The following is an 83,424-nucleotide window of genomic DNA, read 5'->3' as shown; positions in this document are numbered from 1 at the left end:
GATGATGCGCTTCTGGGCGGAGGCGAAGACCTGCCGGAGTACCTGGGAGATCTCCCGTTCCGGCGGGACGAAGCCCGGCACCTCGGCGTTGGTGGAGTCGCTCAGCAGCAGGTCGATCCCCTCTTCACCGAGCCGGGCGAAGGCCCGCAGGTCGGTGAGGCGGCCGTCGAGCGGCAGCTGGTCCATCTTGAAGTCGCCGGTGTGCACCACCGTGCCCGCGGGGGTGCGAATGGTGACCGCCAGGGCGTCCGGGATGGAGTGGTTGACCGAGACGAACTCGCAGTCGAAGGGGCCGACGCGCTCCTGGTCGCCCTCGGCGACCTCCAGTGTGTACGGCCGGATCCGGTGCTCCTGGAGCTTCGCCTCGATGAGGGCGAGGGTCAGCTTGGAGCCGATCAGCGGGATGTCCGCCTTCTCCCGGAGCAGATAGGGGACGCCGCCGATGTGGTCCTCGTGCCCGTGGGTGAGGACGATTCCGTCGATGTCGTCGAGGCGGTCCCGGATCGAGCTGAAGTCGGGAAGGATCAGATCGATTCCCGGCTGTTCCTCCTCGGGGAACAGCACACCGCAGTCGACGATCAGCAACCGGCCTCCGTATTCGAAGACGGTCATGTTGCGGCCGATCTCACCGAGCCCGCCCAGCGGCGTGACGCGCATGCCGCCTTCGGCGAGCTTCGGTGGCGGGCCGAGCTCGGGATGGGGATGGCTCAAAGTCTCTCCTTACTCACGCGCGCCACGCACCCCCTGGGCACGTGGCGCGCGCGTTATTCGTGATGCGTACGTGATTGGTACGGCCATGCGGTCCCGATCCGGGCAGTCGCGAACCGAAACCCATATGCGGTTATGACGTCAGTGATTCAGAGCTGTACCCCGCCGTGTGCGAGATCGTGCTTCAGCTGTTCGGTTTCTTCCGGGGTCAGCTCGGTCAAGGGAAGCCGGAGTGGTCCGGCGGGAAGACCGCGCAGGGTCAGTGCCGCCTTGGTGGTGATCACGCCCTGGGTGCGGAACATGCCGGTGAAGACCGGCAGCAGCTTCTGGTGAATCTCGGTGGCCTTGGCGACGTCCCCGCTGAGATGGGCGTCGATCATGGCCCGCAGCTCAGGGGTCACGAGGTGGCCGACGACCGAGACGTATCCGATAGCCCCGACCGACAGCAGCGGCAGGTTCAGCATATCGTCACCGCTGTACCAGGCCAGTCCGCTGGTCGCGATGGCCCAGCTGGCCCGGCCGAGGTCACCCTTCGCGTCCTTGTTCGCGACGATGCGGGGGTGCTCGGCGAGACGCACGATGGTCTCGGTGTTGATGGGCACGCCACTGCGGCCGGGGATGTCGTAGAGCATCACGGGTAGCTCGGTGGCGTCCGCGATCGCGGTGAAGTGGCGGTAGAGCCCCTCCTGCGGCGGCTTGCTGTAGTACGGCGTCACCGCGAGGAGACCGTGCGCGCCCGCGCGCTCGGCGGCGCGGGCGAGGTCGAGGCTGTGCGCGGTGTCGTTGGTACCGGCTCCGGCGACGACGTGGGCGCGGTCTCCGACGGCCTCCGCGACCGCCCGGACCAGCTCGGCTTTCTCCGCGTCACTGGTGGTGGGGGACTCTCCGGTGGTGCCGTTGACGATCAGGCCGTCGTTACCGGCGTCCACCAGATGGGCGGCGAGCCGCTGCGCGCCGTCGAGGTCGAGGGCGCCCTCAGCAGTGAACGGTGTGACCATCGCGGTCAGGACCCGCCCGAAGGGCGTCTGCGGTGTGGAGGTCGGAGCCATAGGGTCCACGCTACTCGCAGCTCACCACTGAAGCCTCCTTCGGGGGAGGTGAGAGCGGCGGAAGAAGGACCCGGCACTGTCCGCTCGGGGGTTCAGACAGTACCGAGCCCGTTTATTCAGCCTAGATGAACTTCGCGAATTCCCGCAATGTGGACACCTTTACGGGGCGACCCGGCCGTTGGCGTTGAACGCCTCGTAGGTCAGGGGCATCAGCCCGGCCCACAGCTCCTCCATGCGCTCCCCCACCATCTCGATCTCCCGCTGCGGGAAGGACGGGACCTTCGCCAGTTCGTGCTGGGTGCGCAGACCTAGGAAGTGCATGAGCGAGCGTGCGTTGCACGTGGCGTACATCGAGGAGTACAGGCCGACGGGCAGCACGGCCCGGGCCACCTCCCGCGCCACCCCCTCCGCCAGCATCTCCTGGTACGTCTCGTACGCCTGGCGGTAGGAGTCCTCCATGGCCCGCGCCGTCAGCTCATGCTGGGCGGGGGTGCCCTCCACGAACTCGTACTTGCCGGGCCGCCCCTGCTGTACGAGCTTGCGCGAGGCGTCCGGGACGTAGAAGACCGGCTGGAGTTCGCGGTACCGGCCGGACTCCTCGTTGTACGAGTTGTGCACGACGACCCCGTTGGCCAGGAAGTTGTGCCAGGGACCGGCGACGGAGAGGTCGTAGGTCCGCTCCTCGCCGTCCTCGGTGATCGAGAGGACGGGATCGGGCAGCGCCCGGCCCGCCCCGGCGCCGGGTCCCTCGGCCGCGTGTTCCGGGTGGCACTCGGAACAGAAGGGCGCGAGGTTCTCCGCGTCGAGCGCGCGGGTGAGGTCCTCGGTGACGGGCACCAGGTGGTCCAGTGCCAGCACGGAGGGCGGGAACACCCGCTCGCACCGGTGGCAGGCGCGCGGCTCGGCGAGGAGCCGTTCCCGCTGGGCCGCCGTCCAGACCCCGACGCCGCGCTGCACCGCCGGGGGGACCGGTGGCGTAGCGGTCGCGTCGGCGGTCATGACCGCGTCTCCCGGGGTCAGCTCGCCCGCCTTGCGCCAGCCCTCGGGGGTGAGGATCGCGTGATCGACCGAGCAGCGCAGCTCCCGGCCGCCCACCGTACGGATCCGGAGCAGTCGCTTCACCCCGGACTCGATGACGTCGACGACGCGGGCGCGCCGGGCGGTGTGCGTGCGCTCGTCGAAACAGCGCACCTGGCTGCCGCGCACCGGCCCGAGGCCCGGCCGGCGTCCGCCCGGGCGGCTCTCGCGGTGCTCCGCCACCGCCGTCTCGGCGGCCTCCCGGCTCTCGTACAGGCCCAGGTGGTGCACGCTCTCCGCGCGGTCGGCGCCGTCCTCCGGGAGGTCCTCCCGGACCTCGGCCGCCCAGCGGGCCGCGCGGTGGTGCCAGTACACCCCGCCGCTCCACGGCGCCGCCCCGGCCTCCGGGGACCACCAGTGTTCGTACAGTTCCCGGATGGACCTGCGGTAGGGGGTGCCGGTCTCGCTCTCCAGCGTGATCTCGGTGTCCCCGGCCAGACACCAGCCGACCCGGTGCCGGTGGAACTCCCGGAAGACGAAGAGCGGCGCGCTGACGAGGAAGGTCATCGAGTTGTGCTCGAACGGACTGCCATGCCGGTCCCGCATCAGGTAGTTGATCAGTCCCTTGGAGCGGTTCGGGTCCTTCGTCAGCTCCGCGAGGGACTGTTCACCCGCGGTGGAGACCCGGGCCGCCCACAGCACGTCGGTGTCGGCCGCCGCGTGCTTGACCAGCTCGACCGTCACATCGCCGCGGAACCTCGGGGCCGTCCGCTCAGGGGTGTCGTTCACCAGCGTGTCCTTCCAGGTACGTCGTCGACCGGCGGCGCCAGCCTACGGGCCGGGGCCGACACCCTCCCCGTCACCTGATCCGACGGATATGACCTCTTTGGAGAGACAAAGACCTCCAAAGGTGACATGAGTGGCCTGGCCGCATAGATCAGAGCAGCACTTGATATTTTTCACAGTGGGCCGCAAGGACGGGCACTTTCCCGCACATTCGGCCGTTGCACCTGATGAACCCCGCACCACGCCCCATCGATCACTACAGGAGCGCCCGTCATGTTCCGCCGCGGAGAGCCAGTGCCGTTCGCCTTCATAGCCGATGCCGAGCGGTACCGCAGCAACGTCGCCCCTCCGCCCAGTCCTCCGCGCAGCACCGGTCAGCGCGCCGGTTCCCTGCTCGTCGGTCTCACCATCGTCTCCGGACTGGTCGGGGCCCTGCTGCTCGGCGTGCCCGCGCTCGACGCGGACAGCAAGCCGGGGGGCGGCCCGGCCGCGGCCGAGGGCCGCTGACGCCGCGTGGTGCCTCCCCGGCTGGCCCGGGGAGGCACCGCTCGCTAACCTTCCCGCTCACAGCCCCCGTCGTGAGCGAGGACCACTCGTGCCCCTGCCCTTCCTGACGGCCGACCGTGCCACGGAACCGCCGGCCGTCACCGACACCGCCCCGCACGACCACGACCGCTGGCGGCGCCCCTACCGCCCCGGCCCCTGGCGGGTGGGCGGAGCGGCACTGCTCCTGCTGCTCGCCTCCTACCTGCTGATCTCCACGCTCATCATCGCGCTGGCCGACTCGCTGCCCGGCGCGGCGGCGTGTGCGCTGAGCGCGGCGCTGGTCATCGCCTTCGCCCTGCGCCTTCTGCGAGTGGGCGTCTGGGTGAGCGCGCACGGCGTCCGGCAGGTGGGGCTCTTCCGGACGACCACGCTGCCCTGGCGGCGCGTGGCCACGATCCGGACCGCGCAGCAGCCGGTGCGGTGGCTGGGACTGCCCCGCACCGTGCAGGGCGAGGCGCTGCTGGTGTTCGCGACGGGCGACGGCTCCGTGCCCACCCCGCTCCGTCCGCTGCTCACGGACCACAACGCCGACTTCCTGTCCCGGCCCGGCGGCTTCAACCGGGCCGCGGACGTCGTGGAGACCTGGGCCGCCGAGTTCGGCCGTTCCGCCGCACAGGCCTCCTGACTCCCGAGCGCGCATCACGAGGGCAGCGTCCACGGGAGCGGCCGCGGGTGGCGGACCAGCTCATCCGCGGGGGCCTGGCGGGGGTTTCCGCGGTGGGTACGGCGGAGTGTCCGAGGGTGGCGCGTTCCGCTTCGCGCCCCTCCGCCGCCGTCCCGAACCGGGCCCCTTCCCCGCCGGTCGCTGGCCCCTCCCGGCTCCGGGTCGCTGGGGCGCTTCCGGCGGCGGGTGCCCGGTGCGGGTGCGGTCGCCGGAGGGGTCAGCCGCGTGGGTTGAGGGTCGGCCCGGGTTCCGCCCCGTCGCTGGCCGGTTCGTCCTCTGGTACCCGTGGCGCGGCGCGCTTCCCCCCGGCGCGGCCGTCGTGGAGCGCGATGGCGTACTGCATCGTCGTCCGGGCCCGGGGGGTGTCGCGCGCGTCGTGGTAGGCGACCGCGAGCCGGAACCAGACGCGCCAGTCGTCGGGGTCGCGCTCGGCCTCGATCCGCCGGCGGTCGAAGACCTCGTCGGCCGAGGCGCGGTCGATCCGGCCGGAGGGGGTCCGGCGGAGTTCGTCCGGTGGCAGGCCGCCCTCGGCTTCCAGCTCCCGTGCCAGCCGTCCGGCGTCCCGGGCGAAGCGCGTGGTGTGCCAGAGGAACCAGACGCCGATCAGCGGCAGCACGAGGACGGCGATTCCGAAGGCGACGGTCACCAGGGTGCCCTGCTGGATGAGGAGCACCCCACGGCTGCCGACCAGGACGAAGTAGACGACCAGGACGGCGGCGAGGGTGCAGTAGGTGATCTTCGCGCGCACGTGCGGTCCCTCAGTCCAGGTCCAGGAAGTGCTCAAGCCCGAAGGTGAGGCCCGGCACGGACGGCACTCGGCGCACTCCGAGGAGCACCCCGGGCATGAACGAGGCGCGGTCCAGCGACTCGTGCCGGATGGTGAGCGTCTCGCCCGGGCCGCCGAAGAGGACCTCCTGGCGGGCGACGAGCCCCCGCAGCCGTACGGCGTGCACCGGTACGCCGTCGACGTCGGCCCCCCGGGCTCCGTCGAGGGCGGTGCTGGTGGCGTCCGGCTGGGCACCACCGCCCGCCGTCCGGCGCGCCTCGGCCACGAGCTGCGCGGTACGGACCGCGGTGCCGCTGGGGGCGTCGGCCTTGTCGGGGTGGTGCAGCTCGACCACCTCCGCCGACTCGAAGAACCGCGCGGCCTGCTGGGCGAACCGCATGGTCAGCACGGCGCCGATACCGAAGTTGGGGGCGATCAGCACGCCGGTCCCCGGGGCGGCGGCGAGCCAGCCGCGCAGCGACTCCAGCCTGTCGTCGGTCCACCCGGTGGTGCCCACGACGCCGTGGACGCCGTGGGAGACGCAGAACTCCAGGTTCCCCATGACCGCGTCGGGGTGCGTCAGGTCGACGGCCACCTCGGCGCCCGCGGAGGTGAGCTGGGCGAGGTCGTCGTCGTGGTCGAGGGCCGCCACCAGCTCCAGGTCCTCCGCCGACTCCACGGCCCGGACGGCCTCGGAGCCCATCCGGCCCCGTGCGCCGAGGACGGCTACCCGCTGCTTGCTCATGCTGCTCAGCCCTTCGTCGTGCTGCTCTCGATAGTTCCGTGGGGCCGCAGGGCGGCCCGCGGGGGCGTTCAGGCCACCGCGTCCGCCAGCCGGTCGGCCTGCCGATCGGTCAGCCGTCCCATGACGGAGAGTGAGGGGCGGGCGCCGAGGACTTCGCGGGCCACCTCGCGAACCTGCTCGGGGGTGACGGCGGAGATCCTCGCGAGCAGTCCGTCGACCGACAGCTGCTCGCCCCAGCACAGCTCGCTCTTACCGATGCGGTGCATCAGCGCCCCGGTGTCCTCCAGGCCGAGGACCGTGGAGCCGGCGAGCTGGCCGATGGCACGTTCCAGCTCCTCGTCGGGCAGGCCGTGTTCGGCCACCCTGGCGAGTTCCTCGCGACAGATCCGCAGGACGTCGGGGACCTGTGCGGGGCGGCAGCCGGCGTAGACGCCGAACAGGCCGCAGTCGGCGTAGCTGGAGGTGAAGGAGTAGGTGCTGTAGGCGAGGCCGCGCTTCTCGCGGATCTCCTGGAAGAGGCGGGAGCTCATGCCGCCGCCGAGCGCCGTGCTCAGCACGCTGAGCGCCCAGCGCCGTTCGTCCGTCCGGGAGACGCCGGGCGTTCCGAGGATGACGTGCGCCTGCTCGGTGCGGCGGCGCACGTGGTCGACGCGGCCCGCGGTGCGTATCGCGCGGGCGCCACCGCGCGGGGCGGCGGGCTCCGCGCCGCCGGTGCGCGCCAACGCGCCCGCCCCGTCGAACGCCTGCCAGACCTGCTCGACGACGCGATCGTGGTCCAGGTTGCCCGCGGCGGCGACGACCAGGTGCGTCGGGTCGTAGTGCCGGCGGTAGAAGCGGGCGACCCGGTCCCGGTCGAGCGCGTTGACGGTGTCCACCGTGCCCAGCACGGGGCGGCCGAGCGGGGAGTCGCCGAACATGGTGTGCGCGAACAGGTCGTGCACGCCGTCCGCGGGGTCGTCCTCGGTCATCGCGATCTCTTCGAGGATGACGCCGCGCTCGGCATCGACCTCGGCGGGGTCGATGACGGAGCCGGTGAGCATGTCACAGACGACGTCGATGGCCAGCGGCAGGTCGCTGTCCAGCACCCGGGCGTAGTAGCAGGTGAACTCCTTGGCGGTGAAGGCGTTCATCTCACCGCCGACGGCGTCCAGCGCGGCGGAGATGTCCAGCGCGCTCCGCCGCCGGGTGCCCTTGAACAGGAGGTGTTCCAGGTAGTGGGTGGCGCCGTTCAGGGCCGGCGTCTCGTCACGCGAGCCGACGCGCGCCCAGATGCCGAAGGTCGCCGAGCGGACCGTCGGCAGCGTCTCGGTGACCACGCGGAGACCGCCGGGGAGCACCGTCCGGCGCACGGCGCCCGCCCCGTCCACACCGGAGAGCAGGGTCGCGGTCCGCGCTGGGACACGGGCGACGGCCCGCCCCCCGATCGGGGGGCGGGCCGTCGTGCGGGACGGTCGCGTCACTTGTCGGCGCCGCCGTCGCTCGCCTCGTCGGCGGAGTCCGCCTCCTCGTCCAGGACGGGGATCAGCGAGAGCTTGCCGCGCTGGTCGATCTCGGCGATCTCCACCTGGACCTTCTGGCCGACGCCGAGCACGTCCTCGACGTTCTCGACGCGCTTGCCACCGGCCAGCTTGCGGATCTGCGAGATGTGCAGCAGTCCGTCCTTGCCGGGCAGGAGTGAGACGAAGGCACCGAAGGTGGTCGTCTTGACGACGGTGCCGAGGTAGCGCTCGCCGACCTCCGGCATGGTCGGGTTGGCGATGCCGTTGATCGTGGAGCGGGCGGCCTCGGCGGCCGGGCCGTCGGCGGCACCGATGTAGATGGTGCCGTCGTCCTCGATCGTGATCTCGGCGCCGGTGTCCTCCTGGATCTGGTTGATCATCTTGCCCTTGGGGCCGATGACCTCACCGATCTTGTCCACCGGGATGTTGACGGTGATGATCCGCGGGGCGTGCGGGGACATCTCGTCCGGAACGTCGATGGCCTCCATCATCACGTCCAGGATGTGCAGGCGGGCGTCGCGGGCCTGCTTCAGCGCGGCGGCCAGCACGGAGGCGGGGATGCCGTCGAGCTTGGTGTCGAGCTGGAGGGCGGTCACGAACTCCTTGGTCCCGGCGACCTTGAAGTCCATGTCACCGAAGGCGTCCTCGGCGCCCAGGATGTCGGTGAGCGTGACGTAGTGCGTCTCGCCCTTGATCTCCTGGGAGATGAGGCCCATGGCGATACCGGCGACCGGGGCCTTCAGCGGCACACCGGCGTTCAGCAGCGACATCGTCGAGGCGCAGACCGAGCCCATCGAGGTGGAGCCGTTGGAGCCCAGCGCCTCGGACACCTGGCGGATGGCGTACGGGAACTCCTCGCGGGTCGGGAGCACCGGCACCAGCGCCCGCTCGGCGAGCGCGCCGTGCCCGATCTCCCGGCGCTTCGGCGAACCGACGCGGCCCGTCTCACCGGTGGAGTAGGGCGGGAAGTTGTAGTTGTGCATGTACCGCTTGCGGGTCACCGGGGAGAGGGTGTCCAGCTGCTGCTCCATGCGGAGCATGTTCAGCGTCGTCACCCCGAGGATCTGGGTCTCGCCGCGTTCGAACAGCGCCGAGCCGTGCACCCGGGGGATCGCCTCGACCTCGGCGGCGAGGGTGCGGATGTCGGTGACGCCACGGCCGTCGATCCGCTTCTTCTCCGTGATGACGCGCTCGCGCACCAGCTGCTTCGTCAGCGCGCGGTAGGCGGCGGAGATCTCCTTCTCGCGGCCCTCGAACTGCGGCAGCAGCTTCTCGGCGGCCAGCGCCTTGACACGGTCCAGCTCGCTCTCGCGCTCCTGCTTGCCGCCGATGGTGAGCGCCTGGGCCAGCTCGTCCCGGACGGCGCTGCTGAGCGCGTCCAGCACGTCGTCCTGGAAGTCCAGGAAGACGGGGAACTCACCGGTGGGCTTGGCGGCCTTGGCCGCGATGTCGGCCTGGGCCTTGCACAGCACCTTGATGAAGGGCTTCGCGGCCTCCAGACCGGCGGCGACGATCTCCTCGGTGGGGGCCTCGGCGCCACCGGCCACGAGCGAGAGCGTCTTCTCGGTGGCCTCGGCCTCGACCATCATCACCGCGACGTCCCCGTCCGGCAGCACGCGACCGGCGACGACCATGTCGAAGACGGCGTCCTCCAGCTCGGTGTGCGTCGGGAAGGCCACCCACTGGCCACGGATCAGCGCGACCCGGGTGCCGCCGATCGGGCCGGAGAACGGCAGCCCGGCGAGCTGGGTGGAGCAGGACGCGGCGTTGATCGCCACCACGTCGTACAGGTGATCCGGGTTGAGCGCCATGATCGTCTCGACGATCTGGATCTCGTTGCGCAGGCCCTTCTTGAAGGAGGGCCGCAGCGGGCGGTCGATCAGCCGGCAGGTGAGGATCGCGTCCTCGGAGGGGCGGCCCTCCCGGCGGAAGAACGAGCCGGGGATCTTGCCCGCCGAGTACATCCGCTCCTCGACGTCGACCGTGAGCGGGAAGAAGTCCAGCTGGTCCTTGGGCTGCTTGGAGGCGGTGGTGGCCGACAGCACCATGGTGTCGTCGTCCAGGTACGCCACGGCGGAACCGGCGGCCTGCTTGGCCAGGCGGCCCGTCTCGAAACGGATGGTGCGGGTACCGAAGGAGCCGTTGTCGATAACGGCCTCGGCGTAGTGGATTTCGCTTTCCACTCGGGATATCTCCTCGTCTGTCCACCGCCCGTGTGGCGGCGGACCCTCTGGCGGAGGCACTCCCCGTGCGGGCCGGTCTTCGATCGAAGCTCCCGGAGCGCGGACGCGTCCGGGGGCCACTACCGAGGACCGGCGTCGGTCGGTCGGGCCTCCGCCCTTTCAGTGGCTCGTGCTGGTTGTCCTCACGGGACCGTGGTCCTCGCAGGACCAGGGTACAAAGCTTCCCCGGCCCGTGAGCGGCGCCGGATCCCCGGGAGGCTCCGCGGGACCGGTGCTCCGGTCCGCGAGGCTCCCGCGTATACGGCGAAGGGAGCGGTCCCCGGATGGGAACCGCTCCCTCTGCTTCGCGTCAGCGGGCGCCCGCCGCACCACGGCGGATGCCGAGGCGCTCGACCAGCGCGCGGAAGCGCTGAATGTCCTTCTTGGCGAGGTACTGCAACAGCCGGCGGCGCTGGCCGACCAGGAGCAGCAGGCCACGGCGCGAGTGGTGGTCGTGCTTGTGGGTCTTCAGGTGCTCCGTCAGATCGGTGATCCGGCGGGAGAGCAGCGCCACCTGAACCTCGGGGGAGCCGGTGTCACCCTCCTTGGTGGCGAACTCCGAGATGATCGACTTCTTGGTCGCGGCGTCGAGAGACGACACTCGTACTCCTTGAGAATCCTGCCGCCGAGCGCCCCTGGTTTGCGTCACAGGGGAATCTTCGATGACTCGGGAGGCCCACCCAGAGTAGCAGCGCCCGGCGGCGCTCCCGACCGGGGTCGGGAGCGCGGGCCACGGCACCACCGGGCCCCGCGCTCCCGGCCTCAGCCGCTGGTCAGGCTGCGTGCGGCGGAGTACACGTCCAGCACCGCGAGGCAGAGCGGGAGCAGCGTCAGCAGCACGAAGGTCTCGAAGATCTCCAGGAAGCGTCCCCAGAACGGGGTGAGGCCCTTGCTCGGGACGATCAGGGCGATCGCGGTGAGGACGGCGGCGGCCCCGGCGATCGCGGCGGTCAGCCAGACCGTCCGCAGGTCCGCGGCGTCGGCTCCGCCGAGCGCGGAGGGGCTGGCCGCGACCCCGGCGCCGAGCAGCGTGAGCGTACCGAACCCGGCCGCCAGCAGCGCGCCGGCCTGCGCGGTGTACCGGAACAGCCGGGCGCGCAGCAGCAGGGCCAGTCCGGTGGCGAGGGCCAGCAGCAGCGCCCAGCCGGAGTGGGAGAAGGCCAGGACGGCGGAGGCGGCCAGCACCACCGCGGCGCAGCCGCCCACCAGGCCGACCAGGGTCTCGTGGCCGCGCCGGGCGCGGGCCGCGATCCGCTCGGCGTCGACCGGGCCGTGGGTCTCGGGGGTGGCGTCCGGGTCGGTGTCGTAGCTCAGGGGCGTGACGCCGGGGGCCTCGTAGCCGACGGGCAGCCGGGCGAACCGCGCCGACAGCCCGGGGAGGAAGGCGAGCACCCCCACCGCGAACGGGGCGCAGAGCGCCGCGGTGCGCTCCGGGCTGAGGTCGAACACGATGCCGAGGAAGACGGCGGCGGTCCCCACGGTGGAGGCGCAGAGCGCCGCGGTGAACGGACCGTCGCCGCTCGGGGCGGCGATGGTGAGGACCACCGAGGCCAGCAGCACCGCCACACAGCCGAGCAGCAACTGGAGCCGCCCCGGCCCGTGTCCGGCCGCCGGGGGCAGCAGTCCGGCCCCGGCGAGCAGGACGTGGGGCAGCGCGCCGAGCCCGAGGGCCAGGGACGCGGCGCGGTCCGCGTACACCCGGGCGCGCACCGCGGCGAGTGTCAGGAGCGCCAGGCCCATCACCCCGGCGAGGACGGCGGGCAGTCCGTGCGCCCCGGTGGCGACCGGACGCGCGCTCCACAGCGCGAAGGCCGCGAGGACGAGCAGCACGGCGCCGCCGGTGAGGCCGGAGGTGCGGGTGAGGCGGTCGTCCCAGAGGGTGCGGTCGCGGGAGACGGCGGAGGCGACCGCGTCGGACACGTCGTCGAAGACGGCCGGGGGTAGCGACTCGGCGAAGGGGCGCAGGCTCAGCACCTCGCCGTCGAGCACCCGTTGCGCGGCGAACGAGCGGGAGCCGTCCAGCACGGTGCCGTCCCGGCGCACGAGGTGGTAGCCGACGGGTTCCCCCGCGGCGGGGGTCTGTCCGGAGAGCCGCAGGATCTCCGGGTGGATGTCGGCGACCGGGATGTCCTCGGGCAGCGCCACGTCGATGCGGCTGTCCGGCGCCACGATGGTGACCCGGCAGAAGCCGGTGCCGTGCGGCGCCCCGCCGGGCGTCGCTGTCGTCCCCGGGCGCGTCTCCCGCCGTCCGGCGGCGGCCGGTGGGGCCGTCCTGCTCAAGCCCTGCCTCCCCTGTTCACGGTGTCGTCGCTCCGGCCCGGACGTCGTCCGTTTCGCGAAGTGGCCGGGTACCGCCGGGTCTTCTCCCCTCCCACCCCAACGAGGCACGCATGGCCGGAGGCTGACGCGCCGATCGTGAACCGGCCGGTGCCGTAGGGCGGTTGGCCGTGCGAGGGGCGTGGTGGAGTACCGCTTGCGGAGCGCGCGTCACCCTACCTGGCGCCGCCTCGCGGACCGTGCAACTGCAACCACCGGGGCAAGTAGCATCACCAGCGGTCGGCGGTGCCGCCCCGACTTCCCGCGCGTGGGCACCGGGTCGGCCGAGCGGCCCGGGAGACGGGGCCGCGGTGCTCCACCGCCCCTGTCCGGCGCCGTGTCCACGGCGGACCGCGCGGTGGTACGGGGCGGCCGGCGCCGGGAGCGCGGCGCGCGGACGGCGCCCGGGCGTTCGCGGGCGCCCGGTGGTCCGGGGCGGCGCGGGCCACAGACATCCGAGGACCGAGGAAACCGGTGCGCACGTGAGTCACATCGTCGTCAAGCGCCCTCCCCGTACGTTGCCACCTCCGGTGGACGGCGAGGATCTGCCGCTGGAGCCCCCGCCGGAGCTGCCGCGCGAGCAGCAGGAGGGCGTGCTGATGCAGCTCCTCCCGACGCTGGGCATGGCGGGCTCCGCGCCGTTCTTCTTCTTCATGCCGAACGCCCACCCGTTCATGCGGGTGATGGGCGTGCTGATGCTGCTGTCCACCGTGGGCATGGTGATCGCCATGCTGGTCCGTCACCGGCGGGGCACGCAGGGGCAGTTGGCGCAGCTCCGTCGCGACTACCTCAAGTACCTGGCGCAGACCCGCAGAAGGGTGCGCCGAACCGCGAAGGGGCAGCGGGACGCGCAGTTCTACCTGCACCCCGCGCCGGGTCAGCTGTGGGCACTCGTCGCCGAGGGCAGCCGGGTGTGGGAACGGCGCCCGGTCGACGGTGACTTCGGGCAGGTGCGCGTCGGTCTGGGTACCCAGCGACTGGCCACCGCGCTCGTCACCCCGGAGACGGCGCCGGTGGACGAGCTGGAGCCGCTCACGGCGGGCGCGATGCACCAGTTCGTCAACGTGCACGGCACCCTGAGCGGGCTGCCGCTCGCCGTCTCACTGCGCGCGTTCTACCACCTGACGCTGAGCGGCCGTCCCGATTCGGTACACGACTCCGCCCGCGCGCTGGTCTGTTCGCTGGCCGCCCTGCACTCTCCCGACGACCTGGTGATCGCGGTGGGCGCCGGGCCGGGTGCCGTGGAACGCTGGGAGTGGGTCAAGTGGCTGCCGCACGCGCAGGATCCGGGTGCCCTGGACGGCGCCGGAAGCCGCCGTCTCATCTCCGACGACGTCGGTGAGCTGGAGGCGGCGCTCGCCTCCCGGCTGGAGGGCCGCCCCCGGTTCAGCGCGGGCGGGCCCCCGGTGGTGGAACAGCCGCACGTCCTGCTGCTGCTCGACGGGGCCAGCGTCCCGCCGACCTCGCTGCTGGCGGGGGCCGAGGGGCTCCAGGGCGTCACCGTCGCGGAGATCGTGCCCGGCGAGATCGACCGGGACCGGGGTGGGCTGTCCGTCGTGGTGCGCCCCGGTGAGCTGTCGCTGGCCTCCGGGCACGGCATGGTCTACGAGGGGACGCCGGACGCGCTGTCCCCCGAGGAGGCCGAGGCTCTCGCCCGGCAGCTCGCACCGCTGCGCATGGGCTCGGGTGGCGGCGCGGCCGACGAACCCCTGCTGGCCAACCTGGAGTTCACCGACCTGCTCGGGCTGGGGGACGCCGCCACCGTCGACGTCAACCGCACCTGGCGGCCCCGGGCGCAGGCCCAGCGGCTGCGGGTACCGATCGGGGTCGGTGAGGGCGGGTCCCCGGTCATGCTGGACCTCAAGGAGGCGGCGCAGGACGGAATGGGCCCACACGGGCTGTGCGTCGGCGCGACCGGCTCCGGAAAGTCGGAGCTGCTGCGGACGTTGGTGCTCGGCCTCGCCGTCACCCACTCCTCGGAGACGCTCAACTTCGTCCTGGCGGACTTCAAGGGTGGCGCCACCTTCGCCGGTATGGCGGACATGCCGCACGTAGCCGCGGTCATCACCAACCTGGCGGACGACCTCACCCTGGTCGACCGGATGGGCGACTCGATACGTGGTGAACTCAACCGCCGCCAGGAGATGCTGCGGGACGCGGGCAACTACGCCAACATCCACGACTACGAGAAGGCCCGTGCCGCGGGGGCCCCGCTCGCCCCCGTCCCCTCACTCGTGCTGGTCATCGACGAGTTCAGCGAACTCCTCAGCGCCAAGCCGGACTTCATCGACATGTTCATTCAGATCGGCCGGATCGGCCGGTCGCTCGGAGTCCATCTCCTGCTCGCCTCCCAGCGGTTGGAGGAGGGGCGCCTGCGCGGGCTGGAGACCTACCTCTCCTACCGCATCGGGCTGCGCACCTTCTCCGCCGCGGAGTCCCGTGCCGCGCTCGACGTGCCGGACGCCTTCCATCTGCCCTCCGTCCCCGGCTCGGGGCTGCTGAAGTTCGGCACCGAGGAGCTGACCCGCTTCAAGGCCGCCTACGTCTCCGGCGTCTACCGCTCCCCCGCCGAGAGCGGCCACGCCCCGGCCGGCCCGGCGCCCGCGCGGCGCCAGCCGGTGCTCTTCACCGCGGCACCGGTGCCGCTCCCCCGCCCGGAACCCGCCGACGACCGGGGGGTGCCCGCACCCGGCGCCCCGCCCGAGGACGACGCGCTGGCCGACACCGTCCTCGACGTCGTCGTCCGCCGTCTGGAGGGCCAGGGCGCCCCCGCGCACCAGGTGTGGCTGCCACCGCTCGACAGCCCGCCCACCCTCGACGAACTGCTGCCCGGACTCGGCGAGTTCGAGGGACTCGGGTTCACCCAGCCCGAGGCCGACCGGCCGGCCCGGCTCACCATCCCCCTCGGCGTCGTCGACAAGCCCTTCGAGCAGCGCCGGGACGTGCTCCACAGCGACTTCTCCGGAGCGGCCGGGCACATGCTCGTCCTCGGCGGGCCGCGCTCCGGCAAGTCCACCCTGCTGCGCACCCTCATCACCGCCTTCGCGCTCACCCACACCCCCCGCGAAGTGCAGTTCTACGGGCTGGACTTCGGCGGTGGCGGCATGGTCTCGGTCGCCGGGCTGCCGCACGTCGGCGGGGTCGCCTCGCGGCTCGACCCGGAGCGCGTACGGCGCACCGTCGCCGAGGTCGCCGGAGTGCTCGCGCGGCGGGAGGAGTTCTTCCGCACCGAGGGCGTCGACTCGATGGACACCTACCGACGCCGCCGCGCCCAGGGGCAGTTCAGCGGTCAGCAGTTCGGCGACGTCTTCCTGGTGATCGACGGCTGGGGCAGCTTCCGCCAGGACTACGACGAACTCCACGAGGTCGTCACCGACTTGGCGGCGCGCGGACTGGGGTACGGCGTCCACGTCGTCGTCAGCGCCTCCCGGAGCATGGAGGTGCGGGCCAACCTCAAGGACCAGTTGATGAACCGCCTGGAGCTGCGGCTCGGCGACACCCTCGACTCCGAACTGGACCGCAAGGTCGCCGCCAACGTGCCAGCGGGGATGCCCGGCCGTGGCCAGAGCCCCGGAAAGCTGCACTTCATGGCAGCCGTTCCGCGCGCCGACGGCACCCCCTCCGACGACAACCTGTCCGAGGCGACAGAGGCGCTGGTGCGGTCCGTGAGCGACGCGTGGCCGCACCAGCCCGCACCGCCCGTCCGGCTGCTCCCCCGGCACATTCCCGCCGAAGAGCTGCCCCGCGGCGGCGAGTTCCCCGAGCGGGGCGTCGCCTTCGGCCTCGACGAACGGAACCTCGCCCCCGTCCACGTGGACTTCGAGACCGACCCGTTCTTCCTCGTCTTCGGGGAGAGCGAGTCCGGGAAGTCCGCCGTGCTGCGCCTCCTCGCCCGCCAGATCGCCGACCGCTACACCCCGCAGGAGGCGCGGATCGTCGCGATCGACTACCGCCGCGGGCTGCTGGACGGCCTGCCCAAGGACCACCTCCTGGTGTACGCCCCGACCTCCAGCGGCATGGAGGACCACATGGGCGCGGTACGGGACCTGATGGTGGCCCGCACCCCACCGACCGACATCACCCCGCAGCAGCTGCGGGAGCGCAGCTGGTGGTCGGGACCGCGCATGTTCCTGCTGGTCGACGACTACGAGCTCGTCTCCGCCTCCAGCGGCAACCCCCTCGACGTCCTCATCGACCAACTGCCCTACGCCCGCGACATCGGAGTGCACCTCATCGTCGCCCGGAACGCCAACGGGGCCTCCCGGTCCACGTACGAGCCCTTCATGCGGACCGTCCGGGAGCTCGGTGCCCAGGGCCTCATCCTTTCGGGCGACCCCATGGAAGGGGAGCTGCTCGGCAACGTCCGGCCGCGCCCGATGCCTCCCGGTCGGGGGGCGTTCGTCTCACGGAAACGCGGGGTACCCCTGGTCCAGACCGGCTGGTGGCCCGGCGCGTGACACCCGACTGAGCGAGGTGGGGGCACGGCCAGTGCCGCGCGCCCCACCCGCGTCCCGCACCCGCGACGCACCGTCTCCGGCGGTGCCACACCAAGGGGAACGATGTCCTTCGACGAGGAGTGGGCCCGGCACGTCGCCAACGCCAGGGCCGATCGGACCAACAACACCCGGCTCAACCAACTCGACGACGGTGCGGGCGGGTTCGCCCGCACCGGCCCGAAGCTCAGCGTCACGCCCAAGGTGCTCCGGGAACGCGCGCGGCGTGCCGAGAACATCGGTGGGGACTTCGCCAAAGCCGACGACACCACGATGGAGAAGACCGGCGACGCCCGCTCCGGCCTCAAGGGCTTCTCCAGCGCGGCGGCCCTCGGCACCTTCCAGGACCGCTGGCGGAAACAGATGAAACACCTGCGGACCCGCATGGACGAGGCGCTCCCCAAGGCGCTGAGCGCCGCCGCCAACGAGTTCCAGGCCAACGAGGACCGGGACAAGTCGAAGTACGAACGGAACTCCTGACGCTCCGCTCGCCCCATCACCGGTACACGAGGAACACATGGTCACTTTCCGCGAGTTGCTCGACGCCGACCTCTCCCCGCTCTACGAGGCGGTCATCGGGTGGCGCGCGCTCCCGGGCAACCTCCGGCAGATCCAGGGCACCTTCCACGACAACGTCACCGAGGACCTCCGCACTTCCGACTGGGAGGGCGAGAGCGCCGTATCCGCACTCCGCACCATGTCCGCCATCGAACGACAGATCACCACCGCCGCCGAACAGGCCGAGGACGTCTTCGGCAACCTGCGCGGCGCCTACGACGTGTTCCAGCGCTGCCAGAAGAGCCTCAAGGCCATCAAGGAGGACGTCGAAAGCTCCGCCACGTACACCATCAGCGAGACAGGGAAAGTCAGTTACCGCCCACCCGCTGACGCCCGCGAACCCAGCGCCGAGGACCGCGAGGCCGCCCAGGTGGTCGCGGACTCGTACAACCGCGACATCAAACGCGTTCTGCGTACCGCCACCCGCACCGACGAAACCCTGGAGTGGTACCTCAGGGAGGACTTCAACGGGAAGGCGCCCGGATTCACGGGGCGCGGCCCCGACGATCTCCGCGACGCCATGACCCGGCAGAAGCGCGCCGCCGACGAACTCTCCGACCTCGCCGAACGCGACCCCAGCGATATGACCGCCACCCAGATCAACCGCGCCAACACCCTGGCGGCCCGCTACCACGACGCTCCGCTCTTCGCCGAGCGTTTCGCCACCAAGACCGGGCCGGAGGGAACGCTCGCCTTCTGGGCGAAGGTCGCCAGCCCCCGCGACGCCGGCTACGAGCCCAAACGCACCGAACTCGCCAGGAAGTTCCAGAAGAACCTCAGCCTCACCCTGGCAACCGCCTCCCACTCCGACAGCCCCGCCATGGCCCGCTGGAAACGCGACATGATCGAACTGGGCCCCGAACAGAAGCAGTTCGGCCCAACCAGAACCTCCCCCCGGGGTTTCCAGGTGATGAGCAACCTGATGCGTTTCGGCCGCTACGACAGCGACTTCCTCCAGGACTACGGCAAGAAGCTCATCGCCTCCGACAAGGTCTACGGCGAATCCAATCTCCTGGGAAACTGGAAAAGGTCGGCCGGCGACGCGCGCCTCAACTTCTGGAACACCGGTCCATCATCCTCCGGCACCGAACCGGACCGGGGCCGGGACCCCATGACCGGTTTCCTGGAGGCGCTGGACCACAACCCTCCGGCCGCGACCGAGTTCTTCCAGCAACCCGACCGCCCACCGAACGACGACGGCCCGCCCAAGCCACCCAAGATCAACAACAACCTGGACTACCTGATCCGGGAGCGGGACTGGCTCACCGACACCCCCGGCACCCAGCAGGCGGCTGGCCGCTCCTCCCTGGGCGACGCCCTCGTCGCCGCCACCACCGGCTACTCCCCCGACAGCCTGGCCGACGCCGCGCGGTCCGACCTCTTCAAGGACGGCGGCGACCGGCGGAACGCCGAAACCGCCGGCGTCATGGAACAGGTCGCCCACCTCTACGGTGGCGACGACGGCCCCAAGCTCCTCAAGGAGCAACCCGAACTGGCCAGCGGTCTCGGCACCATGACCGGCGCCTACATCGACGACCTGAACTACGCCCTGACCGTGGAGCCAGGAGCCGACAAGGATTTCCCAGCCCAGTACCAGGGACGCGCACAGTTCACCGGTGAGAAAGCAGAAGACCTCCTCAGCGTGGTGGGCAAGAACGAGGTATCCCACGGAGTCGTCAGCCACGCCCAGCAAATCTACACCTTGAGCCTACTGGATGAACACAAACCAGACACCAAAACACGCTTCGACCAAGGCGTGGACGCACTCCTGATGAGCGCGAAGAGCCGCGGAATTCTCGACAACGCACTGATGGAACAGAAGGGGCTGGACAACGAGGAGGCCGCCGAGGAAGCCAACAAGGGGAACGAGAAACTCGCCTCCTGGGCCAAGTACGCTGCCGGAACCACCATCACGGCGGGCACGGCCTTCTTCGCCGGACCCGCCGCCGCCGGCGTCGTTGCCCCCATAGCCACGGAGGCGGGCGGGGATATGCTCAAGGAATTCCTGGGGCAAAAAATCGATGACAAGACGTCGGAAAACGAACAGGACCCCAAGGAAAAGACACAAAAGGACGAAGACAGAATCACCCTCAAGGGAAATGAGAACATCCAGGATATCGCCAAACGTTACGCAAGCTCCAGCGAAGCAGAAAAGTGGGCAGACTCGACCAACCTATTCGACTCACTGGTCGATAAATACCAGGGAATCACGGGAGGTAAGGGAAATGGAGTACGCCCACAATAACAGAGGACACCTCCCCTCCATGGCACACCCAAGGAAAAATGGATACTGCCCTGTCGTAGCGAGAATTGCACTCGCGCTCCCACTGGGTGCGAGCCTGATCTCATGCTCAGGGCAAAGCCAGGAGGAACAGAAGTTAGCCACAAGGACATCGGCAGCGGTATGCGCCGGAGCGCTCGACTCTCCTGCAAGAGCAGCACTGGAAAGAGTGACTGGAGCGAAGGAGTTCCGTGAACCATCCCCCAGGAACCCGGAGAGCGCCGCGAAGGACATGACGTCCAGGGACGCCGATGGAGGATTTACTGATTCGTGCATCGTGGAAAGTTCACCGTCCGACTCGAAGCATGTTTCGGTAAGCATTTCATTCACGAGAGACAGCGATACCTTTTCCACCGAGAAAAACGACCCACACAGGACCCAAGCATGGACGATGTTCCCTTTGGGGAAGCGCGCAAAAACCACCAGAGGCGCCGGTCACCTGGTGTTCGAATGCCCCGTGGAGACGAGTAAACTCTCCACGCCCGTGATATCGGGACATCTTGGGGTTTATCCGCGAGAATCCGCGATTAACCCTCATGACATGATGACGATCCTCAACGCCGTTTCCAGGGAGGTCGCCAAGGAAATCGGGTGTTCGGCGGAGGCCAAGCTACCCGCGAAGACGCCACACACCACGGAAACCTGGCCCGCGGGCAAAGGGTGAGGGGCACGGCGAAGCCGACCAGCCAGCGGGGGAAACGGCAACGGCTCGGCCGGTGGGGGAGGTTGACTGACGAGAGGCCGTGGGCGGGGGCTGGCACGTAGGCTGGGGTGGGCCCGGACAGCCGGTGGGTGACGGGGGCGAACAACCACGAAGGTGCTGGCCGGAGTGTGGAGTGGGCGGCCGGGGAGGCCCCGCCGCCGGAGCGAAGGGAGTCGTTGGTGGGGACTCAGCAGGAGTGTGAAGAGCTGTACGCCATGGACATCTCGGACGTCGTCTGGGAGGGCGCTCCGGGCGATCCGGACGAGGAGCGGGTGGAGATCGCCCGGCTGCCGGGCGGTGCCGTGGCGATGCGGAACTCGAAGGAGCCGGAGACGGTTCTGCGGTACACCGCCGCCGAGTGGGAGGCGTTCGTCCTGGGCGTGCGGGACGGGGAGTTCGACCTGGAGCCCACGGAGGGCGACGGCGGAAAGGGTTCGGAGCCCGCGTAACGGTAGGCGGCCCGACGCGGCTCCGGCGGCGTTCCGTGAGCCGCCTTACCGCGATGTGCCGTGAGGGGTGAACCCAGCTTCTCGGGCTCACCCCTCACCCCTCGCACGTCACAACACCGAGCGCCATCCGGTGCGGTCCGGTGGTGAGTTACTCGGGACCGAACGCCAGGATCAACGTGTCGTACGCGCCGTTGCCGCCCTGGACCCGGGTCGAGGCCATGAACAGTCGCTTCTGGTGGTAGAGCAGATCGCCCTCGGTCAGGACGCGTTGGGTCGAGCTGGCCGAATCCGGGGTCTTCAGCAGGGACTTCTGCTTGCCGCCGCTGGAGACGCTCACCACCTCTCCCCCCGAGTCATAGCCCGGCTGACCGAACATCAGCAGCGACGATCCCCGGGTGCCGATGGGTGTGACGAGGCGGCCCTTCATGGTGATGGGCTTGCCGGTGGACTTGCCGGAGTCGAGGTCGAAGGCGTGGATCTCGTTGGACAGCCCCTCGCCCGGTTCCCCGCCGCGCTCCATCTTCGTCGGCAGGTACATGCGGTCCTGGGACACCGCGTAACCAGAGCAGAGTTCGAGGCTGTTGCTGGTGATCCCGCCGATGCCGCACTTGGGTTGGATCTTCGCCTTGCCCGGGTCGAGCGTGGAACGCTTCTTACCCTTGCCGTCGAGAGCCACGATGCTGCCGGTCTTCTTGTCGTTGTCGACGATGCCCAGGACGATCGGAGACGTCGAGTAGACCTGGTTGACCTGGTATCCCTGGGGCAGCTTGTGCGTCCAACGGGTCTTTCCCGTCTTGGGGTTGAGTTCCTTGACGGTGCTGGTCGCGACGTCGCCGTTCAGGCAGTGGTCGGCCTTGAGTAGCGACTTGCCTCCGCCGTACCCGTCAACTCCGCACCCCGCCTTGGTCTCGGGCTGCTTGATCTCCTTGCCGTCCTTGACCCGCAGCAGTGTGTTGCCGCTCCCCCAGGTCGCTCCGATCGTCTGGCCACTGATGGTGAGTCCCGTGCCGATGTAGTTCTCGGCGAAACCACCACTCTTCGGCAGCGCCTTTTTCCAGCCCTGCTTACCCTTGGCCAGATCGATCACGGTCACGTTGGGGCACTCGTCGTCGGACTTCCCCGTGTATCCGACGACCACCTTGTCGTCCGACGTGGTGTGGCGTGAGGCCGCGCAGACGTCGCCCTTCAGCTTGACCGTCCACTTCTCGTCACCGGTGGCGGCGTCGTAGCCGATCACGGTGTCCATGGACGCCTTGACCAACTGGTCACCGACCGTCCAGGTGCCCGGAGTGTCCTGGCCGCGGCGTGGGGCGTCCTTGGCGACCTTCTTCCACAACTCGCCTGCTGACGCGTCCATTTCGCGCCCGTTTCCATCATCTTCGGAGGGTGTCGCGGCATCGTCCTCCGGCTGCTCCTCCGTCGGGCTCTTCCGGTCCTCTCCTCCGGCGTCACTGCGTTCGGCCTGAGGCTTGTCGTCACCCCCGTCCCCGTCGTCTCCGGAGATCGCCCAGACGGTGCCGCCCGCGATCACGCATGCCGCGACCGCCGCCGCCACGATGGCGATCAGCCGGTTCCGGCCCCCTGGCCGGGGACCAGGCCCACCCGGAGGCATGCCGAACGGGCCACCGCCGCCGGGCGGTCCGGGCGGCCCAGTCGGCGGTCCGAACCCGCCGGACCCCGGGCCAGCGCCCACCCCGGGCGGCATCGGAGGAGGACCGGCGGGCGGCTGCCCGGGCGGGGGCGGCGTGTGAGCCGGCCCCTGCGGCGGCTGGGCGGGCGGGCCAGCCGGGGGCACCGGAGCGCTGACCTGCGGGCCCGGAGGGTTGGGTGGTGGGCCGCCCGGCGGAGGGCCAGGCGGGGGACCACCGGGCGGAGGGCCGAAGCCCCCGCCGCTCGGCGGCTCCGGAGGGACGGACGGTGGTGGTGGCTGGGTCATGGCATTCCCCCGTAGGAAGCGGACGCCCCACGTGCCGCGGGGGAACGGCGTGGGCGCCAGCGCGCCACGCTCCCCGACGCTGCTCGATCAGGACGTCACCGCTTGTCGGTTGTTGGGTTCCTCGTCGTCGCTGAGTCTTCCTGCTCCGGGCCTGGTGGTCAGCTGGCCCGTGGAGTCCGGTACGGCTGTCAGACCGGCCTGAAGAGAAGACTACTGAGGAACCTCACCCTTGGCCCACTATTGCCCGCAGCCCCGAACTTCGGCCCGCGCGCGGCCAGATGACCACCGACCGTCGGCCGGAAGCCGTGAGGTTCGGCATGCGGCCCGCCGCCCACACCGGGAAGTGCGATCACCGACGCGACGCCGTCCTCGGAAACGTGCGCCGGGGTGGACACCTGTACCACGCGGTGTCCACCCCGACCCCAACGGTCCAGCGCGACGACGTTAGATCTCGAACTGCTGGGCACCCCTCCGGTCGGTTCCCCGGTAGTTCGACACCGACGACTCCACCAGGCTGGCCAGGCTGTTCAACGTGGTGTGCAGCGCCCGGACGTCCTCGTTCCAGTTCATCTGCCGCCGCTGGTAGGCGACCTTCGCCTCACCCTCCCAGGAGTTGACCACCTTCGTGACCTCTCCGTGCAGCTCCTCCAGCTGGCCGCGAAGGGTGCTGGCGGCCGACCTGATGTCCCGGGCCGCCGCCTCAACCGTCCCGTAAGTGATGTCAATGGAAGACACGGGGTCACTGTCCCTTCACGTTCGGAGTGCTGTCGACAAACGCGCTGATGGGGCTGTTGCGCTGCGCCTTCTCGTACTCGGCGATCTCGTTCAGCTCCTGCTGGGTGAAGCCGTCCTTCGCCTTCTCCATCAGCTCCTGCATGTAGCGGAGGTTCTTCTCGAGTCGCTGGGCACGCACGATGATCTCCCGCTGGAAGTCGTTGGCCCGCTTCCCGGCCTCCGAACTCCACGCGGTCTGCATCATGTCGACGGCGCCGTTGAGACTCCCGATACGCGTCTTCAGCGTCCCCTGCATCGCCTCGATCGCCCGGATGAGGCGATCGAGTTCGGCGTTACTCTGCTTGACACCCGCCACGGCACCCTCGGCCATAACGTCCCTCCTCGTAACGGTTGTTGATCTTCCGTCTCCGGGAATGTCGTCCGCGGCTCCCACCCGACGACACCTCGTACTGCACGCACCCCGAGGGGCGCCCAGCGGCTACACCCGGCCAGCACGCCGCCGTCCGAGCACGGCAGCGCCCGCGGCCAGCACCGCGACGATCCCGGCCCCCACACCCACCAACAGCCACGGCACCCCGCCATCCCCCCCACTCCCAGACGCGGCGGCCTCCGCTCCGTCGCGTCGCCCCTCATCGGCCTCCGATCCGGACCGCTCATCCTGAGCGGACCCGTCCTTCGGCGAGTCGGGCGCCGGGTTCCCGTCGAACGTCCCGTCCTTGGCGATCGGAAAGCGGTCACGTGGCCCCGGATCCCCCTTCCCCTCCAGCAGGTTGAGACGGGGGCGAACAGCACCAAAACCGATGTATTTGCTGGCGATCTCTTTCTTTCCGTCCTTGGCGCCAGCCGTATCGATGAGCACTCGAAGTACTTGATTGGCAGTCCAGTCGGGGTGCTTCGACCAAATCAACGCGGCCGAAGCCGAAGCGATCGCGGTGGCGGCGCTGGTGCCGCCATCGCCATCACAGTAGCTTTCCATTTTCTCGTCACACCAACCCGGAATATTAGACCCAGGGGCGGAGAGATCTACATGCTGACCACTCCCGGAGTATTCTGAAACTTTACCTGAAACATCAACCGAACCAACCCCCACCACTTTATGAAAACCGGCCGGATAATTCGCCTTCTCGTTTCGCATTCCATCATTACCGGACGCCGCAAATAGCAGTTTCCCCTTTCGGGCCGCATACTCGGTGGCCTGTCGAAGGTCTTCACCTCGAACTTCGCTGCCAAATGACATGTTGATAATCCGAGCTTCACTCTGCGCCGCGGCGCGCACAGCTTTAGGGTCTGTACTAAAGAATTCATCATTCTTCACCCCCTCAAGCCCTGTACGAATCGGAAGAATCTTGGCCTTAGGCGCTAGCCCTCGAAGCCCGCCTTCGCCGGTTCCCGCAATCAGTTCGGCCATAGTTGTTCCATGACCGGTAGAATCCGTGTGAGCATCACCCTTGGCTCCGGAGACGTCCTTCCCCTTCAGTACCTGCCCACGAAGCGAGGAAGTGGAGGAATCAACACCCGTGTCGATAACAGCGACCGTCACCCCCTCCCCCTGACTTACCTTCCACATATCCTTGGCCTTCATTGAGTCCATATACCATTGCTTCTTTTGCACCTCCTGCGCTACCGACGCAGGTGCCACTAACCCTAGAACCAGTACCCAGGACCCCACTGCACCTAGGAGGGGAAAGGCTAGCTTGCAGAGCCCCTGACACACCGAAGTTGATTCATTTTCACTGTTCGACATTTTCATTGAAGTCCTGGTCATTCGATTACCGCAGGGGAAGTACTAATCTTTCCGCGTGGTCGCATTCGTCCAGCACTGGAAGAGGAATCCACAGCGCTCCCAGGATCCCTTCTCTCCGTCCGCCCACCAGAGGAAGAAGAATTTGGATTACTGACAAGCCCACTGCCGCCTGGAGTGAACTGACGGCGATCTGACGTCTCATCACTCCTCACACCGGGCGGTAGCGCTGCACCAGCCGTCGCACTCCCTTGCCCTACGGCGCTGTTCATGGTTCTAGATGTGGATGTGATAGGGGGTTCATCCTGTCCTCTCCGACCCCCGTTGTTCCGCACCTCATCCCCTACGACCACCCCCCGAGGGATCTGCGCAGATCCCCGCTGGTTGGGCGAGTCGCGTGGCACTCCTCCAACAATGCCCTCCGACGCCCCAGTTCCTCCCACGGAACTTGGACGCCTGGCCCGGACTTCACTCCCCCCTCTGTTGAGCTGCCCTAAACTTCCCGATGTCTGAGCTTGAGGAGCCACTGGACGACCGACGGCTCCCTGCGACACCGGGGGCGCGGGCCGTCCTGTAAGTCCCTGTGTATTTCCGTAGCGAGGTGCTCCAGACCCATTTACTGTGGGCCGTGGTGTGCTCTGGCCGGCTCCCACCGGCGGACCCGAAATACCCCGAGGTGGGCTGGGTGTCGGGGATCCCGGCTTGGATGTGGGAGGCTGCCCCGGCGCGCTGGGAGAGTTGACGCCCGGGACCTGGACCGGGCCACGCGGCATGGGCCCCGGGGCGGAGGCGATGGGTGGCACGGGTGTTACCTGTCCGGGGGGTGAAGAACTAGGCGCCGGTGTGACCGTGTTCGGCAGAGATCGTTCAGTGCCAGGTGCGAGTGGAAGGCTCGCGTTGTCGAGTTCCGTGGCTACCGGTGGCCTGCCATTTGTGCTGCCTTCTGCTCGTGGTTCACCATTTTCCTCGGTCTCGAATTCACCCAAACCCGTGGACTCCGTGGTTCCCTCATGCTGTTGCTGATCAGCATTGCTCCCCAGGGGCGATACATCATCCTGGCGTGACATGGATGAATCAATCACCGATCCTGTGCCGACTCTCTCAAGGTTTCGCTCTCTTCGAGGAGGGCGCGGAACCCCAACGTCGGGCATTCTGCCGAACTTGGGTTCTTCGGCCAGGGCCATGGAGTCGTGGGAGACCTGGTAGTAGGAGCTGAGCTTGTTCATGAGGTTGATGGCCTCTTGCCGGTCGCCCTCACGCTTCTTGGCTACGACGTAGGCGGGGTTGGTCGGGACGCGCTTCGTCTTCGGGATTCCGCGGAGGGCCTCTTCGAGGCCGCCGTCCCCGTCGCGTTTGGGCATGGAACTCTGTACCTGTGCCAGGCCCTGGCTCGCGTTCTGTAACTGGCGTCCGGCGGTCTCCGCGTAGCTGGACAGGGTCGTCGTCTCCGAGGAGAGGCGGCGTACCCACTTCTTGAACTGTGTGCCGGACTCGCCGTCCCAGTCGACTTCACCCGCGTAGGCGCGCACGTCGTGTGCGAAGGTGGCCAGCGCTTCGGCGGCGACGCGGAGGGCGTCGCCGGTCCGTGCGAGGTCGGCGGGTTTGGCTCGCTCCACCATGTCGATGAGGTCGTCGAGTTCGTGTCCCTCGAAGTTGGTACCGCCGATGGGCTGTGAGCTGCCGGAGGTACCTCGCAGGACGCGGGTGGCGTCCCGGGTGGACTGCCGGACGAACGCGTCGGCCTGCTGTTCGTTCAGGTTCTTCGCGGTTCCGTCGTCACTCATGCCTGACTCTCCCAGCTACAGAACAGCTTCCTCGCCGCCTTCCGTCTTCTGCCGCTGCTCGGGGTTCTCCTGGCGGCCGTAGATCTTCCAGAAGCGGCGTTTGAGGTCGTCCTCCAGGTTGTCGAAGCCGCGGTCGATGCCCTGGACGGCGATGCCCATGGCTTCCACCTGGTCGCCGAAGGTCTTGGAGAGGTCGGTCAGCCGCTGGTGTACGTGTGCGTAGACGCGGGCGAGGTCGGCCGCCTCGGAGAAGGTGTCACCGCCGAAGGAGGCGAGTGGGAGGGTTTCGCTGCCCAGCCGGGAGCTGCCGGCGGAGGAGGTCTCAAGCTCCCTGATGATGGTGTCCACGCGGGTCTTGAAGCGTGCGAGTGAGGCCGCTTCCCGCCTGAGTTTGGCGCTCCCGCTGTCGCCCGGGGTGGGTCCGGACGTGCGGGGGTTCTCGGATTCCGGGTTCTCCGGCTTCCCCACGGGCTTCCCCCTGCCCCGTCACGCCTCCACGGGTGTGAAGGCTCAGCCGTGTGGTGTGTGTGCGTCATTCTGGCGTGTCTGTCGGAGGAGTCCGCTACGCGCAGAGACAGCCCACACTGTAGTCACCGGTTCGGCGGTGACCAACTGCGAAGAGTGAGAGTGCTGTGATGACCCGTGTCACGAACCGGCCGGTCGGCACAGTCGAACGACCCCTGGTACGGGGGCTGTTGACGGGCGGAACGGGCTGGCGCAGGGTGGGCTGTCCGGCGACGGAGCGTCAGGAGCGGGGGTTGCGGCGGCGGTGGTCCCGGGCGACGAGCGCCGCCCCGCCGAGGGCGCCCGCGAGGACCAGCCCGCCGAGGACCACGTAGGTGCCGAGCCGTTCGTTCCGCTCCTGTTCGGTCTCGTCCAACTGCAACTCCATGGCCTCGGGACGTTCACCCCTGGTGACACCCTCACGGGCCACCGGACGGTTGACGGGCCCATCGTCCTCGGTCACGGCCCGCACCGGATCGGTCACACCCCAGCCGACGAGCCGGTCGCGGCCGGGGACCGACCGTTCGGCGGTCTGGGCGATCTGGGCGGCGATCTGCCGCGCGGTCCAGCGGGGGTGTTCCGCGCGGAGCAGCGCGGCGACGCCCGCGACGTAGGGCGCGGAGAAGCTGGTGCCGTTGTCCTGGCAGTGGCCTCCGCCGGGGACGGTGGAGACCATGTCCACACCGGGCGCGGCCACGTCGACGAAGTCGCCGGACTGGGAGAAGGGGGCGCGTTCGTTGTTCCGGTCAGAGGAGGCCACAGCCAGGACACCGGGGTAGGAGGCGGGGTAGGTCTTCTTGACGGTGCCGCCGAGGCCGTCGTTCCCGGCCGAGGCTACGACGACGCGGTTCTTGCGCAGCGCCCGGTCGACGGCGGCCTTGAGGACGCTGTGACCCCGCACGGGACGCTGGGTGTCCTGCGAGATGTTGATGACGTGCGCGCCCGCGTCCACCGCGTAGTTGATCGAGGCGGCGAGGGTGCGGTCGGTGCCGCTGCCCTCAGCGTCGTTCTGCTGGATGGGGATGATGGTGGCGCCGGGGGCGAGACCGACGAACCCGGTGCCACTGGCGGGCCGGGCGGCGATGATCCCGGCGACCTTGGTGCCGTGACCGACCAGGTCGGTGGTGCCGTCGTCCTTGAGTTCGCGGGGTGGCGGCTCGCCCTTCTTCTTCCTCGGCTGGGCGAGGACGCGTTTGCCGCGCCGGGTGTCGACGGCGTCCCGGAGTTGCGGGTGCTGCGTGTCGACTCCGGTGTCGATGACGGCGACGCGGACGCCCTCGCCGCGGGTGTTCTTCCAGAGTTCGTCGAGGAGTACGCGCTGGAGGGCCCAGGGGCGGCCGGTGTAGTCCTTGGACTCGGCGGTGCACTGGGCGCCCGGATCGGCGGCGGCCGGAGGGGCGTTGAGGAGGACGGCGCCCGGCGCGAGGAGGGCGGCGATCACGGTCAGCGCGGCGCGGCGGGGAGCGTTCCGCGGGGCGTGTGCGGGGTGGTGCGCCGGGGGGTGTGGGGGGCGCTTCCCGTCGGCGCCACGGGGTGCCGGGGAACGGTGGGGGGTGGGGTGGGTGCTGGTCACTGTCGTCCCGTCTGGTGGGGCGTCTCCGGGGTGCGGGGCGGGGTTCCGGCGCCCGATGTGCCCGAGGTGCCCGAGGTCTCCGGGGAGGTGGGAGAGGTGGGGGAAGGCTCGGCGTGGCATCGTCAGGAGCCCTGCGGCTGGCGCGCGTCGGCCGGGGAGAGCCGCGGGCCGGTGGGCAGGAAGCGGGACCAGGCGGCGGGTACCGGGGTGGGTTTGACGTTCTCGTAGCCGAGCCGCCGCTGGGCGCCCTGGCTCTCCTCGGTCTGCTTCTCACGGGAGGCGCTCTTGCCGTCGGAGCCGATGTCGGACTCGTCGCGGGCGCTGTCGCTGTTCGACTGGAGGGCGTAGCGCAGGCCGGTGTCGGTGACCAGGAAGACCGGGCCGACGCGGGTGTTGCGGCCGGTGACCTGGCGGAACAGCTGGCCCGCGCCCGGGGTCACGTAGGCGCTGGTGGAGCCGGTGGGGAGCGGGGCCGGGTAGCTCTTTCCGGCCCAGGTGCTGAGGGTGGGGCGGCCGGTCTCGCGGTCCACGCCACGCAGCACCCCGCAGAGGGTGTCGCGGGCGCCGCCGGTCGCGCCGGGGGTGTTGACGCGCTCACTCTTGGCCTTCGGCCAGTCGTGGTGCCCGGCGAACGCGGGGCCCCTGGCCTCGAAGCCGCCGAGTCCGAACTCCTTGGCCTTGCCGCCCTGATGGGCGAGTTCGGGCTGGCCGAGGAGGAGGGTGGCGACGAACGCGGAGACGGGCACGACGCGTCCCTTGAGGACGAGGTAGTGCTTGACGACGTTCGCCTCGGTGGTCTTGAGCACCGTGCCGACGGTGTTCAGCTTGCCGCGCAGGGTGCCGGGGACCTCGGCGGGCGAGCCGATGTCGGCGGGCAGTCGGGGGACCCGGATCGGGTCGCCCTCGCGGAGGGTGTCCAGCCACCCGTCGGTGACGCGCTGGGGGCGCTGGTCGCCGACGATCGCCCGGAGCAGGTATCTGTCGTTCCTGATGCGGTACTTGGTGCCCTTCTTGTCGACGACGTAGCGGGTTCCGTCCTGTCCCGCGACGTAGAGGAGTTCGCCGCCGCGCAGCCGGTTCCGGCCGTCGACGCGCTCCCGTTCCCGTTCGGCGAAGACGAAGGCGGCCCGCTGCGCGGTGCCGCCGCCGGGGCTGGGCCGGACGCAGACCGCCCACCGCACGCTGGTGGACGCCTCGTCGGCGGTGGGCAGCCGGTCGGGGGCGTAGGGGATGCCGATCGAGGCGCCCCGCCGGACCTCGCCGCCGTCCAGCACCTTCTCGTCGACTTTGACGACGTCGCCCTTCTGGGGGTCGAGGAGCAGCCGGGCGGAGGCGAGGTTCAGGACGGGGTGGAGCTGGGTCGTCCCCTTGGTCTTGAGCACCACGTAGCGGGTGGTGGACTCGCTTCCGACGATGACCTTCTCGCCGGGCTTGTTCCAGTCCTTGGGCGCCTTCGGCTTGAACATGCCCCAGGCGCCGAAGCCGACCAGGACGAGCGCGCCGATGACGATCCCGGGGAGTACCGCCCGCAGCGGGCGCGGGGCGCCCTCTTCCGTACCGGTGGACGAGGGCTGGAGGAACGCGGAGACCAGCCGTTTCTTGGCGAAGGTGTAGGCGTTCAGCTCGTCCCGCCGTGATGCCATGCCGCTCCCCTGTGTCCCCTGTGGTGTGTGTCCGCGCGCGCCTCCTGGCGGACCCGACCCGCCGCGTCCGCGACGGCCGGCGCCGCGCTCCGCACCGGCGTTCAAGTGCCCATCAGCGCTTCGGTGTTGGCCGCGCGGGCCCCCTACTATGCCGGTTGCCCGACGGTGTGCGCAGCGCGGGTAGGGTGATGTATCAGTCACATCCCGTGAAACAGTGCTATTGAGGGATATACCAGGGGGTTCGCGCGGTGGCCACAGCGACGGATACGCGGGGCGGTGAGCCGTCCGCCGCCTCGGCGGAGCGACGTCCGGGCGCGGTGGCCCCGGCCTCCACACTGCCCCGCCCGGCCTCCCGCTCCGGGGGGCTCGGTCCGGTTCGGCTGTACCAACTGGTGCTGGTCGAGCTGGGGTTGGCGGTCCTGTTGCTGGGCGCAGCGGCCGGTGGGCTGGTGCTGCTGCCGTCGGTGGTGCTGGCCGCCGCGCTGGTGCTGCTGGCGCTGGTGCGCCGCCGTCGGCGTTCGGCCCGGGAGTGGGTCGCGGTGCTGCTGGCGCTGCGTGCCCGGCGGCGGGCCGCCGCGCTGGCGCCGGTTCCCGCCGCGGTGTCCGGGGCGCGGCCGGGCGGCGAGGCGCGGGAGCGGACGGATCCGGGGTTCGCGCCGGTGGTGGAGTGCGTGCCGAGTCTGCGGACCCACGCCTTCCTGGACCGGGAGCGCCGGGCGGTGGGCATGCTCGGGGACGGCACCTTCCTGACCGCCCTGGTCCGGGTGGAGGCCCAACACGGCGCGCTGCGCCCGGCGTTCGGCAGTCGCGCGCTGCCTCTCGGGCTGCTGCGGGACGCGCTGGAGGTGGACGGGATCGCGCTGGAGTCCGTGCAGGTCGTGCAGCACGTGCAGCCCGCGCCCGCGCCGCACCTGCCGGAGCGGTCGGTGGCGCGGCACAGCTACGCGCCCCTGCAACAGCGGACCGGGGCGCCCGCGCTGCGGCTCACCTGGGTGGCGCTGAAGCTGGATCCGGAGCTGTGCCGGACGGCGGTCGCGGCGCGTGGCGGGGGGCTGGCGGGCGCGCAGCGGTGTCTGCTGCGGGTCGCGGACCATGTGGCGAGCCGTCTGGCGGGCGCTGGCTTCCGGGCGACGGTGCTCGACGAGGAGGAGCTGACCTCGGCGGTGGCCACGTCAATATGCGTCAGCCCGATGGCCATGGCGCGGGCGAGCCGTCCGGACGCCCCGGAGGGACGGCGTACGGCTGAGGCGGCGCGGACGTGGCGGTGCGACGACCGCTGGCACACCAGCTACGCGGTGGGCCGGTGGCCGGAGTTGGGGCGGGCGGCGACGCCGCTGCCCAGGCTGGTGTCGGTGCTGTCGTCGGTGCCCACGCTGTCGACCACGTTCAGTCTGACGCTGGGCCGGGCGGCCCGTGGCGGGGACGCGTCGCTGACCGGCCATGTGCGGCTGACGGGACGTTCGGAGACCGAACTCGTCGGGGCCCGCGAGGTGCTGGAGGGTTCGGCTCGCTCGGCGAAGCTCGGGCTCGTCCGGCTGGACCATGAGCAACTGCCGGGCCTGCTGGCCACGTTGCCGTTGGGGGGTGCCCGTTGAGGTCCGCCGATCCGTGGCCGACGCGCGGGGTGCACGGCCCCCGTGGGGGCGGGCACACGCTGCCGGTCGACGAACTGGGCGCGCTGTCCCTGCCGATCGGGGACGACGGGGTGGTGGTCGGGGCGGACGCCGAGGGGCGTCCGCAGATGGTCGGCTTCCACCATCCGGTGCCGTACGACGTGGTGTTGATCGGCGGGCTGTGGACCGCGCAGGTCCTGGCCCTGCGCACGGCCGGTACCGGGGCGCGGGTCGCGGTGGAGACCGGCCGGGCCACGGCGTGGACGAACCTGGTGCGCGCGGCCGGTGCGGACATGGAGTGCATGACGCTGCACGAGGTGGGACGGGTGCCGCCGATGGGCCCGACGGTGGGCAGCCCGGTGCTGGTGGTGCGGGACTGTGGGATGCGGCCGCCGCGCGGCCGGGTGGCCTCGATGGCCTGGCAGTCGGTGCTGACGCTGCTGCCGTATCTGAGCCCCGTCGCGCCCCGGTTGCTGCGCGGGGCCGCGCTGGTGGGGGTGCAGCGGGTGTCTCCGGAGGAGGCCGAACGCGTGGGCCGGATCATGCGGTTGCCGCAGGCGGAGGTCGACAGTCTGTCGACGCTCGCGGACGGGGTGACGCTCTGGTGCACCCGGCGGGACCGTCGCTACGCGGCGACGGACCCGACCGACGCCGAGTCCGGGCTGCTGGGCGTGCCCCGCCGTCTGGACTGAAGCCCGGCGGAACCCCGGCGGAACCCCGGAGGTGTCCTCGGGGCACTCAACCGCCGTGGGAGCACGCGGTGTTGGGCGTCCGAGTGAGTCCTCCGGAGTCAGCGCCCGGAGACCGTCACCCCGTCAGCCGGAACGGCGCTCTGGCAACCACCGGCCACGTCCGGTTCGTTGAGTCCCCGTCAACGACAGCGGGCGCGTTGGGTCGCGTTGGCGCCGTCGAGCCAGCGGGCGGTCCGCCCCCCGTCGTTCGCGTCCACCGCGCGACGGAGTCCCGGAGCGTGCCGCGCGTCCGGGGGTACGGCGGCGGGCCCGGCTGTCGGCGTCAACTTCCCGTACGGGGGACGCCGTTGGCTTCGGCGACGACCGGGAGGGCCCGGAGGGTGGCGTTCGGCGGGCGGGCACGGAACCATGCGAGGGTGGGGGACGGCGCGGTACCGGTGCCCGCGCGGCCGGGGCCACACCGGACGGGGAAGCGGTGCGCCGCCGGGTCCGCCGAGACGCGAACGAGACCTTCCGCTGATGGGGTCGGGACGGCACGGATCCGTCAACTTCCGCCCCTTTCGCGGTGACGGGACCGCTCTGCCGAGGTATCCACACGATGGCTAGGCTTGGCGGACGCGCGGCGGTTGGACCGGGGTGCACGACCAGAGCAGCAGGAGGACTTGTGAGCAGCGATCGGGACGACATCCGCCTCGGCGGGAGCACGCCCGCATCCGATCCGCTCGACGTGGACGCTGAGCCCGAGCAGGAGACGGAGACGACGGGCGAGTTCACCATCGACTACACGCCGCCCGCCTGGTACACGCAGGGGGCGGGGAGCCCCCTGGCCTCCCTGGCGGAGGGGGGAGCCGAGGCCCCCTCGTCTCCCGCCACCCCGTCCGCGCCGGAGACGCCCGCTGTCCGTGGGGTCTCCCACGAGGCGGACAGCACCGGGGACTTCACGCTTCCCGCGCCCGCCTCCCCGCCGCCGATGCCACTGACCCCGCCGGTGGTCGGCGCTCCCGCCGACGCGGCCACGCCCGGACCGTCCGGTGGCTCCCCCGTAGCGCGACCGGATGCCCAACCGCCCGCGGATCCCTGGCCGTTGAGCGCTGTCACCCCCGAGGCCGGACCGGCCGCCGCGTCGCCGCTGGAGGGCGCCGCCGGCGGTGAGCCGTCCACGACCGCCGCTCCGCCGTCCGTGGAGGCGCGGAAGGAGGCGGAACCGGACACCACGCACGAGCGGGCGATCGGCGCCGAACCGGAGGGCAGCGGCGCCGACTTGACGGCGGCGGACTCCGCGCGGGGCCCGTCACCGGCCACGAACGGGGTGGGGCCCACCGACGGGCGCGCCCCTGACGGCGTGGACCGGGAGCCGGAGGCCGGAGCCTGGGATGGCGCGGCTCCGGGCGCCGCCGACCTGGAGGACGGCGAGACGGTCCGTATCTCCGGCTCCGCGCTGCGCCGCCAACTCGCCGAGCGCGCCGCGCGGGACGAGGCGGAGCGGGAGCCGGACGCCGCGTCGGACCCGTTGCCGGACGCCGGCTCGGTCACCGACCGTGAAGACGGCGCCTCGGAGCGGACCCACGAGGCCCCGGGCCGGACAAGCGAGGCCACGGGCCGGGAGGGCGCGGACCGGGAGGGCGCGGGCACCCGCCGTGACGGTGGGGACGCCGGTGCGCCCGGGGACGCGGAGTCCGGCGTCCCGGCTGCCGAGGCGCCGGACGGCCCTGGCGATGACGGCAGCGCGGGCAAGGACAGCGTCCCGACGGGGGGTTCGGCCGACGGGGACTCCTCGGCGGCACCGTGGGCGAGCGCCGGTGAGGAGCCGGAGGACGCCGTGCCACCGGGGCACGAGCCGTCCGCCGCCGGAGCGCCGGAGCCCTCCGCCGGGGAGGCCGAGGGCTCGGCCGGGCCGGTGGAGGAGCCGGAGGACGCCGCGCCGCCGGTCGGCTCGGCCGGAGACGATCCCCGTCAGGCACCGCCCTGGCCGGTCGCGCCGGGCAGTGTCGGGCCGGGCCGTCTGCCCGGACTGCCCCCGCTGCCACCGGACTTCCAGCCCGCCGCCTCCCCCGCTCCGCCGTGGCCGGTGGCCGGTCAGGGCGGCGCTCCCGCACCCGCCACACCCTCCGCCGACCGGGCTGCGGCGGGGGCTGGAGCGGACGGCCACCCGCCGACGCCGGGGCCCGGCGATCCGCGAGCCGGGGGTGGCCCCGTGGCACCGGGCGCTCCGGCCGCCGGTGGGGACGGCTACCCGCAGGGGCCCGCCACGCCCGGCCCGTGGCACGCGCCGGGCCCGTCCGCGACTCCGGACCCCTGGGGACGGCAGCCACGTCAGGGCCAGGGGGACACCGGGGGGTCCGCCGGACCGGAGGGGTCTCCGTCCGCGTTGCCGTCCGGGGCGTCCGGCGCTCCGGGTGTTCCGGTGCCGCCGAACGCGACCGCGCCCGATATGCCAAGCCCGTACCCGGCGGCTCCGGCCACCCCGGATGCTTCGAGTACTCCGGACGCTCCCGGACAGGGGGGTTCCGCCTCCCCGGCGCGGGGGGTTCCGGTCCCCCCGTCGCCGCCCGGCCCTCCCGGCGCGGAGAGCGGCTACGGCTATCCGCGGCAGCCGGGGCCGGCGACGAGTGCCCCGCTGCCCGCGCCGCGTCCCCAGGCCGAGCCACCCGCCTCCCAGTACCCGACACCGCCGTCCCCGCAGCCGCTGCCCGCGCAGCAGCAGCCGGGTCAGCAGCCACAACAGCCGGGCCAGCCGGGGCAGTTGCCGGAGCTGGCCGCCGGTCGGCCGGGGCAGTCGCCGGACGGTCAGCGGTCGGGGGCCGAGCCGCCGCAGCAGCAGGGACAGGGCGCCTCCCCGCTCGGGTACACGGCGGCGGTGGAGCTGTCCTCGGACCGGCTGGTCAACAGCAAGAAGAAGCCGCGTTCCCAGCAGGGTGGCCGGGGCTCGCGCTTCCGGCTCGGGGGCAAGAAGGAGGAGGCGGAGCGGCAGCGGAAGCTGGAGCTGATTCGCACTCCGGTGCTGTCCTGCTACCGCATCGCCGTGATCAGCCTGAAGGGCGGGGTCGGGAAGACCACGACCACCACGGCGCTGGGGTCGACGCTGGCCACCGAGCGTCAGGACAAGGTGATCGCGATCGACGCCAACCCGGACGCGGGGACCCTCGGCCGCCGGGTGCGGCGCGAGACCGGCGCGACGATCCGGGATCTGGTGACGGCGATCCCGTACCTCAACAGCTACATGGACATCCGCCGGTTCACCTCGCAGGCCCCCTCGGGGCTGGAGATCCTCGCGAACGACGTCGACCCGGCGGTCTCGACGACGTTCAACGACGAGGACTACCGCCGGGTGATCGACGTGCTCGGCAAGCAGTACCCGATCATCCTCACCGACTCCGGGACGGGGCTGCTCTACTCGGCGATGCGTGGAGTGCTCGACCTCGCCGACCAGTTGATCATCATCTCCACCCCGTCCGTGGACGGGGCGAGCAGCGCCAGCACCACGCTGGACTGGCTGTCCGCCCACGGCTACGCGGAGCTGGTGCGGCGGAGCCTGACGGTGATCTCGGGGGTGCGCGAGACCGGGAAGATGATCAAGGTGGAGGACATCGTCGCCCACTTCGAGACCCGGTGCCGGTCCGTGGTCACCATCCCCTTCGACGAGCACCTCTCGGCCGGTGCCGAGCTGGATCTCGACATGATGCGCCCGAAGACCCGGGAGGCGTACTTCAACCTCTCGGCGCTGGTCGCCGAGGACTTCGCGCGGGCGCAGCGGGAGCAGGGGCTCTGGACCTCGGACGGCAACCCGCCCCCGCAGCTGGCCCCACCGCTGCCCGGCCCGGGTCAGCCGGGGCACGGTCTGCCGGGGATGCCCGGCGGTCAGCAGCGGTCGCCGTACGGCCCGCCGGGGCAGCCCGGCCCCGCGCCGGGCGGCTGGCCCCCTCCGGGCCAGCCAGGTCAGCCGGGCCAGCCGCCGGGGCGGTGACCCGCGCCCCCAACGCGCCGGAGGCGGCGGACCGTTGGGGCCCGGGCGATCACCGTCCGGGGACGGCGTCCACCCCGCCGGGCGGGGTGGACGGCGTGCGGCTTCCGTTCGACGGGCCGCGCTACGGCCGGATCGTCTCCCGGAAGGTGTAGCGCTCGCCGCTCTTCGGGCGCAGCTCCACCAGCGCCATCGGCTTGTCCTTCGGGTCACCGCGCTCGTCGAAGGCGATCGGGCCGCTGAGGCCGGGCACGCTGTCGCCGCTGCCGATCTGTAGCAGCATGTTCAACACGCCCCCGGCGTCGACCTGTTCGCGGCCGCTCTCCCCCGCCGCGTCGCGGGCGGCCTCCCCGACGGTGATGACGGTGTCGTGACCCATCATGGCCTGCCCGCTCGCCAGTCCCCGGTCGCCGCCGAACTGTCCCCGGTAGGCGCGCGCGAACTCCGGGTAGGGGTTCGCCGCCCGGCGGGGGTAGATCCGCTCGGCGCCCTCCGGGTGGGCGTAGGCGGTGTACAGCACCTCCACGTCGCTCCGGTCCCAGCGCCGGTGGAAGTCGGGTGCCCCGCCCGTGTCGTCTCCCTGGCCGGTGACCTCCGAGCCCCCGGAGCCGGAGTCGACACCTTCGGAGTCGGTGTCCGGGGCGTCGAAGAACACTCCGAGCGCGCTCGATCCGGAGACCACCGTGATCGGGCAGTTCCGGCCGGGAGCGGTCAACGCCTCGGTGAACATGCGCAGTTCCCGCCCACGTCCGGCGAAGTACACGGCGTCCAGGCGTCGTTCGGGACGGCAGACCTTCTCCGCGATCGAGGCGAGGGCGGTGCCGGAGGCGGAGCGCCCGGACTCGAAGGCGTAGCCGTCGGACTCCAGCCGGAGCCCCTTCTTCCGTACGGCGCCGGTGAAGTCCCGGTCCAGCGAAGTGCTGTAGGTGTCGTCCTCCCGTACGTCCCGCACCACGTCCACCCGGTAGGCGCCCTCGCCGCTCCCCTTCGCCGCCTGCCGCTTCGCGAGGTACCCGGCCGCGGCGAGGGCCTGGTCGCGGTTGGGCACCGAGACCCGGAAGAAGCCCTTCGGACGCTTCCTGGCCAGGCCGTCCGCCGCCACCGTCGAACCGACCGTGGGCACGCCCGCCGTCCGCAGGGCGTTGACGGCCCGGTGCGTGGTGGTCACGCTCTGCCCGAACCCGGCCACCGCGACCAGCGGGTTCTTCCGCTCTCCGGCCATGTCCACCAGCTGGTCCACCAGCGGTTCCCACTGCTCGGCGCCCTGGCCGCTGTTGGCCAGCAGCAGCTTGACCTTGGGTGTGGAACCGCGCCCGCCCTGGTGGTTGAGTTCCAGCTGGGCGAGGTAGGCGCCCTCGACGGCCTGCCGTACGACCGCCCCGCCCCGGTCGTTGGCCGACCGCTCGGAGGGGTCACCGCCCTCACGCGTCGTCATCGGCTCGCTGTAGGCGACGCTCACCCAGGGGTCGCCGGACTTCTCCACCCGCTCGTTCTCGGCGTGGATCAGCCGGCTGACCTTGGCCAGCCCCGGGTCGAACACGTAGGAGCCGTCCGTCACCCCGACGCACTCGTCGCCTGGGCCCCGCTCCACCACCCCGTCGCCGCACCGCTGCGCCCGCTCGTACAGCCGCACCCCGCCGAGGACGGCGGCGGCCAGGACGGCGGCGGCGACGGCGCCCCACAGCCACCAGTTGACCGGTGGTCGCTGCACCACGTACCGGCTAGTCACCCCAGGGCCTCCCGTCGTACCGTGCGGCCATGTCCAGCAGCACCGGCGTCCAGCCGACGCTGTGCGCGTGCGCGGCCAGCGTGCGGAACCGCGCCGCGATCTCGCCGTGCAGCTCGGCCCCCGGATCGCCGAGCGGGTCCCGGAACGGGTCGCCCACCTGGTCGGCCACCGGGTCCTCCAGCGGCTCGGTGCTCAGCCAGCTGGCCGCCAGGAGCCGGGTGATGGTGCGCAACTGCCCATCCACCGCACCGACGTTGAGGTGATCGACCAGCGCCTCGTAACGCTGCCAGGGCTCCTCCGCGCCGCCCTCCGGCGGGCGGACGGGCGCCCGGCGCAGACGGCACAGCTCGGCGCACCACTCCTCGGCGGTCGTCCGGCCGTAGAGGGCGTTGAGGTGCCGCGCGGCGGCGGGGAGGTCGCCCACCGCGAGCCGGTGGTAGGCCACCGTCCCCTCGGCGCCCGCGCGTTCGGCCGCGCGGCGGAGCGCGGCGTGCGCGGCGCCCCACGCCCCCGTGCCCCAGGGCCCTTCCGTCGGGTGACCGTCGTCGTCTCCGGGAGGCCCGGACTCGTCGTCCGGTGGGCCCGTCCCTCCGCCGGGGGGCGCGGGCAGCGCGGCGAGGCGGCGCAGCAACAGCAGCCGCAGCACCGGATGCGGGGGGTCGGTGCGGCCCGCGCCGTCCCGCGGGGTGACCGCGGTGCGCAGGGTGCGCAGCGGGTCGGCGCGGAACTCGTCGAACTCACGCAGCACCGCCTCGGGCGCGCCACCCCAGAGGCCGCTCGCGGTGCGGGCCTGCGCCAGGTCGGCGGGGGCGGCGGCGAGCGGCAGCCGCTCGCGCAGCCGCCCGCTCAGGTCGTGCGGCAGCAGCCGCTCCAGTAACTGGTCGACGAGCCCGTACGAGGGGGAGAACACCCGGCGCAGCCGGTCCTCCCAGGGGGTGCTGTCCTCGTGGTCGGCGAGCGCGTCCAGGACGGCGGCGGTGGCGGCCGGATGGCCGCGCGTCACCTCGTGGACGGTGCGGCCGAGCCAGCGGACCACGTTCTCCACGCGGTGCGGCTTGGGCACCCCGAGGCCCACGGCCCGCACCAGCTCCCCCACCTGACGCTCCACCTCGGAGCCGTTCAGGTCGCACAGCTCTCCCGCGTGCAGCCCACGGCCCAGCTCCTCCGGGGTGAACGCGTCCTGCTGCGCGGACCAGCCGCCCAGCTGGCGCCCGGACCGGACGGCGGCGCGGAAGCCGCTGCCGCGCAGCAGCCGGGGGTAGCTGCCCGCGGTGGCGAGGATCAGCAGCGGGTCGGGCTCATCCGCCTTCTCCCGGCCGGCGAGCAGAATCTCCAGCAGGGCGTTGCCGAGCGGGCTGTCGGCGTTGTCGAGCAGCAGCAGACAACGGGTGGTGCGTCTCCGGTTCCCGGAGCGGGAGGTGTAGGCCCGGCGCAGGTCGTCCAGGAAGGCGTCGACCAACACGGCCTCGGCGCGGGCCCGTTCGGCGCCCTCGGCCTCCCCGTACAGCTGGTTGAGGCGCAGCAGGAAGGCGTCCGGCGCCAGGTGCGGGGCGCCGCGGCGGATGCGGGCCAGCCGCCGTCTGGTGCGGAACCGGGCCCAGCCCAGCTGCCATTCGGGGAGCAGCGGCAGCGCCGCGGTGACCAGCTCGGGAGCCCCGGCCGCGGTGGCGACGGACTCCGCGAGCCGGTTCAGCGTGGTGCTCCGCCCGCTGTCCGGCCCCGCGAGGGCGGCGCGCATCTCGGTGACGGCGGTGTCCCGGTCCCGGGCGCTGACCCGGGTGACGGCCGCCGTCACCAGCAACCCGAAGGAGGGGAAGGTGAGTTGGGGGACGGCTTTCTTCGGGGTGTTGAGGTCGAAGACGATCTGGGCGAGCGCGTCGAGCGGCTTGCCGCCCTGCTGGCCGAGCGCGGCGAGGTCCAGCCGGGAGACGGGCACGCGGTCGGCCCACTCGGCGAGGTGGCGCAGGAGGGTGGTCTTGCCGCTGCCACGCGGGCCGAGCAGCAGCGTGGCGGGGAGCTCCGCGCAGGGCCGCCGGGGGCTGCGCCCGAGCCGCTCCCTGAGGTACTCCTCGATGGCCTTGTCCCGTTCGGACTGTCCGGGCCACTCCCGTTCCACCGCGCCTCCCCCGTCCCCGCGGTACCTTGCCGCGGGACTCCAAGAAAGCGCCAAATGGCCCCGGACACAAGTCAGTTGCCGAAGCCGGTGCGGACGTGCGCGCCGCCGGGGCCGTTCGGACCGGTCGCGGTGGGGCCCCGGGCGATCAGGTGCCGGTGGGCGGGGTCGCCGCGGCGACGGCGGTACGGGCCTCGTCCACGTCGGCCGCCATCCGCGCGGTCAGGTCCTCCAGGGTGGCGAACCGTTCCTGACCGCGCAGGTAGGCCAGGAAGTCCACGGTGACGTGCGCGCCGTACAGGTCGAGGCCCTCGCGGTCGATCGCGTACGCCTCGACGGTGCGCTCCTCCCCGTCGAACTGCGGGTTGGTGCCCACCGAGATGGCGGCGGGCATCGCCTCGCCGGCGGCCGTCAGCCACCCCGCGTAGACGCCGTCGGCTGGCACGGCGGTGTGCGGCGGGGTCTCCAGGTTCGCGGTGGGGAAACCGAGCGCGCGCCCGCGCCGCGCCCCGGGCACCACGACGCCCTCCACCTGGTGCGGGCGGCCCAGCACCTCGGCGGCGCCCCGGACGTCCCCCTCGGCGATCAGGCGCCGGGTGAGGGTGGAGGAGAACGGCTGACCGGCTCCCGCTCCGGAACCCTCTCCTCCGGAACCCTCCCCGCCCTCGTACAGGTCGACGACCTCGACCGCGTAGTCGTAGGTCCCGCCCAGCTCGGTGAGCGCGGCGATGTCCCCCGCGGCCCGGTGCCCGAAGCGGAAGTTGGGTCCCTCCACGACCAGCCGCGCGTGCAACTTGTCCACCAGCACCTTCACCACGAAGTCGGCCGGCGACAGCTGCGAGAACTCCCGGGTGAACGGCAGCACCAGCACCGCGTCCACCCCCAGCGCGGCCATCAGCTCGGCGCGGCGCCGGTGCGGCGTCAGCAGCGGGGGGTGGCTGCCCGGACGGACGACCTCGCTGGGGTGCGGGTCGAAGGTGACCGCGACGGCGGGCACCCCCAGCTCTCCGGCCCGCCGCACCGCCCGTCCGAGGATGAGCTGGTGACCGCGGTGCACCCCGTCGTACGAGCCGATGGTGACGACGCTGCGCCCCCACCCCTCGGGGATGTCCTCCAAACCACGCCAGCGCTGCACGTCCCGCTCCTCGTCGCTACCGGTACCGAGCCGAATACTGTCCCGCCGAACTCTTTCGCGGAACCAAGGGTGCCATGCCGTACAGATGTGCCCTGCGGGGACCCGCGTGGAGCCGCCCGGGCCCCAGCGCGCCCGGCCCGGCTCCCGCCCCGCCGTCAGACGAAGACGGCGAGGCTCTTCGAGCGCCCCTCGTGCTCCTCGACGAGCGCGATCAGCCCCCGCTCCGGGCCGAACACCGCGACCGGGGCGCCCCCGGCCTGGCCGCTCACCGAGCCCGGCATCCTGAGCCGCGCCCCGTTCCCCAGCAGCCGCGCCCCCTCGGCGTCGACCGTCCAGCGCGGGAACGCCGAGGCCGCCGCCTCGTCCAGCGGCAGCAGCGTCAGCGGACGGGACGCCTCCGCGCCCTCCTCGGCCGCGGCCTGCCGGGCCTCGTCCACCTCACGCTGCAACTCCTCCAGCGTGCGCGCCTCGCCCAGCCCGTACGGGCCGACGCGGGTGCGGCGCAGCGCCGTCAGATGCCCCGCGCCGCCCAGCGCCGCGCCCAGGTCGCGGGCGAGCGCCCGCACATAGGTGCCCGAGGAGCAGACCACGGAGACCAGCACGTCGGTGACGGGCGTGCCGTCCTCGGCCCGCGCCTCCCGCAGGTCGTGCACGGCGAACGAGGAGACGGTGACCGGACGGGGCGCGAGCTGGACGTCCTCGCCCTCCCGCACCCGTTTGTAGGCCCGCTTGCCGTCCACCTTGACGGCGCTGACCGCGGAGGGGACCTGGAGAATCTCCCCGGTGAGCCCCGCCACCGCCGCCTCGACCGCGGCCCGGGACAGCCCGGCGGCGCCGGGGGCGGCGGTCCGCTCCCCCTCGGCGTCGTCGGTGACCGTCGACTCCCCGAGCCGGACGGTCGCGACGTACTCCTTCTCGGTCAGCGCGAGGTAGCCGAGCAGCCGGGTCGCCTTGCCAACGCCCAGCACCAGCACGCCCGTCGCCATCGGGTCGAGTGTTCCGGCGTGGCCCACCCGGCGGGTGCGCGCGAGCCCGCGCGCCTTGGCGACCACGTCGTGTGAGGTGAACCCGGCGGGCTTGTCGACGATGACGAGCCCGCCGGGATCGGTGTCCTTCTTCCGTGCCACGGCCTCAGACGTCCCCGCCCTCGCCGCGCCCGGCGCCCTCCGGGCCCCCGGGGGCCCCCTTCTCCGTGTGCTCCGTGTGCTCCGCGCTGTCCGTGGAGTTCTCGGCGCCCTCGCCCGGCTTGCGGTACGGGTCGGCCTCACCCGCGTACGCCGCGCCGGAGGAGGTCTTGCGGACCTCCTCGTCCGAGGCGCGGGCACGGGCCAGGAGATCGTCGATGGTCTTGGCGTTCTCGGGGAGCGCGTCGGGCACGAAGGTGAGGCTCGGGGTGTGCTTGATCCCCGCCGCCGCCCCGACCGCCGAGCGGAGGACGCCCTTGGCGCTCTCCAGCCCGGCCGCCGCCGCGGCGCGGTCCTCGTCGTCCCCGTAGACCGTGTAGAAGACCGTGGCCTCCCTGAGGTCCCCGGTCACCCTGGTGTCCGTGACGGTCACGTGCGTGCCGAGCCGCGGATCCTTGATCCCCCGGTGCAGCTTCTCCGCGACCACCTCGCGGATGAGGTCCGCCAGCCGCTTCGCCCGCGCATTGTCGGCCACTGGTGAGGTCTCCTTGCTCATTCGTCATCGTCACGGTGGATGCGCCGGCGTACCGACAGCAGCTCCACCTCGGGCCGCGCGGCCGTCAGGCGTTCGCAGCGGTCCAGTATCTCCGTGAGGTGCCCCGCGTCCCCCGAGACCACCGCGAACCCGACGGTGGCCCGCCGGTAGAGGTCCTGGCTACCGGTCTCCGCCGCGCTGGCCGCGAAGGTGCGGCGCAGTTCGGCGACGATCGGCCGGACGACGGAGCGCTTCTCCTTGAGCGACCGTACGTCGCCGAGAAGCAGGTCGAAGGAGAGTGTCCCTACGTACATGTGGTGCGGGTACAGCCACCCGTGGGGCCTTGGATACGGACGGTCCGCGCGGCCGGAACACCGGTCACGCGAGCGCACCGTACACGCGACGGCCGGGGCCGATCGACGGAGTTTCCCACCGCGCCGCTCGGGCGCGCCGGGGTTCCGTCGACCGGCCCCTTCCGTGGTACCGGCGGCGTCAGCCGCGCGGCTTCTCGCGCATCTCGTAGGTCGCGATCACGTCGTCGACCTTGATGTCGTTGTAGCTGCCGAGGTTGATACCGCCCTCGAAGCCCTCCCGGATCTCGGTCACGTCGTCCTTGAACCGGCGCAGACCCTCGATGGTGAGGTTCTCCGCGACGACCTTCCCGTCCCGCAGCAGGCGGGCCTTGGTGTTCCGCCGCACCTCGCCGGACCGGATGAGGACACCCGCGATGCTGCCCAGCTTGGACGACTTGAAGATCTCGCGGATCTCGGCGGTGCCGAGCTCGACCTCCTCGTAGACCGGCTTGAGCATGCCCTTCAGGGCGGCCTCGATCTCCTCGATGACCTGGTAGATCACCGTGTAGTACCGGACATCGACGCCCTCGCGCTCGGCCATCTGCGTCGCGCGCCCCTCGGCGCGGACGTTGAAGCCGATGACGATCGCGTCCGAACCCGTCGCCAGGTCGATGTCCGTCTCGGTGACCGCGCCCACGCCCCGGTGCAGGACGCGCAGGTCGACCTCCTCGCCGACATCCAGCTGGAGGAGCGAGGACTCCAGGGCTTCCACCGAGCCGGAGGCGTCACCCTTGATGATGAGGTTGAGCTGCTGGACCTCACCCTCCTTGAGCACCTTGTCCAGGTCCTCAAGCGAGACCCGGCGGGTGCGCTTGGCGAACGCCGCGTTCCGCTCACGGGCGGCACGCTTCTCGGCGATCTGGCGGGCCGTGCGGTCCTCCTCGACCACCAGGAAGTTGTCACCGGCACCGGGGACGTTGGTGAGCCCCTGGACCAGGACGGGGGTCGAGGGACCCGCTTCCTTGACGTTCTCGCCCCGGTCGTCGAGCAGCGCCCGGACCCGGCCGTAGGCGTCGCCCACGACCATGGTGTCGCCGACGTTCAGCGTGCCGCGCTGCACCAGCACGGTCGCCACGGCGCCACGGCCCCGGTCGAGGTGCGCCTCGATCGCGATGCCCTGGGCGTCCTGGTGCGGGTTGGCCCGCAGGTCCAGGGCGGCGTCCGCGGTCAGGACCACGGCCTCCAGCAGCTGCTCGATGTTGACGCCCTCGCGCGCCGAGATGTCGACGAACATCGTCTCGCCGCCGTACTCCTCGGCCACCAGCCCGTACTCGGTGAGCTGACCGCGCACCTTGGTCGGGTCGGCGCCCTCAACGTCGATCTTGTTGACCGCGACCACGATCGGCACCTCGGCCGCCTTGGCGTGGTTCAGCGCCTCGATCGTCTGCGGCATGACGCCGTCGTTGGCCGCCACCACGAGGATCGCGATGTCGGTCGACTTGGCACCCCGCGCACGCATCGCGGTGAACGCCTCGTGACCCGGGGTGTCGATGAAGGTGATCTTGCGCTCTTCGTCGTTCACCGTGGTCTGCGCCTGGTACGCGCCGATGTGCTGGGTGATGCCACCCGCCTCGCCACCGATGACGTTGGTCTTGCGGATGGCGTCCAGCAGACGCGTCTTGCCGTGGTCGACGTGGCCCATGACGGTGACCACCGGCGGCCTCGGCATGAGCTCCTGCTCGCCGCCCTCGTCCTCGCCGAACTCGATGTCGAAGGACTCAAGCAGCTCGCGGTCCTCCTCCTCCGGGCTGACGATCTGGACGGTGTAGTTCATCTCCTCGCCGAGGAGGTGCAGCGTCTCGTCGGACACCGACTGGGTCGCGGTGACCATCTCGCCCAGGTTGAACATCACCTGCACCAGCGAGGCCGGGTTGGCGTTGATCTTCTCCGCGAAGTCGGTCAGCGAGGCGCCCCGGGAGAGACGGACCGTCTCTCCCTTGCCGCGCGGCAGCATGACACCGCCGACCGACGGCGCCTGCATCTGCTCGTACTCCTGGCGCCGCTGCCGCTTCGACTTACGGCCCCGCCGCGCCGGACCGCCGGGACGGCCGAACGCGCCCTGCGTGCCACCGCGGCCACCGGGGCCGCCGGGACGCCCGGCGAAACCGGGACGGCCACCGCCACCGGGACGACCGCCGCCGCCACCGCCCGGACCGCCGCCACCGGGACGGCCACCGCCGCCCGGACGACCGCCGAAGCCGCCGCCACCACCCGGACGGCCACCGCCGCCCGGACGGCCACCGCCGCCACCGCCCGGACCGCTACGGCCCGGACCGGGACGCGGACCGGCCGCCGGACGCTGCGGCATCATGCCCGGGTTCGGGCGGTTGCCGCCCGGACGCGGACCACCAGGTCCGCCACCCTGGCCGCCGCCCTGCGGACGCGGCATGTTGCCCGGCGTCGGACGGCCGCCACCCGGCGCCTGCGGACGCGGGCCACCCTGACCGCCCTGGCCACCCTGACCGGGCTTGGGGCCGCCCTGCTGACCCGGCTTCGGCGCCTGGCCCGGCTTCGGCGCACCCGGCTTGGGCGCCTGCGGGCGCGCCATACCGGTGGAGCCGCTGGAGGTGAACGGGTTGTTGCCGGGGCGCGGACCGGAGGACCGGCCGCCCGGCTTCGGGCCCTGCTGGCCCGGCTTCGGCGCCTGACCCGGCTTCGGGCCACCGCCCTGCCCACCCGGCTTCGGCGCCTGACCCGGCTTGGGGGCACCCGGACGGGGCCCCTGGCCCTGACCCTGACCCTGTCCGGGCCGGGGCGCGCCCGGCTTCGGCGCCGCCGGAGCGGCGTCCCCGGCCGGGGCGGTGAACTCGGGCTTCGAGGGCGAGGGCCCAGCCGGGGCGGGCTTCTCCGCCGGGGGCTTGGGGCCCGGCTTCGGGGCGGCGGGGGCGGACTCGCCACCGGCGTCGCCCTTGGGGCCCGGAGTCGCCGGAGCCGCGGGGCCCGGCTTGGGAACGCCGGGCTTGGGCGCGCCCGGCTTGGGGGCCGCCGACCCGGCGCCCGGCTTGGGCGCCGCGGGCTTCGCGGCCGACTTCTTCGGGGCGGCGGGCTTCGCCGCCGACTTCTTGGCTCCGTTGGAACCGCCCGCGTCGAGGGCGTCGGTGAGCTTGCGCACCACCGGGGCCTCGATCGTCGAGGACGCTGAACGGACGAATTCACCGAGTTCCTGGAGCTTGGCCATGACGACCTTGCTTTCGACTCCAAGCTCCTTGGCGAGCTCGTATACCCGGACCTTAGCCACTTCGCTCCTTACGGCCCGGGGATCGTCCGCCGGACCTTCGCTACTTATGCATGGGCGTACTCATCGCGTACTCATCGAGTGCTCATCGCAATCTCGACCTACTTCCAACTCGCGAGGTACCTGACCCGCGCGGATTCGCGCGGGCTGTTCTTACGGTGCTGCCGTGCCGTTCTGTGCCGCCGTGCTGGACTGTGTGACCAGTGCGTGCAGCTCCACGGTGTCGAACGGCCCCGGGACCCGGAAGGCCCGGTTGAACCCCCGGCGACGAAGGGCCAGCTCAAGGCAGGTCGTCACAGGGTGTACATAAGCGCCCCGACCGGGCAGCGTACCGCGCTGATCCGGGACGCAGCGCCCCTCGACCAGCACCACACGCAGCAGGTCACGCTTGCCTGAACGCCCTCGGCACCCCACACAGGTGCGTTCCGGGCATGCTCGCTCACGCGTCCGGCCAGACACTCGCTAAGTCTACCTCCCCACACCACCCGGATCCCTTGGGGGTCACGGGCGGCGCACTGATTCAGCCCTGCCCCGAACCCCGTCCCGGAGCGCCCCCGGGCGCCGTCGAGCCGCCCCCCGCGGCTCCACCGTCGGTGGTATCCGGCCGAATGTCGATGCGCCAGCCCGTGAGGCGGGCGGCGAGGCGGGCGTTCTGCCCCTCCTTGCCGATCGCCAGCGACAGCTGGTAATCGGGGACAGTGACCCGGGCCGAGCGGCTGGCGAGGTCCAGCACCTCCACCTCGCTCACCCGGGCCGGGGAGAGGGCGTTGGCCACCAGCTCCGCCGGATCGTCCGACCAGTCCACGATGTCGATCTTCTCGCCGTGCAGCTCGGCCATGACGTTCCGCACCCGGCCGCCCATCGGGCCGATGCAGGCGCCCTTCGCGTTCAGCCCGGACCGGGTCGACCGAACCGCGATCTTGGTGCGGTGCCCGGCCTCGCGGGCGATCGCGGCGATCTCCACCGAGCCGTCCGAGATCTCCGGAACCTCCAGCTCGAAGAGCTTCCGCACAAGGTTCGGGTGGGTACGCGAGAGCGTCACCGACGGCCCCCGCACCCCCTTCGCGACCCGCACGACGTACGTGCGCAGCCGGGTGCCGTGCGCGTAGTTCTCCCCCGGCACCTGTTCCTGCGGGGGGAGCACGGCCTCCAGCTTGCCGATGTCCACCAGCACGCTCTTGGGGTCCTTGCCCTGCTGAACGACGCCGTTGACGACGTCGCCCTCGCGCCCGGCGTACTCGCCGAGGGTGACCTCCTCCTCGGCGTCCCGCAGCCGCTGGAGGATCACCTGCTTCGCGGTGGTCGCCGCGATCCGGCCGAAACCGGACGGGGTGTCGTCGTACTCCCGGGGCTCCGCGCCCTCCGCGATCTCGTCCGGGCTCTCCTTGGCCCAGACCGTCACGTGGCCGGTCTGCTGATTCAGCTCCACGCGGGCTTCCCTGCGCCGTCCCGCCTCCGCGGAACCGCCGGACGCCTCACTGCGGTGGTACGCGATGAGGAGGGCCGACTCGATCGCCTCGACCAGCAGGTCGAGCGAGATCTCCTTCTCCCTCACCAGCCCGCGCAGGGCACTCATGTCGATGTCCACGGCTACGCCTCCTCCTGACTCTCCTGAGCGGTGGCCGCGGACCCGTGCTGCGCCTTGTTCTCAGCGGCCTTGCGGTTGAACTCGATCTCCACGCGCGCCGCGGCGATCTCGCCGAAGGCGAGCCGACGGGCGGTGGGCTTGCGCCCCTTCACGCCGGGCACCTCCAGGTCCACGCCCTCGTCGTCCACACCGACGATCCGCGCGGTCAGCTCGCCGCCTCCGGCGCCCTCCGTCAGCCGGGCCCGGACCAGCCGCCCCCGCGCGCGGCGGTAGTGCCTCGGCTCGGTGAGCGGGCGCTCGGCGCCCGGGGAGCTGACCTCCAGGACGTACGGGGAGGTGCCCATGGCGTCGGCCTCGTCCAGGGCCTCGGACAGCTCGCGGCTCAACTCGGCGCAGGTGTCCAGCTCGACGCCCTCGTCGGAGTCGACGGTCACCCGCAGGACGCGCCGCTTCCCGGCCGGCGTCACCTCGATCTCCTCCAGATCGAGGCCCCTCCTGTCCACGTACGGCTCCAGCAGTTCGCGCAGCCGCTCGCTCTGGGTGGTGCTCATCCGGGTGACTCCTCGGCCGCGTGTGCTGTTGTGGGTAGAGGCCATGTGACAGTCGCGTGTCGCGCCCAGCCTAGCGCCTGTCACCGGTTACGCCGACCAGACGGGGGGAGGTGTGGGACGTCCGGGTACGCATGGGGCCGGGCCGGGCGGCCCGTGATCCACTCGCCGCCGGGCGCGGTTACGCTCGCGGGCGGCGCCACGCGACGGCGCCCCGGCGGAGTGCCGTACGGGCCCGCCGTCCGCCGACCCTCTTCGGCCACGCTCACGCTCAGGGAGTCCCTCATGTCCCTCACGCCGTCCCCGGCGACCGCGCGGCCCCCCAGGCGGTCCCTGCTCACCGGCGCGCTCGGCGCCGCCGCCGGTGCCGCGGTCGTCAGCGGCTGCTCGGGCGGGGACACCGAGGACTCCGAACGGGCCGCCGCGGCACGGGAGTTGCGGACGGCCGAAGCCCGGCGGAGCGAACGGTTGCTGGCCAGCTACGAGTCGACGATCGCGGCGCACGAGGGGCTCGCCGACCGGCTCCGGCCGCTGCGCCGCACGGTGGCCCAGCACGCCAGGGTGCTGCGCGGTGGCACCCCGGGCCACGAGTCATCCAGCCCCTCCCCCACCAGCCGGGGCGGGGACGGGGAGCCCGGCGCCGGACCCGCCGCCCGGTCCCGCGAGGTGCCCGGCGACCGGGCGGACGCGCTGAGGGCGCTGGCCAGCGCCGAGCGGCGGGCCGCCGACCGCCGCACCGCCGCGCTCGCCACCGCCCCGCCCGAACTGGCCCGGCTGCTCGCCTCGCTGGCGGCCGCCGGAGCCACCCACGTCTACCTGCTCGGAAAGGACGCGGCATGAGGGAACTCCCGGCGGTGCGGGCGGCGCTCGCCGCCGAACACGCCGTGCTGTACGGCTACGGCGTGGTCGGGGGCAAGATCGAGCGGGGTCGCCGGGACGAGGTGCGGGAGGCGTACGACAGTCACCGGGCCCGCCGGGACACGCTCCAGCGCCGGGTCCGGGAGCTGGGCGGCACCCCCCGGCCCGCGGCGGCGGCCTACGCCCTGCCGTTCCCGGTGCCGGACGGCGAGGCGGCGGTGCGGCTCGCCGCTGAGCTGGAGGACCGGCTGGCGGGCGCCTACGCCGACCTCGTCCGGGCCACCACCGGTGGGCGGCGGCGGGACGCGGCGGCGGCGCTGCGGGAAGCGGCCATCCGGTCGGCGCGCTGGAGAGGGGGCGGCGTAGCCTTCCCTGGGCTCGCCGAACGCGCGTCCACCCCCTCGGAACCACCCTCCGGGGGGTCGCCCGGGACGCCGGACCCCGGGGCGGGCGCGGCAAGCGGTGGTCACGGCAGGCTGTGACGCCGGGCGCCGCCGAGGGGCGCGCGTGCCTGCCGAGCGTTCCGCCAGAACCGTCCCCGCCCGGAAAGGCACAGCTCACGTATGGCTTTCGCGCTGCCACCCGAGCCGCCCCGGCGGCTCGTCGACGCCCTGGAGCGCCACCCCGACCCACGGATCACCGCCACGTCGGCGGACTGGCTCGCCGCGCTGCCGGGGCTGCTCACCCGGCGGCTGGAGCGGTGGGACCTCACCCCGGAGCGGATCGTCTCGCCCGGCGGGCGGAGCAGTCTGGTGGTGCTGGTGCGGCAGGCCGACGGAACCCCGGCGGCACTGAAGCTGCTCGGACCGGCCGGGGCGCCTCCCGAGCGGCGCGCGCGGCGCGAGGCCGGGGCCCTGACCCGCTGGAACGGCCTCGGCGCGGTGCGGCTGCTGCGCGCCGAGCCGGCGGACGGGGCGCTGCTGCTGGAGCGGCTGCACTGCGAGGTCTCGCTGCGGTCGCTGCCGGAGGCGAAGGCGGTGCTGGAGGCGGTCTCCGCGGTGATGCGGCTCTGGGTACGGCCGGACCCGGCGGCCCCCGCCACCCCGGTGGACGGGACGAACGCAGCAAACGCCGGGAACACCGCGGACGTCGAGGACACCGCGGACCGGATGTTCCCGACGGTGGCTGAACGCACTGGCGCCGAGGTGGCGGTGCTGCGCGCGCACGTCCCCGAGGAGGCGGACGCACTGGTGCGGCAGGCGCTGGAGCTGCGGGACGGGCTGCTGGACAGCGCGCCGGAGGGGGTGCTGCTGCACGGCGACTTCCGGCAGGGCACGGTGCTCTCCTCGGACGCGGAGCGCGCGCCCTGGCTGGTGGTGGGACCCGATCCGGTCGTCGGTGAACCCGCCTACGATCTCGCGCGGCTGGTCCGGGACCGGCTGCACGACCTGGTGGGGTCGTCCGGCGCCCCGGCCGCGGCCCGCCGCCGGGTGCGGCGGCTGGCCGACTCCCTCGACCTGGACCGGGACCGGCTGCGCGACTGGTCGGTGTACCGCGCGGTGGAGTCCGGGGTGCGGCATCTCGCCAGTGGCCAGCCGGCGGACGGCGGCACCCTGCTGGAGTTCGCCACCTGGCTGTGAGCGCGGTGGCCCGGAGCGGCCGCCGCGGCCAGCCCGGACGGTTCCGGGCCGGGCGGCGGTCACTGGCCGCGGCTCGCCCACGCGGTTCAGGCGGTGCGGGCGGTGAGCCTGCTCAGCGCGTCGGCGACGGCGAGTTCCTCGCGTTCCCCGGTGCGCCGGTCCTTCAGCTCGACCAGGCCGTCCTTCGCTCCGCGCCCCACGACCAGGATCGTCGGGACGCCGATCAGCTCGGCGTCGGTGAACTTGACCCCGGGCGAGACGCCCGCGCGATCGTCGACGATGACCCGGACCCCGGCGGCGCCGAGTTGCTCGGCCACCTCCAGCGCGAGGTCGGTCTGCGCCGCCTTGCCCGCGGCGACGACGTGCACGTCGGCCGGAGCGATCTCGCGCGGCCAGCACAGCCCCTGCTCGTCGGCGGTCTGCTCGGCCAGTACCGCGACGGCCCGGGAGACGCCCACACCGTAGGAGCCCATGGTGACCCGGGCGGGCTTGCCGTCCTGGCCCAGCACGTCCAGCTCGAAGGCGTCGGCGTACTTGCGGCCCAGCTGGAAGATATGGCCGATTTCGATCGCCCGGTCCAGCTCGATCCCCGTCCCGCACCGGGGGCAGGGGTCGCCGGGCCGCACCACGGCCACATCCAGGTAGGTGTCGACCTCGAAGTCCCGGCCGCAGACCACGTTCCGCGCGTGGGTGTCGGGCTTGTTGGCGCCGGTGATCCAGGCGGTACCGGGGGCGACGCGGGGGTCGGCGAGGTAGCGGAAGGCGGTCCGGGCCATGCCGCCCTGCGGGCCGACGTACCCGCGGACCAGGTCGGGACGGTCGACGAAGTCCTCGGCGGTGACCAACTCGACCTGGGCGGGGGCAAGTTGCTCGCTGAGCTTGCCCATGTCGACCTCGCGGTCCCCCGGCACCCCGACGGCGACGATCTCGCCGTCCACCGTGACCAGCAGGTTCTTCAGGGTCGCCGAGGCGGGCACGCCCAGCTGCGCGGCCAGTGTCTCGATGGTGGGGGTGTCCGGGGTGTCCAGGTCCTCCACCGGGGGGTGGTCGCCGGAGACCGGGGGCACCGTGATCGTGTACGCCTCGGTGTTGGCGGCGTAGCCGCAGGAGGGGCACTGCACGTAGGTGTCCTCGCCGGCGGCGGCCGGGGCGAGGAACTCCTCCGAGGCGGAGCCGCCCATCGCGCCGGAGACGGCGGAGACGATGCGGTAGTCCAGCCCGAGCCGTTCGAAGATCCGCTGGTAGGCGGCCCGGTGCAGGGCGTACGCGTCGGCCAGCCCGGCGTCCGAGACGTCGAAGGAGTAGGCGTCCTTCATGACGAACTCGCGGCCCCGCAGGATGCCGGAGCGGGGACGCGCCTCGTCCCGGTACTTGGTCTGGATCTGGTAGAGGATCACCGGCAGGTCCTTGTAGGACGCGCACTGGTCCTTGACGACCTGGGTGAAGATCTCCTCGTGGGTCGGGCCGAGGCAGTACTCGCCGCCCTTGCGGTCCCGCAGCCGGAACAGCAGTTCGCCGTACTCCTCGTACCGGCCCGACTGCTCGTAGGGCTCCTTGGGGAGCAGCGCGGGGAGCAGCACCTCCTGGCCGCCGATGGCGTCCATCTCCTCCCGGACGACCCGGGTGACGTTCTCCAGCACCTGCTTGCCCAGCGGCAGCCAGCTCCAGATCCCCGCGGCGGTGCGGCGCACGTAGCCCGCGCGCACCAGCAGTTTGTGGCTCGTCGTCTCCGCGTCGGCCGGGTCGTCCCGCAGGGTCTTCAGCATCGACCGGGACAGGCGCTGGACTCGGGCAGCCATGGGGTTCTCCTGGAGGGGCCGTTCAGGGGCGGACGGTGCGGGAATTCCGCGCGGAGCGAGCCTATCCGACCGGCGGACCCGCGCGGACCGGAGCCGCACAGGTGTTCAGCGCCGCAGCGGCAGCCAGGCCCCCATCACCGCGTACGGCCGGGGCGCGCTCGGGAAGTGCACGCGCCGGGCCAGGTCGCGGTAGCCGAGCGCGCGGTAGAGCGCGCGGGCCGGGGTCTCCTCGTCAACTGCGGAGAGCAGTGAGCGCGGGTGTGGAGCCCCGTCGGTGAGCGCCGTGATCAGATGGCGGCCGATACCGCGCTGCTGGAAGTCCGGGTGCACGTGGAGTTCCGTGATCACGAAGGCGTCGTCCAGCCAGCCCGCGTTCCCCTCCCGGGTCAGGTTGGGCAGGACCATCGAGGACCACCAGTGGCCGCGGTCGTTGGGCATGCCGTAGACGAACCCGGCCAGCCGCCCCCGCGCGGTGGTCGCGCCCAGCGCGCGCACCCCGGGGGCGGACGCGTGGCGGCGCACGATGTTCCGCCGGACCCCGACCTCCTCGGGGCTCAGCCCGAAGGCGTCCGCCTGCACGCTCAGCGCCTCGTCCACGCGCGAGGCGAGGTCGAGCGGACCGACGACGGTACCCCCGGAGTCCGGGGCCCACCCCCCGGAAGAATCCAGCATGGCGGGGAGGCTACTTGCTCGGGGGCCCCTCCGCTAACGCCTGTGCCACGCGGTTCCGCCACGGGCCGCGGCCCGTCCGGCCCGGCGGCGGAATCACGCCATCCGCGTACCGGTCCCCGACTCAGAACAACACGCTCATGAACGCCCCGGCCTCCTGGAAGCCGACCCGCCGGTAGGCCGCCCGCGCGGGGGCGTTGTAGTCGTTGACGTACAGGCTGACGAGGGGGGACACCTCGGTCAGCGCGAAGCGCAGCACCGCCGCCATCCCCGTCTCGGACAGGCCCTCGCCGCGGCGCTCCGGGGCCACCCAGACCCCCTGGATCTGGCAGACGTACGGGGTGGCGGCGCCGATCTCCGCCTTGAAGACCACCGCGCCGTCCTCGAAGCGGGCGAACGCGCGGCCCGCGCCCACCAGCTCGGCCACCCGGGCCTGGTAGAGCAGCCCGCCGTCCCCGGCGAGCGGCGAGACCCCGACCTCCTCGGTGAACATCGCGACGCAGGCGGGCAGGATCTGCTCCATCTCGCCCTTGCCGACCCGGCGCACCAGGGGGTCGGGCGTCACGGAGGACGGCATCCGGTCGGCGACCATCAGCGGCTGGTGGGCGCGGACCTCGCGCGCCGGGCCCCAGGAGGGCTCCAGCTGCTCCCAGAGCGCGGCGGTGGGGGTGGCCGGTCCGACGATGGACGAGCAGCGCCGCCCCTGCCTCCGGGCGCGTTCCGCGAAGGCCAGTACCGCCTCGGGGCCGGCGCACAGCGGGACGAGGTTGGCGCCCGCGTAGCACAGGGACTCCAGCCTGCCGTCCTGGTACCAGCCCCACATCTCGCCGCCGAGTCGCCACGGGTCGAGCCCGGCGACCTGTACCCGGGCCGCGACGAAGGCGTTGTTCAACGGTTCGCGGCGGAGTACCGCGAGGACCTCGTCGAGCTCGGCGGGCTCGACGACGCGGGTGGAGGTGCTGGTCAACAACGTGCGGCTGCCTCACCGTACGGCCAGGGGCGGAGGGTATCCCTCGCACTGTACCTCCGTGCGCCGTGCGCCGCCCCCGCTCGGCCCGGCCGCCCCCGGCCGGGAACAAAGGTGCCCCCGGCCCGGAGGTCCGGGCGACGGGGGCACCGTGTGCGGGCGGGGCGGCCGGGCGGCGGCCGCGCCGTCGTCAGCCGGCGACGGAGATCTGCGGTTCGCCGGAGGCGACGCCGTCCTTCTCCATCTGCTCGGCGATCTTCATCGCCTCGTCGATCAGGGTCTCCACGATCTTCGACTCCGGAACGGTCTTGATGACCTCGCCCTTGACGAAGATCTGGCCCTTGCCGTTCCCCGAGGCCACCCCGAGGTCCGCCTCGCGGGCCTCGCCGGGGCCGTTGACCACGCAGCCCATGACCGCGACCCGGAGCGGCACCTCCATCCCGTCCAGCCCGGCGGTGACCTCGTCCGCCAGCTTGTAGACGTCCACCTGGGCGCGGCCGCAGGAGGGGCAGGAGACGATCTCCAGACGGCGCTGGCGCAGGGCGAGCGACTCCAGGATCGAGATGCCGACCTTGACCTCCTCGACCGGCGGGGCCGAGAGGGAGACGCGGATGGTGTCGCCGATGCCCTCGCTCAGCAGCGCGCCGAAGGCGACGGAGGACTTGATGGTGCCCTGGAAGGCCGGGCCCGCCTCGGTGACGCCCAGGTGCAGCGGGTAGTCGCACCGGGCGGCCAGCTGGCGGTAGGCGTTGACCATGACGACCGGGTCGTTGTGCTTCACGGAGATCTTGATGTCCCGGAAGCCGTGCTCCTCGAAGAGCGAGCACTCCCACAGCGCCGACTCGACCAGCGCCTCCGGGGTGGCCTTGCCGTACTTCTCCAGCAGCCGCCGGTCCAGCGAGCCCGCGTTGACGCCGATCCGGATCGGGGTGCCCGCGGACTGCGCGGCGCGGGCGATCTCCTTGACCTTGTCGTCGAACTGCTTGATGTTGCCCGGGTTGACGCGGACGGCCGCGCAGCCCGCGTCGATCGCCGCGAAGACGTACTTCGGCTGGAAGTGGATGTCCGCGATCACCGGGATCTGTGACTTCCTGGCGATGGTGGACAGCGCGTCGGCGTCGTCCTGGGTCGGGCAGGCGACGCGGACGATCTGGCAGCCCGAGGCGGTCAGCTCGGCGATCTGCTGGAGCGTGGCGCCGATGTCCGAGGTGCGCGTGGTGGTCATCGACTGCACCGACACGGGGGCGTCTCCCCCCACGGCCACCGGGCCCACCTGGATCTTCCGGCTGGTGCGACGTTCGGCGAGTTTGATGGGTACGTCCGGCATTCCCAGCGAAATCGCAGTCATCTGGCGAGCAACCCCATGGTCTGATTTCTTGGTCCCGAGATCGACGGGCTCCGGCAGCCGAGATTACGGCACCCCGGGGCCGCTCGGCACATCGAACGGAGAAATCCCCGGCAACCGGAGCACACGTCGCGCCTGGGAACAAACGTCCCCAGGCGCGACCCCTCGTGCGGTTCGCCGGGCGGCTACCCCACGAGCCGGACCGGGTTGACCACGTCGGCCACCAGCACCAGCAGGGTGAAACAGATGAACACCCCGGCGACGACATAGGCCACCGGCATCAACTTCGCGACGTCGAAGGGGCCCGGATCCGGCCGCCGGAACAGCTTCGCGAAGCCCCGGCGGATCGACTCCCAGACGGCGCCCGCCATGTGCCCGCCGTCCAGCGGGAGCAGGGGCAGCATGTTGAACAGGAACAGCGACAGGTTGAACCCGGCGACCAGGAAGAGCATCGTCGCCACACGCTGGCTGGCGGGGATGTCCAGCGAGACCACCTCGCCCCCGACCCGGGCGGCGCCCACCACGCCCATCGGGGAGTCCTGTTCCCGTTCGGCGCCGTCGAAGGCGGCGTTCCACAGGTCGGGGACCTTCGAGGGCAGCGCGATCAGGTGCTCCACCCCGGAGACCATCATGTCGCCCATGCGCTCGGTGGCCTGCGGGAAGCTCTGCTGTACGACGCCGCTGGCCGGGGTGAAGCCAAGGAACCCCGCCGTGACGTACTCGCCGTCGACGTAGCCGCCGCGGCCGTCGGACTTGGCCACCTTGTTCTCGATCAGGTCCGCCCGCAGCGTCCGCCGCGCGCCGTCCCGCTCGACGGTGATCGTGGCGGCGCCGGTGGTGTCCCTGATGTGCTGCTGGAGCTGTCCCCACTCCTCGACCCGCTGCCCGTCGAAGGCCACGATCCGGTCGCCCGGCTTGAGCCCAGCGGCCTTCGCCGGGGAGTCGACCGCGTCCTTGGGGCAGCTGTCGCTCTGCGCCGAGGCCGGGATCACGCACTGGGAGACGGTCGAGACGGTGGTGGTCTGGGTGTTGATACCGAAGGTCATCAGCACCGTCACGAAGATCACGACGGCCAGGACGAGGTTCATGAAGGGCCCGGCGAACATCACGATGAACCGCTTCCACGGTGCCCGCGTGTACAGCAGCCGTTTCTCGTCCCCCGGCTGGAGCTCCTCGTACGCCGCCGCCCTGGCGTCCTCGATCATGCCGCGGAACGGCGAGGAGGACCGCTTCCGGATCGCGCCGTCGTCCCCCGGGGGGAACATCCCGATCATGCGGATGTAGCCGCCGAGCGGGATCGCCTTCAGCCCGTACTCGGTCTCCCCCCGCGTCTTCGACCAGACCGTCGGCCCGAAGCCGACCATGAACTGCGGGACCCGGACGCCGAACATCCGGGCGGTGGTGAAGTGGCCCAGCTCGTGCCAGGCGATGGAGAAGAGCAGCCCCACCACGAAGACGACTATCCCCAGGATCGTCATGAAGGTGGTCATACCTGTGCCTCCGCTACCGCCATCTCGCGGGCGCGCCGTCGCGCCCAGCTCTCAGCGTCGAGGACCGAGGCGAGGGTCAGGTCGGTTCCGGCCGCTGCGTCGCCGTGCTGCTCGACTACCGCCGCGACGGTATCCATAATCCCGGTGAACGGCAGCCTCCCCGCGAGAAACGCCTCGACGCACTCCTCGTTGGCCGCGTTGAAGACGGCCGGCGCGGTGCCACCCAGCGCCCCGACGTGGCAGGCCAGGGGCACGGCGGGGAACGCCTCGGGATCGAGCGGGAGGAAGTCCCAGGACATCGCCTTCGACCAGTCGAACACCGGCCCGGCGTCCGGCACCCGGCGGGGCCAGCCCAGTCCCAGCGCGATCGGCAGCCGCATGTCCGGCGGGCCGCACTGGGCCAGCGTCGAGCCGTCGGTGAACTCCACCATGGAGTGCACGGCCGACTGCGGGTGCACCACCACCTCGATCCGCTCGAACGGCAGGTCGTAGAGCAGGTGCGCCTCGATGACCTCCAGCCCCTTGTTGACCAGGGTCGCGGAGTTCACGGTGATGACGGGGCCCATGGTCCAGGTCGGGTGGGCCAGCGCGTCCCGCGGGGTCACCTCGGCCAGCTCGGCCCGGCTCCGGCCGCGGAACGGCCCACCCGAGGCGGTCACCAGCAGCTTGCGCACCTCCGCCCGCTCGCCGCCCATCAGCGCCTGGAACAGCGCCGAGTGCTCGGAGTCGACCGGCACGATCTGCCCGGGACCGGCCAGTTCCCGCACCAGCGGGCCCCCGACGATCAGGGACTCCTTGTTGGCCAGCGCCAGTATCCGCCCGGCGCGCAGCGCGGCCAGGGTCGGCGCCAGCCCGATCGACCCGGTGATGCCGTTGAGCACCGTGTGGCACTCGCTGGCCGCCAGTTCGGTGGCGGCGTCCGGACCGGCCAGCACCTCCGGAATGGGCTCCCCCACCCCGTACTCGGCCCGCAGCGCCTCCCGCAGCTCCACCGCTCTGTCGTCCCGGGCCACCGCCACGGTGCGGACCTGGAGGCGGTGCGCCTGCCCGGCCAGCAGCTCCAGGTTGCCGCCCCCCGCGGAGAGTCCGGTGACGCGGAAGCGCTCGGGGTTGTCCAGCACCACGTCGACCGCCTGGGTACCGATCGATCCGGTGGACCCGAGGATGACGACGTCGCGCGGGCCGTTCGGAGCGTCCGCCATGGCGGGATGGCGCAGACGGGGATCTGCGAGGGAGTCAGTCATGCACTCCATTGTGGCCGCTGCGGAGAGCGGATCCGACGGCGCGTTCCCCCGTGCCCCGGGGTGCGCGCCCCGGCCACGCCCACGCGTCGGTCGGGCCGCACCGGTTCGGCGCGCACCTCACGGGCACGCCTTCGAAGGCGTCCGGCCGCTACGGGGCCACGCGTCCGGCGCGGGCGCCGGCAGGCCCCGGCCGGGCGCGCGTCACCGGCCGGCGGTCCGGGCCAGGGAGCTGGTGCTCCACGGCGCCCGCTCCACGGCGCCACCGCCCACGACCAGCGCGACCACCGCGATCAGCAGGACGAGCAGCGCGACCACGGCGATCACGGCGGTACCCACCCGGACGACCCGCGGCCACCACTCAGGTTCGGGCACTTCTCCCCCACCACACGGTTCCACCACCGGGCCGGAGGCACGACGGCCCGCTCCGACCCTGGTCCCACCCCCGGTACTCCCGCTCGCTCCCCGTTCCTTCCCCGGTGGGCGTCCCGGACGGCCACTCTGGCGGGTGACGTGGGGGGCGCGCGTGGACGCCGGGGGTCAGGACGCCTCGGTGGTGGCCGCCATGGAGTGCAGGTAGCGCATCAGGGTCAGCAGCACGTCGCGGCTCGACTCCCGCTTGCGCGCGTCACAGTCGACGATCGGCACCGTCTCGGGCAGGTCCAGCGCCGCCCGCAGGTCCTCGACCTCGTAACTGGGGGCGGTCGGGAAGGAGTTGATACCGACGACGAAGGGCACCTGCCGCTCCTCCAGCCGCCCGATCACGTCGAAACTCACCTCCAGCCGCCTGGTGTCGACCAGCACCACCGCGCCGAGCGCCCCGTTGAACAGGCCGTTCCACAGGAACCAGAACCGTTGCTGGCCCGGCGTGCCGAACAGGTACAGCACGAGTTCGTCGTTGAGGCTGATGCGGCCGAAGTCCATGGCGACGGTGGTCGCCGACTTGCCCTCGATCCCGCTGATGTCGTCGACGCCCGCACCGGCCTGCGTCATCGTCTCCTCGGTGGTGAGTGGCCTGATCTCACTCACGGAACCGACCAGGGTGGTCTTGCCGACGCCGAACCCACCGACAATGACGATCTTGACCGCTGAGGAGGCCGACGCGGGGAGTACGTCCTGGCTACGTGGCCCCGGGACCGCCTCAGAGTTGTTGAAGTCCATGCATTACCGCCTCTATGAGTGCGACGTCGGGAAGTTTGGCGGCCGGTATGGGCGCACGCGCTTCCACCCGTTTCTCGGTCAGCAGATCGGTGAGCAGCACGGTGACCACACTGACCGGCAAGTCCAGATACGCGGAGATCTCAGCCACGGAGAGCGGGGAGCTGCACAGCCGCAGAATGGCCGAGTGCTCGGGCTGGCCTCCGGGGCGCGGACCCGACCTGGCGACGATGAGCGTCACCAGGTCGACCGCTCCCTGCTGAGAGGGGCCACTTCGCCCGCCCGTGATCACATAGAGCCGCTCCGGATTGCCCTCATCCCACCCTTGGTCAGGACCACTCATGTAACCTGCCCGTCGTGCCGTGGCGGGCTGTTGAGGTGGGCGCCGATGCGCGCTACCAGGTCACGCATCCGCTGGCCCATCAGGCCGGCGTCGACTCCCTCATCGGCGAGCACCGCCAGATAAGCTCCGGCGCCCGCGGCCATGAGGTAGAAGAACCCCCCGCTGACCTCGATGACGACCATCCTCATCCGGCCGTCGCTGTGCGGGAACTCCGCGGCCACGGCGGACGCCAGACTCTGGAGTCCGGCGCAGGCGGCGGCCAGCCGGTCGGCGGCCTCCGTGTCGGTGTCGTACTGGGCCATGCGCAAGCCGTCTGCCGACAGCACCACGACGTGGCGGGTCTGCGGAACACTCTCCGCGAGATCCTTGAGCATCCAGTCCATGTCGGCCCGATGCTGAATCACGACTGCTCACCCTTATCTGACGGATCGTCGCTGATGTTCCGGGAAGAGTCGGCCGGAGCGCCACCCGCGAGGCCGCTCTGGAAGTCGGCCAACCACACGCCGGGTTGAACGGGATCCGGCTCCGGCGCGCTCGTCCGGGCCGGGGGGGCGGGGGCAGCCTGCGCGGGCGCGCTCGCCGCGGCACCTGCCGAGGACGGTGCACGTCGGCGCCGCTGCGGGAGCCCTTGGGCGGTGCGTTCGTGTACGACGGGAATCTCATCCTCGTCCCAGTGGTTCGTGGGAGCGCCCTGCGGCTCGGTGGCCACGGCCTGTTGCCGCGCGGACGGGGCACTGGTCCTGGAGGCGGTGGCGCTCCCCGAGGGGGTCGCCGCCGGACGGGGGCCGGACGCGGCACCGATGCCGTGTGCCCGGCCGGTGGCGGTACCGGTGGTGATGAGATCCTGCGGCACGATCAGCACCGCGCGGACGCCACCGTACGCCGAGGGCCGCAGGGAGACCTGGAAGCGGTTGGACTGCGACAGCCTGCCGACCACGGCCAGACCCAACCGCGGTGTCTCACCGAGGTCGTTGAGGTCGATACCGGCCTGTGCCTCACGCAGCATGCGCTCGGCGCGGGCCCGGGCCTCCTCGCTCAGCCCCACCCCGCCGTCCTCGATCTCGACGGCGATACCCGCCTGCACCTCGACGGCCGTCAGGTGGACCTGGGCCTGCGGCGGGGAGTACCGGGTGGCGTTGTCCAGCAGCTCGGCGAGCGCGTGGATCAGCGGCTCCACCGCCGGGCCGACCACCGCCACCTCGGAGACCGAGTGCAGCTCGACCCGCTGGTAGTCGATGATCCGCGACATCGCGCCACGCATCACGCTGAACAGCGGCACCGACTTGGTCCACTGACGGCCGGGACGGGCCCCGCCGAGCACCGCGATGCTGTCGGCGAGACGGCCGATCAGGGCGGTGCCGTGGTCGAGCCGGAGCAGATCACCGAAGACCTCGGGGCTCTGACCGTGCCGGTCCTCCATCTCCCGCAGGTCCGTGGCCTGTTGGTGGACGATCGCCTGGACGCGGCGGGCGATGTTCACGAAGGCGCGGTGCGCCGACTCGCGCAGGTCCTCCTCCGCCTGTACCGCTTCCACGACGGACCGCACGACCGCGTCGTGCGCCGCCTGGAAGTCCGGGGCCAGTTGCTCGCTGGCGTTGATGCCGACGAGCACGTCCTCGGCGAACTCGCCCTGCTGGAGCCGCGCGACGGCTGCCGGAAGCAACTCCCGTGCCAGGCGTACCGTTTCGGCCTCCTGCTGCACCAACTGCTGCTTCAGCAGGCTTTCCTGTTCCTCGGTACGCCGACGCAGCTCGGTGAGCGCCCGCCCGCGGCGGATGGCCTCCGCGGCCACCAGGGCCACCGCTATCGTCCCGACGGCACCGCAGATCAGCACCGCCAGACGGGCCTCCGAGGAGACGAGCACGACAGCGACGACCGTGCAGGCGGCCATCGCGAGCGGCGGGAGTATCCAACCAGGAACAGGGGCCGGTCGCTGGCCTCCGGGGGACGATCCAGCACGAACCATCGGCATCCTCAAACCATGAGTGTGAGCTGTGACTTGCGGTACTCGGTGCCAGCGAGGGGCTCGACAGCCCCTTTCCCCCGCAGACATGAGTCACCGTCAGCTTTGGACAGAGCTGACCTGCGGAACTCGCATCGGCACGCTGAACCGGAGGCAGCATAACCAATTCCGATCAGCCCTGAAGTCCCAACCGGCACATGCCGCTGGCCGATGTGGTGTTGAGCGCCGGATCCGGCCGATTCGGACGGATCGCCCCGGCTGCGCACGGGAGTTGAAGAACCTCCCCACCGGTGACGGCGCCTCCCGGTACCGCCCCGGAAAACGGCTGGAAGCCGACTGGAGAAGCCCCATCCCATGTGCCGTCACACACCCCGCGCGGTCGTGGAACGCGGCGGGAAGGAGGCCCTCCACGCGCTCACGCGGGCCGGTGCGCCCCGGAGCGCCACGAGGCGAGGGGGCACGGCCGGGTCCGGGAGGAGCGCGCGCGGACGGAATCCCGGCGCGCGCCGCCCCACACGCCGGGCGGCACGCGGACCGGGGGACCTCTGGGGTGGGGGACGCGCCGCCCCCACCGGCCCACGGCCCGGCGGACGGGCCCCGCGCCCGACGCCACCCAACCCGGCCAGCCCACCGGCCACGCCCGGCCCCGGGCTCCCAGCGACCGGAGAGCGTGCGAGGAGCCGTCCGTGCCCCGCGGGGGACGGCCCCCTCCAGGCGCGCTCCCGCCCGCGCACGTCGGCGCGGCCCGGGGCCGTTGCCCCGGGCCGCGCCGTCCAGCGGCTTCAGTCCGCCGAACTCTCCCGGTCCGGGCGGGACTTACGGCGGCCCATCGCCGTCAGGTCGATGTCGAGGACGCAGGGCTCGTCCACCCTCAGCTGCCGCCGGTGAATGCCCATCAGGGCGTACTCGGCGGTGGCGGGATCGAGTTCGTGGACGTAGACCACGGGGAGGCCCCCGTCCTCCTCCACGCGCCAGAAGTGCCGGATCCCGGCCGCCGCGTACTTCCGCGGCTTCAGCTCCCGGTCCCGCTCCATGGAGTCCGCCGAGACCACCTCGACCGCCAGCACCACGTCCTCGGGGAGGAGTCTGGTCTCCCGGGGGCCGGTGTCCGCGTCAGCCGACGCGAGCAGGAGATCCGGCTCGGGGCGGTCCCGCCTGCCCAGGTGGACGGTCAGCTCCCGGAAGACGGCGAGACGCTCCGGAATCCGCGTCGTCAGGGCCGATTCCAGCAGCCGGAGGGCAAGCATGCGAAAACGTTCCGCGGGCTCACGAAGACGAGGCTCCCGTCGATCAGCTCGGTGTGCGGTGGAAGACCGGGAAGTCTGTCGAGGTCGTCCGCCGTCCACCCGCCCTCGGGGGGAACGGGCCAGAGGTACTGCTGCTCGTTCCGCTCGCGTTCGGCTGCGGCGCTCATCACCGCTCCCATACGACGGAGTCTCGCCTGCTCTGCCAGCGTACCCAGGCGAACGGGGGCTGCCCGCTCATACGGCGGAACCCCCGTGCGGCATCGACGCCCGGCCGCGCGCACGGCGCCGCTCCCCGCCCCGGGCGGGCCGGGACGGGGAGCGGCGGAGACGGCGGAAACCGTGGCGGGGCGATGCGGGGAGCGGGGTGGGGACCGCGGGTCACAGCTCCAGGCCGGTGAGCACCATGACCCGCTCGTAGGTGTAGTCCTCCATGGCGAACCGGACGCCCTCGCGGCCGACGCCGGACTCCTTGACTCCGCCGTAGGGCATCTGGTCGGCGCGGTAGGAGGGGACGTCACCCACGACGAGGCCGCCGACCTCCAGGGCGCGGTGCGCCCGGAACGCGGTGCGGGTGTCGTGGGTGAACAGGCCCGCCTGGAGGCCGTACTTGGAGGAGTTGACGGCGGCGAAGGCGGCGTCCTCGCCCTCTACCCGGGTGAAGGACATGACGGGGCCGAACACCTCCTCACAGCCAATCTGGGTGTCCTCCGGGACGTTCTCCAGGACGGTCGGGGCGAAGCTGGCGCCGTCCCGCTTGCCGCCGGTGAGCAGCCGGGCTCCGGCGCCGACGGCCTCCTCGACCCAGGACTCCACGCGCCGGGCGGCGGCCTCGTCGACCAGCGGGCCGACGTCCGTCGCGCTGTCGGAGGGGTCGCCGGTGCGGAGCGCCTCGACGGCGGCGACCACCCGGGGCACCAGCCGGTCGTAGACCGAGGCGTCGGCGATGACGCGCTGCACGGAGATGCAGGACTGACCGCCCTGGTAGTTGGAGAAGGTGGCGATGCGCTGCGCGGCCCAGTCCAGGTCGGCGTCGGAGGAGTAGTCGGCCAGCACCACGGCGGCGCCGTTGCCGCCGAGTTCGAGGGTGACGCGCTTGCGGGGCACCGAGTCGAGGATGGACCAGCCGACGGGGGCGGAGCCGGTGAAGGAGATGATGGGCAGCCGCTCGTCCCGCACGAGCGTGGGCATCCGGTCGTTCGGCACGGGCAGCACCGACCAGGATCCGGCGGGCAGTTCCGTCTCGGCGAGCAGTTCCCCGATGAGCAGGGCGGAGAGCGGGGTCGCCGGGGCGGGCTTGAGGAGGATGGGTGTGCCGACGGCGATGGCCGGCGCGACCTTGTGGGCGCAGAGGTTCAGCGGGAAGTTGAACGGGGCGATGCCGAGGACCGGTCCGTAGGGGAAGCGGCGGGTGAAGGCGAGACGGCCCGCGCCGCCCGGGTCCGAGTCGAGCCGCTGGGCGCTTCCGCCGTTGAAGCGGCGGGCCTCGTCGGCCGCCCAGCGGAAGACGGAGACGCAGCGGCCGACCTCGCCGCGCGCCCACTTCATGGGCTTGCCGTTCTCCGCCGAGATCAGGGTGGCGATCTCCTCGGCGCGCTCGCCGAGCCGGCGGACGACGTGGTCCAGCGCGGCGGCCCGGGCGTGCGCGGGGGTGGCCGCGAACTCGGCGGCGACGGCGGAGGCGGCGGCCACGGCCTCCTCGGTCTGTTCCGGGGTGGGCACGCTGACCTGGCCGACCAGGCGGCCGTCCCAGGGCGAGGTGACGTCGAGCGTGGACTCACCGGTGGCCGGGCGGCCCGCGAGCCAGAACGCGTGCGGGGAAGTCGGTGTGGTCACTGCTGATCGCCCTTCCGACGTGGGGGTGGGCACGGCGGGGCGCCCGTTTCCTGCGTACACGGTAGGACCTCGCACGCCAGCCGTTTCTTGTCCGGCGCGGCACAGTCACCCCGGCAGCCACTCCGGTTTGGCCGTTTGTCAGACGGCGCCCCGGCGGCTGTCCGGTTCGGCACCCCCACCGGGGACGGCGCCGTTGACCCGGCCATGTCACGGCGCAACGATGGGGCGGATCGGCAACCCCCACCCGTCACACGGAGACTCCGGGAGACGCGATGCCCCAACGACCACGCCGCCGCGCACGGCGGGGAGCCGCCGCCGCGGCCGTCCTCGCCCTCGCGCTGGCGGTGCCCCTCACCGCCCACGCCACCGCCTCACCACCGGCCGAACAGCGCGCGGGACAGTCCGCGTCGGAGCGGGACGACCGGATACGCGGCTACGAGATCAGCGGCGTCGACAGCAGGGCCGAGCGCGAGCGGATCGCCGGGACCGGGCTGACCATCGACGCCGTCCGCGAGGACGCGGTCGTCGTCTCCGGCGACGCCACCCAGCGGGCGCGGGCCGAGAAGCTCGGCCACGAACTCACCCCGCTGTCCAGCCCGCCGAAGCGCGGGGCGGCCCAGCAGCCCGGCCCACGGGACTTCCCGCCGGACGACTCCGACTACCACACCTACGACGAGGCCCGGGCCGCGATCGACGGCTACGTCGAGAAGTACCCGGAGATCATGTCCCAGGAGGTCATCGGGGAGTCGGAGGAGGGCCGCGAGATCGTGGCCGTCAAGATCAGCGACAACGTGGCGGAGGACGAGGCCGAGCCCGAGGTCCTCTTCACCCACCACCAGCACGCGCGCGAGCACCTGACCGTCGAGATGGCGCTGTACACGATCGGCGAGTTCGGCGCGAAGTACGGCTCCGAGGAGCGGATCACGGACCTGGTGGACGGCCGGGAACTCTGGATCGTCCCGGACGCCAACCCCGACGGCGGCGAGTACGACATCGAGTCGGGCGAGTACCAGATGTGGCGGAAGAACCGGCAGCCGAACGAGGGCTCCTCCGCCATCGGCACCGACATCAACCGCAACTGGGCCTACCAGTGGGGCTGTTGCGGCGGTTCCGGGGAGAGCCCCTCGGACGAGACCTACCGTGGTCCGGCCGCCGCCTCCTCCCCCGAGGTGGGCGTGATCGCCGACTTCACCAAGAGCCGGGTGGTCGGCGGTGAGCAGCAGATCGCCGCGCATATCGACTTCCACACCTACAGCGAGCTGGTGCTCTGGCCCTACGGGTACACCCACGACGACACCGCCGAGGGACTGACCCAGGACGACCGGGACGCCTTCGCGGCGGTCGGCACCGACATGGCGGAGAGCAACGGCTACACCCCCCAGCAGTCCAGCGACCTCTACGTCACGGACGGCTCAATCAACGACTGGATGTGGGGGGACCAGAAGATCTTCTCGTACACCTTCGAGATGTACCCGGGGCCGAACGACCCGGACGGCTTCTACCCGCCCGACGAGGTGATCCCCGAGGAGACCGCGCGGAACAAGGAGGCCATGCTGATCCTGCTGGAGAACGCCGACTGCATGTACCGCTCCATCGGCAAGGAGGGCGAGTACTGCGAGGCGAGCTGAGGCACGGCCCCGGGGCGCGGACCACACCGCGCTCCGGGCGCCCCGCGGTCCTCAGCTGGTGGCCTTCAGGGCCAGCCACAGCTCCATCCGCACGTCCGGGTCGTCCAGCGAGCGGCCCAGGATCTCCTCGACCCGGCGCATCCGGTACCGCAGGGTGTGCCGGTGCACGCCCAGTTCGGCGGCCGCGGCGTCCCACTGGCCGTGCCGGGACAGCCAGGCCCGCAGCGAGGCGACCAGATCGCCCCGGCCGTGCGCGTCGTGCTCGCGCAGCGAGCGCAGCAGCCCGTCCGCGAAGGCCCGGACCGCGTCGTCCGCGAGCAGCGGCAGCACCGAACCGGCCGCCACCTCCTCGTGCTCCACGAGCGGAATCCCGCGGCGCCGGGCCACCGACAGCGCCTGGTCGGCCTGTTTGAACGCCATCGCGATGGCCGGGAGCCCGGCGGGCGCCGAGACCCCGATGGCCAGGCTGTCCTCGCTCTGCCACCCCTGCCGCGGCTCGGCGGCGGACCGCGCCGCCTCCTGTGTCCCGGCGAACTCGGTGCAGGCCGCGACCGCCGCGCCACCGTCCGCCGCGAGGACGATCAGCCCCGGGCCATCCGGCACCACCAGGACCGCCTCGCCGTTCCGGGCCGCCGCCGTCTCCATCGCGTCCGTCAGGGTCTCCAGCGGGGCGGCCCAGGGCCCGGCCCGGGCGCCCTCCACCCGCTCCGCCGAGTCGGTCCCGGCGCCCCCACCCACCACGACCCCGGCGGGTTCCGCGCGTCCGTCGGGCCGGGCCTCCGCCCGGATCTCCGCCCGCATCTCGGCCCGCACGCGCCCGCCCGGGATCTCCCCTCCCCGCCGCTCACCCAGCGTGACCCCACCGCGCGGCGACGCGGCCGGCCCGTTCCTGATCAACGAGGCGGGCTCGGCGATGATCAGCCGCACCGGGGCGTCCAGCAGGTCGCCGTAGAGCTGGCCCGCGACCGCACGCGCGTGGTCCGGCTCCCCGGCGAGCAGCATCTTGAGCACGGCCGCGCCGAGCCGCTCCTCCGCCTCCTGGAGCGCGCGGGAGCGTTCCGTGGTGAGCGTCAGCAGGGCGACGGCGGAGTGCACCGCGTACCGCTCGGCGGTGCCAAGCGGGGCCCCGGTACCGACCGCGAGGACCGCCTTGGCGCGCCGCCCGCCCCCGATGGTCTGCAACTCGACGCGGTCGTCGCCACCCTCCGACTCGCTGACCACCGCGCTCGTCGGCGCCGGACGGTCGCGCAGCCGCTCCGCGTCCCCGATGAAGCGGGCGGCGCGGCGCACCGCCCAGGTCGGCGCGGTCGCCACCACCGCGCCCGCGGCGTCGTACAGCGCGGCCCAGCCGTCCACCTGGGAGGCGAGCCGGGCCAGCAGCGCGGCGGGGCCCTCCTGGGAGAGGGCGGCGCGGGTCATCTCCCGCTGGGCGTCGAAGCCCGCCGTGACCGCGCGGTACTGCTCGGCCGCGATCGCGGCCGAGACCGCCTTGCTGATCGCGATGAACGGGGTCCGCCGGGGTACGTCCAGCAGGGGCAGCCCGACCGTCTCGCAGGCCTCCACGACCGCCTCGGGCACCTTCTCGTAGTTCACGCCGGAGGCGAACCCGAGCCCCACCACGCCCTGCTCGGCCAGCCGCCGCACGTAGGCCAGCATCGCGTCGGCGTCCTCGGCGTCCAGCTTGAGCGCGGTGACGAGCAGCAGCTCGCCACCGTCCAAGTACGGGGTCGGATCGGCCAGTTCGCTGGCGTGCGCCCAGCGCACGGGCGTGTCCAGCCGACCGTGCCCGGCGAGGACGGCGAGCCGGAGCGCGGAGTGCTGTACGAGCGTCGCGAGAGTCGGTGCCATAACGGTCTCACCGTACAGGCGTCCGCCCCTTTCCAGTCGTCCCGAGGTCAATCTCCCAGCTTCGCCAGGATCGGGGGAGTCCGGTCGCCCCGCACCGTGGTGACCGAGAGCACCAGGTGTCCCGCGCCCAGCTCGTTCGCCAGCTCCGAGGCGGACCAGCGCTCCCGCCGCACGGTGCGGACCGTCACCGACTCGGCGGTGACGTGCTTGCCGGTCGCCAGCCGCCGTACGGCGTGCATCACCCGGGTCAGGGGCTCGTCGGAGACCAGCTGACGGTTGGTCACGTCGCGCTGCTGCACCCACTCGGTGCCCCAGACCTCGGCGAACCGCTCCGCGTCCCACGGCGTCACCCCGGAACAGACCGCCCGGCAGCCGACCGCGCCGAGCAGCGGCCCGCGCAGCCGCTCGGGAACCTCCTCCAGGCCGCGCAGCGCGAGCAGCACTCCGGCGTTGCCCGAACGCAGCCGCTGAAGGGCGCGCAGCCCGTGCGGGGTGACGGTGTGCGCCGCGCTCTCCGCGCAGTCCAGCACCAGGCAGGCGAAGCGCGACTGGTCGGAGCGGGCGGTGGCGCACTCGGTGAACTGCGCCAGTACCAGCCGCGCCAGGATGCGGGACGCCTCCAGGTGGGCGCGCTCCGGAAGGTCGACGCGGACCCGGACGGGGTGGTCCAGCGCCCGCAGTGAGAACGGCGCCGCGCCGCCGGAGGCCGGGGCACCCTCCGGCACGAAGAACTCGGCGAAGGCGGGCCGGTCGAGCAGGGCGACGCGGTCGGCGAGCAGCCGCGTGCTCTCTCCGCTGTCCGGCTGCCGCTCGTACGCGTCCAGGTCACGGAGCTGCGCGGTCTGCCCCGACGCCACCAGGGCCTCGCGCAGCCGGGTGGGCGGCCCGCTGAGCAGCTCGCGCAGCTCGGGGACGGACGGGAAGCGGCCGTGCACCGCCCGGAACGGGCCGATGAGCTGGGCGAGGCGGGTCGCGGCGCGGCGGCTGTCGGTACTCGGCCCGGCCAGGTCCCCGACCAGGGCCTCGGCGAGCATGCCGGCCGCCTCGTCCGGGTCGGTGGTGCCGCCGTAGAGGTCGAGGTCGTGCCCCGGCCCGCGGACGCCGAGCCGGATGACGACGTCGAAGAAGTCGTCCGGGGCGAGCGGGGAGGCGCCGCCCGAGGACACCACCACGACGGCGGCCTCGCCGGTCAGCGCCTGGAGGCAGAGCGACTCGACGACCGGCCGCACCAGCCGGGTGGACTTCCCCGCGCCGGGCGGCCCCACCACCAGCGCCGAGGTGCCCAGCAGCGAGGGGTCGAGCGCGATCCCGGCGCCCCGGTACGGGTGCGGGTTGCGCGGCACGTCGGCCGCCGTCCCGATCCGCACCTGCCGGAGCGTCAGATCGTGCCGGGCCGCGCGCGCCTCCAGGTTCCGCGCCCCCGAGGGGTGCGCGAAGGCGGCCGAGCCCCGGGCGCGGACCGTGTCCACGAAGGTGGGCAGTCGCTCCGGCCGGGCGCGCGCGGTCCGCCAGGCCCGCGTGATGCGGGCCTGGTCCACGTCGCTCATCGCTCCGGAGGCGACCTCGCCCGCGAGCCGGTCGGCGGGCTCCTCGTACCCCCGCGCCCGCAGCTCCGGCCAGTTCGCCGGGTCCTCGCGTGGCGGGGGCGGCGGCGGGGCGGCCCGCCGGCCGGTGGAGGCGCGGGCGCCCACGCGGCGCAGCGCGCCCCAGATCCGGCGGCCCAGCTCGTCCCACCGGCCGATCCGGCCGAAGATCCCGATGATCAGCGCCGCGACCAGCGCGTAGTAGGTGTAGGAGACGATGGCCCACAGCTCCTTGGGGCCTCCCGCCTCGCGCCAGGAGTCCGGCGTCATGGCGAGCAGCGGCCACATCCAGTAGCGGCCCAGGAAGTTGTTCCAGAGCAGCGACCAGACCAGCCAGGCGATCAGGAAGGCGATCAGGGCGCCGCTGACCAGCTGCCGGTTCGGGATGCGGTCCGGGTCCTCGGGGGCGCGCGGCTCGTATCCCTGCCGCCAGATGCCGGGCTCGGCCTCGGGGCGCGGGGCGCGCAGCCACTCGGCGAGCGGGGGCGCGGTGCGCGGCGCGCCCTGTGGCTGCGGTGGGGCGGGGGCCGCCCCGGCGTCGGGCCCCGGGCCGGAAGCGGCGGCACCGGCCGGCCCTGGGGCCGGGGGCACCGGTCCCGAGGGGGGCGGGGGCGCCTGCCGCTGTCCGGGGGTGCCCGGCGGTGGCGGGGGCAGCGACTCATCGGGCCGGTGCTCCCACCGCTCCCGCTCCGCCGACCACTTGTCCATCGGCCGCCCCACCCCCAGGCCCGTACGCGTGTTCCGGATACCGCAGGACGCGGTGACGTCGCGTCATGCGGGTGACTCCGTCAATCTAGCTGCTGGGCAGGCGACTTGCTCCGCGGACCGGGTTTCCGGCCACCGCCGGGTGCATCGGCGCGGACGGGACGCATCTGGCCGCCGTGGCCAAGACGACACGCGCACTCATCCGTGACGGTGCATACAGCGGGTCTTGCCCGGGCCCTAGCCTGCCAAGTGCCACAGACCCCGTTCCTCCCCCGGAGTGCGCTATGACCTCTACGCGTGAGATGACTGATGTGTCCTCGGGTTCCGCCCTCCCGCAGGAGCGGCGCCTGGTGACGGCCGTTCCCGGACCCGCCTCCCAGGAGCTGATGGCGCGCAAGCGGGCCGTCGTCGCGGACGGGATCGGCACCGTGATGCCGGTCTTCGCCCGCCGGGCCGCGGGCGGGATCCTGGAGGACGTCGACGGCAACCGGTTCGTGGACTTCGGGTCCGGGATCGCGGTGACCTCGGTGGGCAACAGCGCCGAGGCCGTCGTCCGGCGCACCACCGAGCAGCTGCGGGACTACACCCACACCTGCGTGATGGTCACCCCGTACGAGCCGTACGTCGCGGTCTGCGAGGAACTGGCCGCGGTCACCCCCGGTGACCACGCGAAGAAGAGCGCGCTGTTCAACTCCGGCGCCGAGGCGGTGGAGAACGCGGTGAAGATCGCGCGGGCGTACACCGGCCGCCAGGCGGTGGTGGTCTTCGACCACGGCTACCACGGCCGGACGAACCTGACGATGGCGCTCACCTCGAAGAACATGCCGTACAAGCACCGCTTCGGGCCGTTCGCGCCGGAGGTGTACCGGGTGCCGGTCGCCTACCCGTTCCGGTGGCTGACCGGCCGGGAGAACTGTGCCGAGGAGGCGGCGGCGCAGGCGATCGACCAGATCACCAAGCAGGTCGGCCCGGACAACGTGGCGGCGATCCTCATCGAACCGGTGCTGGGTGAGGGCGGGTTCATCGAGCCCGCCAAGGGGTTCCTGCCCCGGCTGGCGGAGTTCGCGAAGGAGCACGGCATCGTCTTCGTCGCTGACGAGATCCAGTCCGGCTTCTGCCGTACCGGCCAGTGGTTCGCCTGCGAGGACGAGGGCCTGGTGCCCGACCTCATCACGACGGCGAAGGGCATCGCGGGCGGGCTGCCGCTGGCGGCGGTGACCGGGCGCGCGGAGATCATGGACGCGGCGCACTCCGGTGGCCTGGGCGGTACCTACGGCGGCAACCCGGTCGCGTGCGCCGCCGCGCTGGGCGCCATCGAGACCATGCGGGAGCAGGACCTCGCGGCGCGTGCCCGCCGGATCGAGGAGGTCATGAAGCCGCGGCTGGAGAAGCTGGCCGAGCGCTTCGACGTGATCGGGGATGTCCGTGGCCGGGGCGCGATGCTCGCCATCGAGCTGGTCAAGCCGGGCACCTCGGCGACCGGGTCCGGCTCCGCCCGCCCGGGCGGCCCGGTGCCCCAGCCGGACCCGGAGGCCACGGCCGCCCTCGCGCACGCCTGCCACCAGCAGGGCCTGCTGGTCCTCACCACCGGCACCTACGGCAACGTGATGCGGTTCCTGCCGCCGCTGGTGATCAGCGAGGAGCTGCTGAACGAGGGCCTGGACGTGCTGGAGAGCGCGCTCGCCGGGCTGTGACCGGCGGGGCCCGGGGCGGCGCGCTCCGGGCCCGGCCGCCCGTCTCCCCGGCCAGCCCGGGAGTGTCCGGGCCCCGACCGTGACGGCCGGGCGGGACCCGGATGTCCGGAACGGGGCCGGAGCCGGGGCCGGCGTGCGACGGGTGGGTTGGGTGGGCCGGGGAAGGACCCGTGGTGACCCCGGGCGAGCCGCCGTCGAGCCGCGGTGAAGAATGTGTGCGAGGGCCATGTCCGGTGGGTGACCTGCCTGTTCGGCGGTTCCCCGCTGCCGTACGGTTTCCTCCAGTTGCCGGGTGTTGCGAGGGACTCCTTCACCACTCTCCGGGGCCGTCGACCACGGGTGACCGTCCCGGCCGTGCCCTGGCGCACGCTCCTCAACCGATCGGATGACCGCTTGTCCCACACCCCCCGGGATCGGCGGAACCCCGGTCGCGGCAGCCGCTCCGGAACACTCCCCCCTGGACCGGAGCGGCTGTCCTCATCGGCGGGTGTCCTCGCGCGGGTCGCCGGGCCCGGCCGTCGACGGCGGGGTGCCGTCCGATGAGCCTTCCGGCCGGCCGGGTCCGCTGGCCCGGCCCGGCGGTGCTCGCCGTGCCGCTGTTCGCGCTGACCACCTGGCAGGTCGGCGCGGGCGGTGCGGCGCGCACCGCCGATGAGCGGCTGGGCGGCGCGATGCGCCGCTCGGCGCCGCCTGAGCCGGTCGCCGAACTCCTCGCCGATCTCGGCAACATGGAGGTCGCGCTGCCGGTGCTGGGCGCGGCGGCGCTCTGGGTGGGGGTACGGGGCCACCGGTGGCGGGCGGTGTGCTGCTGCCTCCTCGCGATGGCCGCCGTGCCCCCGGTGGTCTCCCTCCTCAAGGCGTGGACGGACCGCCCTGGTCCGCTGGGCGGCGGCGGCTACTACCCGTCAGGGCACGCCGCGACCCTCGCGGTGGCCTGGGGCGGCGCGGCCCTGCTGGCGCGGCGCGCCCCGGGGGCCGCCTCCCGGTGGTGGGGTGGCCCGCTGCCGCCGGTGGTGGCCGTCGTGGCGGTGGTGCTGAGCGGGGCGGGTCTGGTGTGGCGCGGATACCACTGGCCGCTGGACGTGTTCGGCGCCTGGTGTCTGGCGCTGCCGCTGCTGGCGGCGGCCGCGGCGTTCAGTGGTCCTCCCCTCCGGCGGAGCGGGCGGCCGCCTCGTGCAGGGCCAGTTCCAGGGCCACCGGGTCGTTGAGGGTGCCGCTGCCGTCCGGTGGCACGAGCCAGCGGGCTCCGCCGGTGGGCCGCCCGGGGTAGGGGACGGCGATCCAGCTGCCCTGACCCGCGCAGCGGATGCCGCTGCCGATCCAGCGCTCGGCGGTGCCCGGCGGGACGAAGAACCCCAGCCGCGCGTCGGCGAAGTCCCCCAGGACGGGGCCCGGCCGCCCGGAGCCCCCGATGAGGACCTCCAGCGCGGGGCGGCCGAGCGGCGCCCCGGCGATCAGCACGTCCCAGAGCCGCCCCGCGGGCAGCAGTACCACCCCCAGGGGGTCGCGTTCCCACTCCCACCGGCAGGCGGCCGGATCACCAGCCGCCGACACGAGCCATTCGACGGCGCGTTCAACCCCCGCTGTGCCGCTCATGAAGTCGCTCTCCCCTTCCGGTCGTTGCGTCTCCCCGCCACATGGGCCCGCCGTCCGCCGTCCGCCGCGCCGTACACGGGGCGGAGCGGGGCGGAGCGTGGGCCTTCGAGGGGAGAGAGCGCTCCGGGCCGGGTTCCTTACACCGGTTCGGGCGGTCGATGCGCCGGGAGCGCGCCCGCGCGTACCGGGCGCACCCACCGCGCCCCTGGCACCAGCCGCCCCGGGGGAGCCCGGGCCGGGCCGGGACCGGCGGGAGGCCGGGGTCAGGGACGGGCCGGGGAGGGTGGCCGGGCCAGGGGCGGGCCCGGGCCACGGGCGGGCGTCAGCTGGTGAAGCCCATCCCGGCCCGGTCGAGTGCGCGCAGCCAGGGGTTCCGGCGGCCCGCGTGGGCGTCGGCGCGGGCCAGGGACCACTGGGTGAGCCGGATCCCCGCCCAGCGCAGGGGCTCGGGCGGGAAGCGGCGCGGTGGTGAGCGGACCAGCTCCAGGCGGGTGCGGGCGGTGTCCCGTCCGTCCAGCAGGTCGAGCAGCACCTCGGCGCCGAACCGGGAGGCGCCCACGCCGAGTCCGGTGTATCCGGAGGCGTGTGCGAGCCGCCCGTCGAACTCGGTGCCGAAGAAGACCGTGAAGCGGGAGGAGGTGTCGACGGCGCCACCCCAGCGGTGGGTGAAGCGCACCCCGGCGAGCTGCGGGAAGCAGCGCTGGAAGTGCCGGGCGAGTCGCCGGAAGGTGGCGTCGCGCTGGTCGTGGGCGGGGGTGAGGCGGCCGCCGTAGTGGTACACGGTGTCGTATCCGCCCCAGAGGATCCGCTGGTCGGCGGTGCGGCGGAAGTAGTGGAAGCGGTTGCCGCAGTCGCCCAGACCCTGCCGGTTCCGCCAGCCCACCGAGGCCAGTTGCTCCTCCGTCAGCGGTTCGGTGACCAGCACGTAGTCCCAGGCGGGCACGGTGCGGCGGCGGGCGCCGCGCGTCAGGGGCGGGAAGGCGTTGGTGCCCAGGGCGGCGCGCGCCGCCCGGACCGTGCCGTGCGGCGTCCGGGCGGTGAGCCCGGCACGCCCCGGCCCGGCCGGGGTGAGCGACCGGACGGGGCTGTGCTCGTGGATCCGCACCCCGGCCTGGACGCAGGCGCGGGCCAGGCCCCACACCAGCCGGGCGGGGTTGAGCAGCGCGACGCCCCAGCGGTCCCAGAGCCCGGCGAGGAACAGTGGGGAGTCGACCTCGGCGCGCACCGCGTCCCGGTCGAGGAAGGTCAGCCCCTCGTCGACGCCGAGCCGCCGGGCCTCCTCGGCGTCGGCGCGGAGCGCGGCCGCCTGGTAGGGCTCGGTGGCGCAGAACATCTCGCCGGTGCGCTCGAAGTCGCAGTCGATGCCGTACCGTTCGACGGCTTCCTCGATGGCGTCGAGGTTCCGGGCGCCCAGCTCCTCCAGCGTGTCGATCTCCCCGGGCCAGCGGGCGAGCCCGTTGGCGAACCCGTGGGTGAGGGAGGAGGAGCAGAAGCCGCCGTTCCGGCCGGAGGCGGCCCAGCCCAGTTCCCTGCCCTCCAGCAGCAGCACGTCGCGGGCCGGGTCGCGCTCCTTGGCGGCCAGCGCCGTCCAGAGTCCGGTGTAGCCGCCGCCGACGACGAGCAGTTCGCACTCCTCGTCGCCGGTGAGCGGCGGCCGGGGGCGGGGGCGGCGCGCGGGGTCGTCGAGCCAGAACGGGGCGGGCCGGGCCTCGGCTAGCGCCCGTGCGACGGCTGCGGGGTCCGGGGCGGTCATCTGTTCCTCCTGCGTCGGACGGTGACGGCGAGCCGGGCGGCGGCCACCAGGGCCACGGCGGCGAGCGGCACCACGGTGCCGATCACGTTGGCCTGGACGGGGACTCCGCGCTGCGCGGCGCCCCACACGTACGTCGGGAAGGTCACGGTGGCCGGGCCGGAGGTGAACTGGGTGACGATCACGTCGTCGAAGGAGAGCGTGAAGCTCAGCGCGGCCCCGGCGGCGATGCCGGGGGCGGCCAGCGGCAGCGTCACCCGCCGGAAGGTCTGGAACGGCCCCGCGTACAGGTCCCGCGCCGCCTCCTCCAGGTGCGGGTCGAGCCCGGCCAGCCGGGCCTTGACGGCGACGACGACGAAGCTGAGGCAGAACATGATGTGCGCGGCGAGCACGGTGCCGTAGCCGAAGCCGGTCCGCGCGTTGAGGAACAGCGCGGCGAGCGAGGCGCCCATCACGACCTCGGGCAGCGCCATCGGCAGCAGCAGGAGCGCGTGCGCGAGGCCCCGGCCCCGGAAGCGGTAGCGGCTGAGGGCGAGGGCGGCCAGGGTGCCGAAGGCGGTGGCGAGCAGCGCCGCGGGCACGGCCACCCGGAGGCTGCTGCCGAGGGCGGCGCACAGCCCGTCGGCGGCGCAGGGCTCGCGCCAGGCGTCGAGGGAGAGGCCGCGCCACTCGTGGTTGAAGCGGCCCGCGGGGTCGTTGAACGCGTAGGCCAGCACCACCAGGCTGGGCAGCAGGAGGTAGCCGAGGGCGAGGCCGCCCGCGAGCACCACGGCGTTGCGGCGCAGCCAGCGGAGCGGGGCGCGCATCAGTGGGTCCCCCGGGGCGCGGCCCCGCGCGGCCGGACGGCGCCGCGCGGCCGGAGGCAGAGGAGCAGCAGTACCGCCGCCATCAGCAGGAAGGACATGGCGGCGGCCGTGGGGTAGTCGAGCACGTTCAGGAAGCGCTTCTGGATGGCGTTGCCGATCATCTGCTCTCCGGGGGAGCCGAGGAGCTGGGCGTTGATGTAGTCGCCGGAGGCCGGGATGAAGGTGAGGAGCGATCCGGCGGCCACCCCGGGGAGGGAGAGCGGCAGGGTCACGGTGCGGAAGGCGGCGGCCGGGGTGGCGTAGGCGTCGCGGGCCGCCTCCCGCAGCGCGGGGTCGACGCGCTCGAGCGCGGCGTACAGCGGGAGCACCATGAACGGCAGGAAGTTGTAGACGAGACCGCAGATGACGGCGAGGGGGGAGGCGAGGATCCGGTCCTCACCGGTCAGGCCGAGCGCGGCGGTGACCTCCAGCACCCGCAGCGCGCTCAGCGTCTCCACCAGCGGCCCGCCGTCGGACAGGATCGTCTTCCAGGCCAGGGTGCGCAGCAGGAAGCTGGTGAGGAACGGGGCGACCACCAGGGCCAGCAGCGGGACCCGCCACCGTCCGGCGCGGAAGGCGAGGGTGTGGGCCAGCGGGTAGCCGATGAGCAGGGCGCCGAGCGTGGCCGCGCCCGCGTAGGCGAAGGAGCGCAGGAAGTGCCCGCCGTAGACGGTGAGCGCCTCCGCGTAGTGCGAGAGGTCCCCGGTGACGCGGTAGCCCTCGGCGACGGAGCCGCTCTGCACCGAGGTCGACGCCTGGGACACGACCGGGGCGGCGAAGAAGACGAGCAGCCACAGTCCGGCGGGCAGCAGCAACAGGTACGGGGTGCGGGGAGACCGGGGCCGGGGCCGGGTCCGCCGGGAGCGGGGATCCGCGCGGCGGCCGGTCGCGGAGCGGCTCACTCCGCCTCCGGGGAGTCGGCCCCCGCGCCACGGGAGGCGGGCAGCGCGAAGGTGTGGGCCGGGTCCCAGCGCACCTCGACGGGGACGCCGGGGGTCAGCCGCGGATCGCGCCGGGTGTGGGGCTGATGGACGGTCAGCAGGGCGCCCGCCGGGGTCCGCACGGTGTGCTGGAGCGCCACGCCGAGGTAGCTGGTGTCGACGAGCGTGCCGCGTATCCGGTTCAGCCCGAGCGGGCCCGCGCCCCCGTCTTCCGTACCGTTCACCGGGGGCAACTCCCCGTCCACCGCCTCGGGTTCGGTGCCCGGCCCCGCCAACCCGCCTACCAGAACGCCCGGTTCGGCGCGCCGTCCGGCGCCAAGGCCGACGCCCGGCACGGCGACCGGCGCGGCGTACGGCTCGGGCAACTCGTCTGTCCGGGGCTCCCGTTCGTTCTCGTCCCCGGGTATCTCCCGGTACGGCGCCTCGGGTTCGGCGGGCGGCCGCTCCACCTCCCCCGCCGGGTCGGCGGGTTCGCCGTCCGGGTGGTGGAGGCTGAGCTTCTCGGGGCGGATGCCGAGCAGTACGGTCCGTCCGGGGCCGACGCCGGGTACGCGGCAGCGGTGGGCGGGCATCCGCAGCGTGCCGTGCGCGCCGGGCAGGCGGAGCCGCGCTTCCGCTCCGTCGTGCCGCTCGGTCTCGGCCTCGGCCTCCAGCAGGTTGGCGGCGCCGAGAAGCCGGGCGACGTGGGCGGTGCGTGGCTCCTCGTACAGCACCTCGGGTGGTCCGGTCTGCTCCAGCCGTCCCTCGTGGAGCACCGCCAGCCGGTCGGCGAGCGCGAGCGCCTCCTCCTGGTCGTGGGTGACGTGGACGAAGGTGACGCCGGTCTCGGCGTGCGCGCGCTTGAGTTCGCGGCGCAACTGGCGGCGGAGGGTGGGGTCGAGGGCGGCGAGCGGTTCGTCGAGGAGCAGCACCCGGGGGCGGTTGACGAGCGCCCGCGCGAGCGCGACGCGCTGCTGCTGGCCGCCGGACAGCTCCCGTGGTCTGCGCCGGGCGTAGGGGCCCAGCTCCACCAGGTCGAGCATCTCCCGCACCCGTTCGCGCACCCCGGTCGCCTTCCGGCGGCGCAGGCCGAAGGCGACGTTCTCCCAGACGTCCAGGTGCGGGAAGAGCGCGTAGTGCTGGAAGACGGTGTTGACGGGCCGCCGGTGCGGTGGCTCGGCGGTGATGTCGGCGCCGTCCAGGGTGACGGTGCCGGTGGTGGGCTCCTCCAGCCCCGCGATCAGGCGCAGGAGGGTGGTCTTGCCGCTGCCCGAGGCGCCGAGGAGGGCGAAGTAGCAGCCGTCGGGCACGGTGAGGTCGAGGGGGCGCAGGGCGGGGTGCCCGCCGAACGCCTTGCTGACCCCGGCCAGCGAGATGGTCATGTTCCGCTACTCCCCCTGCTCCCCTGTCCGTTCGGCCCGCGCCACCGTCCATGGCGCCGGTCCGTGGCCCCGTCCCGCGACGCCGGTCCGTGGGCTGGCTCCGACGCCGCCCGCGCCCGGCGGCCGGTGTCAGGCGCCGATCAGCCGGGCGAACTCCTCCTCGAACGCGGTCTCCTCCTCGTCGTCCAGCGCGCGGAAGGTCCGGCCCCGGGTGAGCATCCTGCCGGTCGGGAAGATCAGCGGATCGGCGGCGAGCTCGGGGTCGATTCTCTCCATCCGTGCCCGGGCTCCGGTCACCGGGCAGATGTAGTTGACCCAGGCGGCGAGTTCGGCGGCTTCGCGGGGCTGGTAGTAGTGGTCGATCAGCGCCTCCGCGTTGGCCCGGTGCCGGGCGTGCGCGGGGACCAGCAGGTCGTCGGTGGCGGCGAGGTAGCCGCTGTCCGGAATGTGGTAGCGGATCCGCGGGTTGTCCTGCCGGAGCTGGACGATGTCGCCCGCCCAGGCGAGACAGGCCGCGATGTCCCCGGAGTTCAGCTCGTCGAGGTAGTCGTTGCCGGTGAAGCGGCGCAGCTGTCCGCTGTCGACGGCCCGTCGCAGCCGGGTGATCGCGGAGCGGTACTGGCGCGCGGTGACCTCCCCCGGATCGACGCCCGTGTCGAGCAGCGTCATGCCCACGGTGTCCCGCATCTCGGTGAGCAGCGACACCTTGCCCCGCAGCCTCCGGTCCTCCAGCAGCTGACGCACGCTGGTGACCCGTTTCCCGTCGGTGGCCGCACTGTTGTACGCCAGCACGCAGGCGGTACCGGCCCAGGGGTAGCTGTACTGGCGGCCCGGGTCGTGCGGGGCGGTGCGGAAGCGGTCCTCCAGGTTGGTCACCGCGTTCGGCATCCGCGCGGGGTCGAGGCGCTGCGCCCAGCCCTGCCGGATCAGCCGCCCGGCCATCCAGTCCGAGAGGCACACCAGGTCGCGTCCGGTGCCGCGGCCCGCCGCCAGCTGGGGGCGGAGTTTGCCGTAGAACTCGTTGTTGTCGTTGATGTCCTCGACGTACCGCACGGTGATGCCGTGTTTCCGCTGGAAACGGTCGAGGGTGGGGCGCCGCTCGCCGTTCTTCTCGTCCACGTCGATGTAGAGCGGCCAGTTGGCGAAGGTCAGTTCACGCTCGCGGCGGGAGTGGTCGGGCGCCCGGTCCGCTCCGCCGTTCCCGGCCGCGGGCGGGATGCCGCATCCGGCCAGCGCCGCCCCACCGGCGCCGAGCGCGCCGAGCAGCGCGCGGCGGGAGAGCGCGGCCCGGCCGCCGCGCAGGCTCCGCTCCCAGGCGCGGCGCACCGGTTCCGGCATGCCGTCGTACGGATCCACTACGGGTGCCTCCTGAGCTGGGCGGACGGGGAGGGAGGACGGGAGGGGTGGTGGCCCACCGGGTGGGGTGGACGGGACGGGCGGTGCGGCGGCGGACGGGACGGGGCCGGTGGCCTCCCGTGGTCTCCCCGGGGAGCGCCGGTGTCCGCCTGGCCGGCGGGGTGGGCGGGAGCGGCCGGGGGCGGCGGCCGGCGAACGGCCCGCGCTGACGGGGCCGTTGGCCAGCCGCGCGCCGCCCCCCGGTGGCGCCTGGCGATACCGGGCACGGGCCCGGGGGCGGGTGGCCGGACGGGCACGGCCCGGGCCTCAGCGGGTTCGGCGGCTCCACGGTGGCGGTCCCGCCCGCCGGGCCCGCGCTCGCCCGCGCGGCCACGCTGGCGGCTCCCCCGCCGCCCGTCGCTGTGCCATCGCCCCTCCCGGCTGTTCGATCCTCCCCATGCTAGGGACCCCACCCGTCGACGTCCCCCGTCGGGAGTGGTCTGGGCGGCTCCCGGGCGCACCGCCCGTCCGGCCCGGGAGCGGTACGGCGCGGATGCCGGGAGGGTGCCGGGGAGATGTGGGGGAAACCGTGTGCCGCCCGGCGGGCCGGGGTGTCTACGATGTGCCGACCCGACTCGCCGGAGGCACCCTTGTCCACCCTGGCCTCGTTCATCGCCGGACTCCCCAAGGCCGAGCTGCACGTTCACCACGTGGGTTCGGCCTCGCCACGCGTGGTGGCGGAGCTGGCGGCGCGCCACCCGGACTCGCGGGTGCCGACCGATCCGGAGCGGCTGTCGGAGTACTTCACCTTCACCGACTTCGCGCATTTCGTCCGGGTCTACCTGACCGTCGTCGAACTGGTCCGGGACGCCGAGGACGTCTGGCTGCTCACCTACGAGATCGCCCGTGACCTGGCCCGGCAGCGGGTCCGCTACGCGGAGCTGACGGTCACCCCGGCCAGCTCGACCAGCCGTGGCATACCGGACGTGGCGTTCCTGGAGGCGATCGAGGACGCACGCCGCTCCGCCGAGCGGGACTTCGGCACCGTGCTGCGCTGGTGCTTCGACATCCCGGGCGAGTCCGGGCTGCCCGCCGCCGAGGAGACCACGCGGATCGCCACCGAGCTGGGCCCGGACGGGCTGATCTCCTTCGGGCTCGGCGGGCCGGAGATCGGCGTCCCACGCGAGCGGTTCAAACCGTACTTCGACCGGGCCATCGCCGCCGGGCTGCACAGCGTCCCGCACGCGGGCGAGACCACCGGCCCGGAGACCGTCTGGGCCGCCCTGACCTCGCTGCGCGCCGAACGCGTCGGCCACGGCGTCAGCGCCGTCCAGGACCCCCGGCTGCTGGAGTACCTGGCCGAACACGGTGTTCCGCTGGAGGTCTGCCCCACCTCGAACGTCGCCACGGGCGCCGTCCCCGACCTGGCCAGCCATCCGCTGCCCGAGTTGGTGAAGGCCGGGGTGACGACCACGATCAACAGCGACGACCCGCCGATGTTCGGCACCGACCTCAACACCGAGTACGCCGTCGCCGCCCGCCTCCTCGGCCTCGACGCCGCCGGGCTGGCCGAACTGGCGAAGCGCGCGGTGACCGCCTCGTTCCTCGACGCCCCCGGCAAGGCCCGGCTGACCGCCGAGATCGACGACTACCTGGCGACGTGGCACGCCGCGTAGCGGCGGTCGCGCACCGCGGCGCGCCCCACGTCGCGCGGGAGAACACCCTCGCCGCGTTCCGCGCGGCGCTGGCCGCCGGCGCCGACGCCGTCGAGCTGGACGTCCGGCTCACCCGCGACGGCGTTCCGGTGGTGCTGCACGACCGCACCCTGGAGCGGCTGTGGGAGTGCCCGGAGGCGGTGGCGGCGCTCTCCGCGCGCGAGCTGCGCGCACGGACCGGCGGCGGGGTGCCCACCCTGGCGGAGGCGCTGGAGCTGCTGCGCCCGGTGCGCGTCCTGATCGACCTGCCCGCCGTGGAGGCGGTGGCCGCCACCCTCGCGGTGGTCGCCGGACAGGGCGCCGCCGGGCGCGTCTACTACTGCGGTGGGCCCGCCGCGATGCGGGCGGTACGGGCCGGGGATCCGGCCGCCGAGATCGCCCTGACCTGGCAGCGCACCGCGCCGATGCGTGGTTCGCTGCTCGACTCGGTACGCCCCCGATGGCTGAACTACCGCTTCGGGGTGCTGGATCGGGAGCGGGTGCGGCGCGCGCACGCCGCCGGCTACCTGGTGTCCGCGTGGACCGTCGACCGGCCGCGCACCATGCGGCGGCTGGCCGCCATGGGGGTGGACGCGCTCACCTCCAA

Annotated in this window: 64 protein-coding genes and 5 pseudogenes (2 of these 69 only partly in view); 19 read left to right on the top strand and 50 right to left on the bottom strand. The window is 72.7% G+C overall.

Annotated features, from left to right (window positions below; all coding sequences use genetic code 11):
- From E0L36_RS13565 to E0L36_RS27665, 5 genes and pseudogenes are all read right to left on the bottom strand, one after another.
- Positions 1-711, bottom strand: the beginning of a protein-coding gene (locus E0L36_RS13565) for a ribonuclease J (RefSeq protein ID WP_180929280.1). The gene continues 975 nt to the left of window position 1, outside the view; only the first 711 of its 1,686 coding nucleotides appear in the window; the start codon lies at positions 709-711; the stop codon falls past the left edge of the window.
- 146 nt (positions 712-857) lie between these two features.
- The gene (dapA, locus tag E0L36_RS13560; protein WP_180929279.1) at positions 858-1,757 is read right to left on the bottom strand and encodes a 4-hydroxy-tetrahydrodipicolinate synthase; all 900 of its coding nucleotides are present in this window, start codon (positions 1,755-1,757) and stop codon (positions 858-860) included.
- 159 nt (positions 1,758-1,916) lie between these two features.
- Positions 1,917-2,366, bottom strand: a pseudogene (gene thyX / locus E0L36_RS28280) (FAD-dependent thymidylate synthase); the annotation flags it as partial.
- 3 nt (positions 2,367-2,369) lie between these two features.
- Positions 2,370-2,948 (bottom strand): annotated as a pseudogene (locus tag E0L36_RS28275) (HNH endonuclease); the annotation flags it as partial.
- A gap of 327 nt (positions 2,949-3,275) precedes the next feature.
- Positions 3,276-3,563, bottom strand: a pseudogene (locus E0L36_RS27665) (FAD-dependent thymidylate synthase); the annotation flags it as partial.
- 270 nt (positions 3,564-3,833) lie between these two features.
- Between E0L36_RS27665 and E0L36_RS13550 the strand changes: the two are divergent.
- Both E0L36_RS13550 and E0L36_RS13545 read left to right on the top strand, forming a co-directional pair.
- A complete protein-coding gene (locus E0L36_RS13550; RefSeq protein WP_180929277.1) occupies positions 3,834-4,067 on the top strand; it encodes a hypothetical protein in 234 nt (77 codons plus the stop codon).
- Positions 4,068-4,155: 88 nt separating this feature from the next.
- Positions 4,156-4,731: a hypothetical protein gene (locus E0L36_RS13545; RefSeq protein WP_180929276.1), complete on the top strand. Its 576-nt coding sequence runs from the start codon at positions 4,156-4,158 to the stop codon at positions 4,729-4,731.
- Between the two features lie 256 nt (positions 4,732-4,987).
- Here E0L36_RS13545 and E0L36_RS13540 read toward each other — a convergent pair whose 3' ends face one another.
- The 6 genes from E0L36_RS13540 to eccD all read right to left on the bottom strand — a co-directional run bounded on the left by E0L36_RS13540 (position 4,988) and on the right by eccD (position 12,282).
- Positions 4,988-5,518, bottom strand: coding sequence for a tetratricopeptide repeat protein (locus tag E0L36_RS13540; protein WP_308416748.1), 531 nt, complete (start codon positions 5,516-5,518; stop codon positions 4,988-4,990).
- Between the two features lie 10 nt (positions 5,519-5,528).
- Positions 5,529-6,281, bottom strand: a complete 753-nt coding sequence (dapB, locus tag E0L36_RS13535; RefSeq protein ID WP_180929275.1) for a 4-hydroxy-tetrahydrodipicolinate reductase — start codon at positions 6,279-6,281, stop codon at positions 5,529-5,531.
- Positions 6,282-6,349: 68 nt separating this feature from the next.
- On the bottom strand, positions 6,350-7,741 hold the full coding sequence (locus E0L36_RS13530; protein ID WP_180929274.1) for a pitrilysin family protein: 1,392 nt from the start codon (positions 7,739-7,741) through the stop codon (positions 6,350-6,352).
- Positions 7,738-9,963, bottom strand: a complete 2,226-nt coding sequence (locus E0L36_RS13525; RefSeq protein ID WP_180929273.1) for a polyribonucleotide nucleotidyltransferase — start codon at positions 9,961-9,963, stop codon at positions 7,738-7,740. Before E0L36_RS13525 ends, E0L36_RS13530 begins: the two co-directional genes overlap by 4 nt.
- 349 nt (positions 9,964-10,312) lie before the next feature.
- Positions 10,313-10,603, bottom strand: a complete 291-nt coding sequence (rpsO, locus tag E0L36_RS13520; protein ID WP_180929272.1) for a 30S ribosomal protein S15 — start codon at positions 10,601-10,603, stop codon at positions 10,313-10,315.
- A 161-nt stretch (positions 10,604-10,764) separates the two neighbouring features.
- A complete protein-coding gene (gene eccD / locus E0L36_RS13515) occupies positions 10,765-12,282 on the bottom strand; it encodes a type VII secretion integral membrane protein EccD (protein WP_180929271.1) in 1,518 nt (505 codons plus the stop codon).
- A gap of 518 nt (positions 12,283-12,800) precedes the next feature.
- Between eccD and eccCa the strand changes: the two genes are divergently transcribed.
- From eccCa to E0L36_RS13495, 5 genes are all read left to right on the top strand, one after another.
- Complete coding sequence (eccCa, locus tag E0L36_RS13510; protein ID WP_180929270.1) at positions 12,801-16,775, top strand: type VII secretion protein EccCa; 3,975 nt, start codon at positions 12,801-12,803, stop codon at positions 16,773-16,775.
- Between the two features lie 102 nt (positions 16,776-16,877).
- Positions 16,878-17,291 carry a type VII secretion target gene (locus E0L36_RS13505; protein ID WP_180929269.1) on the top strand — a complete coding sequence of 138 codons (414 nt, stop codon included), beginning with the start codon at positions 16,878-16,880 and terminating at the stop codon, positions 17,289-17,291.
- Between the two features lie 37 nt (positions 17,292-17,328).
- Positions 17,329-19,614, top strand: a complete 2,286-nt coding sequence (locus E0L36_RS13500; RefSeq protein WP_180929268.1) for a hypothetical protein — start codon at positions 17,329-17,331, stop codon at positions 19,612-19,614.
- A gap of 577 nt (positions 19,615-20,191) precedes the next feature.
- Complete coding sequence (locus tag E0L36_RS27660) at positions 20,192-20,314, top strand: hypothetical protein (protein WP_258016160.1); 123 nt, start codon at positions 20,192-20,194, stop codon at positions 20,312-20,314.
- A gap of 218 nt (positions 20,315-20,532) precedes the next feature.
- Positions 20,533-20,802, top strand: coding sequence for a DUF397 domain-containing protein (locus tag E0L36_RS13495; RefSeq protein WP_180929267.1), 270 nt, complete (start codon positions 20,533-20,535; stop codon positions 20,800-20,802).
- A 148-nt stretch (positions 20,803-20,950) separates the two neighbouring features.
- Here E0L36_RS13495 and E0L36_RS13490 read toward each other — a convergent pair whose 3' ends face one another.
- The 4 genes from E0L36_RS13490 to E0L36_RS13475 all read right to left on the bottom strand — a co-directional run bounded on the left by E0L36_RS13490 (position 20,951) and on the right by E0L36_RS13475 (position 25,085).
- Positions 20,951-22,159 (bottom strand): PQQ-binding-like beta-propeller repeat protein, encoded by a 1,209-nt coding sequence (locus E0L36_RS13490; protein ID WP_180929266.1) that lies wholly within the window; start codon positions 22,157-22,159, stop codon positions 20,951-20,953.
- Positions 22,160-23,182: 1,023 nt separating this feature from the next.
- On the bottom strand, positions 23,183-23,473 hold the full coding sequence (locus tag E0L36_RS13485; protein WP_180929265.1) for a WXG100 family type VII secretion target: 291 nt from the start codon (positions 23,471-23,473) through the stop codon (positions 23,183-23,185).
- Positions 23,474-23,477: 4 nt separating this feature from the next.
- On the bottom strand, positions 23,478-23,843 hold the full coding sequence (locus E0L36_RS13480; RefSeq protein WP_180929264.1) for a WXG100 family type VII secretion target: 366 nt from the start codon (positions 23,841-23,843) through the stop codon (positions 23,478-23,480).
- Positions 23,844-23,951: 108 nt separating this feature from the next.
- On the bottom strand, positions 23,952-25,085 hold the full coding sequence (locus E0L36_RS13475; RefSeq protein WP_308416747.1) for a S8 family serine peptidase: 1,134 nt from the start codon (positions 25,083-25,085) through the stop codon (positions 23,952-23,954).
- Positions 25,086-26,746: 1,661 nt separating this feature from the next.
- Here E0L36_RS13475 and E0L36_RS13470 point away from each other — a divergent pair.
- Positions 26,747-26,890, top strand: a complete 144-nt coding sequence (locus E0L36_RS13470) for a hypothetical protein (protein WP_180929263.1) — start codon at positions 26,747-26,749, stop codon at positions 26,888-26,890.
- Positions 26,891-27,013: 123 nt separating this feature from the next.
- Here E0L36_RS13470 and E0L36_RS13465 read toward each other — a convergent pair whose 3' ends face one another.
- The 3 genes from E0L36_RS13465 to eccB form a co-directional block, all read right to left on the bottom strand.
- Entirely contained in the window at positions 27,014-27,346 is a 333-nt protein-coding gene (locus E0L36_RS13465; RefSeq protein WP_180929262.1) for a hypothetical protein, read from the bottom strand.
- Positions 27,347-27,743: 397 nt separating this feature from the next.
- Positions 27,744-28,949 carry a type VII secretion-associated serine protease mycosin gene (mycP, locus tag E0L36_RS13460; RefSeq protein WP_258016249.1) on the bottom strand — a complete coding sequence of 402 codons (1,206 nt, stop codon included), beginning with the start codon at positions 28,947-28,949 and terminating at the stop codon, positions 27,744-27,746.
- Positions 28,950-29,197: 248 nt separating this feature from the next.
- A complete protein-coding gene (eccB, locus tag E0L36_RS13455) occupies positions 29,198-30,718 on the bottom strand; it encodes a type VII secretion protein EccB (RefSeq protein WP_180929260.1) in 1,521 nt (506 codons plus the stop codon).
- A 248-nt stretch (positions 30,719-30,966) separates the two neighbouring features.
- Between eccB and eccE the strand changes: the two genes are divergently transcribed.
- The 3 genes from eccE to E0L36_RS13440 all read left to right on the top strand — a co-directional run bounded on the left by eccE (position 30,967) and on the right by E0L36_RS13440 (position 36,987).
- Complete coding sequence (gene eccE, locus E0L36_RS13450) at positions 30,967-32,313, top strand: type VII secretion protein EccE (protein WP_308416746.1); 1,347 nt, start codon at positions 30,967-30,969, stop codon at positions 32,311-32,313.
- Entirely contained in the window at positions 32,310-33,023 is a 714-nt protein-coding gene (locus E0L36_RS13445; RefSeq protein WP_180929259.1) for a hypothetical protein, read from the top strand. Before eccE ends, E0L36_RS13445 begins: the two co-directional genes overlap by 4 nt.
- A 664-nt stretch (positions 33,024-33,687) precedes the next feature.
- Positions 33,688-36,987 (top strand): SCO5717 family growth-regulating ATPase, encoded by a 3,300-nt coding sequence (locus E0L36_RS13440; protein ID WP_180929258.1) that lies wholly within the window; start codon positions 33,688-33,690, stop codon positions 36,985-36,987.
- 121 nt (positions 36,988-37,108) lie between these two features.
- Here E0L36_RS13440 and E0L36_RS13435 read toward each other — a convergent pair whose 3' ends face one another.
- From E0L36_RS13435 to rimP, 10 genes are all read right to left on the bottom strand, one after another.
- Positions 37,109-38,713, bottom strand: a complete 1,605-nt coding sequence (locus E0L36_RS13435; RefSeq protein ID WP_180929257.1) for a hypothetical protein — start codon at positions 38,711-38,713, stop codon at positions 37,109-37,111.
- Positions 38,706-40,829, bottom strand: coding sequence for an ATP-binding protein (locus E0L36_RS13430; protein WP_180929256.1), 2,124 nt, complete (start codon positions 40,827-40,829; stop codon positions 38,706-38,708). Before E0L36_RS13430 ends, E0L36_RS13435 begins: the two co-directional genes overlap by 8 nt.
- Before the next feature lie 145 nt (positions 40,830-40,974).
- Entirely contained in the window at positions 40,975-41,961 is a 987-nt protein-coding gene (locus E0L36_RS13425; RefSeq protein WP_180929255.1) for a bifunctional riboflavin kinase/FAD synthetase, read from the bottom strand.
- 155 nt (positions 41,962-42,116) lie between these two features.
- Positions 42,117-43,088, bottom strand: coding sequence for a tRNA pseudouridine(55) synthase TruB (gene truB / locus E0L36_RS13420; RefSeq protein ID WP_180929254.1), 972 nt, complete (start codon positions 43,086-43,088; stop codon positions 42,117-42,119).
- Between the two features lie 4 nt (positions 43,089-43,092).
- Entirely contained in the window at positions 43,093-43,620 is a 528-nt protein-coding gene (gene rbfA / locus E0L36_RS13415) for a 30S ribosome-binding factor RbfA (protein ID WP_180929253.1), read from the bottom strand.
- 17 nt (positions 43,621-43,637) lie between these two features.
- Entirely contained in the window at positions 43,638-43,934 is a 297-nt protein-coding gene (locus E0L36_RS13410) for a DUF503 domain-containing protein (RefSeq protein WP_180929252.1), read from the bottom strand.
- A 178-nt stretch (positions 43,935-44,112) separates the two neighbouring features.
- Positions 44,113-47,211 carry a translation initiation factor IF-2 gene (infB, locus tag E0L36_RS13405; protein WP_180929251.1) on the bottom strand — a complete coding sequence of 1,033 codons (3,099 nt, stop codon included), beginning with the start codon at positions 47,209-47,211 and terminating at the stop codon, positions 44,113-44,115.
- 150 nt (positions 47,212-47,361) lie between these two features.
- Entirely contained in the window at positions 47,362-47,667 is a 306-nt protein-coding gene (locus E0L36_RS13400; protein WP_180929250.1) for a YlxR family protein, read from the bottom strand.
- Positions 47,668-47,728: 61 nt separating this feature from the next.
- The gene (nusA, locus tag E0L36_RS13395) at positions 47,729-48,796 is read right to left on the bottom strand and encodes a transcription termination factor NusA (protein WP_180929249.1); all 1,068 of its coding nucleotides are present in this window, start codon (positions 48,794-48,796) and stop codon (positions 47,729-47,731) included.
- Between the two features lie 2 nt (positions 48,797-48,798).
- Positions 48,799-49,347, bottom strand: a complete 549-nt coding sequence (gene rimP / locus E0L36_RS13390; RefSeq protein WP_180929248.1) for a ribosome maturation factor RimP — start codon at positions 49,345-49,347, stop codon at positions 48,799-48,801.
- A 282-nt stretch (positions 49,348-49,629) separates the two neighbouring features.
- On the opposite strand from rimP, the gene E0L36_RS13385 reads away from it, so the two are divergent.
- The 3 genes from E0L36_RS13385 to E0L36_RS13375 all read left to right on the top strand — a co-directional run bounded on the left by E0L36_RS13385 (position 49,630) and on the right by E0L36_RS13375 (position 51,782).
- Entirely contained in the window at positions 49,630-50,184 is a 555-nt protein-coding gene (locus tag E0L36_RS13385) for a hypothetical protein (RefSeq protein WP_180929247.1), read from the top strand.
- Positions 50,181-50,684, top strand: coding sequence for a ferritin-like domain-containing protein (locus E0L36_RS13380; RefSeq protein WP_180929246.1), 504 nt, complete (start codon positions 50,181-50,183; stop codon positions 50,682-50,684). The genes E0L36_RS13385 and E0L36_RS13380 overlap by 4 nt, the downstream gene beginning before the upstream one ends.
- Before the next feature lie 81 nt (positions 50,685-50,765).
- The gene (locus E0L36_RS13375) at positions 50,766-51,782 is read left to right on the top strand and encodes an aminoglycoside phosphotransferase family protein (protein WP_180929245.1); all 1,017 of its coding nucleotides are present in this window, start codon (positions 50,766-50,768) and stop codon (positions 51,780-51,782) included.
- An 86-nt stretch (positions 51,783-51,868) separates the two neighbouring features.
- On the opposite strand, the gene E0L36_RS13370 is transcribed toward E0L36_RS13375, so the two are convergent.
- The 13 genes and pseudogenes from E0L36_RS13370 to E0L36_RS13310 form a co-directional block, all read right to left on the bottom strand.
- Positions 51,869-53,581: a proline--tRNA ligase gene (locus tag E0L36_RS13370; RefSeq protein WP_180929244.1), complete on the bottom strand. Its 1,713-nt coding sequence runs from the start codon at positions 53,579-53,581 to the stop codon at positions 51,869-51,871.
- 105 nt (positions 53,582-53,686) lie between these two features.
- A complete protein-coding gene (locus E0L36_RS13365; protein ID WP_180929243.1) occupies positions 53,687-54,253 on the bottom strand; it encodes a GNAT family N-acetyltransferase in 567 nt (188 codons plus the stop codon).
- Between the two features lie 121 nt (positions 54,254-54,374).
- Complete coding sequence (locus E0L36_RS13360) at positions 54,375-55,220, bottom strand: GNAT family N-acetyltransferase (RefSeq protein WP_180929242.1); 846 nt, start codon at positions 55,218-55,220, stop codon at positions 54,375-54,377.
- A 187-nt stretch (positions 55,221-55,407) separates the two neighbouring features.
- On the bottom strand, positions 55,408-56,565 hold the full coding sequence (ispG, locus tag E0L36_RS13355) for a flavodoxin-dependent (E)-4-hydroxy-3-methylbut-2-enyl-diphosphate synthase (RefSeq protein ID WP_180929241.1): 1,158 nt from the start codon (positions 56,563-56,565) through the stop codon (positions 55,408-55,410).
- 182 nt (positions 56,566-56,747) lie between these two features.
- Entirely contained in the window at positions 56,748-58,052 is a 1,305-nt protein-coding gene (locus E0L36_RS13350) for an RIP metalloprotease (RefSeq protein ID WP_180929240.1), read from the bottom strand.
- On the bottom strand, positions 58,049-59,296 hold the full coding sequence (dxr, locus tag E0L36_RS13345) for a 1-deoxy-D-xylulose-5-phosphate reductoisomerase (RefSeq protein WP_180929239.1): 1,248 nt from the start codon (positions 59,294-59,296) through the stop codon (positions 58,049-58,051). The genes E0L36_RS13350 and dxr overlap by 4 nt, the downstream gene beginning before the upstream one ends.
- Before the next feature lie 201 nt (positions 59,297-59,497).
- On the bottom strand, positions 59,498-59,668 hold the full coding sequence (locus E0L36_RS13340; protein ID WP_180929238.1) for a hypothetical protein: 171 nt from the start codon (positions 59,666-59,668) through the stop codon (positions 59,498-59,500).
- A 165-nt stretch (positions 59,669-59,833) separates the two neighbouring features.
- Positions 59,834-60,454, bottom strand: coding sequence for an ATP/GTP-binding protein (locus E0L36_RS13335; RefSeq protein ID WP_180929237.1), 621 nt, complete (start codon positions 60,452-60,454; stop codon positions 59,834-59,836).
- Positions 60,435-60,794, bottom strand: coding sequence for a DUF742 domain-containing protein (locus tag E0L36_RS13330; RefSeq protein WP_180929236.1), 360 nt, complete (start codon positions 60,792-60,794; stop codon positions 60,435-60,437). Before E0L36_RS13330 ends, E0L36_RS13335 begins: the two co-directional genes overlap by 20 nt.
- Positions 60,791-61,177, bottom strand: coding sequence for a roadblock/LC7 domain-containing protein (locus E0L36_RS13325; RefSeq protein WP_180929981.1), 387 nt, complete (start codon positions 61,175-61,177; stop codon positions 60,791-60,793). Before E0L36_RS13325 ends, E0L36_RS13330 begins: the two co-directional genes overlap by 4 nt.
- A gap of 17 nt (positions 61,178-61,194) precedes the next feature.
- On the bottom strand, positions 61,195-62,760 hold the full coding sequence (locus tag E0L36_RS13320; protein WP_258016158.1) for an ATP-binding protein: 1,566 nt from the start codon (positions 62,758-62,760) through the stop codon (positions 61,195-61,197).
- Between the two features lie 779 nt (positions 62,761-63,539).
- A pseudogene (locus E0L36_RS13315) lies at positions 63,540-64,171 on the bottom strand (Uma2 family endonuclease).
- A 211-nt stretch (positions 64,172-64,382) separates the two neighbouring features.
- Positions 64,383-65,837: an aldehyde dehydrogenase family protein gene (locus E0L36_RS13310; protein WP_180929234.1), complete on the bottom strand. Its 1,455-nt coding sequence runs from the start codon at positions 65,835-65,837 to the stop codon at positions 64,383-64,385.
- A 272-nt stretch (positions 65,838-66,109) separates the two neighbouring features.
- Here E0L36_RS13310 and E0L36_RS13305 point away from each other — a divergent pair, with 272 nt between their 5' ends.
- Positions 66,110-67,465, top strand: a complete 1,356-nt coding sequence (locus E0L36_RS13305; RefSeq protein ID WP_180929233.1) for a M14 family metallopeptidase — start codon at positions 66,110-66,112, stop codon at positions 67,463-67,465.
- 51 nt (positions 67,466-67,516) lie between these two features.
- Here the strand turns inward: E0L36_RS13305 and E0L36_RS13300 are convergent, their stop codons facing one another.
- Together E0L36_RS13300 and E0L36_RS13295 are read right to left on the bottom strand one after the other, a co-directional pair.
- Complete coding sequence (locus E0L36_RS13300; protein ID WP_180929232.1) at positions 67,517-69,313, bottom strand: PucR family transcriptional regulator; 1,797 nt, start codon at positions 69,311-69,313, stop codon at positions 67,517-67,519.
- Positions 69,314-69,360: 47 nt separating this feature from the next.
- Entirely contained in the window at positions 69,361-71,604 is a 2,244-nt protein-coding gene (locus E0L36_RS13295; RefSeq protein WP_258016157.1) for an ATP-binding protein, read from the bottom strand.
- Between the two features lie 299 nt (positions 71,605-71,903).
- Here E0L36_RS13295 and gabT point away from each other — a divergent pair, with 299 nt between their 5' ends.
- On the top strand, positions 71,904-73,295 hold the full coding sequence (gene gabT, locus E0L36_RS13290) for a 4-aminobutyrate--2-oxoglutarate transaminase (RefSeq protein WP_180929231.1): 1,392 nt from the start codon (positions 71,904-71,906) through the stop codon (positions 73,293-73,295).
- A 539-nt stretch (positions 73,296-73,834) separates the two neighbouring features.
- Positions 73,835-74,503, top strand: coding sequence for a phosphatase PAP2 family protein (locus E0L36_RS13285; RefSeq protein WP_180929230.1), 669 nt, complete (start codon positions 73,835-73,837; stop codon positions 74,501-74,503).
- On the opposite strand, the gene E0L36_RS13280 is transcribed toward E0L36_RS13285, so the two are convergent.
- From E0L36_RS13280 to E0L36_RS13255, 7 genes and pseudogenes are all read right to left on the bottom strand, one after another.
- Complete coding sequence (locus E0L36_RS13280; RefSeq protein WP_180929229.1) at positions 74,430-74,891, bottom strand: hypothetical protein; 462 nt, start codon at positions 74,889-74,891, stop codon at positions 74,430-74,432. The genes E0L36_RS13285 and E0L36_RS13280 overlap by 74 nt on opposite strands.
- Before the next feature lie 322 nt (positions 74,892-75,213).
- The gene (locus E0L36_RS13275) at positions 75,214-76,644 is read right to left on the bottom strand and encodes an FAD-binding oxidoreductase (protein WP_180929228.1); all 1,431 of its coding nucleotides are present in this window, start codon (positions 76,642-76,644) and stop codon (positions 75,214-75,216) included.
- The gene (locus tag E0L36_RS13270; protein WP_180929227.1) at positions 76,641-77,447 is read right to left on the bottom strand and encodes an ABC transporter permease; all 807 of its coding nucleotides are present in this window, start codon (positions 77,445-77,447) and stop codon (positions 76,641-76,643) included. The genes E0L36_RS13275 and E0L36_RS13270 overlap by 4 nt, the downstream gene beginning before the upstream one ends.
- Complete coding sequence (locus E0L36_RS13265; RefSeq protein ID WP_180929226.1) at positions 77,447-78,388, bottom strand: ABC transporter permease; 942 nt, start codon at positions 78,386-78,388, stop codon at positions 77,447-77,449. The genes E0L36_RS13270 and E0L36_RS13265 overlap by 1 nt, the downstream gene beginning before the upstream one ends.
- Positions 78,385-78,651: a TOBE domain-containing protein gene (locus E0L36_RS27655; protein WP_308416804.1), complete on the bottom strand. Its 267-nt coding sequence runs from the start codon at positions 78,649-78,651 to the stop codon at positions 78,385-78,387. Before E0L36_RS27655 ends, E0L36_RS13265 begins: the two co-directional genes overlap by 4 nt.
- A 228-nt stretch (positions 78,652-78,879) precedes the next feature.
- Positions 78,880-79,788, bottom strand: a pseudogene (locus E0L36_RS27650) (ABC transporter ATP-binding protein); the annotation flags it as partial.
- A 129-nt stretch (positions 79,789-79,917) separates the two neighbouring features.
- Positions 79,918-81,144, bottom strand: a complete 1,227-nt coding sequence (locus E0L36_RS13255) for a spermidine/putrescine ABC transporter substrate-binding protein (RefSeq protein WP_180929224.1) — start codon at positions 81,142-81,144, stop codon at positions 79,918-79,920.
- Positions 81,145-81,773: 629 nt separating this feature from the next.
- Here E0L36_RS13255 and E0L36_RS13250 point away from each other — a divergent pair.
- Positions 81,774-82,799 carry an adenosine deaminase gene (locus tag E0L36_RS13250; protein WP_180929223.1) on the top strand — a complete coding sequence of 342 codons (1,026 nt, stop codon included), beginning with the start codon at positions 81,774-81,776 and terminating at the stop codon, positions 82,797-82,799.
- Positions 82,784-83,424, top strand: the 5' portion of a protein-coding gene (locus E0L36_RS13245) for a glycerophosphodiester phosphodiesterase (protein WP_180929222.1). It continues 37 nt past the right edge of the window; only the first 641 of its 678 coding nucleotides appear in the window; the start codon lies at positions 82,784-82,786; its stop codon lies off the right edge, out of view. The genes E0L36_RS13250 and E0L36_RS13245 overlap by 16 nt, the downstream gene beginning before the upstream one ends.

Source organism: Streptomyces sp. AJS327 (assembly GCF_013450295.1).
GTDB lineage: Bacteria > Actinomycetota > Actinomycetes > Streptomycetales > Streptomycetaceae > Streptomyces.
The sequence above is the reverse complement of the archived record's forward strand: the minus strand, read 5'-3'. Positions and strand labels throughout refer to the sequence as shown.

Coding starts and splice junctions, on each gene's coding strand:
- E0L36_RS13275 (WP_180929228.1), bottom strand. CDS start 76,644: ATGACCGCCCCGGACCCCGCAGCCGTCGCACGGGCGCTAGCCGAGGCC.
- E0L36_RS13500 (WP_180929268.1), top strand. CDS start 17,329: ATGGTCACTTTCCGCGAGTTGCTCGACGCCGACCTCTCCCCGCTCTAC.
- E0L36_RS13305 (WP_180929233.1), top strand. CDS start 66,110: ATGCCCCAACGACCACGCCGCCGCGCACGGCGGGGAGCCGCCGCCGCG.
- E0L36_RS13335 (WP_180929237.1), bottom strand. CDS start 60,454: ATGGACTTCAACAACTCTGAGGCGGTCCCGGGGCCACGTAGCCAGGAC.
- E0L36_RS13330 (WP_180929236.1), bottom strand. CDS start 60,794: ATGAGTGGTCCTGACCAAGGGTGGGATGAGGGCAATCCGGAGCGGCTC.
- E0L36_RS13325 (WP_180929981.1), bottom strand. CDS start 61,177: ATGGACTGGATGCTCAAGGATCTCGCGGAGAGTGTTCCGCAGACCCGC.
- gabT (WP_180929231.1), top strand. CDS start 71,904: ATGACTGATGTGTCCTCGGGTTCCGCCCTCCCGCAGGAGCGGCGCCTG.
- dapA (WP_180929279.1), bottom strand. CDS start 1,757: ATGGCTCCGACCTCCACACCGCAGACGCCCTTCGGGCGGGTCCTGACC.
- dxr (WP_180929239.1), bottom strand. CDS start 59,296: ATGACTGACTCCCTCGCAGATCCCCGTCTGCGCCATCCCGCCATGGCG.
- E0L36_RS13505 (WP_180929269.1), top strand. CDS start 16,878: ATGTCCTTCGACGAGGAGTGGGCCCGGCACGTCGCCAACGCCAGGGCC.
- E0L36_RS13350 (WP_180929240.1), bottom strand. CDS start 58,052: ATGACCACCTTCATGACGATCCTGGGGATAGTCGTCTTCGTGGTGGGG.
- ispG (WP_180929241.1), bottom strand. CDS start 56,565: ATGACTGCGATTTCGCTGGGAATGCCGGACGTACCCATCAAACTCGCC.
- E0L36_RS13490 (WP_180929266.1), bottom strand. CDS start 22,159: ATGGACGCGTCAGCAGGCGAGTTGTGGAAGAAGGTCGCCAAGGACGCC.
- E0L36_RS13370 (WP_180929244.1), bottom strand. CDS start 53,581: ATGGCTGCCCGAGTCCAGCGCCTGTCCCGGTCGATGCTGAAGACCCTG.
- E0L36_RS13295 (WP_258016157.1), bottom strand. CDS start 71,604: ATGGACAAGTGGTCGGCGGAGCGGGAGCGGTGGGAGCACCGGCCCGAT.
- E0L36_RS13385 (WP_180929247.1), top strand. CDS start 49,630: ATGTCCCTCACGCCGTCCCCGGCGACCGCGCGGCCCCCCAGGCGGTCC.
- E0L36_RS13320 (WP_258016158.1), bottom strand. CDS start 62,760: ATGGTTCGTGCTGGATCGTCCCCCGGAGGCCAGCGACCGGCCCCTGTT.
- eccB (WP_180929260.1), bottom strand. CDS start 30,718: ATGGCATCACGGCGGGACGAGCTGAACGCCTACACCTTCGCCAAGAAA.
- E0L36_RS13380 (WP_180929246.1), top strand. CDS start 50,181: ATGAGGGAACTCCCGGCGGTGCGGGCGGCGCTCGCCGCCGAACACGCC.
- E0L36_RS13365 (WP_180929243.1), bottom strand. CDS start 54,253: ATGCTGGATTCTTCCGGGGGGTGGGCCCCGGACTCCGGGGGTACCGTC.
- E0L36_RS13480 (WP_180929264.1), bottom strand. CDS start 23,843: ATGGCCGAGGGTGCCGTGGCGGGTGTCAAGCAGAGTAACGCCGAACTC.
- E0L36_RS13285 (WP_180929230.1), top strand. CDS start 73,835: ATGAGCCTTCCGGCCGGCCGGGTCCGCTGGCCCGGCCCGGCGGTGCTC.
- E0L36_RS13300 (WP_180929232.1), bottom strand. CDS start 69,313: ATGGCACCGACTCTCGCGACGCTCGTACAGCACTCCGCGCTCCGGCTC.
- dapB (WP_180929275.1), bottom strand. CDS start 6,281: ATGAGCAAGCAGCGGGTAGCCGTCCTCGGCGCACGGGGCCGGATGGGC.
- E0L36_RS13270 (WP_180929227.1), bottom strand. CDS start 77,447: ATGCGCGCCCCGCTCCGCTGGCTGCGCCGCAACGCCGTGGTGCTCGCG.
- E0L36_RS13280 (WP_180929229.1), bottom strand. CDS start 74,891: ATGAGCGGCACAGCGGGGGTTGAACGCGCCGTCGAATGGCTCGTGTCG.
- E0L36_RS27660 (WP_258016160.1), top strand. CDS start 20,192: ATGATGACGATCCTCAACGCCGTTTCCAGGGAGGTCGCCAAGGAAATC.
- E0L36_RS13410 (WP_180929252.1), bottom strand. CDS start 43,934: ATGTACGTAGGGACACTCTCCTTCGACCTGCTTCTCGGCGACGTACGG.
- E0L36_RS13375 (WP_180929245.1), top strand. CDS start 50,766: ATGGCTTTCGCGCTGCCACCCGAGCCGCCCCGGCGGCTCGTCGACGCC.
- E0L36_RS13550 (WP_180929277.1), top strand. CDS start 3,834: ATGTTCCGCCGCGGAGAGCCAGTGCCGTTCGCCTTCATAGCCGATGCC.
- rimP (WP_180929248.1), bottom strand. CDS start 49,347: ATGAGCACCACCCAGAGCGAGCGGCTGCGCGAACTGCTGGAGCCGTAC.